This window comes from Rhodococcus sp. GA1 (assembly GCF_024321955.1).
GTDB lineage: Bacteria > Actinomycetota > Actinomycetes > Mycobacteriales > Mycobacteriaceae > Rhodococcus > Rhodococcus pyridinivorans.
Map to the genome: position 1 here is coordinate 977474 of NZ_CP097186.1, position 115343 is coordinate 1092816.

99 protein-coding genes, 3 pseudogenes and 1 riboswitch (2 of these 103 running past the window's edge) are annotated in these 115343 nt (G+C 67.8%); of the genes and pseudogenes, 47 read left to right on the top strand and 55 right to left on the bottom strand.

The features are described 5' to 3' along the window. On the bottom strand, positions 1 to 1392 hold the beginning of the coding sequence (locus M3330_RS04570; RefSeq protein WP_255027168.1) for an AAA domain-containing protein. The gene continues 2952 nt to the left of window position 1, outside the view; the window shows 1392 of its 4344 coding nt (coding positions 1-1392); its start codon is at positions 1390 to 1392; the stop codon falls past the left edge of the window. Positions 1393 to 1605: 213 nt separating this feature from the next. Next, complete coding sequence (locus tag M3330_RS04575; protein ID WP_255027170.1) at positions 1606 to 2811, bottom strand: glutamate dehydrogenase; 1206 nt, start codon at positions 2809 to 2811, stop codon at positions 1606 to 1608. 175 nt (positions 2812 to 2986) lie between these two features. Here M3330_RS04575 and M3330_RS04580 point away from each other — a divergent pair, with 175 nt between their 5' ends. Next, entirely contained in the window at positions 2987 to 3898 is a 912-nt protein-coding gene (locus M3330_RS04580) for a LysR family transcriptional regulator (protein ID WP_024103548.1), read from the top strand. Between the two features lie 24 nt (positions 3899 to 3922). Here the strand turns inward: M3330_RS04580 and M3330_RS04585 are convergent, their stop codons facing one another. Both M3330_RS04585 and M3330_RS04590 read right to left on the bottom strand, forming a co-directional pair. Beyond that, positions 3923 to 6721 (bottom strand): aconitate hydratase, encoded by a 2799-nt coding sequence (locus tag M3330_RS04585; RefSeq protein ID WP_255027171.1) that lies wholly within the window; start codon positions 6719 to 6721, stop codon positions 3923 to 3925. Positions 6722 to 6800: 79 nt separating this feature from the next. After that, positions 6801 to 7586: a TetR/AcrR family transcriptional regulator gene (locus tag M3330_RS04590; RefSeq protein WP_255027172.1), complete on the bottom strand. Its 786-nt coding sequence runs from the start codon at positions 7584 to 7586 to the stop codon at positions 6801 to 6803. 108 nt (positions 7587 to 7694) lie between these two features. Here M3330_RS04590 and M3330_RS04595 point away from each other — a divergent pair, with 108 nt between their 5' ends. From M3330_RS04595 to M3330_RS04620, 6 genes are all read left to right on the top strand, one after another. After that, on the top strand, positions 7695 to 8417 hold the full coding sequence (locus M3330_RS04595; RefSeq protein ID WP_255027173.1) for an alpha/beta fold hydrolase: 723 nt from the start codon (positions 7695 to 7697) through the stop codon (positions 8415 to 8417). A 383-nt stretch (positions 8418 to 8800) separates the two neighbouring features. Continuing rightward, positions 8801 to 9229, top strand: coding sequence for a hypothetical protein (locus tag M3330_RS04600; RefSeq protein WP_159418802.1), 429 nt, complete (start codon positions 8801 to 8803; stop codon positions 9227 to 9229). A 141-nt stretch (positions 9230 to 9370) separates the two neighbouring features. Beyond that, the gene (locus M3330_RS04605; protein ID WP_255027176.1) at positions 9371 to 9958 is read left to right on the top strand and encodes a DUF3558 domain-containing protein; all 588 of its coding nucleotides are present in this window, start codon (positions 9371 to 9373) and stop codon (positions 9956 to 9958) included. A gap of 21 nt (positions 9959 to 9979) precedes the next feature. Further along, on the top strand, positions 9980 to 10339 hold the full coding sequence (locus tag M3330_RS04610) for a hypothetical protein (RefSeq protein WP_159418804.1): 360 nt from the start codon (positions 9980 to 9982) through the stop codon (positions 10337 to 10339). A gap of 198 nt (positions 10340 to 10537) precedes the next feature. Continuing rightward, positions 10538 to 11002: a hypothetical protein gene (locus M3330_RS04615; RefSeq protein WP_255027178.1), complete on the top strand. Its 465-nt coding sequence runs from the start codon at positions 10538 to 10540 to the stop codon at positions 11000 to 11002. Further along, on the top strand, positions 10975 to 12015 hold the full coding sequence (locus M3330_RS04620; protein ID WP_255027180.1) for a DDE-type integrase/transposase/recombinase: 1041 nt from the start codon (positions 10975 to 10977) through the stop codon (positions 12013 to 12015). The genes M3330_RS04615 and M3330_RS04620 overlap by 28 nt, the downstream gene beginning before the upstream one ends. A gap of 97 nt (positions 12016 to 12112) precedes the next feature. On the opposite strand, the gene M3330_RS04625 is transcribed toward M3330_RS04620, so the two are convergent. Continuing rightward, a complete protein-coding gene (locus M3330_RS04625) occupies positions 12113 to 13915 on the bottom strand; it encodes a TerD family protein (RefSeq protein WP_255027181.1) in 1803 nt (600 codons plus the stop codon). Between the two features lie 166 nt (positions 13916 to 14081). Here M3330_RS04625 and M3330_RS04630 point away from each other — a divergent pair, with 166 nt between their 5' ends. From M3330_RS04630 to M3330_RS04650, 5 genes are read left to right on the top strand one after another with little or no spacing between them, the layout of a single operon-like run. After that, complete coding sequence (locus M3330_RS04630; RefSeq protein ID WP_019288152.1) at positions 14082 to 15560, top strand: DUF3375 domain-containing protein; 1479 nt, start codon at positions 14082 to 14084, stop codon at positions 15558 to 15560. Then, entirely contained in the window at positions 15557 to 16156 is a 600-nt protein-coding gene (locus tag M3330_RS04635) for a DUF4194 domain-containing protein (protein WP_033097366.1), read from the top strand. The genes M3330_RS04630 and M3330_RS04635 overlap by 4 nt, the downstream gene beginning before the upstream one ends. After that, complete coding sequence (locus M3330_RS04640) at positions 16153 to 19461, top strand: ATP-binding protein (protein ID WP_255027182.1); 3309 nt, start codon at positions 16153 to 16155, stop codon at positions 19459 to 19461. The genes M3330_RS04635 and M3330_RS04640 overlap by 4 nt, the downstream gene beginning before the upstream one ends. A gap of 11 nt (positions 19462 to 19472) precedes the next feature. Continuing rightward, positions 19473 to 20666 carry a DUF3322 domain-containing protein gene (locus tag M3330_RS04645; protein ID WP_255027183.1) on the top strand — a complete coding sequence of 398 codons (1194 nt, stop codon included), beginning with the start codon at positions 19473 to 19475 and terminating at the stop codon, positions 20664 to 20666. Further along, complete coding sequence (locus M3330_RS04650; protein ID WP_255027184.1) at positions 20663 to 22900, top strand: glycoside hydrolase family 3 C-terminal domain-containing protein; 2238 nt, start codon at positions 20663 to 20665, stop codon at positions 22898 to 22900. Before M3330_RS04645 ends, M3330_RS04650 begins: the two co-directional genes overlap by 4 nt. A 3-nt stretch (positions 22901 to 22903) precedes the next feature. On the opposite strand, the gene M3330_RS04655 is transcribed toward M3330_RS04650, so the two are convergent. Next, positions 22904 to 23950, bottom strand: coding sequence for a zinc-dependent alcohol dehydrogenase family protein (locus M3330_RS04655; protein ID WP_255027185.1), 1047 nt, complete (start codon positions 23948 to 23950; stop codon positions 22904 to 22906). Positions 23951 to 24130: 180 nt separating this feature from the next. Here M3330_RS04655 and M3330_RS04660 point away from each other — a divergent pair, with 180 nt between their 5' ends. Both M3330_RS04660 and M3330_RS04665 read left to right on the top strand, forming a co-directional pair. Further along, positions 24131 to 25411, top strand: a complete 1281-nt coding sequence (locus M3330_RS04660; protein WP_255027187.1) for a serine hydrolase — start codon at positions 24131 to 24133, stop codon at positions 25409 to 25411. A gap of 133 nt (positions 25412 to 25544) precedes the next feature. Further along, positions 25545 to 26489, top strand: a complete 945-nt coding sequence (locus tag M3330_RS04665; RefSeq protein ID WP_050993401.1) for a type IV toxin-antitoxin system AbiEi family antitoxin domain-containing protein — start codon at positions 25545 to 25547, stop codon at positions 26487 to 26489. A gap of 15 nt (positions 26490 to 26504) precedes the next feature. On the opposite strand, the gene M3330_RS04670 is transcribed toward M3330_RS04665, so the two are convergent. Both M3330_RS04670 and M3330_RS04675 read right to left on the bottom strand, forming a co-directional pair. Beyond that, the gene (locus M3330_RS04670) at positions 26505 to 27809 is read right to left on the bottom strand and encodes an LLM class flavin-dependent oxidoreductase (RefSeq protein ID WP_255027189.1); all 1305 of its coding nucleotides are present in this window, start codon (positions 27807 to 27809) and stop codon (positions 26505 to 26507) included. After that, complete coding sequence (locus M3330_RS04675; protein WP_255027191.1) at positions 27809 to 28573, bottom strand: 3-oxoacyl-ACP reductase; 765 nt, start codon at positions 28571 to 28573, stop codon at positions 27809 to 27811. Before M3330_RS04675 ends, M3330_RS04670 begins: the two co-directional genes overlap by 1 nt. Positions 28574 to 28627: 54 nt before the next feature. Next, positions 28628 to 28719: riboswitch (TPP riboswitch) on the bottom strand. Positions 28720 to 28981: 262 nt separating this feature from the next. Here M3330_RS04675 and M3330_RS04680 point away from each other — a divergent pair. Further along, positions 28982 to 30478: a stealth family protein gene (locus M3330_RS04680; RefSeq protein ID WP_255028823.1), complete on the top strand. Its 1497-nt coding sequence runs from the start codon at positions 28982 to 28984 to the stop codon at positions 30476 to 30478. On the opposite strand, the gene M3330_RS04685 is transcribed toward M3330_RS04680, so the two are convergent. Together M3330_RS04685 and M3330_RS04690 are read right to left on the bottom strand one after the other, a co-directional pair. Next, complete coding sequence (locus M3330_RS04685) at positions 30475 to 31395, bottom strand: phosphodiesterase (protein WP_255027193.1); 921 nt, start codon at positions 31393 to 31395, stop codon at positions 30475 to 30477. The two genes, M3330_RS04680 and M3330_RS04685, sit on opposite strands and share 4 nt — an antisense overlap. 162 nt (positions 31396 to 31557) lie before the next feature. Beyond that, the gene (locus tag M3330_RS04690) at positions 31558 to 32475 is read right to left on the bottom strand and encodes an alpha/beta fold hydrolase (RefSeq protein ID WP_255027195.1); all 918 of its coding nucleotides are present in this window, start codon (positions 32473 to 32475) and stop codon (positions 31558 to 31560) included. 78 nt (positions 32476 to 32553) lie between these two features. Here M3330_RS04690 and M3330_RS04695 point away from each other — a divergent pair, with 78 nt between their 5' ends. The 6 genes and pseudogenes from M3330_RS04695 to M3330_RS04720 all read left to right on the top strand — a co-directional run bounded on the left by M3330_RS04695 (position 32554) and on the right by M3330_RS04720 (position 37789). Beyond that, positions 32554 to 33021, top strand: coding sequence for a MarR family winged helix-turn-helix transcriptional regulator (locus M3330_RS04695; protein WP_255027197.1), 468 nt, complete (start codon positions 32554 to 32556; stop codon positions 33019 to 33021). Positions 33022 to 33334: 313 nt separating this feature from the next. After that, entirely contained in the window at positions 33335 to 34135 is an 801-nt protein-coding gene (locus M3330_RS04700; protein ID WP_255027199.1) for an alpha/beta fold hydrolase, read from the top strand. A gap of 285 nt (positions 34136 to 34420) precedes the next feature. Then, positions 34421 to 34897 (top strand): VOC family protein, encoded by a 477-nt coding sequence (locus tag M3330_RS04705; protein ID WP_255027201.1) that lies wholly within the window; start codon positions 34421 to 34423, stop codon positions 34895 to 34897. A gap of 91 nt (positions 34898 to 34988) precedes the next feature. Continuing rightward, positions 34989 to 35456: pseudogene (locus tag M3330_RS04710) on the top strand (ATP-binding cassette domain-containing protein); the annotation flags it as partial. Between the two features lie 194 nt (positions 35457 to 35650). Beyond that, complete coding sequence (locus M3330_RS04715) at positions 35651 to 36547, top strand: type IV toxin-antitoxin system AbiEi family antitoxin domain-containing protein (protein ID WP_255027203.1); 897 nt, start codon at positions 35651 to 35653, stop codon at positions 36545 to 36547. A gap of 159 nt (positions 36548 to 36706) precedes the next feature. Beyond that, a complete protein-coding gene (locus M3330_RS04720) occupies positions 36707 to 37789 on the top strand; it encodes a DUF3558 domain-containing protein (RefSeq protein ID WP_255027205.1) in 1083 nt (360 codons plus the stop codon). A gap of 60 nt (positions 37790 to 37849) precedes the next feature. Here the strand turns inward: M3330_RS04720 and M3330_RS04725 are convergent, their stop codons facing one another. From M3330_RS04725 to M3330_RS04750, 6 genes are read right to left on the bottom strand one after another with little or no spacing between them, the layout of a single operon-like run. Beyond that, complete coding sequence (locus M3330_RS04725; RefSeq protein WP_033097353.1) at positions 37850 to 39331, bottom strand: sodium:solute symporter family protein; 1482 nt, start codon at positions 39329 to 39331, stop codon at positions 37850 to 37852. A 21-nt stretch (positions 39332 to 39352) separates the two neighbouring features. Beyond that, positions 39353 to 40384, bottom strand: coding sequence for an isopenicillin N synthase family oxygenase (locus M3330_RS04730; protein ID WP_006550408.1), 1032 nt, complete (start codon positions 40382 to 40384; stop codon positions 39353 to 39355). Next, positions 40381 to 41148, bottom strand: coding sequence for a hypothetical protein (locus M3330_RS04735; RefSeq protein ID WP_255027208.1), 768 nt, complete (start codon positions 41146 to 41148; stop codon positions 40381 to 40383). The genes M3330_RS04730 and M3330_RS04735 overlap by 4 nt, the downstream gene beginning before the upstream one ends. Beyond that, positions 41145 to 43115 carry a 5-oxoprolinase/urea amidolyase family protein gene (locus M3330_RS04740; RefSeq protein ID WP_255027210.1) on the bottom strand — a complete coding sequence of 657 codons (1971 nt, stop codon included), beginning with the start codon at positions 43113 to 43115 and terminating at the stop codon, positions 41145 to 41147. The genes M3330_RS04735 and M3330_RS04740 overlap by 4 nt, the downstream gene beginning before the upstream one ends. Positions 43116 to 43122: 7 nt before the next feature. Then, positions 43123 to 43773, bottom strand: a complete 651-nt coding sequence (locus M3330_RS04745) for an urea amidolyase associated protein UAAP2 (RefSeq protein WP_064060103.1) — start codon at positions 43771 to 43773, stop codon at positions 43123 to 43125. Then, positions 43770 to 44618, bottom strand: coding sequence for an urea amidolyase associated protein UAAP1 (locus tag M3330_RS04750; RefSeq protein WP_024103516.1), 849 nt, complete (start codon positions 44616 to 44618; stop codon positions 43770 to 43772). The genes M3330_RS04745 and M3330_RS04750 overlap by 4 nt, the downstream gene beginning before the upstream one ends. A gap of 174 nt (positions 44619 to 44792) precedes the next feature. Between M3330_RS04750 and M3330_RS04755 the strand changes: the two genes are divergently transcribed. Beyond that, the gene (locus M3330_RS04755) at positions 44793 to 45479 is read left to right on the top strand and encodes a TetR/AcrR family transcriptional regulator (RefSeq protein WP_082937550.1); all 687 of its coding nucleotides are present in this window, start codon (positions 44793 to 44795) and stop codon (positions 45477 to 45479) included. Here M3330_RS04755 and M3330_RS04760 read toward each other — a convergent pair. Next, entirely contained in the window at positions 45376 to 46947 is a 1572-nt protein-coding gene (locus M3330_RS04760; RefSeq protein WP_255027214.1) for an NAD(P)/FAD-dependent oxidoreductase, read from the bottom strand. The genes M3330_RS04755 and M3330_RS04760 overlap by 104 nt on opposite strands. 59 nt (positions 46948 to 47006) lie before the next feature. Beyond that, positions 47007 to 48755, bottom strand: a complete 1749-nt coding sequence (gene ctaD / locus M3330_RS04765) for a cytochrome c oxidase subunit I (RefSeq protein WP_065996090.1) — start codon at positions 48753 to 48755, stop codon at positions 47007 to 47009. A gap of 219 nt (positions 48756 to 48974) precedes the next feature. Between ctaD and M3330_RS04770 the strand changes: the two genes are divergently transcribed. From M3330_RS04770 to M3330_RS04780, 3 genes are read left to right on the top strand one after another with little or no spacing between them, the layout of a single operon-like run. Beyond that, a complete protein-coding gene (locus M3330_RS04770; RefSeq protein WP_064060106.1) occupies positions 48975 to 49304 on the top strand; it encodes a hypothetical protein in 330 nt (109 codons plus the stop codon). Beyond that, a complete protein-coding gene (locus tag M3330_RS04775; RefSeq protein WP_252173940.1) occupies positions 49298 to 49564 on the top strand; it encodes an AMP-binding protein in 267 nt (88 codons plus the stop codon). The genes M3330_RS04770 and M3330_RS04775 overlap by 7 nt, the downstream gene beginning before the upstream one ends. Further along, complete coding sequence (locus M3330_RS04780; RefSeq protein WP_006553967.1) at positions 49465 to 49683, top strand: hypothetical protein; 219 nt, start codon at positions 49465 to 49467, stop codon at positions 49681 to 49683. Before M3330_RS04775 ends, M3330_RS04780 begins: the two co-directional genes overlap by 100 nt. A 72-nt stretch (positions 49684 to 49755) precedes the next feature. Here the strand turns inward: M3330_RS04780 and M3330_RS04785 are convergent, their stop codons facing one another. The 6 genes from M3330_RS04785 to M3330_RS04810 form a co-directional block, all read right to left on the bottom strand. Beyond that, on the bottom strand, positions 49756 to 50739 hold the full coding sequence (locus M3330_RS04785) for a TauD/TfdA family dioxygenase (protein ID WP_255027228.1): 984 nt from the start codon (positions 50737 to 50739) through the stop codon (positions 49756 to 49758). A 164-nt stretch (positions 50740 to 50903) separates the two neighbouring features. Continuing rightward, a complete protein-coding gene (locus tag M3330_RS04790; protein ID WP_033097347.1) occupies positions 50904 to 51629 on the bottom strand; it encodes a hypothetical protein in 726 nt (241 codons plus the stop codon). A gap of 145 nt (positions 51630 to 51774) precedes the next feature. After that, complete coding sequence (locus M3330_RS04795; protein ID WP_071934599.1) at positions 51775 to 52287, bottom strand: hypothetical protein; 513 nt, start codon at positions 52285 to 52287, stop codon at positions 51775 to 51777. Next, a complete protein-coding gene (locus M3330_RS04800; protein ID WP_006553961.1) occupies positions 52284 to 53141 on the bottom strand; it encodes a ParA family protein in 858 nt (285 codons plus the stop codon). Before M3330_RS04800 ends, M3330_RS04795 begins: the two co-directional genes overlap by 4 nt. 95 nt (positions 53142 to 53236) lie before the next feature. Next, positions 53237 to 53611, bottom strand: coding sequence for a hypothetical protein (locus M3330_RS04805; RefSeq protein WP_006553960.1), 375 nt, complete (start codon positions 53609 to 53611; stop codon positions 53237 to 53239). A gap of 239 nt (positions 53612 to 53850) precedes the next feature. Continuing rightward, complete coding sequence (locus M3330_RS04810) at positions 53851 to 55053, bottom strand: hypothetical protein (protein WP_255027229.1); 1203 nt, start codon at positions 55051 to 55053, stop codon at positions 53851 to 53853. 793 nt (positions 55054 to 55846) lie between these two features. Here M3330_RS04810 and M3330_RS04815 point away from each other — a divergent pair. After that, positions 55847 to 61324: a carboxyl transferase domain-containing protein gene (locus M3330_RS04815; RefSeq protein WP_255028825.1), complete on the top strand. Its 5478-nt coding sequence runs from the start codon at positions 55847 to 55849 to the stop codon at positions 61322 to 61324. 73 nt (positions 61325 to 61397) lie between these two features. On the opposite strand, the gene M3330_RS04820 is transcribed toward M3330_RS04815, so the two are convergent. Both M3330_RS04820 and M3330_RS04825 read right to left on the bottom strand, forming a co-directional pair. Next, positions 61398 to 61781, bottom strand: coding sequence for a hypothetical protein (locus M3330_RS04820; protein ID WP_255027230.1), 384 nt, complete (start codon positions 61779 to 61781; stop codon positions 61398 to 61400). Positions 61782 to 61878: 97 nt separating this feature from the next. Continuing rightward, positions 61879 to 62658: an alpha/beta fold hydrolase gene (locus M3330_RS04825; RefSeq protein ID WP_033097343.1), complete on the bottom strand. Its 780-nt coding sequence runs from the start codon at positions 62656 to 62658 to the stop codon at positions 61879 to 61881. Positions 62659 to 63330: 672 nt separating this feature from the next. Between M3330_RS04825 and M3330_RS04830 the strand changes: the two genes are divergently transcribed. The 6 genes and pseudogenes from M3330_RS04830 (at position 63331) to M3330_RS04855 (ending at position 69418) form a co-directional block, all read left to right on the top strand. Then, positions 63331 to 64164: a 3-oxoacyl-ACP reductase family protein gene (locus M3330_RS04830; RefSeq protein ID WP_006553955.1), complete on the top strand. Its 834-nt coding sequence runs from the start codon at positions 63331 to 63333 to the stop codon at positions 64162 to 64164. 46 nt (positions 64165 to 64210) lie between these two features. After that, positions 64211 to 66094: a ketoacyl-ACP synthase III gene (locus M3330_RS04835; RefSeq protein ID WP_200359741.1), complete on the top strand. Its 1884-nt coding sequence runs from the start codon at positions 64211 to 64213 to the stop codon at positions 66092 to 66094. 218 nt (positions 66095 to 66312) lie between these two features. Next, positions 66313 to 66711 (top strand): excalibur calcium-binding domain-containing protein, encoded by a 399-nt coding sequence (locus M3330_RS04840; RefSeq protein ID WP_019288122.1) that lies wholly within the window; start codon positions 66313 to 66315, stop codon positions 66709 to 66711. Positions 66712 to 66850: 139 nt separating this feature from the next. After that, a pseudogene (locus M3330_RS04845) lies at positions 66851 to 67006 on the top strand (salicylate monooxygenase); the annotation flags it as partial. Positions 67007 to 67153: 147 nt separating this feature from the next. After that, complete coding sequence (locus M3330_RS04850; RefSeq protein ID WP_255027232.1) at positions 67154 to 68311, top strand: LuxR family transcriptional regulator; 1158 nt, start codon at positions 67154 to 67156, stop codon at positions 68309 to 68311. A 3-nt stretch (positions 68312 to 68314) separates the two neighbouring features. Then, positions 68315 to 69418 carry a glycosyltransferase gene (locus M3330_RS04855; protein WP_255027233.1) on the top strand — a complete coding sequence of 368 codons (1104 nt, stop codon included), beginning with the start codon at positions 68315 to 68317 and terminating at the stop codon, positions 69416 to 69418. Between the two features lie 172 nt (positions 69419 to 69590). On the opposite strand, the pseudogene M3330_RS04860 reads toward M3330_RS04855, so the two are convergent. Both M3330_RS04860 and M3330_RS04865 read right to left on the bottom strand, forming a co-directional pair. Further along, a pseudogene (locus tag M3330_RS04860) lies at positions 69591 to 69830 on the bottom strand (SRPBCC family protein); the annotation flags it as partial. A gap of 21 nt (positions 69831 to 69851) precedes the next feature. Next, complete coding sequence (locus M3330_RS04865; protein WP_255027234.1) at positions 69852 to 70580, bottom strand: DUF5602 domain-containing protein; 729 nt, start codon at positions 70578 to 70580, stop codon at positions 69852 to 69854. Between the two features lie 282 nt (positions 70581 to 70862). Here M3330_RS04865 and lhgO point away from each other — a divergent pair, with 282 nt between their 5' ends. Both lhgO and M3330_RS04875 read left to right on the top strand, forming a co-directional pair. Beyond that, a complete protein-coding gene (lhgO, locus tag M3330_RS04870; protein ID WP_255028826.1) occupies positions 70863 to 72059 on the top strand; it encodes an L-2-hydroxyglutarate oxidase in 1197 nt (398 codons plus the stop codon). A gap of 88 nt (positions 72060 to 72147) precedes the next feature. Further along, positions 72148 to 72807, top strand: a complete 660-nt coding sequence (locus M3330_RS04875) for an SDR family oxidoreductase (protein ID WP_006553946.1) — start codon at positions 72148 to 72150, stop codon at positions 72805 to 72807. A 68-nt stretch (positions 72808 to 72875) separates the two neighbouring features. On the opposite strand, the gene M3330_RS04880 is transcribed toward M3330_RS04875, so the two are convergent. The 6 genes from M3330_RS04880 to M3330_RS04905 form a co-directional block, all read right to left on the bottom strand. After that, positions 72876 to 73331 (bottom strand): hypothetical protein, encoded by a 456-nt coding sequence (locus tag M3330_RS04880; RefSeq protein WP_255027235.1) that lies wholly within the window; start codon positions 73329 to 73331, stop codon positions 72876 to 72878. A gap of 262 nt (positions 73332 to 73593) precedes the next feature. Beyond that, the gene (locus tag M3330_RS04885; protein WP_071936337.1) at positions 73594 to 74946 is read right to left on the bottom strand and encodes a permease prefix domain 1-containing protein; all 1353 of its coding nucleotides are present in this window, start codon (positions 74944 to 74946) and stop codon (positions 73594 to 73596) included. After that, positions 74946 to 75308, bottom strand: coding sequence for a PadR family transcriptional regulator (locus M3330_RS04890; RefSeq protein WP_024103494.1), 363 nt, complete (start codon positions 75306 to 75308; stop codon positions 74946 to 74948). The genes M3330_RS04885 and M3330_RS04890 overlap by 1 nt, the downstream gene beginning before the upstream one ends. A 95-nt stretch (positions 75309 to 75403) precedes the next feature. After that, the gene (locus tag M3330_RS04895; RefSeq protein ID WP_255027238.1) at positions 75404 to 76369 is read right to left on the bottom strand and encodes a hypothetical protein; all 966 of its coding nucleotides are present in this window, start codon (positions 76367 to 76369) and stop codon (positions 75404 to 75406) included. Between the two features lie 106 nt (positions 76370 to 76475). After that, on the bottom strand, positions 76476 to 78551 hold the full coding sequence (locus tag M3330_RS04900; protein WP_255027240.1) for a hypothetical protein: 2076 nt from the start codon (positions 78549 to 78551) through the stop codon (positions 76476 to 76478). Positions 78552 to 78791: 240 nt separating this feature from the next. Further along, the gene (locus M3330_RS04905) at positions 78792 to 78983 is read right to left on the bottom strand and encodes a hypothetical protein (RefSeq protein WP_255027242.1); all 192 of its coding nucleotides are present in this window, start codon (positions 78981 to 78983) and stop codon (positions 78792 to 78794) included. Positions 78984 to 79193: 210 nt separating this feature from the next. Between M3330_RS04905 and M3330_RS04910 the strand changes: the two genes are divergently transcribed. Together M3330_RS04910 and M3330_RS04915 are read left to right on the top strand one after the other, a co-directional pair. Beyond that, positions 79194 to 80099, top strand: a complete 906-nt coding sequence (locus tag M3330_RS04910; RefSeq protein ID WP_006553936.1) for a hydroxymethylglutaryl-CoA lyase — start codon at positions 79194 to 79196, stop codon at positions 80097 to 80099. Beyond that, the gene (locus M3330_RS04915) at positions 80096 to 81055 is read left to right on the top strand and encodes a glycerate kinase (protein ID WP_071934592.1); all 960 of its coding nucleotides are present in this window, start codon (positions 80096 to 80098) and stop codon (positions 81053 to 81055) included. The genes M3330_RS04910 and M3330_RS04915 overlap by 4 nt, the downstream gene beginning before the upstream one ends. A gap of 54 nt (positions 81056 to 81109) precedes the next feature. Here the strand turns inward: M3330_RS04915 and M3330_RS04920 are convergent, their stop codons facing one another. From M3330_RS04920 to M3330_RS04945, 6 genes are all read right to left on the bottom strand, one after another. Further along, positions 81110 to 82111, bottom strand: coding sequence for a hypothetical protein (locus M3330_RS04920; protein WP_255027244.1), 1002 nt, complete (start codon positions 82109 to 82111; stop codon positions 81110 to 81112). An 83-nt stretch (positions 82112 to 82194) separates the two neighbouring features. Beyond that, positions 82195 to 82689, bottom strand: a complete 495-nt coding sequence (locus M3330_RS04925; protein WP_006553933.1) for an LppA family lipoprotein — start codon at positions 82687 to 82689, stop codon at positions 82195 to 82197. After that, positions 82686 to 84266: an alpha/beta hydrolase gene (locus tag M3330_RS04930; protein ID WP_255027247.1), complete on the bottom strand. Its 1581-nt coding sequence runs from the start codon at positions 84264 to 84266 to the stop codon at positions 82686 to 82688. The genes M3330_RS04925 and M3330_RS04930 overlap by 4 nt, the downstream gene beginning before the upstream one ends. 134 nt (positions 84267 to 84400) lie before the next feature. Beyond that, complete coding sequence (locus M3330_RS04935; RefSeq protein WP_219130061.1) at positions 84401 to 86926, bottom strand: ABC transporter permease; 2526 nt, start codon at positions 86924 to 86926, stop codon at positions 84401 to 84403. An 11-nt stretch (positions 86927 to 86937) separates the two neighbouring features. Beyond that, complete coding sequence (locus M3330_RS04940) at positions 86938 to 87699, bottom strand: ABC transporter ATP-binding protein (protein WP_006553930.1); 762 nt, start codon at positions 87697 to 87699, stop codon at positions 86938 to 86940. A 91-nt stretch (positions 87700 to 87790) separates the two neighbouring features. Further along, positions 87791 to 88567, bottom strand: a complete 777-nt coding sequence (locus tag M3330_RS04945) for an SDR family NAD(P)-dependent oxidoreductase (RefSeq protein ID WP_006553929.1) — start codon at positions 88565 to 88567, stop codon at positions 87791 to 87793. A 78-nt stretch (positions 88568 to 88645) separates the two neighbouring features. Here M3330_RS04945 and M3330_RS04950 point away from each other — a divergent pair, with 78 nt between their 5' ends. Beyond that, positions 88646 to 89416, top strand: a complete 771-nt coding sequence (locus M3330_RS04950) for a deoxyribonuclease IV (protein WP_200359722.1) — start codon at positions 88646 to 88648, stop codon at positions 89414 to 89416. A 100-nt stretch (positions 89417 to 89516) separates the two neighbouring features. On the opposite strand, the gene M3330_RS04955 is transcribed toward M3330_RS04950, so the two are convergent. The 3 genes from M3330_RS04955 to M3330_RS04965 are packed head-to-tail and all read right to left on the bottom strand — an operon-like array spanning position 89517 to position 91614. Then, positions 89517 to 90128 carry a TetR family transcriptional regulator gene (locus M3330_RS04955; protein ID WP_200359720.1) on the bottom strand — a complete coding sequence of 204 codons (612 nt, stop codon included), beginning with the start codon at positions 90126 to 90128 and terminating at the stop codon, positions 89517 to 89519. Next, positions 90125 to 90880, bottom strand: a complete 756-nt coding sequence (locus M3330_RS04960) for an ABC transporter permease (RefSeq protein ID WP_033097325.1) — start codon at positions 90878 to 90880, stop codon at positions 90125 to 90127. The genes M3330_RS04955 and M3330_RS04960 overlap by 4 nt, the downstream gene beginning before the upstream one ends. After that, on the bottom strand, positions 90877 to 91614 hold the full coding sequence (locus M3330_RS04965) for an ABC transporter ATP-binding protein (protein ID WP_019288102.1): 738 nt from the start codon (positions 91612 to 91614) through the stop codon (positions 90877 to 90879). The genes M3330_RS04960 and M3330_RS04965 overlap by 4 nt, the downstream gene beginning before the upstream one ends. A gap of 125 nt (positions 91615 to 91739) precedes the next feature. On the opposite strand from M3330_RS04965, the gene M3330_RS04970 reads away from it, so the two are divergent. Both M3330_RS04970 and M3330_RS04975 read left to right on the top strand, forming a co-directional pair. Next, entirely contained in the window at positions 91740 to 92330 is a 591-nt protein-coding gene (locus M3330_RS04970) for a hypothetical protein (RefSeq protein WP_255027253.1), read from the top strand. Positions 92331 to 92419: 89 nt separating this feature from the next. Beyond that, entirely contained in the window at positions 92420 to 94321 is a 1902-nt protein-coding gene (locus M3330_RS04975) for an ABC transporter ATP-binding protein (RefSeq protein ID WP_219130058.1), read from the top strand. Positions 94322 to 94381: 60 nt separating this feature from the next. Here the strand turns inward: M3330_RS04975 and M3330_RS04980 are convergent, their stop codons facing one another. Genes M3330_RS04980 through M3330_RS04990 form a run of 3 tightly spaced genes read right to left on the bottom strand, consistent with a single transcriptional unit; the run spans position 94382 to position 97954 of the window. Next, positions 94382 to 96262 carry a DEAD/DEAH box helicase gene (locus M3330_RS04980; protein WP_071934587.1) on the bottom strand — a complete coding sequence of 627 codons (1881 nt, stop codon included), beginning with the start codon at positions 96260 to 96262 and terminating at the stop codon, positions 94382 to 94384. Between the two features lie 40 nt (positions 96263 to 96302). Continuing rightward, positions 96303 to 97385: an SDR family oxidoreductase gene (locus M3330_RS04985; RefSeq protein ID WP_255027258.1), complete on the bottom strand. Its 1083-nt coding sequence runs from the start codon at positions 97383 to 97385 to the stop codon at positions 96303 to 96305. Next, positions 97382 to 97954: a TetR/AcrR family transcriptional regulator gene (locus M3330_RS04990; RefSeq protein ID WP_039586269.1), complete on the bottom strand. Its 573-nt coding sequence runs from the start codon at positions 97952 to 97954 to the stop codon at positions 97382 to 97384. The genes M3330_RS04985 and M3330_RS04990 overlap by 4 nt, the downstream gene beginning before the upstream one ends. Before the next feature lie 115 nt (positions 97955 to 98069). Between M3330_RS04990 and M3330_RS04995 the strand changes: the two genes are divergently transcribed. From M3330_RS04995 to M3330_RS05005, 3 genes are all read left to right on the top strand, one after another. Beyond that, positions 98070 to 99371: a TrpB-like pyridoxal phosphate-dependent enzyme gene (locus M3330_RS04995; RefSeq protein WP_219130057.1), complete on the top strand. Its 1302-nt coding sequence runs from the start codon at positions 98070 to 98072 to the stop codon at positions 99369 to 99371. 39 nt (positions 99372 to 99410) lie between these two features. After that, positions 99411 to 100121, top strand: coding sequence for a phosphoribosyltransferase (locus M3330_RS05000; protein WP_219130056.1), 711 nt, complete (start codon positions 99411 to 99413; stop codon positions 100119 to 100121). Between the two features lie 151 nt (positions 100122 to 100272). Then, positions 100273 to 102075, top strand: coding sequence for a long-chain fatty acid--CoA ligase (locus M3330_RS05005; protein WP_033097317.1), 1803 nt, complete (start codon positions 100273 to 100275; stop codon positions 102073 to 102075). 28 nt (positions 102076 to 102103) lie between these two features. Here M3330_RS05005 and M3330_RS05010 read toward each other — a convergent pair whose 3' ends face one another. Genes M3330_RS05010 through M3330_RS05020 form a run of 3 tightly spaced genes read right to left on the bottom strand, consistent with a single transcriptional unit; the run spans position 102104 to position 104674 of the window. Further along, positions 102104 to 102778 (bottom strand): alpha/beta hydrolase, encoded by a 675-nt coding sequence (locus M3330_RS05010; protein ID WP_033097316.1) that lies wholly within the window; start codon positions 102776 to 102778, stop codon positions 102104 to 102106. A gap of 27 nt (positions 102779 to 102805) precedes the next feature. After that, positions 102806 to 103999, bottom strand: coding sequence for an alanine racemase (locus tag M3330_RS05015; protein ID WP_006553919.1), 1194 nt, complete (start codon positions 103997 to 103999; stop codon positions 102806 to 102808). Between the two features lie 30 nt (positions 104000 to 104029). Beyond that, positions 104030 to 104674 (bottom strand): TetR/AcrR family transcriptional regulator, encoded by a 645-nt coding sequence (locus M3330_RS05020; protein ID WP_219130054.1) that lies wholly within the window; start codon positions 104672 to 104674, stop codon positions 104030 to 104032. 76 nt (positions 104675 to 104750) lie between these two features. On the opposite strand from M3330_RS05020, the gene M3330_RS05025 reads away from it, so the two are divergent. Continuing rightward, the gene (locus tag M3330_RS05025; protein WP_033097315.1) at positions 104751 to 106058 is read left to right on the top strand and encodes a D-arabinono-1,4-lactone oxidase; all 1308 of its coding nucleotides are present in this window, start codon (positions 104751 to 104753) and stop codon (positions 106056 to 106058) included. Positions 106059 to 106085: 27 nt separating this feature from the next. Here the strand turns inward: M3330_RS05025 and M3330_RS05030 are convergent, their stop codons facing one another. The 4 genes from M3330_RS05030 to M3330_RS05045 all read right to left on the bottom strand — a co-directional run bounded on the left by M3330_RS05030 (position 106086) and on the right by M3330_RS05045 (position 110636). Then, positions 106086 to 107018, bottom strand: coding sequence for an adenosine deaminase (locus M3330_RS05030; protein ID WP_019288092.1), 933 nt, complete (start codon positions 107016 to 107018; stop codon positions 106086 to 106088). A gap of 125 nt (positions 107019 to 107143) precedes the next feature. Next, on the bottom strand, positions 107144 to 107905 hold the full coding sequence (locus M3330_RS05035; protein ID WP_024103470.1) for a crotonase/enoyl-CoA hydratase family protein: 762 nt from the start codon (positions 107903 to 107905) through the stop codon (positions 107144 to 107146). Between the two features lie 78 nt (positions 107906 to 107983). Beyond that, complete coding sequence (locus M3330_RS05040; protein WP_006553915.1) at positions 107984 to 109027, bottom strand: class I adenylate-forming enzyme family protein; 1044 nt, start codon at positions 109025 to 109027, stop codon at positions 107984 to 107986. Positions 109028 to 109160: 133 nt separating this feature from the next. Continuing rightward, positions 109161 to 110636, bottom strand: a complete 1476-nt coding sequence (locus tag M3330_RS05045) for an MFS transporter (RefSeq protein WP_033097394.1) — start codon at positions 110634 to 110636, stop codon at positions 109161 to 109163. Positions 110637 to 110730: 94 nt separating this feature from the next. Between M3330_RS05045 and M3330_RS05050 the strand changes: the two genes are divergently transcribed. Together M3330_RS05050 and M3330_RS05055 are read left to right on the top strand one after the other, a co-directional pair. Further along, complete coding sequence (locus M3330_RS05050) at positions 110731 to 111426, top strand: hypothetical protein (protein WP_024103467.1); 696 nt, start codon at positions 110731 to 110733, stop codon at positions 111424 to 111426. A 25-nt stretch (positions 111427 to 111451) separates the two neighbouring features. Then, positions 111452 to 112471, top strand: coding sequence for a glutathione S-transferase family protein (locus M3330_RS05055; protein WP_006554330.1), 1020 nt, complete (start codon positions 111452 to 111454; stop codon positions 112469 to 112471). A 33-nt stretch (positions 112472 to 112504) separates the two neighbouring features. Here M3330_RS05055 and M3330_RS05060 read toward each other — a convergent pair whose 3' ends face one another. Both M3330_RS05060 and M3330_RS05065 read right to left on the bottom strand, forming a co-directional pair. Further along, positions 112505 to 112969 (bottom strand): VOC family protein, encoded by a 465-nt coding sequence (locus M3330_RS05060; protein ID WP_006554329.1) that lies wholly within the window; start codon positions 112967 to 112969, stop codon positions 112505 to 112507. Further along, positions 112966 to 113826: an AraC family transcriptional regulator gene (locus tag M3330_RS05065; RefSeq protein WP_247848705.1), complete on the bottom strand. Its 861-nt coding sequence runs from the start codon at positions 113824 to 113826 to the stop codon at positions 112966 to 112968. Before M3330_RS05065 ends, M3330_RS05060 begins: the two co-directional genes overlap by 4 nt. A gap of 57 nt (positions 113827 to 113883) precedes the next feature. On the opposite strand from M3330_RS05065, the gene M3330_RS05070 reads away from it, so the two are divergent. Together M3330_RS05070 and M3330_RS05075 are read left to right on the top strand one after the other, a co-directional pair. Then, positions 113884 to 114618 (top strand): hypothetical protein, encoded by a 735-nt coding sequence (locus tag M3330_RS05070; protein WP_006554327.1) that lies wholly within the window; start codon positions 113884 to 113886, stop codon positions 114616 to 114618. A 2-nt stretch (positions 114619 to 114620) separates the two neighbouring features. Further along, positions 114621 to 115343 carry the 5' portion of an alpha/beta fold hydrolase gene (locus M3330_RS05075; protein WP_200359705.1) on the top strand. It continues 72 nt past the right edge of the window, so 723 of the gene's 795 nt are visible here — the first part of the coding sequence; it begins with the start codon at positions 114621 to 114623; the stop codon falls past the right edge of the window.

The window sequence follows — 115343 nt, forward strand, 5'->3', positions numbered from 1 at the left end:
CTCCGCGCGCGCCTGCCGGATCTGTTCCATCAGCGTCGCGCGACGCTCGAGTGCGTCGTTGCGTTGCGTGGTGAGCTCGTCGATACGTTCCTGCGCGCGCCGAACGTTGAATTGTGCCTTGCGGATGGCGATTTCGCTGACACTGCGAGTGAGTTCGACCGTGCCGCCGTGCACCGGGTCGGTGACGGCCACGCACAGTTCCTGCAGCTCGGACGGGAGCTTCTCCCGGAGCACACGCAGCGCCTGCGCCTTCTCACTGGTGACCAGCACACGCTGCCCACGCGCGAGTAGCGCCGCGACGATATTGGCGATGGTGTGGGTCTTGCCCGTACCCGGCGGACCCTCGACCACGACACCGCTGTCGCCGGCGAGCCGGTCGATGATGTCGCGCTGTTCCTCGTTCGCGGGCAGCGGCAGCAACTGCTCCCCGGTGAACTCGGCCGACGGCGTGCCGATGCGGTCGAGCCACGCGACCCGGTCGGCCGGTTCGATCGCTTCGACGAGCTGCGCCAGCCCGAGCGGCACCGGATTCGACTCCTCGGCGGCCGCCTCGGTCATGCGGTTGTAGTACTCGATGAGCGCGTGCGCGCCACGCTTGCGCAGCACGAGGACCGGCGACGGCGTCACGAATGCATCCGACGACGACGCTTCGTCCGCACGATCGACGACGTCGACCGGCACGGTGAGCGCACGCTCGGCCCAGCTCTTCAAGAACGCGCGGGCCGCGGGGTCGAGGGGCGACGCAACCTGGGTGACGAGCGCATCGTGCAGTTCGCGGACACTCGTCGGGTCGAAGACCTCCAGTCCGGTGAGGAGCTGGACGTCTTCGAGCGACGGCCCCGCGCTGGGACTCAGCCGGACCACCAGGTCGCCGGAATCGCCCTGCCGCTCGATGAGCGCGGCTTGAGTGATCAGGTGCGTGTGGACCCGCGCGCCCGCCACACCCTCCGAGAGGTGCAGCAGACCCGACGCGACGACGAGTTCCAGCGATTCGGGCTGGTCCTCGAGGTCGAGCATGGCTCGCTGCAGGAAGGAATACAGATGCGAGGCGGCCTGCCGTTCGCGATCGACGACCGCCCACGTCCGCCATTCCGTCAGCCAGGCGTCGAGACCGTCGATGCCGATGGCCTGGGGGTCGAGTTCGGGCTCGACGGCGGAATCCGCGATGTCCCCGTGCACGTACTTCGCGAGCTCAGCGGGCGGGCGCGGGGGCTCTTCGAGCTGAACGCGACGCGCGCGCAGGACGATGTCGCCCGATGCGGCGTGGGCACGCAGGCCGGCCCTGATGTTTCCCTCCTCGAGGGACATCACGGCGCGGTGTTTGTCGACGACGCGGACGGGCGCGCTGCGGGCCTTGACGAGCTCGGCCAGGAAGGCAAGCAGGCGCTGCACGCGATCCCTCAATTCGGGTTCGCTCTCGCCTGACTCCACTTGCACTCCACTCACCCTTGCGGACGTCCTTCCACCCGTCCACGGAGACGGGCATGTCCACCTTAGAAGTCTTGGTCGACATGCGCGTTTCCGGACCCGGACGACGTCCACCGGCATTTCCGCCGATCCTCATCGAAAAGGCGCTGACCTGCAGAAATAAGTGAGGTGACAGTATCAGGGGATGGTGACCGTGCGCGAGGCCGTCGGCGCGTGGTTGGTCGCGCCGAGTTCGCGTGCCGTCTGCCGCGGCGGCACCCGATCGAGCGCCCACCGCTCGACCAGCAACGTGATCTTGGTCAGCATCTCGGTGCGCAGGCGCTGGAACGAATCCTCCGGATCGGTCCCCACCCACCCGAGGAGCACCCACCACGCCCACGCGACCGCGCCGGCGTTGGCGACGAAATCCGGGATCACCGGGATACCCCGTGCGGTGAGCACAGCTTCGGCGTCCGGTGTCGTCGCGGAGTTCGCGGCCTCGATGACGACCCGCCCGGCGACCCGGTCGACGTTCTCCGCCGTGATGGCGTAAGAGATGGCGGCGGGGACGAAGATGTCGGCGGGAATGCCGATCACCGCGTCGCGCGGCAGTTGTTCGACGTGCGACGGGACGCGGGACCGGTCGATCTCCCCGTACTCGTCGCGAAGGTCGAGCAGTGCCGGGATGTCCAGTCCGTCAGCGCAATACAGTGTTCCTGCGGCATCGGCGACGACGGTCACGCGCATGCCCGCTTCGTGCAGATACCAGGCGGCGCCGCCACCCATCGTGCCGATTCCCTGGATCGCGACGGTGGTCTCGACCGGTGCCCAGCGGTATGCGTTCGCGGTGGCGATGCAGGCCTGCGCGACGCCGTAACCACCGATCACGTCACCCAGCAGGAAGCCGCCGTCGACCGGCGCGTTCAGGGAGGTGCGTACCCGCTCCAAGGTGATCGCCGGGTCTGCCGCACGGTTGATCGCGGCGTGGAAGGACTGGTGCAGTCCCAGCCGCTCGAAGACCTCGTCGAGGAGGTGCTGGGGAACGCCCAGGTCCTCGGCGGTGACCCAGTGCGCGTTCAACCAGGGACGCATCGCCTGGCAGAAGCGCTGCAGCACATCGACGGCACGGGGGTCCTTCGGGTCGAAGTCGATCCCGCCCTTCGCGCCGCCCACCGGCAGGTCGAACACCGCGGTCTTCGCGGCCATGCCGCGCGCCAGGTCCTCGACCTCCGACATCGTGCACCCGGCCCGCATGCGGGTGCCACCGGTCGCCAGGTCGCCCACCAGGGTGTGGACGACGAGATAGCCGTGCGCACCTGTCATCGGGTCCGTCCAGGTGAGACGCAGGAAGGGTTCGTCCCTGCGGGTGTCCACCGCGTCGACGCGTGTTGCCATGGTGGTCATATGCGGTCCCCCGTTCGTCAGAGCCGTCGCTACGTCGATTCGGCCGGTGACGCCAGCGTGCCCGGGGGTGGCGCGGGGCGTCCAGTTACGAAACTCGAAGGTCGGAGTTCACGATTTCTACACAACGCGAGCTCACAGCGGTTGCAGGTCCCCGGGCGCGCCCTACGCTGACGGCATGGAGTTGTCCCTGCGCCGGTTACGGATGCTTCGAGAACTGCATCGCCGAGGCACCGTCACGGCCGCCGCACTCGCCCTGCATTACACCACCTCGGCTGTCTCGCAACAGCTCACCCAACTCGAACGGGACGTCGGCGCAACGCTTTTCGAGCGAAGGGGACGTCGGGTCCAGTTGACGGAGGCGGGCGTGCTGCTCGCCGAACACGCCGAGGAGATCCTGCAGTCGGTGGAGCGCGCGACGACCGCGCTCGAACAGACCCGCGACGGGGTCACCGCGCGCCTGACCGCCGGGGTATGGGCCTCCGTCGCATCCACTCTGATCCCCAGCGCGCTGGCATTGCTGGCCACCGAGCATCCCGGCATCGAGGTCCGCACGCGAGAGCTCGCCCCCGAGGAGACCGCCGGCGCCGTCCGTGACGGATCGCTGGACTTCTCGTTCGTCATCGAATACTCCGGCTACCCGATGTTGTGGGATCCGGAGCTGACCAAGGTGGTGATCGCGGTCGAGCGACTGCACGCCGCGGTGCCGCCCGGGACGGTGCCGGCGGGCACCATCGCACTCGCCGACCTCGCCGAGCATCCGTGGGTATTGGCCGGCCCGAACTCGCACTTCGGCCGCGCGGTGAGCCTCGCGTGTCAACGTGCGGGGTTCGAGCCGAGGATCAACCACGAGGTCGGTGAGCAGGCGACGGCGCTGGCGATGGTCGCTGCGGGGCTGGGTGTCACGCTCGTCTCCGATCTCGGGCTGACGTTGAGCTCACCCGGGGTCGAGGTGGTGGCGCTGACCGAACCGCTCGTGCGCACGATCTCCATCGCGCATCGCGGGGTCGCGTCGGAACGGCCGCCGCTGCGCCTCGTGATCGACGCGGTGCGCACCGCCGCAGCGGAACGGGGGCTCGCGGCGCAGTAGCCACGAGCCCCCGTCTGTCGCTGCCTACTGCGCGAGTTGCTTACGCAGCACGTACTTCAGGATTCCGCCGTGCTGGAAGTACTCGGCCTCGGCGGGGGTGTCGATGCGCACCGTCGCGTCGAACTCCGTGTCCCCCGCCTTCACATGCACGGTCTCGGGGATCTCGTCGCTGTCCGCCAGACCGGTGATGGTGAATTCCTCCTCCCCCGTCAGGCCGAGGCTCTGCGCCGACTCGCCCTCCGGGAACTGCAACGGCAGCACGCCCATACCGATGAGGTTGGAGCGGTGGATGCGCTCGTACGACTGCGCGATCACCGCGCGCACCCCCAACAGCAACGTGCCCTTGGCCGCCCAGTCACGCGACGAGCCCGACCCGTACTCCGCGCCCGCGAGCACGACCAGCGGTGTGCCGTCCTCCGCGTACTTCTGCGCGGCGTCGTAGATACTCATCTGCTCGTCGGTCGGCAGATAGCGGGTGACGCCACCCTCGACGTCCGGCACCAGTTGGTTACGCAGTCGGATGTTGGCGAAGGTGCCGCGAATCATCACCTCGTGGTTGCCGCGTCGCGACCCGTAGGAGTTGAAGTCGGCCTGCTCGACGCCGTGCTCCTGCAGGTAGCGACCCGCGGGGCTGTCGCGTCGGATCGCACCGGCCGGCGAGATGTGGTCGGTGGTCACGGAGTCGCCGAGCAGCGCGAGTACCCGCGCGCCCTCGATGTCGCGCAGCGGCTCGGGTTCCGACGACATGTCCTCGAAGTAGGGAGGACGTCGCACGTAGGTCGACTCGTCCTTCCATTCGAACACCTCGCTGTCGGGCACGTCGAGGTTCCGCCACGTCTCGTCACCGGTGTAGACGTCCTGGTAGCCGGTCTCGAACATCTCCGCACGCACCGCGTCGTCGATGACCTCCTGGATCTCCTGCGTCGTGGGCCAGATGTCGCGCAGGTAGACCTCGTTGCCCTCGCTGTCGGTGCCGAGCGGGTCATTGAAGAGGTCGACGAGCATCGACCCGGCCAGCGCATACGCGATCACCAGCGGCGGCGACGCGAGGAAATTCATCTTCGTCTGCGGATGGATGCGTCCCTCGAAATTGCGGTTGCCCGACAGCACGGCCGAGACGTTGACGTCGTGCTCGTCGATCGCGGCCGCGATCTCGTCGGGAAGCGGGCCGGAATTGCCGATGCAGGTCGTGCAGCCGTAACCGACGAGATTGAAGCCGAGCTTGTCGAGATAGGGCGTCAGACCCGAACGTTCGTAGTAGTCGGTGACGATCCGCGACCCCGGAGCCAGCGTGGTCTTCACCCACGGCTTGCTCCGCAGCCCCTTCTCCACGGCCTTCTTGGCGAGCAGCGCCGCACCGATCATCACCGACGGGTTCGACGTGTTCGTGCACGATGTGATCGCCGCGATCACCACATGTCCGTTGTCGAGTTCGAACTCGTCGCCGTCCCCGACCCGCACCGGGACCTTCTTCGACGGCGGCGCCGAGGTGTCGGCGTCGTCGGGCACCGGGTCGCGCGGCTCGTCGCGGGAGTCCTCGCTGCGCACCGACACCGGGTCGCTGGCAGGGAATGATTCGAGCACGCCCTCGTCGACACCCGAGTCCTGGACGCGGGAGACGACGTCGGGCACTTCCTCACCGTTGAGCAGCGAGGTCACGGCCTTCGGCGCGAGGGCGACGGGGATGCGGTCCTGCGGTCGCTTCGGGCCGGCGACGGACGGTCGCACCTTCGACAGATCCAGTTCGACGACCTCGCTGTAGTCGGGTTCGCGATCGGGGTCGTGCCACAGACCCTGTTCTTTCGCATACGCCTCGACGAGGCGGATCTGCCCCTCGTCGCGACCGGTGAGACGCAGGTAGTCGAGGGTCGCGTCGTCGATCGGGAAGATCGAGATCGTCGAGCCGTACTCGGGGCTCATGTTGCCGATGGTCGCGCGGTTGGCGAGCGGCACATTGGCGACACCGGGACCGAAGAACTCGACGAACTTGCCGACCACGCCTGTCTTGCGGAGCATCTCGGCGACGGTGAGCACGAGGTCGGTCGCCGTGGTGCCCTCCTGCAGTCCGCCGGTGAGCTTGAAGCCGACGACCTGCGGGATCAACATCGACGCCGGCTGGCCCAGCATCGCCGCCTCGGCTTCGATGCCGCCGACACCCCAGCCGACGACACCGAGGCCGTTGATCATGGGGGTGTGCGAGTCGGTGCCGACAAGCGAGTCGGGATAGGCGACGAGCCCGCCGTCCTCGTCCTCCCGCGTGAAGACGACGCGGGCCAGGTACTCGAGGTTCACCTGATGGCAGATGCCGGTGCCGGGCGGGACCACCTTGAAGTCGTCGAACGCTCCCTGCGCCCAGCGCAGTAGCTCATAACGTTCGCGGTTGCGCTGGAACTCGAGGTCGGTGTTGATCCGAAAGGCGTCCTCGGTGCCGAAGACGTCGGCGATCACCGAGTGGTCGATGACCAACTCGGTGGGGATCAGCGGGTTGATGCGCTTCGGGTCGCCACCCTGCTGGGTCATGGCGTCGCGCATCGCGACGAGGTCCACGACGCACGGCACGCCGGTGAAGTCCTGCATGAGAACGCGTGCCGGGGAGAACTGGATCTCCGGGTTGTGCGTCGACTTCGGATCCCAACCCGCGACGGCCTCGATCTGCTCCCGGGTGACCAGTCGCCCGTCCTCGGTGCGCAGCAGGTTCTCCAGCAGGACCTTGAGGCTGTAGGGCAGTCGCTCCGAACCCTGGACCTTGTCGATGCGATAGATCCGATAGTCGGTGTCGTCGACCTTCAGGGTGTCGCGTGCGCCGAAACTGTCGTCACTCATGAACGTGCCTCCCGACTGCGATGTTTCCGGTGGTTACCCGGATGGGTAGCCCGTTCCGCCGTGCGGCAATCACATGGGTTCAGCTGGTGGTGCGTGCGACCTCATCGGTGATGAGAGCGATGCCGTCGGGCGGTTCCGTGACGCCGACCAGGACGGCCTGTGTGATGCCGTTGCCGAGTGCGACGAGGCGTAGGGCTTCCGTTCGCGCTTTGTCGGGTGGCATGCCCAGTTCTTCGAGGAGTCCCCGGGCCTCCTCTGTTGTGCCTCTTGTCGACTCTTCCAGGAACGCACGGATCCAGGGGTCGCTCGCGGACTTGGCGAGGTAGGCATACCAGACGGACACCCCGAGACGTCCGGCTTCGTCCGTCGGTACAGGTTGAGCGAGAAGCGCGACGAGCGCTGCCTGCGGATCGGATTCTGCTCTTTCGTAGCGCTTTTCGGCCTCGGCGACCATGAATTCGGCGCCCGTACGGATGAGGTGTTCCTTGGAATCGAAGTAGTGCTGGATACGGCCGATCGACACTCCCCCGGCGGCCGCCACCGCCTGGAAGGTCACGCCCTCGATTCCTCGCTCGTGGATGACCGCCCACAGCGCGTACACGATCTCCCTACGGCGTTGCGCATGGTCGACGACTCTCGGCATGATCCCCACGATACAATATGAAAATATTGCAACGTCGACGATCAGAGGCTCCCGATGACCCAGCGCACTCGATCGAACAGATTCATTCGACGCGCCGGCACGGCGCTGGTCGCGATACTCGCAGCCGTCGGCCTGGTTGCCTCCTATCAGTTCTTCGTCGGCGCGCCGGGAGTCGGCCACTTCCGCAGTGATTCCGGTCGGGCCGGTTACGTCGCTGCCCACGAGAGAGCGATGTCTGCGCTGCCGCCACCTTCTGCAGTTCACGACGTTCCTACTCGGTTCGGCACGGTCCGCGTCTACGAATGGACGTCGCCTCGGACGGTCGACTCGGTGCCCGTCGTTCTCGTCCCGGGCCGCGCGTCGGGTGTGCCGATGTGGGGCGAGAACCTTCCGGGCTTCCTCCCCGAGCACCGCGTTCTCGCGTTCGATGCTCTCGGCGACGCAGGCTTGTCCGTCCAGGCGGCACCTCTGACCTCCACGGACGACCAGGCGCTGTGGATCGATGACACGCTCTCAGGTCTCGGAGTGGAGACCGCTCATGTCGTCGGACATTCCTTCGGCGGGGCGAGCGCAGCGTCCTACGCGAAGCAGTTCCCCGAGAAAGTCCGGTCGCTGACGCTGCTCGAGCCTGTGTTCACCTTCGGTTATCCCCCTGCCCGAATGTTGTTCTGGGCGTCGGTGTCGACACTGCCGGGCCTTCCGACCGATTGGCGGGACACGGCACTCGCGAAGGTCGGGGGTGTCGACGACTATGACTCCGATGACGCCATGGCGACGATGATCTCGGAGGGTTCGCAGCACTTCTCCGCCGCCCTGCCGACCCCGTCACCGTTGAGCGACGACGAGCTGAGGGCTTTGGCCATACCCACCTATGTCGCTATCGCGGAGCGTGATTCGCTCGCCGGAGGTGAGAAAGCAGCAGCTCGGGCACGGCAACTCGCTGATGCCGAGGTTCTGGTCTTCCCCGACACCACCCACTCGCTCCCCATGCAGGCGAAGGATCGACTGAACTCGGAACTGCCTGAGTTCTGGCGCCGGGTCGAGCAGGACTGACGCGGTAGCGGAGCGCGAAATGGTCATCGGCGCGCGTTGTTGCGCGCACCGATGACCATTTCGCGCTCTCGGGTGGGGGCTTTGTGTAACGCGTGTGGCGGCAGGTGCGACACCCATACGGTCATTCCACACAGAACGGACATTGCATTGAACCTGCCCGCCGGCTCGCGGCCGCCTTATCCCCGGCCTGCCCCGAGTCGACGAGGACGGATCTCAGTGCGCAGTCCCCTGGGTGGAGAAACGCGAACTGGTGGAGGAGTCGACGACCCGCGGCCATAAGCCGCCACGCCAAACACCCTCCCACCCCGTCCGCATACGGACTGCAGCCCACATCCAGGGCGGGGTGCGCTCGACCGACAGCATTCACACAAGGATTGGATTCAATGAAGAAGTTCATCGGAACGCTCGCTGCTGCGGCAACTCTCGCTACGGGCACTGTCGTACTCACTGCACCTGCAGCTCAGGCAGCGACGATTTCCGGCAGCGCGGTCGAGTACGTGTTCTGCAGCGCTAACCAGCACAACAACGAAGTCACCTACTACGACCGATACGGCATGGTCGAGAAGATCGTCAGCCTGCCCGACTTCGACGGGAAGGTCTACTGCGGGGCGATCGAGGTCGGCATCGAGTCCGATTCGTATGTCTGGTCCTCGATTGCCAACGATCACTCGCACTACGTATACGCGGCGATCTACTCGGTGTCCTACCCGCTCTTCTCGGGAAGCACCGGCGCCCCGCCCAACCGGACTCTGGTTGCGCGGGAGGAAAGTCGCGATCGCTCTGGCGGCTTCAACTACGCCATCGCTTCGTAGCGAGCAAATGATCCCAGCGAATGCCCCCGACTCCGCAAGAGTCGGGGGCATTCGTGTAGGTGGTAGCGCCGTCGGCGACCTCTCCTCACCACCGGCGCACTCTGTGTTAGCGTCTGCCCCGACAATCGATCGGGGGGTCGCATGGGCAGGTGGGGAATCGTCGCGCTCACAGCAGCCGCGGCAGTGGTGACGGCGTGCAGTCCGAGTGCCGCGGACGACGCCACTGGAGACGAGACGACTACCTCGACGACCCGCACCCCGCGCATCACCGACGACTCCGGTCGACCGCCAGTCACCTTCGACCCTTGCTACGACATCCCTGACGACGTCATGAACGCGGCGGGGTATGACGCAGCGAAGAAGGAAGTCGCGGATTACCCGATGGGCACCCACACCTTCCTCGGTTGTACATACAGGAAGGATGACCTCGTTCCCGGAGTCCGGCGAGGCTATAGCCTCAGCATCCTGTCCGGGAATGTGACCCTCGACGAAGAACTCGCAAAGAAAGGCGCCGTAGCGACCGAAACCACTATCAACGGACGCCGTGCGTTACTCGAAATGGACCCGGCCTCCAACGGCACGTGCACGTACGTCCTACAGTCGAACTTCGGAATCATGAGTCTCATCAGAACTTACAACAAGGACCATCCAGGCCCCGTGCCAGAGACCGAATGGTGCTTCGGCATGGATGGTCTCGTTTCTTCGATCGAGTCTCTGCTCGATATCTAGACTTCTGACTACGGAGGTGCCGTGTCCGAGTTCGTGAGACTGGAAACTGACGTCCTCGACGAAATCGTGCGCATATGTAACGTGATGCTCACCGAATTCGACAAGTCGAGACTCTCCGCCGAAGGCCTCTTGTTCGTTGATGGTTTCGGCGACTTCGACTCCGCTCAACAGTTGGCCGCAGGTTATCGACGCAAAGCCGCAGGCACACCGGAGTCGGCCAGAGAACGCGTCGAGCAGTTCATCGACGCTCTCACCCACCTCCGCGACGCCTTCGCCAGCGGCGGAGAAGCCTTCCTCGACACCGAATCCGACTGGGCACGCCAACTCGCCGCCACCGACCCTGACAGCGAAGCGGGAAATGGTCATCAGAGCGCGCAATAACGCGCACTCCTGACCACTTCACGCGCTCGAGCAGTTGTGTTGGCATCCGGCCGACAACCGATCGGGGTCGAACAGGCAAGGGGCGCAGCTGATTCGACTTCCATCCGCTCGCCGGTTCGTCATTCGCTACGGTTACGCGTTGGTTGTCAGGATGGTCGTGAGACATCCTGACAACCAACGCGGGGATCGGAGTAACAGATGTCCGACCTCATCACCCTCCCCGTAGGACGAACCCGACAAGGTCACCGCGCGTTCTCCATGGCCTACAAGATCGAGTTCTTGCGCCGATGGGACACCTGCGTCGAACGCGGAGCCAAGACCCGACTGCTGCGCGAGAACAATCTCGCCGAAGGCACCGTCCGCCGCTGGCTGCAGGCCCGCGATGAGGGACACTTGCAGAAGTCGATGGTCGAAGCAGCAGACAAAGCGAGGGACCGATTGGACAGTCGAGACCGCGCGGAGCTTGCCAAACTCCGCCGCGAAAACGAACGCTTCCGCGACAAGGTCGCCCAGAGCGACGCCGCCGTGGAGATCCTGGGAAAAGCATTCGAGCTCTTGCAGGGGATCCACAAGACCTCGACCGACGAGACCACCGAGATCCCGCCGGCATTGATGAGCGCACGCGAGTACGCGCTGTGGCTCGAGCGCAGAACATTGTCCTGACCGACATCGTCACCGAATTGACCGAGGCGGGAACGTCCGTCACCCGGGGGTGCGCGCTCGTGGGAATCGCTCGGTCGAGCTACTACCGGCGGGCCCACCACTACCGGCACTATCAGCCGGTCACCGATCCGATCCCGCAGCGACAGCGGCAGCAACCCGCGGCGCTGTCGCCAGCCGAAAAGGACACCATCATCGCGTTGATCCTCGCCGAGGAGAACGCGGATCAGTCTGTGTGTCAAATCTATTGGCGTTCATTCGACGACGGATTGGTGGACTGCTCGGAGGTCACATTCTATCGGGTGGCCCGGGCCGAGAAGCTCACCGGGGACCGGCGCCGCAGCCGCACCGGAGGACTGTCGACGTCGCGGCGCACACCGGTCGTCGAGGCCCTCGACGTCGGGGACCTGTGGTCGTGGGACATCACCACGCTCAAGGGGCCCCGCACGCAGGACCTGTTTCGGTTGTATCTGGCGATCGATGTGTACTCACGGTTTCCGGTGGCGTGGCGTATCGAGTACCACGAGGACAAGGCAAAAGCGGTGGAAATGTTCACCGAAGCGTTCACCGCGTTCGGGGCGCCGGGCGTGCTGCACGCCGACAACGGGGCATCGATGCGGTCGGGGTTGTTGCTCGATGCCCTCGCCGGGGCGGGGGTCGTGTCGTCGTTCTCTCGTCCGCGGGTCAGTGACGACAATCCGTTCTCGGAGTCTCTGTTCAAGACCATCAAGTACGACCTGACCTGTCCGGATCGTTTCGATGATATCGATCATGCTCGGCGGTGGACCGAGGACTTCATGAACCGGTATGCGCTCGAGCACCGGCACGGCGGGCTGGGACGTTATACGCCGGTGTCGGTGTTCCTCGGCAGTGCCGCCGAGGAACACCGACGTCGGCAGGAGCGTCTCGACCGGATCCACGAAAAGTATCCGCAGCGGTTCCGTCGTCGACCGGCAGCGCCGGCGTTACCGCAACCGACGGGAATCAACACACCTGTTCTGTCTCAGACAGGTTGACAACTTCCGTACGGCAGGTGCAGATAGCAATTTCGCGAGCGGATGCATTGAGAAGGTGCCCCAAGCACCGACACCGAACCCGACAGCGGAGCAGAAGTCAGTCGTCGACATCCACCCCGTATCGGCGTGCGAGGGCCGCGAGGTCGTCGTCGTACCCCTGCCCCACCGCGCGCAGCCGCCACTTGCCGGCGCGGCGGTAGATCTCGGCGAGGACCATGGTGCGTTCGGTGGTGCCGGCGTCGAGCACGAACGTCGCGGCGGTGCCACTGTCGCTGTCGACGCCGACCGACACTGCGCCGAGTTCGCCGAAGGTGCGGTTGCCGTCGATGGCCGCGGCGACGGCGATGCGTTCGCATTCGGCGGGAAGCTCCGCGAGGTCGACCCGGATGCAGTGCTCGCTCGAACCGTCGATGGTCAGTTCGACGACGCCGTCGTCGTAGAGCGGATTGTTGTAGAAGACGAAGTCGTCGTCGGTGTCGACCTTCTCGTCGGCGCCGAGCAGGAAGGCGACGATGTCGAGATCGAATTCGTCGCCGACAGCTTCGGCCTTCCAGGCGACGTTCACGGCCCAGCGGTGACTGTCGGACGGCAGGTCGATCACTTCACCGCGGGACAGCACCGGCGCCGTGAGCCGCGACTCCGCCCGCATGTGCGGGGGCATCACTCCGTTCTCCACTGCGGCATCGACGTCGTCGGGCCGGAGGACGGGCAGCTCACGCGCCGCGACCCGCGCCATCCGCTTGTCGGCCTCTCCTCCTTCGAGGACCAGCACGTCGGTGACGGTGGCCGTGAAGTTGAGGGCCGGGCGGGCACCGAGCTGAGTGAGACGCGAGCGCATCATGACGGCCTGCAGGTGCGTGCCGCCGAGCAGCAGTACCTTGCGTCCGGTCCACAGCTTGGGCTTCTGTCCGGTCGGCGGCCGGACCGGGGGCACCACCGCGACCTGCGGTTCCGGTGGCGGGATGATGTCGACGACGGTCGCAACCTTCGATTCGCCCGGACTCACCCGCGTCAACAGCTCCTCGAGCTGCTGTTCGCTGATCACGGGAATGCCTTCGGCCATCGCCTTGCGGACCTTGGCGGTCTGCACGGTCGGGTCGTTGCACACCACGACGCTGGTCTGTCTGCTCGCGTTGTTCATCACGTCGAGTCCGGCGTCGGTCAGCCGGTTCGCGAGTGCGACCCGCGGAGTGACGGTGGAGCCGCTGATCACGACCTTCATGCCTTGGACGAGCCCATCGTTGCCGAGGCGACCCGGGTTCTTCCACTGGCACGCGACCCGCGGAACGGATGCGGGATACACCGATTTGCGGCTGCGGCAGTTGACGACGGGCAGCGGCAGTTGCAGGTTGTCGGCCATCGCGGCGCTGCGCAGGAATATCTCCGACAGGACGCGCGCGTCGTCGTAGGCGTCGTGCTCCTGCAACTGCTGGACCTGCCAGTGCTGTGCGAGGGTGGCCAACCGGTAGTTGGGGACGTCGAGTTCGAGCCGGCGCGACAACGCCAGCGTGCACAGACGGTGCTCCGCCGGCAGCGAGGTGCCGGCCCGACGGAACTCGGCGTCGAGGAACCCGTAGTCGAACGACGCGTTGTGGGCGACGAGTGTGGCGCCGTCGAGAATCCCGGCGAGTTCGCCGGCGATGTCCTCGAAGCGCGGCGACCCGGTGAGGCGCTCCCGCGTGAGGTTGTGGATGTGCACCGGTCCCGGGTCGCAGCCGGGGTCGACGAGAGTCGAGAACTCTCGCTCGACGGACCCGTCCTCGCGCAACACGAGGGCGGCCACGCTCAGGACCCTGTGGGCGTTGGACCGCACACCCGAGGTTTCGACGTCGACCACCACCCATCGATGGTCGCGGGGCAACGTCACGGCGACCTCCGCGGGTGCGTGCACTTCGATCACGTCATCCTCCGATCGCTTTCATCCCCCGACGAAAACCGACACGGTCGGACATTGTGGCCCTTGTTACCGACACTGTCGTCACCGCCCCGACATCGAGCCGATCCCGTAGGAGACGGTTGTCGTAGGCGTGTGCCACCATGGGCGCGATCGAAGCGAGAGGGAAGCTGTGTCGACTGCCGACCTGTACCGCCTGACGCGGCTGCGCGATCAGCACGCCGCGTGGACGCTGCTGCGCGCCGACCACGCCCCCGCAATCCTCGGGATGCTGGGACGACACTTCGATCGGGGAACCCGGCGACTTCCCGCCCCCGAACTGTTCGCCCGCCTCGACGCAGACCTGCAGGACCTCCGCGACCAGGGATTCGACCTTCCACGCACCGCCCAGGCCTACTGCGCAGATTGGGTGCGCGCCGGATTTCTGCTCCGACGTGCCGATACGGGCTCGCGCGAAGAGACGCTGGAGCCGACCGAGTCCGCATTCGTCGCACTGAATTTCGTTGCGCAACTGACGACCGACACCAGTTCGATCACGGAATCACGACTGACAACCCTGTCGAGCCAGTTGCAGGCGCTGGCTCGCGATTCGGACCCACGGAGCGAAACCCGTCTGGCAACGCTGCGGGCCGAGCGCGACGCACTCGACCGGCAGATCGCAGCGGTGGAATCCGGCGACTTCCCTGTCCTCGATGGCCCACGGGCCGCGGAACGCGTGTCGGAGATCCTCGCGCTTGCCGGCGAGATCCCCGGGGATTTCGCACGAGTACGGGCCGAACTCGAAGGGCTCAATCGCGAGTTGCGCGCACGGATCCTCGACGACGAAGGCGACCGCGGCGACACTCTGGGCGAGGTCTTCCGAGGTGTCGACCTCATCGGCAGTTCCGATGCAGGACGCAGCTTCACCGGGTTCTACGACATGATCATCGATCCTGAACGGTCTGCACAGCTCGACGACTGGATCGAGGCGGTACTGACTCGTCCGTTCGCCCGGAGCCTGTCTCCCGAGCAACGTCATCGGTTCCGATCCTTGCTCACCGAGATGGAGGACGCAGGTGGCGAAGTGCATGCGACGATGACGTCGCTGTCACGCTCACTGCGGCATTTCGTGCAGTCCCGCCATTACGAGGAACATCGCCGATTGCAACGTCTGTTGCGCTCGGCGCAACAGCACGCTCTGCAGGTGGCACCCCACCGCAAGCCTTATGAACCGCTCGACCTCGACCTGGTGCGGATCGGCATGAGTATCGAATCGGTCGCGGCATTACAGTTGCACAATCCCGCAGACGATCTGGTGGCCGAACCGGTGGTGTCGCAGACGCCAGGTGAGGTCGACCTCGACGATCTGCGGCGCATCGTCCGCGAATCGGAAATCGACATGGACGAGCTGGTCGGTAGCATAGCGGCCACACTGCGCGTGCGCGGTAGCGCGACGATCGGCGAGGTCCTGCGCGAACATCCCGCAACCCAAGGGTTGGCAAGCGCCATCGGGCTTCTGGTTCTCGCCGTCGAGCACGGACACCGCGTGGAGGGCGATGAGGAGATTTGCTGGAGCTCCCCATCCGGCGTCGAACGGGTGGCCACGGTACGCCGGCATCTGTTCGATCCCACCGATCCTGCCTTCACCACCTTGGAACAGGACAGCCTATGACCGACACCACGACCGGGCTGTATCCCGGCGACACCGGCGAACTCGAACTCGACACCCGGCGCGCATTGGTCCAGCTCCTCAAGGGTCCGCTCATTACCGCCGGCAAGCATCCCGAGGTGTGGCGGACGGTGATCCGCGACGAGCGCGTGCTGCGTTCTCGGTTGGCCGATGTGTTTCTCGATCTCGTCGTCGACGAGGACGAACAGCTCGCATTCACCCGTCCCGCCGAAACCGGCGATCACAAGGCCCCCGCAGTGTTGCGCACCGAGCGATTGACATTCATGGACACCGTGATGCTGTTGTCGCTGCGGCAGCTGCTCCTCCGCGCACAACCCGGTGATCGGGTCATCGTCGATTTCGACGAAATGGCCGGGCAGCTCGAGATGTACCGTGCGGCCACGAGTACCGACCCGGCCGGTTTCCGGCGCAGGGTCAACGCTTCGTGGGAGAAGTTGAAGAAGTACAGCCTTCTCGCGTCGACGTCGACGGAGGGTCGGATGGAAGTCTCTCCGGTGTTGCGGCAGTTGTTCGATGCCGATCAGGTTGCTGCTGTGGAAGCGGAGTTCCGGCACATCGTCGCGGAGAGTCAGCCGTGACGGCCACCCCTCCCCACCCGTCCCAGTTCCGGCTTGCCCGCGTGCAGGTGGTGAATTGGGGAACCTTTCACGGTCACCACGACATTCCGATTGCGCGCAAGGGTTTCCTGATCACCGGCGCGTCGGGATCCGGAAAATCCACTCTCATCGATGCGATCTCCACGGTGCTCATGCCGGGCGGCAGTGTCCGATTCAACGCGGCCGCGCAGGAATCCGCGGCCGGTTCCGGGCGCAACTTCGTCAGTTACATCCGCGGTGCGTGGCGGCGCGAAGCCGATGTCGATACCGACTCCCTGACCGCTTCCTATCTACGTACGGGCGCCACCTGGAGTGCCGTCGCGCTCACCTACCGCACCGGCGACGGTGCCGCGCCCGTGACGCTCGTCAAGCTCATGCACCTGCGGCGTGGAGCCAACGCGAACAACGATGTCTCTCACCTGCATCTGATCTTCGATTTTGATTTCGACCTGATCGATCTCGAGCCGTTCGCCGGCCGCGGTATCGACACCCGGGGCATCCGAAAGCGTTGGCCCGGGGCTACTGTCAATCCCAGTTACACGCCGTTCGCTCGCGCCTTCCGCGCGAAGCTGGGCATTTCGTCGGAGGCGGCCCAACGGTTGTTGCACCGAACACTGTCGGCCAAGAGTCTGAACAGTCTCGATCAGTTGCTGCGCGACTACATGCTCGACGAACCCGACACCTTCGCGATGGCCGATCGCGCGACGTCCCAGTTCCGCGACCTGCGCGAGGCGCACCGTGTCGTCGTCGACGCGCGTCGGCAAGTCGAGGCACTCGATCCCCTTGTCGGTCTCGCGGAGGTTCGCCGCCGAGGCCTCCAGCAACAACGCGAACTACAGGAAGAGAACGACCACCTCGACGCCGTGCATGCCCGGATGACGGTGGATCTGCTGCGAGAGAAGCTCGACGAGGCCTACGCACAGATCGGACTGTTGCAGACTGCCGTCGACAAGACCTCGGTGGAAGCCGAGCGCGCGGCCGAGCGCACCCTCGATCTGCGGGTGCGGCTCGAAACCACCGACGGTGGACGGTTGTCCACTCTCAGGCTGCAACGCGACGCGGCGGAAGCCGACCTGACTCGGACCGTACAGTCACGGAGCAGGTTCGACACCGCCGTCGGATCGTGGGAAGCAGAGGCACCGACCACCGCTGAGGAGTTCGCGCATCTGCGAGCCCAGCTCGAAACGGAGTTGCGTGAGCTCGACGCGACAGTCGGTACACGCAGAAACGATGTGTACGAGGTGGTGCGAGCACTCGGCACACTGCGTTCCGAACACCGACAACTCATCGCCGACCGAGAGCTGCTCGCCCGACGACGCTCCAATCTCGATCCCGCTCTACTGCGGATACGCGAACTGGTCTGCACCGCAGCTGGTCTCAGCGAAGACATGTTGCACTTCGCGGGCGAACTCCTCGAAGTGCGCTCCGAGCATGCCGAGTGGACCGGCCCCATCGAGCGCGTACTCGGCGGGCTTGCTCGCACGATGCTCGTACCCGACGAATATTATTCACGCGTTGCAGCAGTGGTCGACGCGCAGCATCTCGGCACCCGGTTGGTGTACCGCCGGGTGCGTACTCGTTCCGGCCGGTCTGCCACCCCGGCGAGCGGTGATGAATCGCTGGTTCGAAAACTGGACGTGCGGCCGGGACCGCTCGCAGCGTGGCTGCAGCACCACCTCGCCGAGCGTTTCGACTATGCGTGCGTGGCGACCGTCGACGACCTGAGAGGTGTGCCGCGCGGCGTGACCCGGGCCGGTCAGGTCAAGCACGGCGGCGAGCGGCACGAGAAGGACGACAGGTACCGCGTCGACGACCGCAGCCGATGGGTGCTCGGGTTCGACAACGAAACCAAGCTCTCCGATCTGCGTCGCCGCATCGGCGAGGTCGAGTCCGAGATCGCCCGCCTGCAACGTCGGCAGGAGTTGCTCGAGCACGCAGAGCGCACGGTACAGCAGCGTCGACACGCGGCGGAGATCATCCTCGACACGACCTGGGCCGACATCGACGTCGAAGCGGCCGAGGCAGCGGTTGGCGCGATCGAGCATCGACTCGAGGGATGGTTGCAGGGCAATGCCGAGTACGCCTCGCTCACGCTCGATCTTGCCCGTGCGGAAACCGAGGAGAAGGAGGCCCGCGCAGCGTATACCGCAGCCGGATCCGGTCTCGAACGCCACCGTGGCGATGTGGAGCACACTCGGCAGCGGCTTGCAGAAGTGGAAGCACACGCCGATTCGGCGGTTCCCGACGGGATCGACAAGCGCATCCGCGCACGCTTCGATGCTGCCGCACGTCGACTGACGAGCGAGAACATCGACCGGTTGCTGCATACCGTCGGACGAACCATCACGGACGAGCACCGTGCGGCGCTCACGAGAACCACGGACGCCGAGCGGCGCATCACCGCGATCCTCACCGCCTATCTCGCCGAATGGGAGTCACGACGCGCCGAGATGCGCTCCGACGCAGAGTACGTAGACGATGCTCTCGCGGTGCTCACTCGACTGCGCAACGACGGATTACCCGCATACGAGGACGAGTTCTTCCGGCTACTCAACGACCAATCGAGCCGCAACATCGGAGAGCTGGCCCGCGCGATCCGCAGGGCACCGGGCGAGATCCGTTCCCGTATCGAGCCGGTGAACGAATCGCTCCGGCGTTCTCCGTTCGACACCGACCGGACTCTGCGGATCGATGTGAAGGATCGGCGTTCGCCTGCCGCGGCCGATTTCCTCGCGGAACTGCAGCGCATTGTCAGCGGCTCGTTCAAGGAAGAGGACCGGGTCGCCGCCGAGCAACGGTTCGAACAGATGGAGCGGATCCTCGAACGCCTCGACTCGGGCGAACTCGCCGACCGGCGCTGGCGGCAGTTGGTACTGGACACCCGCCTGCACGTCGGCTTCATCGGAGTCGAGGTCGACGGGGAGGGCGTGGACGTCAATTTCCACGACTCCAGCTCCGGCCTGTCGGGTGGGCAGGCCCAGAAACTGGTGTTCTTCTGTCTCGCCGCCGCCCTGCGCTATCAGCTGGCGGCATCGGGGGAAGAGTTGCCGCGCTACGGCACGGTGATCCTCGACGAGGCATTCGACCGTGCAGATCCTGCGTACACGCGGCGAGCACTCGACGTGTTCACCCGATTCGGTTTCCATATGGTGCTCGCGACGCCGCTGAAGTTGCTGCAAACCCTCGACGATTACATTGATGGGGTGGCCGCGGTGAGCATCAGGGACAAGAAGTACTCGCAGCTGGCCTTGTTGCCGATCCGCAGCGCGGAGGAGCCCCGCGAGTGAGTACAGTGTGCGTGCCGCCGTCAGCCGTAAGTACCAGGGCAGAGACGGCCTACCGGAATCGTCGCAGCAAGTGGGTGGCCGATCCAATTGCAGCCGAATCCGATTCACTGTCGATTGCGTTGCACCCACCCTCGGAACGGCAGGTCGCGGAGGATCCCGACGCCGTGGTCGCATGGGTGCGCGCCTGGCAGATGCACCGCGGAATCGGTCGCGTGCACTGGGAGACGCGGCGCTGGCCGAGCTTCGGCACGCAGGATGTGCCGGTGCGGGTCGTGTTTGCAGGTCCCGGTGAGATTGCCGCCGCGGCAGGCCGGATGTCCGAATGGCACAGGCTCACCGCCCGGCGGGTGCAGTTGGTGGAGATTCTGGCACCCGGTACCCCCGCGCTTGCCGACGCGATCGGCTCGACGCTTTCACGGTGGCTCGAACTCGGCGAAGCCGACTTCGTGCGCCTTGTCGGCGTGGTCCGGTGGCTGGCCGACCATCCGGCTTCGGGCGTTTTCATTCGGCAGCTTCCGGTGCCCGGTGTGGATACCAAGTGGATTTCGCGGCATCGCGGACTGGTCGAGGTACTTCTCGAAGGCGCTGTGGGGAATCGTGACCTCGGTGTGCGTTCGGTGCCTCGATTGTGCGAAATTGCGGTTTGTGACCGCACCTTGCTACCCACGGCACCGCGACATTGTGCAGCGCCGCTGGACGAGCTCGCCGAGTTGCCGCTCCACCCGGAGCGCATACTGGTCCTCGAGAACAAAGAGGGCCTCCATGCGCTGCCTGATCTGCCGGGCACCGTGGCCGTACACGGCAGTGGTTACGCAGTGCACGAACTGGCCGCACTATCCTGGCTCGCCGACTCGGATGTCGTTTACTGGGGTGATCTCGACACGCACGGCTTCGTGATTCTCGACCGTTTCCGCGCTTACCTGCCTGACGTGCGCAGTTTCCTCATGGACCTCCACACCCTGGAAGCGTGGAGTGCTCTCGCGGTAGAGGAACCGTCCCCCAGCTCGCACGTGCCGATGCGACTGACGCCCGCGGAAAATGAGGTCTTCACGCGGTTGCGCGTGGAACGACTCCGCCTCGAGCAGGAGCGGATTCCGTGGCCGCACGTGATGGAGGAACTTGCCCGCGCCTTCACCGGCGCGATCGGACATGATCGAGACTCGACCAGGATGGATCCGACCGCGCTTGGAGAAGGAGTCTCATGACCGAACCGGCCCTCCGCTCACCCCTCGAGATCGTGGCGCGACTGACCGTCGAGGAGAGGGCGTCGCTCACCAGCGGCCTCGACTTCTGGCACACCGAACCGGTTGCGCGCGAGAACATCCCCTCGATCATGCTCACCGACGGGCCGCACGGTGTGCGGAAGCAGACCGCCGAGGGCGACCATCTCGGTCTGCACTCGTCCGTGCCCGCGACCTGCTTCCCGCCTGCCGTCGCGCTGGGGTGTTCCTTCGACCCGGAGTTGCTCGAGCGCGTCGGCGCGGCGTTGGGAGCGGAGGCCCGCGCACTGCAGGTCGGTGTCCTGCTCGGGCCCGGTATCAACATCAAGCGCTCCCCATTGTGCGGCCGGAACTTCGAGTACCTGTCGGAAGATCCGCTGCTCTCGGGTGTTCTGGGCGCTGCGCTCGTGCACGGCATGCAGTCGCAGGGTGTCGGTGCGTCACTCAAGCACTTCGCAGCGAACAACCAGGAGACCGACCGGATGCGGGTCTCCGCCGACGTCGACCCGCGGCCACTGCGGGAGATCTATCTGCGTGCCTTCGAGCGGGTCGTGCGCGACGCGCAGCCGTGGACGGTGATGTGCTCGTACAACCGGATCAACGGGGTGTACTCGTCCCGTAACCCGTGGCTGCTCACCGACGTCCTGCGCGGCGAGTGGGGTTTCGAGGGTCTGGTCGTGAGCGATTGGGGTGCTGTCGACGACCGCGTCGCGTCCCTCGCGGCAGGTCTGGATCTCGAGATGCCGTCCACAGGAGGTCGTACGGACGCCGAGATCGTCGCGGCGGTACGGGCGGGCACGGTCGACGAATCGGTCCTCGACACGGCAGCCGCGCGGGTGATCGAACTGGTGCAGAAGGCCGTCGCTGCGTCCGATCCCGGCGCGACCTTCGACGCCGATGCCCATCACGCCCTCGCACGCGAGGTGGCCGCGCAGAGCATCGTGCTGCTCCGCAACGAGAACGACCTGCTCCCCCTCGCCACCGACGCGAACATTGCGGTGATCGGCGAACTGGCCCGCACGCCGCGCTACCAGGGCGCTGGATCGTCCCGGATCGAACCGACGCGCCTCGACAACGCGCTCGACGAGATCCGGTCGCTGTCCGGCCGGGACGTTCCCTTCGCCGCCGGTTACGCGCTCGACGGATCGGACTCGCCCGCACTCGTCGACGAGGCGGTAGAGCGTGCCGCAGACGCCGATATCGCGGTCGTGTTCCTCGGTGTACCCGCCGAACTCGAATCCGAAGGTTTCGACCGCGACGACCTCGAACTCCCGCAGCGTCAAACCGCGCTGCTCGATGCTGTGCTGACGGCGAACCCGAAGGTCGTCGTCGTGTTGTCGAACGGCGGTGTCGTGCGGCTCAGTGGCTTCGCCGACCGTGTTCCTGCGATCGTGGAAGGGTGGCTGCTCGGGCAGGCCGGTGGGGGCGCCGTCGCCGACGTGCTCTACGGGCACGTGAATCCGAGCGGCCGCCTCGCGGAGACCGTCCCGATCCGGCTCGAGGACACCCCGGCGCACACGAACTTCCCGGGCGAACACGGCCATGTGCGGTACGGAGAAGGATTGTTCGTCGGATACCGCTCGTACGACGCGCGTCGCCTCGACGTGTCCTTCCCCTTCGGTCACGGCTTGTCGTACACGACGTTCGAATACTCCGATGCCGCTGTGGAATCCGACGGCGATCTCACGGTGCAGGTCACCGTCACCAACACGGGTGGGCGTGCGGGCGCCGAGGTCGTGCAGGTGTACGCCGGTGCACCCGGTTCGTCCGTTGCTCGGGCGCCGCGAGAGTTGAAGGGCTTCACCAAGGTCCGTCTGGATTCCGGCGAATCGCAACGTGTGGCCGTGAGTATCCGACGCGACGACCTCGCCTACTGGGACACCCGCGTCGATTCCTGGGTGGTCGAAGGTGGCACGTACAGCATCGACATCGGTGCGTCGAGCCGCGACATCCGGCAGACGCTCACCGTCGACGTGACGGGCGACGCGGTGCGAATTCCGCTGACGATGGAGTCGTCTCTCGGAGAACTGTTCCAGAACCCCGCGGCCGCCGAGATCGTCCTGCAGGCGTTCGGTTCGCTCGGCGGCGAGGTCGGGGTCGACGAGAGTGTTCTGAAGATGGCGGCGTCGATGCCGCTCGGTCGTCTCGCCGGGTTCGCTCCGGGGGTCGAGCCGGAGCAGATCCAGCAACTTCTCGATATCGCCGATCAGCAGGAATGAGCGTCACGACCCGGCCGTGAGGAGTACTTTCAGCGCACCGGTCTCGCCGGCGCGGGAGAACACGTCGTAGGCCTGTTCGAACTCGTCGAGCGCGAACCGGTGCGTGATCATCGGCGACGTGTCGAGCTGACTACTGCTCACGAGACCGATCAGTGTGGGCGTCGAGTAGGTGTCGACCAGGCCGGTGGTGATCGTCAGGTTCTTGATCCAGATGTCCTCGAGGTGCAGGGTCGCAGGTTTGCCGTGCACGCCGATGTTCGCGACGTGTCCGCACGGCCTGACGAGCGCGACCGCCTGTTCGAACGTTTCGGGATAGCCGACGGCCTCCACGGTGACATCGGCGCCGAGACCTCCCGTGAGATCGCGGACGACCGTCGCGACGTCGTCGCGACCGCTGTTGACCACGATGTTCGCCCCGAATGCCTTCGCCGCGTCGAGCCGGCTGTCGGCGAGGTCGACGGCGACGATGCGGCTCGGACTGAACAGTCGTGCGGCGAGGATCGCAGCGAGCCCGATGGGTCCGGCTCCGATGACGACGACGACGTCCGCCGGCCGGAGACGGCCGTTGAGTACGCCGACCTCGTAGGAGGTGGGCAGAATGTCGGCGAGCATGAGCATCTGCTCGTCGCTCACGCCGTCGGGAATGCGGTGGGTCGAATTGTCGGCGTACGGAACTCGGACCAATTCGGCCTGGGTGCCGTCGATCAGGTGCCCGAGGATCCAGCCGCCGCCGCCGAGGCACTGCCCGTACCGGCTCTCGCGACAGAAGCGGCACGTACCGCACGCGGTGATACACGAGACGAGCACTCGGTCGCCGGGAGCGAGTGTCTGCACTCCGTCCCCCACCTCGACCACGGTGCCGACGGCCTCGTGGCCGAGGATCCGGCCGTCGGTCACCTCGGGCACATCCCCCCCGAGGATGTGCAGGTCGGTGCCGCAGATGGTGACCGCGTCGACCCGCACCACCGCGTCGGTACTGTCCTGGATGGTTGCGTCGGGAACGTCCTCCCAGGATCGCTTCCCCGGCCCGTGGAACACCAGTGCCTTCATGATCTGACCTCCGTACACGGATTCGGCCCTGTTCCAAGGATGACATGAGGGACACTGCGATCGGAATCGTTCGGAGGGGGTGAAAAATTCACCTCGACAGCGGGACATGTCCGGATTCGTGACACCACCACAGAGTCCCCTGCTCTTTCGGGGACCACCGATCCCGAAAGCAGACGATCGATGAAGACACTCGCAACCTCACTCGTGGCGGTGGCCGTACTGGCCGTCTCGGCGTGCAGTTCCGACACCACCGAGCCCGAATCCGCGACGCCCCCTGCCTCCTCCGAGGAGGCCGGGCCCGAGTATGTGGCGGAGGTGGAGTCGACCGTCGACCGGTTGATGCGCGACAACGCCATTCCCGGCGCGGTGATACAGATCAGCTCCCCCGACCGCGGTGACTGGACCGGCACGTTCGGCACGTCCACCCTCGACACCGACGATCCGATCTCCGCCGACGATCATTTCCGGATCGGGAGCAACACGAAGACGATGACCGTCACCGCCATCCTGCAATTGGTGCAGGAAGGTCGCGTGTCGCTCGAGGACCCGATCTCGAAGTACATCGACGGTGTCCCGAACGGCGACACCATCACCATCGCGCAGCTCGCCGAGATGCGGAGCGGCCTGTACAGCTACACCTTCGACCCGGAGTTCAATGCGACACTGGACCGCGAACCCGAGAAGGTGTGGACGCAGGAGGAGTTGCTGCAGATCGCGTTCTCTCGGCCCGTGAACTTCCCGCCCGGGGAACAGTTCGAATACAGCAACACCAATACGGTGCTGCTCGGGCTCGTCATCGAGGAACTGACGGGCATGCCGGTGGCGGATGCGTTCGACGAGCGCATTTTCGCTCCACTCGAACTCGGGAACACCTCGTTCCCGGCGATCGAGGATTCCTCGATCCCGGATCCGCATCCGCGGGGCTACATGTTCGGCACCAACGTCTCCACCATCGATACCTTCGAATTGCCGGACGACCAGCAGGCCGCAGCGCTCGCCGGAACACTGAAGCCGAATGACGTGACCGACGACAATCCCTCCTGGGCGTGGACCGCGGGCGCCGCGATCTCCACCGTCGACGACATGACCACCTATGTGAAGGCACTGGTCGGCGGCGGTCTGCTCGATGAGCAGATGCAGAATACCCGGCTCGACAGCGTGCAGTCGGTGGGCGGGGGAACCGCCGGATACGGACTCGGCATGGCGCAGTTCGGTCCCCTGCTCGGGCACGACGGTCAGCTTCCCGGCTTCATGACCTTCATGGGACACGACCCCGACACCGACCTGACGATCGTCATCGCCACGAATCTGTCGACGGTGCCCTCGGGTGAAGGTTCGGCGCTGACCCTCGTCAAGGGCATCCTGCCGATCTTCTACGGCTCCGATTATCAGGCGCCGAGCGATCCGGCACGCGCTCCCGGAGCGGAGGAAAGCACTCCCGTGCCGACGCCGGGAGGCTGATCGTACCGGCGTCCGGTGGGCGAGCACGGCCGCGTCACGTGGTTGTCCACAGGCATTCGTGTTCTCCACAGACCGAGGCGATCGGAGTGCGACGGCCCCGGATCGGGTCCGGCCGTGCCCGAAGATCGGGTCCATGACCCGACAGGTGTGGACGAGGGCGATGCTCGCCGAGGCCGGCATATCGGATCGTGCGGTGCGCACACGGCTCCGGCACGGCGGGCTCGTCAGGATCGCTCGCGGCACGTACATGACACGAGAGGACGTCGACGCCCTCGGCCCCGTGGGAGTTCACCTCGCCCGGGCACGCCTCGTCGGCTCTCGTCTCGATGTCGACGAGGCGCTCAGTCATGTGACGGCCGCGGTCGTCCACGGCCTCGACGTGTGGGACGCGCCGCTGGGACGGATCCACGTCACGCGCCCACCGACGCGCAGCTGCCGGGTGAGCGACGACCTGCACATCCACACCTCCGACCTGGACGGCGACGTCGTCGACGTGGACGGTCTGCGCGTCACGTCGCTCGCTCGTACCGTCGTCGACGTCGCGCGCACGCTGTCGCGTCCGCGTGCTCTCGTCATCGGCGATTCGGCGTTGCGTGCGGATCCGACGGCGCATCTCGACCTGCCCCGGATCCTTGCTGCATGTCGAGGTAGGACCGGGATCGTCGCGGCGGAGTCGGTCGCGCGCCTCGTCGACGGCCGGAGCGAGAGTGTCGGGGAGTCGCTGTCGCGGCTGCACATGATCGAGGCGGGTCTACCGATGCCCGACCTGCAGCACGAGATCGTCGTTCGTGACGGACGCCGGTACCGCGTGGACTTCTTGTGGCGCGAACTCGGCATCGTCGGCGAGTTCGACGGTGCCGGAAAGTACACCGAGCGCCACGATCTGCTCGCTGAGAAGGAGCGCGAGGATGCGCTACGGGATCTCGGGCTGGAGGTGATCCGCTGGAACTGGGCGGAGCTGTCGCGATTCCACGTCGTCGTCGATCGGTTCGAGCGCGCACGTCGTCGGCAGCAGGCACGTCGGGCTGCTCTGGAGCGCGAAACGGTCATCGGCGCGCGCTACAACCCGCTCCGATGACCGCTTCGCGCTCCGCTATACCGTCTTCAGACCGAGCGAGTCGCGCAGGGTCGAGCCGGGATATTCGGTCCGGAACAGGCCGCGACGCTGCAGTTCCGGGACGACGAGGTCGACGAAGTCGTCGAGGGAATCCGGATAGGCGGGGCACATCAGATTGAAGCCGTCGCAGGCACCCGCGCTGAACCACTCCTCGATGCTGTCGGCGACGGACTCGGGGGTGCCGATCATCGTCGCGTGACCACCACCCGCGGCGAGGTAGCCGAGCAGTTCGCGCAGGGTGGGACGGCGGGTCTCGATGATGCGCTGCACCGTCGCGTAGCGCCCCTGCGGCCCGGTGAACTCCTCAATGGGTGGCAGGTCGGCGACGGGAGCGTCGAGGTCGTGGCCGGTGTAGTCCTGACCCGTGAACACGCCGAGCTGGGTGATGGCAGCATCTACGTCGAGGAGCGCATCGAGTTCCGCCTTCTTCGCCCACGCCTCCTCCTCGCTGCGACCGACGTAGGTGACGAGCCCGGGCAGGATGGCGACCGTACCGGGATCCCTGCCGGCCGCGGCGATCCGCGCGCGCAGGTCGGTGGCGTACTCGATCGCCGCGGTCATGTCCCACGCGACGGAGTAGACGGCCTCGGCGTGGCGGGCCGCCAGGTTGCGCCCGGTCTCCGACGCCCCCGCCTGGAACAGCACGGGTCGGCCTTGCGGGCACCGCGGCACGGTCAGGGGACCGTCGACGCGGAAGTGCTTGCCCCGGTGATGGATCGGACGGATCGCGGAGGAGTCCAGGAACCTGCCGCCGACCCGGTCGACGAGGACACCGCCGTCGTCCCACGAATCCCACAGTGCGCACAGCACTTCGATGAACTCTTCTGCCCGGGCATATCGCTCCGTGTGCGGCGGGAGCGCGTCGAATCCGTGGTTGCGCGCTTCCTCGTCGAACATCGAGGTGACGATGTTGGCTCCTACGCGGCCACCACTGATGTGGTCGAGCGAGGCCAGCATCCGTGCCGCGTGGAACGGCGTGAAGAAGCTTGCAGAAACGGTGGTGACCAGACCGATGTGCTCGGTCGCGCGCGCCATGGCCGCCAGCGCGGTGAGGGGTTCGAGGAACCAGGTGGTGCCCGCCGTGTACTTCGGGTTGACGCTGTGACCGTCCGCGAAGAACACGGCGTCGAGGCGTCCTCGTTCGGCGGTGCGGGCGAGTTCCTCGAAATACGTGATGTCGCCGATGCGTTCGGCGGCGGAGTCGGGATGGCGCCATGCCGCCGAGTGGTGCCCGACGCCGTAGAGGAAGGCGTTGAGGTGGAGGGTGCGTGGTCCGGTCATCAGTTCATCACCAGTCCCCCGTCGACCACCAGGTTCTGCCCGGTGACGGCCCGCGACCAGTCGGAGGCGAAGAACAGCACCGCGGCCGCGAAATCCTCGGGGGTGGTGACCTTCCGCAGCGGCGTCGACGACGCGATGAGGTCGAACACCGCTTCGGGGGTCGCCGACGATGCGTCGGTCGTGCGCAGCAGCCCACCGGAGACCATGTTGACGCGGATCCCGTCGGGGCCGAGGTCGGCGGCGAAGGTGCGGGTCAGCGACAGCAGCGCGGCCTTGGCGGCGGTGTAGTCGTGGTACGGGACGACGGGGTGCTGGAACAGGTTGGTGCCGATGTTGACGACGCTGCCGCCGCCGGCTTCCCGCATGCCCGGCAGCGCGGCCTGGATGACGTTGACGGCACCACCGACGACCCCGTCGAACTGGGCACCGAATTCGGCGTATCCGATCTCGTCCGCCTTGACGCGGGCGTCGCCGTTGAACGAGAAGTCGGGCAGGGCGTTGTTGACGACCGTGGTGACGGGACGTCCGAAGTGCTCGCGGGCCCGCGCGAACAGCGCTTCGACCTCGGCGCGGTCGGTGACATCGGCCTTCAGAGCGACGGCCCGCTCGGGTCCGATCTTGTCGGCCAGTTCGTGAGCGCCCTCGCCGCTGCGCCGGTAATCGAGGACGACGGCGGCTCCTTCGTCGGCGAACGCCTGCGCGATTCTGTGGCCGAGGCCGCGCCCGGCACCGGAGACGAGGACGACCTGGTTCTGCAATGACATCTTCTGTGCCTTCCCTGTGTGGGGAAGGGTGCGTGAGGGCGACAGACCTGTGGCCTGGCGCCGGCTCGGCATCCCTTCGCTCGCATAATCGAGATCAGGTTCGACGGGTGTTCTCTCAGCCGTGTCCGGCACCCCGTGTCGAGTCCTGCGCACAGGTTACACCTCGGGATCTCGACCCCGTCGAGACCGTCGGCGTCGGCATTCATCGGATCGTCACATCACCGACCCGGGAACTTAGCTCAGATCGGCGTTAAAATGAGCCTTTCCTGCCCCGACCCGCGAAAGGAGATTCCGACGCACACGCCGGCCCCCTACAACGCTCCCTACGTCTCCCTTTCCCAGCAGGTCGGAGACGCTCCGCCGCTCGACCGTGCCACCGTCCGCGGCCCCGCGAGGCACGAGGAAGTGGTGTGGTTCGAGGATCGCTACGCCATCCCGATCACCACCACGACGCCCGACGAGGCTCGGATCGAGGACGTACTGCTCCTGCGCCGCGTCCTCGACCGGGCGCACATCGACTACCTGCTCGTCCGCGACGACAGCGACCGCCCGATCCTGGCGATCGACCGTGCCGATCAGAAGAGATTGCGTGCCGCGCTCGCCGAGGGATGCGCCGACGAGCCGTTCTACTCGAAGGCTGTCGGCTCCAAGCGACGCCCGGTTCCGGTGTCGGACGGACGTCTCTCACGCGACAGGAAGGACCGCGTGTTCCGGCTGTTCCGCCCGCGCGTCGAACTGACCAGCGGGATGCGGTACGGCGCGTCGAACGGAGTCGACATCGAACTGTGGACCTACACCGACGACGAGGTGATCATGCCTCGCCCGAACGCCCTCACCCGCACGATCGCCCTGCGCGACGAGATGCGCCGGACGACGGTCGAGCGGTACGGACAGCTGTGGCCCACGATCGAGGGCATGTTCGACCGCCACCCCGGCGACATCCCGTTCGAGATCGACCTCGTGTTCTCGTGGGTGGACGGGTCGTCGAAGTCGTTCCAGGCCAAGCGCGCGAAACTGATGCAGAACTACGTCGTCGGCGAAGGTGACGACTCGCCGGCGCGCTACCGGCAGATCAACGAACTCAAGTACGCCCTGCGTTCGGTCCACATGTACGCGCCGTGGGTGCGGCGGATCTTCGTCGCCACCGACTCGCCGCGACCGGCGTGGCTCGCCGACGATCCGCGTGTGACGTTCGTGCGGAGCGAGGAGTTCTTCGCCGACCCGTCGGCGCTGCCCACCTACAACTCGATGGCGGTCGAGTCGCAACTGCACCACATCCCGGGGCTGTCCGAGCACTTCCTGTACTCGAACGACGACATGTTCTTCGGTCGCCGGGTGAGCCCGAGCCTGTTCTTCTCCGGCGGGGGTGTCAGCAAGTTCATCGAGTGCGACGTGCGGATCGGGCTGGGTCGGAACGACCCGTCGCGCAGCGGATTCGAGAACTCCGCCCGCATGAACCGCAAGCTCTTGCAGGATCGCTTCGGGGTCACCATCACTCGGCACCTCGAACACACCCCGGTCCCGTTGCGCAGGTCGATCATGGCGGAGATGGAACGCGAGTTCGGGGACGAGTTCGCTGCGACGGCGGCGAGCCCGTTCCGGGCTGCCGACAACATCTCGGTGACGAATTCCTTCTACCACTACTACACACTGCTGACCGGCCGTGCGGTACAGCAGACGACGGCGAAGGTGGCGTACGTGGACACCACGGCGAAGACCGGACTGCGACGGCTGGACACGATCCTGGCCCGGCGCAACCTCGACCTGTTCTGCCTGAACGACGGCAGTACACCGGAAGTCGACCTGGAGTTGCGGACGGCGAAGGTCACGCAGTTCCTCGAGCGGTACTACCCCGTTCCGGCGCCCTGGGAAACCGACTACCCGGGTCGACCGGACATCGACTAGACGCGAACGGTGAGGTCGGGGTTCTCGGGGATGCGAATGCCGGCTTCGGCCAGACGTCGCGCCGCATCCTCGGCCGTGTGGGGCTGCCCGGCGGTGGCGTAACTTCCGCTGGGCACCACCGAATGCACGATCGTGTCGGGATAGACGTGCACGAGGTTGAAACCCTGCGCGCCGTCGTGCCCACGCTGCGACCCAACCGGAACGTTCAGATCCTGCGTGTAACAGGTCGACGAGGCAACCGACACCGGGATGCCCGCGAACGTCGCCGAGGTCGAGTAGTGCAGGTGGCCACCGAGGATGGCACGCACATCGGTGCCGCGCAGCACTTCGGCGAGACCGGCCTGGTCGCGCAGTTCGACGAGGACAGCCATGTCGAACACGCTCGGCACGGGCGGATGATGCAGTGCGAGAACGGTACCGAACGGGACGGGTGTCGAGAGTTCGTCGGCGAGCCAGGCGAGCTGGTCGTCGGTCACCTCACCGTGGTGATGGCCCGGGACCGAGGTGTCGAGGCTGACGATCCGAAGTCCGCCCACGGTGTGGACGGCGTCGATCGGTGCGCCGAGAGGCGCTTCGTCGAGCAGCTCTTCACGGAAGGTCGCGCGGTCGTCGTGGTTACCCATCGCCCAGACGATGTCGGCACCGAGCGCTGCTGCCAGCGGTTCGACGAGACCGCGGAGCTTGCGATAGGCGTCGGGCTGGCCGCGGTCGGCGAGGTCGCCGGTGAACACCAGGGCATCGGGACGGACCTGCGACGCACGGATGTCGTCGAGAATCAGTCCGAGGCGGGTGTCGGCGTCGACGGTGCTGTAGAGGAGTTCGTCTCCACCGACGAGGTGGGTGTCGGTGAGGTGGAGCAGCGTGTGCGAAGGTCTGGGGTATTCGGCAATTCGTTCAGGGGCCGGAGAACTGCCCATGATTTCTCACTTCCATTCGCCCGTTTCGGGGCACTTCGTCGCTTTCAACGGTAGCGAGTGTATTTCTACGGCTCCACGACTTCCGGCTCACATAGAGACCCCGAACCTGCGGCGAACAGTCCGTTACTACGTGGTGACCTGCGGAAACGAACAATCCGACCTTCATCGGTGATCTGGATCATAATTCTGATCGACAGGAGCACCGGTACCCAGCGCATCCCGCAGCACGGTGCCGATCTCGTCGCACGGGTACATCGGGAGGGTGTGATGGGTACCGGCGGTCAGCATGACGATCCGGCAGGACGGCAGGGCCTGCCGTGCAGCACGTGCCACCCTGTCCGGGTCGTGGACGCGCCCGAACGGCGCGAGCACCACCGTGGTCTCGGCCGTGTACCGCCCCAGCTCTTCGGGCGACGGCCGCTGGGGCACGATCGTCTTCGCGGTCGGGAAATGCTCCGCGCCGAGCGCCATCAAGGTGATCCAGCCGGGATCGAGTTGTGCCCCTCGGGTTTCCCACCCGAGAAATGCCCGTTCGCGGGCGGCGGTGGGCCGGAGAAGGACGGGAAGCGCCCGTAGTAGATATCCGGGCCGCATCCCGGCGAAGCACGAGTTGGGATCGAGCAGCACGAGCCGGTCGACCCGATGGGGTGTGCGCACGGCCGCCGCGAGCGCGATCATCGCGCCGTACGAGTGACCGACGAGTGCGCACCGCGTCGCCCCGAGGGCATCGGCGACGGACCCGAGCCATCCGAGCAGATCGTCGACGTTGCGTACGGGATCACCGTCGGCGACGCTGCGTCCGACGTCGCCGAGGATGTCGACGGCCAGCACGCGGTGGGCCTCCCCCAGGGCTGCGGCGGTGGCGAACCAGACCATCGACGTGGCGCCGGCACCCGGGAGCAATAGCACCGGCGGCGCCTCGGGTGGCCCGTACTCGGTGACGCGGGTGGTGCCGAAGCGGGAGTCGAGATCGTGGATCACGGTGCCGCGTGGCCATTTCGCGAGGAGCGCGTCGTACGCGGCGTAGAAGGCGCGCCCCTCGTCGGATTCTGCGAACGATGTACGTGGTGACCGGAGCATCGGAACCTCCACTGTCGAATATCTCGATGATCGAGATACTAGGTGGGCGAGTAGAGTCTGTCGAGAGGTGGAGGTGACATGACGGACGACGGCAGACTCGACATGATCCACCGGTTGCGCGCGCTCACGGTGCAACTCGATCTGCTCGGCGCCGAATTCGCACAGAAACACGCGCTGCACCCCACCGATCTGCGGGCGCTGATCGGACTTCTCGACCGGGAACGGGCCGGGGAGATCGCGACACCCGGCTGGCTCGCCGAGCACCTGCGGCTCAATACCGCCTCGGTCACCGCACTCGTCGACAGGCTCGAACGGGCCGGCCAGGTGAGGCGGGATCGCGACAGCGACGACCGGCGACGCGTGATCCTTCGCGTGACCCCGGCCGCCGAGAAACTCGGATGGGATTTCTTCGGCCCGCTCTTCGCCCGAGCATCCGCCGCGCTCGAGCCCTTCTCCGAGCCGCAACTGGACGTCGTGCGGGAATTCCTCGGCTCCATGACTGCCGCAGTAGAAGCCGCCCGCTCCCCGGAGGACACCGAGGGCTGACGCGGCCCCGACCCCGCGCGGAAAACACACTCCCCAGCGGAGAGAATTTCTGTTGACTTCCTTGCCCATCCACATACTTCGGGGGTGGGAATGCACATACGCTCATGGGCCGCCGCGGTACTCGCGGTCGCCTTCACTGTGGTCGGGGCGGGAACGGCAGCCGCGGAGGAGCCCGCTCCTCCCCTGCCCGTCGGAAAAACGTTCCTGGACGGGTTCGCTCATGAGTTCGGCGATCCGAACGGCAGCGCGCTCGGCACGAACGACTGGGACTGCGTCCCGTCGGAGGAACATCCGGATCCCGTCGTGCTCGTCCATGGCACGGTGCTCAACCGGCACAACAACTGGGTCGTACCTCGGGCCCCTCCTCGCGAACGAGGACTATTGCGTCTTCGCCCTCACTTACGGCAACCACGCCGACCTCCCCTGGCCGCTGAGTTCCGTCGGCGGACTGCTGCCGATGGAGGACAGCGCACGGCAACTCTCGGAGTTCGTCGACGAGATCCTCGCCGCGACCGGCGCGGAGAAGGTCGACGTCGTCGGACATTCGCAGGGCACCCTGATGCCCGTCTGGTACGTGAAGTTCCTCGGCGGCAACGAGAAGGTCGACGACTACATCTCGCTCGGGCCGGTCTACGAGGGCAGCCACGCCTTCCTGCTCGCGGCGTCGTTCGAGCTGTTCGAGCACGTAGGTGTGCGGCAGGATGTGGAGAATCTCGTCCACTTCCTCGGATGCGGTGCGTGCCCGCAGGTCCTCGCCGGATCGGATTGGATCCACACGATCCAGGAGTCCGGCGTCTACGCCGACGAGGTGACGTACACGAACATCATGACCCGATACGAGGAGATCGTCCTCCCGTATACCAGCGGTCATCGCGAGGCACCCAATGCGACGAACATCGTGCTGCAGGACCACTGCGCGAACGACTTCGTCGAACATGCCGGCATCGTCAACGATCCGAACGCGGCATGGTTCGTCCTCGACGCGCTCGATCCGGGTTCGGCAGGGCTGCTGGAATGTGTCTTCGTGCCGCCGATCCTCGGCTGGAGCCCGGATCCGACGATCAGCAACCCCGCAGTCGACGAGGCTGCGGTCGCGAGTCGCCCGGGCGCCTGAGCCGTTCGACCACCGTCACGCTGCAGACCGGTGGTCGTCGATACCCAGAATGCAGTGTGCAGGGGCACGATCGACGTCGTGCAGCGCTGAGGGCAGTCGCGTCACGAAGCTGACGCGGTGAACGGGGGCTCGCCCCGCGTGTTGTGGTAGCGAACCCCGGTTCGGCGCGCGAACCGAGCCGCGGGACACTTCGGCATCCGACACACCACTGCACATGCCTCTTGACGTCCCCGCTCACCGGGAGTGCCATGGACTGACAGCCGTCCATCCCGGTGAGGGGGCGTCATGATCCCGAGGCTCGCAGGTGTGCACCACGTGAAGCTCCCGGTATCCGATCTGTCCAGATCGACGGAGTGGTACCAGGTCAGATTGGGGTACGAGCCGATGGTCGAGTTCCGCGAGAGCGATGAACTCGTCGGCCTCGGGCTTCGACATCCCGACGGCGGGCCGATGCTGGCCCTGCGGCTCGACCCGGAGAAAGCCAAGGCTGCAGCAGGATTCGACTACTTCTCTATCGGGGTTCCCGACAAGGCAGCGATGGAGGACCATGCCCGGCATCTGGACGAACTCGGGGAGCAGCACGGAGGTGTCCACTTCGCGTCGATCGGATGGATCCTTCCGTTGCTCCACGATCCCGACGGTCACGAGGTGCGGTTCTACACGGTCGAATCGCACACGGAGGTGCCCAGGGGCACGACGCGCAGCATCACCGACCCACGCGAGACCGCCGAGGCACACGAACGCAACCTGCCCTCCGGATGAGCCGAACCCGCGTCACTCCCCTGCGGCGCTGAGCGGTTCCTCCAACCCGGCGATGAACGTCTGCAGCGCGAACTCCACCTGCGACTCCACGGAGGAGAACGTGCGGATCGGGCGTCCGGATGCGACCGACGACGAGATTCGCGCCGCCGGTGCCGCCGCGGGGCTGGACGAGGTGATCGAACGCCTTCCCGACGGCTGGTCGTCGCGGGTCGGGGAAAGCGGCGCGATGCTGTCCGGTGGGGAACGACGGCGGGTGTCGATCGCGCAAGCACTGCTCGAGGACGCGCCGATCGTCCTGTTGGACGAGACGACGTCCGCTCTGGCCCCGGAGAACGAGGCGGTCGTCCGCGCCGGCCTGGAGCGGCTCACGGCGGGACGGACGGTACTGATGGTCGCGCACCGGTTGCACACCGTCCGCGACGCCGACCGGATCGTGTTCCTGGACCGGGGACGAATCGTCGAGCAGGGAACCCACGACGAGCTGGTCCGTCGCGGCGGCCGCTATGCGCGGTTCTGGGAGACGTCGGTCGGGGTGGCTTCGCCGATTCGCGCATCGTGAGCGAACACGGATACTCGGCAGAACCTCGCCCGCCGAACCGTACTTCACCCCGCCTATAGCACGGGCGAAGTACGGTTCGGCGGGCGAACTGCTGTAGGGCACGGGTTCTCCACAGCGGAAGCATTCATCCACAGAATGCGCCTGCGGCCTTTCTGCGGCGCTTCGGCACCCGCACGGGCTGCGACGATCGCCTCATGGGCGATCCACCTATACTCACGACCGCGACACTGACGGCATCCGGCATGTCCGACAACGACATCCGCAGAGCAACCAGGGCCGGAGACCTCGTCCGCCTCGGACGCGGTATGTTCTTGCACCGATCGGACGTCGAGGCGCTCGGCGAGGTCGGGGTGCACCGGGTCCGGGCACGGCATCTCGGTCGACAACTCTCCGCAGGAACGGTCCTGAGCCACGTCTCTGCGGCGTCCCTTCATGGGCTGGATCTGTGGAAGGCCTCGCTCGAACACGTACACGTCTCCAGGCCACCGCACCGGCACGGGCGGATGACGTCGCAGATCCATGTGCACCCGACCGAAGTCGGTGACGACGTCGTTCTCCTCGACGGCCTGCCGGTGACATCGGTCGCCCGGACGGTCGTCGACCTCGCCCGGACGTTGCCGAGAGATCAGGCCGTCGTCGTGGGTGACTCGGCTCTGCGACTGTATCCGGACGCCGCGGCGGACTTGCTCCGGGTGCTCGCCGGATCCGGACACAGGCACGGTCTCGCAAAGGCCCGCGCCGTCGTTCCGTTCCTGGACGGTCGCAGCGAGAGTGCGGGCGAATCGCTGTCGCGTCTACGCATTGCGGAAGCAGGACTGCCGCGACCGATCCTCCAGTACGAGATCGTGGGCGGGAACGGGCGGCGCTATCGCGTCGACTTCTTCTGGGAGAACGGCGTCGTCGGCGAGTTCGACGGGCGGATCAAGTATTCCGACCCGCGCGACGTGTTCGACGAGAAGCTCCGGCAGGACGCGATCCGCGACGCGGGCTACGAAGTGGTGCGCTGGACGTGGGCGGAATTGGAGCGGTTCGACGTCGTGGCGGAGAGACTCCAGCAGGCCGCGCGTCGCGCTGCGAAACTGACGCGATGAACCGGGGCTCGCCCCGCGTGTTGCGGTAGCAAGCCCCGGTGCGGCGCGCAAGCAATCACTGCGCCGTGCGGGGCTGAGGAAGGAACGTGCTAACGTCCCGCCGGCAGAAACGGATCGGGGGGTCACGTGCGTAGGTGGACGACAGTCGTCACGAAGTCGGTGACGGCAGTTGCAATAACAGTGATTCTTGTTGCGGGATGCAGCCATTCTCCAGGGCCGGCATCGATCGCGGCCGAAGGCGTGTTTCCCACCAACGACACACCGAAAGCGGTCGACCCGGAAGTGCATGCACAAATCACATTCGATCCATGTGCGGACACTCCGGAGGAGGCCTTCCGTGCGGAACGTGTCGACCTCTCCACCGGGCAGAAGTCCGAGCACACCTCCGGTGGTTACACGTCGATCCTGTGCACCTTCGACAGCATTCCCCCGGACAGTAACGATACGGGTTGGTTCGACCTGTACCTGCTGGCGTCGAACAGGACGCTCGACGAAGCCTACAAGCGGGACCCCGAGAACACCACCGAGACAACAGTCAGCGGTCGTCCCGCCCTCGTCAAGTTCGACCCGAACGTAACAAACAGCTGCGAGATATCGATGAGCACCCGATTCGGCCTGATCAGCATCAAGCACCACAACCTCACACGCGAGATGCAGCCGATGACGGACGACGCACGATGCAGCCGGACCAGAAGCTTCGTCGAGCGGATCGAGGATTCGGTGGACCGAGAAGTCGACGCAGGACGAATCATGATGGAGGTCGCCACGACCGTACGTACGCCTCGCGTCGTCGACGATTCGGAACGACCTGACATCACTTTCGATCCGTGCCTGGATGTTCCGATGGAGATACTTCTCGAAAGAGGTTTCGACGACCGTAGCAAGGATCTCACCGATCTTCCCTTCGGCACGTACACATTCATCAGCTGCTCATGGAAGAGCTTCGCCCAGACGACCGACCACAAGGATTCCTACGCGATCACTTTCCTCGCCGGCAATGTCTCCTACGAGGAATATCTCGAGCGCGACCGCGATATCTCCACCGAGATCACGATCAATAGCAGGAGAGCGCTCCTCCAGCATGACCGCAACGATTGCGCGATCATCCTGGACACGAAATTCGGCGTTCTCGTCAGCTCGTGGTTGCACTTCCCCTACGACAACGAACCGATTCCTTCCGAGAAACAGTGCGCTCCCCTGTTCTCCCTCGTTCAGGACATCGAAACACTCGTCGATCTCTGACGCGGTGAACCGGGGTTCGCCCCGCGTGTTGCGGTAGCGAACCCCGGTTCGGCGCGCGAGCTACACCGCGACCGGTTGCTTCGCAGGCAGGACGGCCGGCTCCGGAACGGTGACCGCGCGGACGGGGCGTCGCACCAGCGCGACCGTCACGTAGGCGACCAGCGACACCAGGAATCCGATGAAGGTGGTCCAGCCGTCGACGCTCGAGGTGACCAGAGAGTTCGGGATGTACAGCAGGGTGTTGTCGACGCCGTAGATCGTCGGGGTGAGGACGAAGAAGCCGGCGCGCACCGTGATACCGGCGATCGCTGCGGCAGCCACAGCGCGACCGTCACCGCGCGACCAGAACAGTCCGAGGATGAACGGCACTACCAGCGAGGCGAGCAGCAGGTCGAAGGTGAGGGTGAGCAGGATGCCGGTCTGCGGGACCCGCAGCGCGACGAGGGCACCGAAGGCAGCCATCGGCAGCATGAGCAGGCGGGTGGCCTTCATGACGTCCGACGACATCGCGGCGTTCTCGCCGCCTACGCGGAAGACGTTGCGCACCAGAACCGTCGCGGTGGACAGCAGCACACCACTGATCGTGGTCAGCGAAGCCGTCACCAGACCGGAGAGCACAAGGATCGACAACCACTGCGGCGTGTACTCGCCCAGCAGAACGTAGAGGATCGGGGCGTCGGCTGCGCTGTCACCGACGATCGACACGGCAGCAAGGGCCACGAAGGACAGCGGCACACACAGGACGAGAATGCCGGTCGCCGCAGAGAAGCAGGCGCGCTGCGCAGCGATCGGGGACTTGGCGGAGAACACGCGCTGCATCAGGTCGATCGCGACGAGGTTGCCGAGACCGAGAGCGACGATGGTGGCCCAGTTGACCGCGGCCCCCTGCGCCGGATCGGTGAGCTGTCCGAGATCGCCGATGCCGAGGCCGTCCCCGTGGGTGAAGCCGGGTCCGAAGGCCGTCCACACGAGGAGCGAGACGATACCGACGGCCATGATCGCGAACTGGACCATGCCGGTGTAGACGCTGGCGAACATGCCGCCGGCCACCGTGTAGGCGAGCACGAACGGGATGATCACCAGCACCGCCGCCGTGTAGTTCAGGCCGAGGAAGTACTGGAGCAGGTAGCCCAGGGCGACGAGGTTGCCGGCGAGGAGGATGCCGAAGCTGCCGACCGTGAGCACGGACGCGGTGATCTCGGTGCTGCGGCCGAAGCGGCGGGCGAAGAACTCGGGCAGGGTCACGACGCCCGTCGCGCGTAGGCGCTTCGCGAAGAACAGTCCGACGAGCAGCACGCTCGATGCGACACCCAGCGGCATCGCCGCACCCGCCCAGAATCCGAATCCGGCCGCGAGGTCGGCGGAACCGAGGGTCGCGTTGGAATCGATGACCTGCGACATGAGCAGGACGGCAAGGACAGGGGCACCGAGCGAGCGACCTGCGAGAAGAAAGTTCCCGGCCTGTCCGCGGACCTTGCGGGTGGAGTAGAAGCCGGCCCCGAGGAGAACGACGAGGCACACGGCGACACCGATGATGATCATGGCTGCTCCGTATGGAGAGGGTCAGACGGCAGGAGCGCTGCGTTGGGCTTCGCGTCCGAGTGAGTAGAGGGGGCGTGCATTGTCGGGAAGGGTGATCTCGCCCGCGGCGAGCCGCTTGCGGAGATAGGTGAAGCTCTGGGCCGTCTGGGCGAACAGGTGCTCGCCGGCAGTGACTCCGCCGTAGCGCGGTCCGTCGGCGTCGACGAACCTCTCCAGCGGGTCGACCCGGGTGTCGTGATCGACGTTGAAGAACAAGGGGAACGAGTAACGTTCCTCGGCAACCTTACGCACCCGATGTGACGTCGCTGTAAATACTCCGTTGGTCCAGATCTCCAGCAGGTCACCGATATTCAGGACGAAGGCATCCTCGCGGTAGGGCACGTCGATCCAGTCGCCGTCGGCGTTGAGGACCTCGAGTCCCGGCGCCGTGGGGAGCAGAAGAGTGAACACCTCGTAGTCGGTGTGGGCACCGATGCCGGGACGGTCCGAGGCGTCGGGATCGTAGGGATAGTGGATCATTCGAAGCTGAGCAGGCGGCGTGGTCACATAGCGGTCGAACCGATCCGCCGCCTCGCCGAGTGCTTCGGCAAAGGCACGCAACAACACACGTCCCAGAGCGAAGACGGATTCGTAGTACGCATTCACGGGCTCGTCGAAGTCCGGCAGGTCGGGCCACTGGTTCGGGCCGAGCAGCGGGTTGCCGGCGAGATATTCGGGATGATCGGACGGAAGGTCGATCGACAGGTCGAATGCTTCCTTGTGGTCCGGTGTGGCTCCGGCGAACACTTCCTCACCGGGCGGCACGTAGCCGCGGTGGTTGGTGGAATTGCCGATGTACACATCCATTTTCGCGTCGTCGGGAAGAGCGAAGAAGCGTTCGGCCGCGTCCTTCAATCCGCCGACGAGGATGGGGTCGACTCCATGTCCGACGATCTGCGCGAAGCCGACTTCTCGCGCGGCGCGCCCGAGTTCGGCGACGACGGCGTCGCGTCCGGTTTCGTCGCCGGACACCAGCGCATGCACATCGACGATGGGAATACTCGTGAACGTCATGTGTCACTCCTCGGGGTCGGGTGGACGGAACGCCACCGACGGGTGATGGACGTTCCGTCGAATGTTGTTTCTCGGGTGCGGATCTCGTGACCGAAGACGGGGTGGAGATTGCGCCCGCTTCGGTACGGGAGGGTCGATGCGGAGATGGTCCACCGGCTGTCTTCGATGCGACCCACCGCGATCTCGCAGTCCAGCAACGCTCGGGCATCCGACACCGTCGCTGCGCCGAGGATCTGTTCGACGAGGGGTTCGGATCCGAGCGCGTGATCGCGACTCCGCCCGAATGCGAAGCACTCTCCGACCCGCACGAGCACTGCGGTCGCTCCGGTCTCGACGTCCTCGAGTAGGTACTCCTCGATGTCGGGCGAGACATCCGTGATGCGCCAGTGCTCGGTGTACTCCTCGAACACACCGTGTTCGACGAGGGTGTCGGTGTCGAGGACCTCCAGGGTGCCGGCGTCGGGTGTCGGTCCGAGCGGATGGAACGACACGGCCCGTTCCCATTCGACATGGTTGCTGCTGTCGAGCAGTCGGCCGGCGAATCCGTCCTGGCTCGCGAGAGCGACGAGGTCGTCGATCTCCATCTCGGCGAGAGTAGAGGCCGTCACCGTCGGCAGTGTCGCCGGTCGTCGCAGGTCGCAGTACAACCGCTCACCCTGCAGCCACGTGACGCGGGTGGTGGTGTCCGGGATTGCTCCCGGCCGAGCCAACAGTGTTCGCTCGAAACGGGTTCCCACCGGACGGATCCGTTCGGCGGCCGTCATACGCCGTCCGCCTTCCACCGCGCGCGTTCCTGGCCGAAGGCGACGGACTGCGTCGCCTGGAACCCGCTGATCGAAGCAGCGTTGTCCGCGAGGAACTTCCGGTGCTCGGTCAGGGAGAATGTGCCGTCGGTGATCTCCACTCCCCCACCGCGACCCGCAGCGAGATCCGCTCGCAGATCGAGCAGTTCGTCGGGATCGACGGGGTACCACGAGATGCGGTCGAAGAAGCGCAGCAGCCACGGGGTGCCGTCCTCGAACGGGCCGGCCGGCTGCGGGTGCCGGTGGTTCCACACCTGGGTGGTGCGGCCGACGAACTGGTAGCCGCCGGGGCCTTCCATGCCGTAGATGCACAGGTAGGCGCCGCCGATGCCCACGGCGTTCTCGGGGGTCCAGGTGCGCGCGGGGTTGTACTTGGTGGTGACGAGACGGTGCCGCGGGTCGAGCGGCGTCGCGACCGGGGCGCCGAGGTAGACGTCGCCGAGGCCGAGAACCATGTAGTCGGCGGCGAAGACCGTGTCGAAGACGTCGGCGACGGTGTCGAGGCCGTTCATGCGGCGGATGAACTCGATGTTCCACGGGCACCACGGGGCGTCGGAGCGCACGCCGTGCATGTAGCGCTGGATGGCCTCGCGGGTCGCCGGGTCGTCCCAGGACAGCGGGAGTCGTACCTGCCGGCTGGGGACTTCGAGTTCGTCGCTGTCGCCGATGGTGTCCTCGACCTCGCCGAGCAGGCCGAGCAGGGTCGGCACGGGCAGGACGTCGGGGTCGACCTTGACCTGCAGCGACCGGATTCCCGGGGTGAGTTCGAGCAGACCTGCAGGACGGTCGGCCTCGAGGCGCTGGTGCAGCGCGTGCACGCGGGCCCGCAGCGCCAGGTCGAGGGTCATGTCGCCGTACTCGACGAGGACGTTGTCGTCGCCGCTACGGCGGTAGGTGACGGCGGTGTGGCCGTCACGGCGGGTGAGCACTCCGTCGTCACCGTCGCCACCGGCCGAGGTGACCAGCGACAGTCCGGCGCGACGCGCGACGCCGAGTTCGCGGCGGGACGCGGTGTGCTGCGACTTCACGGGCACGAACCGGACCGTGTTGCCGGGAGCGAGTTGGCCGAGCTTCCAACGGTCGGCGGCCACGACGGTCACCGGGCACACGAACCCGCCGAGGCTGGGACCGTCGGGGCCGAGCAGGATCGGGGTGTCGCCGGTGAAGTCGAGTGCGCCGACGGAGTAGGCGTTGTCGTGGATGTTCGACGGGTGCAGGCCCGCCTCGCCACCGTCGGTGCGCGCCCATTCGGGCTTGGGGCCGATGAGCCGCACGCCGGTGCGGTCGGAGTTGAAGTGCACCTCGTAGTCGGTGGCGTAGAGGGCATCCATGTCGGCACGGGTGAAGAATTCCGGTGCGCCGTGCGGACCTTCGGTGACCGCGATCTCCCAGCGCGTGCTCAGTGCGGGCACGTGCTCGGACGGGACCGGGGCGCTCGCGCCGGGAGCGTTCTCCCCGACGACGAGGACGTCACCCTCGCGCAGCGTGCGCCCCTCGTGACCGCCGAACGTTCCGAGCGTGAAGGTCGCTGCGCTGCCAAGGAATTCGGGAACGTCGAGACCACCGCGAATGAGGACGTAGACGCGCAACCCCGGCCCGGAGACAGCTCCGACGTCGAGCAGGCCGCCCGCCGGGACGGTGACCGGGCGCCACTGCGGGACGGCGGCCCCGTCGACGCGCACGGTGACGGGCGCACCCGTCACGCACACCTCGGTTTCCTCCGTGAACCGCAGGGCGGGGCCGGCCATGGCGGTCTCGAGACCGGGGGTGCCCTCGTCGTTGCCGAGCGCGACGTTGCCGAGGCGGAACGACAGGTCGTCCATCGGGCCCGAGGGTGGCACACCGATCTGCCAGTAACCGGTGCGTCCGGGATAGTCCTGGACGGTCGTGAGCATTCCGGGACGTTCGACGGTGATCTTCGTGGTCATGACTACCTCATTCCCCGCGGGTGACGATCATGCGGACCGGCGTGGGGTCGAAGCCGTTGCACGGGTTGTTGATCTGAGGGCAGTTGGAGACGAGGACGAGCACGTCGCGCTCGGCGCGGATTGCGAGTCGCTTGCCGGGTGCGGACAGGCCGTCGACGATGCCGAGGGTGCCGTCGGCCTCGACCGGCACGTTCATGAAGAAGTTGATGTTGGAGACGAGGTCGCGCTTGCCCAGTCCCCACTTGGTGCCTTCGATGAGGAAGTTCTCGACGCAGGCGTGCTGGTGCTTGGTGTGGTGCCCGTAGCGGAGGGTGTTGGACTCCTGCGAGCAGGCACCGCCGACGGTGTCGTGGTTGCCCACCTCGTCGGCGACGAGCGTCATCAGCGGCTCACCGTCGGCGTCGCGTAACACCGAACCGGTGGACAGGAAGAGGTTCCGCTGGGCGGCCACGGTGGCAGCGGCACTGTAGCGGCGGGTGTGGTCGGCGGCGTCGTAGACGAGGGTGTCGACCGCCTGGTTGCCGTGCAGGTCGACGATGGTGAGTACGTCGCCGGCGGCGACGACGGCCGACCACGGGCCACGGAGTCCGACGATCTCGTCGAGGACGACGCGACCGGGAACGAGGGCGAGGTCTGCGGTGTCGGCGGTGATGGTCATCGGTGGATCTCCGTTTCGGACGTGGCGGCGGCCCAGGCGTCGTCGGTGTTGAGCACGGCGCGCTGGCACTCGGGGTCGGTGTTCGGCAGCGAGTTCAGTTCGCCGGGTGCTCGCCAGGCGAGGACTTCGAGGCTGCCGGTGGTGAACTCGGGATTCGGATCGAGCGGGTGTGCGGTGTTGGCGATCAGGGCGATCACCGGCAGGTGGATCAGCAGGTCGACGGCGGCACCGGGACCGGCGTTGCCGGTGCTGACGAGGCTGCCGTCCTCCTCGACGCGGACACCGTGGAAGAAGGACAGTGAGGGCGGCAGGTCGCGCGGTTGCAGGTCGTGCTTGGCGGCGGCGACGGTGAACAGTTCGCGACCCGCAGGAGAGCTCGAATGGAGCGATCCCTCACCGTATTTCGCAGTGTTCCCCGCGACGTGGGTGGTGCCGCACAGCGCGTCGTGGCGTCCGGAGGTGTCGGCGACGATCGTGGCGAGGACGCGGCCCTGATCGGAGAGCAGTGGGTGCCCGACACCGAGATAGGCCTGCCACGGCACCTTCACCGTGTCGGCGACGTTGAGCCGTTCGTGCGGGGCGTCGGCGCGGAACAGGAGGATGTTGGCGCAGGCGGTGCCGTGGACGTCCCGCAGGCGCAGGCGGGTGCCGCGGGCGAGGACCTTGCTGGTGTAGCGGCCACCGGGGACGGTCTCGGCCCAGGTCATCGACGCTGCGCGACCGCTGGGCGGAGCCGGCCACGACGATGCCGGGACGATCGGCATGGCGTCGGTGACGGTTCCTGCCTGCGCTCGGGCATGGGCACGAGCAGCGTGCGTGGTGGCGGTCGCGAGGGTCTCGGTCATGGTGCTCCGATCGGCGGTCCGGGGAAACTGTCGATCGACAGTTTTCCCATCGCGCATCTTCGGGGAATGTCCATGGCGTAACGAGTCCGTGACGCGTGTTTCGTACGTGTGACGAAAACTTCACGCACGAAGATGGTGGCGCTGCAGCACCTTTCGTCGTGTCACAGTGGAGGCGTGACCCATGCAGGACCAGGACGCCCCCGCCTCCACGCCCCGCGACGGCCCGGGCCGACCGCGCGTGCCGAGATCCTCGACGCCGCCGCGGAGCTGTTCACCACCCGCGGGTTCTCCCCCACATCGACACGCACGATCGCCGAGGCCGTGGGGATCCGGCAGGCATCGCTGTACAACCACTTCGCGACGAAGAACGACATCCTCGTCGCGTTGCTCGAGGACACCGTCGAACCGACCCTCGACTTCGACGACAATCTCGACCCTGCGCTGCCGCCCGAGGTGCGCCTGTGTGCGCTCGCCTGGTTCGACACCGCCCAATTGTCCGCGGGAAGATGGAATCTCGGTGCGCTCTACCACCTTCCGGAGGTTCGCACCGAACCGTTCGATCGGTTCCGGGAGGAACGTCGGCACCTGATGGAGCGCTACCGGACCCTGGCGGCGCAGATCGTGGGCTACGGCGATCCTCGCACCCATCTGCCGTTCCGGGTCGTCGAATCGGTCATCGGCATGCGAGCCGACGACGGCGACGTCGACGCCGGGCTCCCCGAAGCGCTGGCGACGGCATCGCTGACGGTGCTCGGTGTCAGCGACCTTGCGGCAGTGACGAGCGCGGCCCGGGCACTCGTGGTGGGGGTTCCCGGCTACCTGCTGGGCTCGATGAACCCGCCGGCTCGGCCACCCGCGTGAAACGCAGAGCGGGATCGTCGACCGGTTCGCGGCGCAGCCGTCTGCGGTCGAGATAGTAGTTCTGCTCCATCGACCACGGGCCGCCTTCCCCGGATGTGGGGAACACGTCGGCCGAGCGCCGGAGATAGTTCGACGTGAGGTCCCAGAACGGCCCTCCGCCGACGGCCGGATCGTCGCAGATCGGGGTGACGACGTCGTAGCCCTGGTCCTCCATGTGGTCGAGCAACCGGCACAGATGATGGCCGGTGAGGTCGACCTTGAGGGTCCACGACGAGTTGGTGTAGCCGAACGCGAAGGCGAAGTTCGGCACGCCGGTGAGCATCGTCGCCTTGTAGGTGACGCATTCGTGCCAGTCGACCGGGACGCCGTCGACGTCGACTTCGATCCTCCCGAACGGCACCAGTTTCAGGCCGGTCGCGGTGACGATGACGTCGGCCTCGATCTCGCGCCCCGATTCGAGGGCGATCCCCGTGGGCGTGAACCGGGCGATCCGATCGGTGACCACCGACGCCTCGCCGGTGGCGATGGCGTGGAAGAGGTCACCGTCGGTCGCGACGCACAGGCGCTGATCCCACGGGTCGTAGGACGGGTTGAAGTGCACGTCGACGGGATAGTCGTCGGGCAGCACGCTCGTCATCCGAAGGCGCAGGAGACGGCGGAAAAGGTTCGGCGCCCGGCGACTCGTCCGGTACATCTCGTGCAGCATCCGGATGCTCAGGGAACGGACGGCGCGGTCGGCCACCGCTGTCGGGAGTGCACGTCGCAGGGCGTTGGCGACCTTGTTCTCCTTCGGCCACCCCAGGACGTAGGACGGAGAGCGCTGCAGCATCGTCACGTGCTCGGCGACGCCGGCCAGGGCGGGAATGAGCGTCACCGCGGTGGCGCCACTGCCGATGACGACGACGCGTTTGCCCGCACAGTCGAGAGCCTCGGGCCAGTGCTGGGGATGGACGATCGTGCCGCGGAAGTCGTCGCTGCCCTCGAACTCCGGGCTGTACCCCTCGTCGTAGTCGTAGTAGCCGGTCGCGGAGAAGAAGAACGAGCAGGTCACCGTAAGCATGGTGTCGTCGCTCGTGCGCAGGAGCGTGACCGTCCACCTGCCGGTATCGGACGAGAAGGACGCGCCGACGACGCGGTGCCCGAGGTGCAGGTAGGGAGGGAGTCCGTGTTCGTCCACCGTCTCGTGGAGATAGCCGAGGATCTCGCCGCCTCCGGCGTACGCATGCTTCTTCCGCCACGGCTTGAACTCGTACCCGAGGGTGTGGAGGTCGGAGTCGGAGCGCACGCCGGGATATCGGAACAGGTCCCACGTGCCACCAAGCGCGTCACGCGCCTCGACGATCGCGAAGCTCGTCCCCGGTCTCTTCGTCTTCAGGTGGTAGGCCGTGCCGATGCCGGAGATACCGGCACCGACGATCAGGACATCCACCTCGGCGGGCACGCTCCCGCCGGGTTCGACTGCGGTCATGTTCGCTCGACTCCGTCCTTCGGCGGGGTTCGTTCGATGCGCGGAGCTATCGCGGTCGATCACTCCCGGGGGATGTCGCCCGGCGTGCGGTCGGCACCTTCGAGCACGTTCACCTCGTGCTTGTCGCTACCCGGACCCACGTGCGCCTCGGCACGCATCCGCTCGACCATGTCGGGATAGTGCAGCTCGAAGGCGGGACGCTCCGAGCGGATCCGCGGCAGCTCGTAGAAGTTGTGCCGCGGCGGCGGGCAGGTCGTCGCCCATTCGAGCGAGTTGCCGTAACCCCACGGGTCGTCGACGGTGACGACCTGGCCGTAGCGGTAGCTCTTGAAGACGTTCCACAGGAACGGCAGCGTCGACGCGCCCACGACGAAGGCCCCGATGGTGGAGATGGTGTTCAGGGTGGTGAACCCGTCGGAGGGCAGGTAGTCGGCGTAGCGACGCGGCATGCCCTCGTTACCGAGCCAGTGCTGCACCAGGAAGGTGGTGTGGAAACCGATGAAGGTCAGCCAGAAGTGCCAGCGGCCGAGCTGCTCGTCCATCATCCTGCCGGTCATCTTCGGGAACCAGAAGTAGATGCCGGCGTAGGTCGCGAACACGATGGTGCCGAAGAGCACGTAGTGGAAGTGCGCGACCACGAAGTACGAGTCGTGCAGGTGGAAGTCCAGCGGCGGGCTCGCGAGGATGACACCGGTCAGGCCACCGAAGAGGAAGGTCACGATGAAGCCGACCGCGAACAGCATCGGCGTCTCGAAGGTGATCTGGCCCTTCCACATCGTGCCGATCCAGTTGAAGAACTTCACGCCCGTCGGGACGGCGATCAGGAAGGTCATGAACGAGAAGTACGGCAGCAGCACGGCGCCGGTGGCGTACATGTGGTGCGCCCACACCGCGATGGAGAGCGCGGCGATGGCAATGGTCGCGTACACGAGGCCGCTGTATCCGAAGATCGGCTTGCGGGAGAAGACCGGGAAGATCTCCGAGACGATGCCGAAGAACGGCAGCGCGATGACGTACACCTCGGGGTGACCGAAGAACCAGAACAGGTGCTGGAAGAGCAGCACACCGCCGGTCGCGGGGTCGTAGATGTTGCCGCCGATCACCCGATCGACGAAGGCACCCATGAAGGCCGCGGCGAGCAGCGGGAAGACGAGGAGCACGAGGATCATCGTGATGAAGATGTTCCAGGTGAAGATCGGCATTCGGAACATGGTCATGCCGGGCGCGCGCATGCACACCACGGTGGTGATCATGTTGACGCCGCCGAGGATGGTACCGAGACCCATGACGATCAGGCCGAGGAACCACAGATTGCCGCCGATCCCCGGCGAATGGATCTCGTCGGCGAGCGGCATGTAGGACGTCCAGCCGAAATCGGCAGCGCCGCCGGGCGTGATGAATCCGAAGGCGACCGTGAGTGCACCGAAGAGGAAGAGCCAGTAGCTGAAGGCGTTCAGGCGCGGGAAGGCGACGTCGGGGGCACCGATCTGCAGCGGCAGGATGTAGTTCGCGAAACCGAAGACGACCGGCGTGGCGTACATCAGCAGCATGATGCCGCCGTGGTTGGTGAACAGCTGGTTGTACTGCTCGTTCGACAGGAACTGCAGCCCGGGCACCGCGAGCTCCGCGCGCATCAGCAGGGCGAGCAGACCACCGAACAGGAAGAACGCGAACGAGGTGAAGATGTACATCAGCCCGAGCGTCTTCGGGTCCGTGGTGGTGATCAGGTCATGGAGGACCGCCCCCTTGGACTTCGCTCGCGGTGGATAGGGCCGCGTGGGCTTGACGGGAGCGACAACCGCGTTCATCGGGCCTCCTCGAGCCGCCGTGAGGCGGCAACGGTGCGGCGCGGACGGGATCGACGGCGCACGGCGATCACCACCCGCGATGCTGCAGGTGAACTCAGAGTAGGCGTTCCACCTCACACGCGCACCGGGTTCGCGGACCGAATTGTGACGCGACGACGAGCGACCCGAACGACTCGTGTACGGCGAAGAGAACGTGTTCTCCATATATCCGAGGTAGCCATGGCAGAGACCGTCCAGCAGGCACTCCGTGACCTGTTCGAGAACAACACCGCGGCCGTCGTCCACGCGATCGCCGGGGCCGGGCTCGCGGGCTTCCCGCTCGTCGGCCTCAACAACACCCGACGCGGTGAGGGTCTGGCACGCGACATCCTGCGTGCGGACTGCCAGATCCTGCTGACCGATGCCGAGCACGCCCCTCTGCTGGACGGCCTGGATCTCGGCGACGTCGCCGTCTTCGACGTCGCGAGCCCCGAGTGGCGGGCGCTCGTCGACGGGGCCTGTCCGCTCGAGCCGTACCGGAAGGTCGGGCCGACCATCCGTTCATGTTGATCTTCACCTCGGGGACGAGCGACGATCCGAAGCCGGTGATGCTCGCCCACATGATGGTGTTGTTCTCGGGCAGCACGCTCGTCCCGCAGTTCTCGATCACGAGCGACGACGTAATCTACCTGTCGATGCCGTTGTTCCACTCCAACGCGATCCTCGCCGGGTGGCCTACAAGGACGCGGACGGCTGGATCTACCTCGCCGGTCGCACGGCCGACTGGATGCGCGTGGACGGTGAGAACCTCGCCGCCGCCCCTATCATGACCGCGATCGTGCTGCGCGACGAGACGTCGCTCGTACCCGAGGAATTCGAGAAGGAAGGCCCCACAGCGGGCGACGGCGTGCTGTGGGTCCGCGAGAACGAGAAGTACGTCGTGGCCTGACGTTGAGGAGCGCGAAACGGTCATCGGCGCGGGATGTTTCGCGCTCCTACGACCGTTTCGCGCTCTGCTGCCTCAGTTCGCGTCGAAGCCAGGCAGCCGCGACGGCTCCTCGACCACCGAGTACTCGCTCGCGTCGCCCTGCACAACCCGACTGCGCGTGCCGTCGACGCCGACGGGGATGTCGCCGGCGAGGGTGATGCGGTGCAGGCGGCGGGTGTGGTCGCCGAAGTCGGCGATGCCGTAGTGCTGGGTGGCGCGGTTGTCCCAGATCGCGACGTCGCCGCTTTCCCACGACCAGCGGAAGGTGTTCTCCAGCTTCGTGATCCGGTTCTGCAGCAGCTGGAGCAGCGCGGCGGTCTCCGACGGCTCGAGACCGACGAACTCCTTGACGAAGTGACCGAGCAACAGGGTGCGCTCACCCGTCTCGGGATGGACCCGCACCACCGGGTGGATCGTTTCGTAGGTGTTGCGGCGGAACTCGTCCTGGTAGCGGCGTCGCTCCTCGGTCAGCGCCGGATCGGAGCTGCCCGCGTCGAGCTTCTCGGCGTAGTCGTAGAGGTTGGTGTGCAGGGCCCACAGGTTGTCGACGAGCGCCTTCAGCGCGTCCGGCAACTGCTCGTAGGCTGCGGTCGTGGAGGCCCACGTCGTCGCACCGCCGTACGGCGGCAGGGTCACCGCCCGCAGGATCGACGCCTTCGGAATGCGGTCGACGAAGCTGACATCGGTGTGCCAGCTGTTCGCGGCACCCTCGATGGGCAACAGCCGCTTGCCCTTCGAGTGGACCGTGGGGTGCGACTGGGTCTGCGTGCCGAGCAGACCCGCGAAGGCCCACTGCTCCTCGTCGTCGAGGTGATGCTGGTCGCGGAAGACGATCGCCTTGTGCACGGCGAGTGCGTAGCGGATGGCCTCGACGGTCTCGGACGCCAACGAGCCGGACAACCGCACCCCGTCGATCCGCGCACCGATATGCTCCCCCAGCTTGGTGACGACGATGCCCCCGGCGGTGTAGACGGATTCCGCGGTGGTCGTATCGCGATCGAGTTCGGTGATGGTCATGCGATCTCTCCTTCGATGATCTGAACCTGGCGTTGTCGCTTGCGCCGATTCAGTTCACCGCCATCCGTCGGCAGAGTCGACGGTTGTGGTCAGCGAGATCGAAACGAGCCGAGCTCGCTTACGGGAGATCGAAACGAGCCGAAGCCGCTATCGGGAGTGCGTTCTCACTCGAGGATCTCGCTCCGCCAGAAGGTGTCGCCGTCGGGGACGGTCTCGTGGTCGTCGAAGAAGGTGACGAGCGCCTGTGCGGCTGCCGCGGCGTCGGGGAAGCGACGCCCCTCCATCGGTCCCCGGTTGATCTCGAGCGTCCCGGACACCGGATCGACGCGCCCCTGCACGCGGTATCCCCCGATATCGGCGACCACCGCGAGCCGTCCGTCGTCGGTGTCGGGTTCGGCGACCGCCGGTGTGGCCGGACGTGCTACGCGGACGGCCGCTGCCGGCACCGGCGCCGCGTCGTGGTCGGGATCCTTGACCGCGTCGAGACCGAGCAGATCCCAATGGTCTTGACCGTGAACGACATTGCTGCGCTGAATCGGGTGACTGCCGGTCGGTGTCCGGCCGGGGCGGTCGGCGAGCCAGAGCGCGACCTCCTCCTCGATTCCCCCTTCGATGTCGTCCGCGTCCACCACATAGAACTCCGGTAGCTCGGGTGCGAGATCGACGAACACCCAGTACGACACGCCCGCACCGTCGGCGGCGGGAACTCCGTCGCGGCGTCGCGCGAGCCACGGATCGCTCGCCGTCGAGCACACCCGCACCACACGTTCGGATCCGTCCGCGCCCTGTACGCGGACGTCCCGCTGTCCAGGGATCGGCTCGGCCCGGCCGCCTCGCGCCAGAACCTCGGCCACGAAGGCCGCGACTCCCTGTCGAACGATGTCCCCCATATCGACTCCTCTTCTCGGCGCGCACATCGAGCAGTGAATCGGGATCGACGCGCGATGTGCCCACGTCCTGCGCGGTCTCATCGAGACCGGAGGTCTGGTGCGACCATACGTGGCTACGAGCAGAAGAAGAACTGCATGTGATCGATCACCGGAAAGCATCACCCTTCGTGGTGAGCGCCTTGACCCGTTCGACGATGCGGTCCTGAAGTTTGGACGGGGTGCGCCAGCGCATCGCGAGTTTGTCGTAGTCCATGGCGTGCTCGGCGATGATGTCCTTGAGTTGTTCGATCCCGAGGGTCGACAGCCTTTCCCGCAGAGTCGCCTCGCCGCTCTCGCGGAACACCACGAACGGGTCGAAGGCCCCGGGTGCGCGACGACTGCGACGCGCAGACGTTCGGGCCGCGGCCGGGCGCGTTGCAGGAGCGGGAGCAGGGGTCGGGGCGCTTGCGTCCGCGGTAACCGAGAGCGCTCCCGCGAGTGCCCTCGCGAACCGCGGCGTGCGTGCCGCCTCATCGGCGATCACCTGGACGAGAGCGACGAGCGCGCCGGCCGTGCCGGGTGCCGCCTCGTCGAGACGGAGCAACGCCGAACTCGCCTCGCCGATGCGCACCCGCAGACGCGCCTGTGCCATGTCGGTATCGGGGTCGGGATTCGTCACAGGTACACCTGCGCATTCATCATGATCGTCTCGGTGAGGATTCGCAGTGCGTCGTACTGGCCGGTGTTGCCGTACTTTCGCTTGAGCGTGCCGTAGGGCACGAACTCGGCGGACGCCGCGATCTGATTGGCCTCGGGCACCCAGGCGGGAACGACGCTCGCAATCCGGGGGTCGCGCTGGAGCTGTTCGATGATCGTGCGGTGCAGATTCGAGGCACTGCGGTACTTCGTGATGACGAGACCGATCTCCCGCACGGTGTGCCCGGTCCGTGTCGCGAATTCCTGGATCTTCGTCTGCAGCGGCGGAATTCCGTAGGTGGACAGGATGTCGGGAATCGTCGGGATGAGATAGCCGTCGGCGAGACGCAATCCGTTGAGGGTGAGGATCCCGAGATTCGGCGGGCAGTCGATCAGGATGTAGTCGTACCGGTCGGCGATGGGCCGGACAGCGGAGAGCAGCACCTCGACGGGACGGTGCGAGCCGGGATCGGCGTACTGCTGGTGGGTGAGCCCCTCCTGGATGTCCATGAGATCCAGCGACGACGCGAGCAGGTCGAGATCACGGACCGCTCGCACGGGCGAGACGTTCTTCTGGACGGCCTTCTCGATGTCGAACGCGTCGGCGTGGGGCGTGATCGCCTTACGGAAGAGCGTCGCGAGGGTCAGACCGAGTTCGTTCAGTTCCTGCCAGCGTTCCTCCCCCACCATCATCGTGGTGAGGTTGGTCTGCGGGTCGAGATCGATCATCAGCACCCGCTGCCCGAACTCCGCCGCCATGAACTCGCCCAGAGCGGCCGTCGTCGTGGTCTTGCCGACGCCACCTTTCAGGTTGATCGTCGCGATTACCCGTGCCACCCCACACCTCTTCGGGAAAGAAATTCATTACTCGATATCGCGAGCAAAACTACCCGAAGGCGGACATACGAGGCAGCCGGGTGACAGCTACCGGATCAGCGGCCCCTCGACTCGACCGCGAGACGGGGCATGCCGGCGAGTTCGTCGGGCGTGACGTACGAATCGGAGGTCGCGAAACCGCTCAGGTACAGCGGCGGCTCGCGGTCGGCGACCGCGCGCACGATCTGCCCCTCCGAGACGAACACGATGAGCCCTTCGGCATCGGATCCCGGCATGTTCCGCCAGGTGACTCCGGGGGTGTGCATCACGCGGTTGAGTTCGCTCATCAGCACCGGGACGCGGAAGTAGTACATCCGGTCCCACGACTCGACACCCGCTGCGGCCGCGACCTCCCCGAGCGTGCGGGACTGTCCGGAGACGAGCACCGATTCGAACTCGGCCTCGAGCTGCGGGTCGTCGACGACGGACACGCTCGTCGTCGCCCCCGAACAACCCGAGACCCCCAGCACCGCAGCGACAGCCAGCGCAAAACCCGTACGCACGAACCGCGACGCCACCGCACCCCCCTGTGTATCGACCCCCGATAGGACGCGAGGAAGGTACCACCGGTTCGGACGAATACACCAGTGAAGACGGTCACTTTCCACGAGTTCGGGGATACGACCCGAAACGCAGCCGAATCGATGTGACAGATGACAGCAACTCCGAGTTACTCCTTTGCGGTGAGCTCGGCGATGTCCGTCCACAGAGCACTGCGGAGCGCGACCATCGGTTCGGCTGCGGCGCCGAGCTGGTCGCCGACGAAATCGGTGTTCTCGGCGGACAACTCGCGCGCACCCGATCTGCCGATCAGGTCGTCGATCCGCTGGTCGAGACTCGCGGTCCGCTGCGCGATGTGTGCGAGATGCAGATGGCCCTCCGCGCGCGTGAGCAGGTCGCCGATGCGCGCGAGCGCGGTGACGCGCGCAAGGATCTGGTCCCATACCGGTTCGAGCGCTGCCACCCGGGATTCGAGACCGGACCGCGCCTCGGGCGCCGATCGGATCGCGGACTGCAACTCGTCGAGCAGGTCGCGCAGGGCGACGGTGTCCACCGCGATCTGGGTGAGCTCCTCGGCGAGATCGAGCTGGGCTCGTTGAACCTCGAAGTACTCCGAACGCCACGCCGCCGATGCCTCGACGCGGTCGTACAGGGAACCGGCGAGGAAGAGCAGGGTGTCGTAGCGGTCGACGAAGCGGTCGTCGCCGGAGGGCACCTCGCGTCCGAGCCGTTCGGCGACGCGACGCCCCGTCTCGGCCAGCGGGGTGCGTTCGGACCAGCGACCCACGCGGTCGACGGCGACACCGAGCACCACTCCCCGGGCCTGCTCGACGGGCGTGACGGGCAGGGGCGCCGGGGTGCGTTGCAGTGCAGCGAACAGCGCCTCGCGTTGTTCGATCTCGAGATGCAGCCCGTCGCGTCGGTCGCGGCGCACGGCGCGGACGCCCTGGGCGTAGTGCAGCGGCGAGTGCACGACGGTCTGTCGCGCCGCCCGGATGCGTTTGCCGAGCTCGTTGGCCCGGTATTCGAGTGCGAGTCGCGCAGCGCCGGGACGCAGGCCGTCGATCCGTGTGCGGAGGCGGGCGTGCTCGTCGGACAGGCGGCGCAGCTCACCGAATCCGTCGAGGGTGGGCAACCGGCGCCCGACGCGCCGGCGGTTCGCCAGCACAGCACGTGCCGATTCGTCGAGGTAGCCGGCGGCCAGTGCGACCGCCGCGGCGTCCGACAGAGGAGCGTGCCCGCCCTCGATACTGCCGGTCTCGCACCACCGGCGGACCTGCCCGGCGATACGTGTCCGCCGGTCCACCGACGGGATGTCCCGGCCGGGCGCGTCGTCGCGCCCCGGGAGGTGGGGTCGATCGGCTTCGGACACGGGGATCCTCCTCGCGGCTCGTCCGCAGGCATGCACCGTCCACTGTTCCAGATTCCGCGCGGGCTCGGAGAAATGCCCGGTAACGGCCCCGATCCCGGGCGCTCGACGGGCACGATCCCACACGTCCACGGCCGCGCTCCGGTTCGGTTGAGACCTTCACCTTTTCGCCCTTCGTGACGGATGTCACAGCATTATCGAGGTAGCTCCGAACGATTTGCCCGATCCCGGATCGCGCCCGAGACGGGGGCGCGCGAAAACCGTTGCGTACCAGCAGAAGCGAGAGGACGCCGGCGACGGGTCCCTGACCCCTCAGGAAGTTACCGATCGGTGTTACTGCACAGTACCGGCGACCTCCGGGACCGGAGACCCCCTCCCCGACACCCGTTCCCGAGCGAAATCCTCTGCGCGCGAATGCCTGTGAGAGAAGTCGGCCACGAGCGCGCCGCCGATCGCCCCGCATGGAAGCAAAACGTGACAAACCCTCATGTTTCCTCCATGCTGTAATCCGAACGGAGCCTTCGCCCAGGGGGACGTGACCGTCGCAACCGACGGCCGTAGCTGCGGAGACCTGTTCGAAACGGTCCTTCGGACACCGCGGATGTTGCCCGGTGGATCGACGACGAACACGCATGCCCATGCCAACCACGAGGAGCCGACCGCTACATGTTCCCGCTCGCGTCGCCAACACGAGACGTGGAAGGTAGGACCGGTTAGTTTGACTTCCTCATTGGGGTGGAGCTTCGAGACGCGCGCCCGATGCGTGCACAAACCATGGAGAACGGTGGCAACGAGTATGTTCAAGCGGATCGCAGTGGTCAATCGCGGTGAGGCGGCCGTACGCCTCATCCGGGCAGTCCGGGAGCTCAACTCCGAGCACGGCTACGACATCAAGACGATCGCTCTGCACACCGATGCCGAGCGACGGGCGATGTTCGTCCGTCAGGCCGACGAAGGAGTGACCCTCCGGCCGTCGACGACGGCGGCGACCCCCTACCTCGATCATGCAGAACTCGAGCGCGCGCTCCTCGAGGCGAAGGCCGACGCCGTCTGGGTCGGCTGGGGCTTCGTCGCCGAGGACCCCGCCTTCGCCGAGCTGTGCGCCCGCCTCGGGATCACCTTCATCGGTCCCTCCGCCGACGCCATGCGTCTGCTCGGCGACAAGGTCGAGGCGAAACTCCTCGCCGAGAAGGTCGGCGTTCCCGTCGCACCGTGGTCCGGTGGACCCGTCGATTCCCGCGCCGACGCGCGCCGCCACGCGCAGGCCATCGGCTACCCGCTGATCATCAAGGCCCGCTCCGGCGGCGGTGGCCGTGGCATCCGCAAGGTCTACGCCGAAGACGAGCTCGAGCTCGCCCTCGAGCGCACCCAGGGTGAGGCCGAGCGTTCCTTCGGCGACCCCGTCGTGTTCATCGAGCGTCTCGTCACCGACGCACGCCACGTCGAGGTCCAGGTCATCGCCGACAAGCACGGCAACGTCTGGGCCCCGGGCGTGCGCGACTGCTCGATCCAGCGCAAGAACCAGAAGGTCATCGAGGAGTCCGCCTCGCCGCTGCTCACCAAGGAGCAGTCCGACCACCTGCGCACGGTCTCGGCCGATCTCGTCCGCGCCGCCGGCTACGCCGGTGCCGGCACCGTCGAGTACCTCTACCAGCCCGACCTGAAGATCTTCACCTTCCTCGAGGTCAACACGCGTCTCCAGGTCGAGCACCCCATCACCGAGGCCACGACCGGCATCGACCTCGTCAAGCTGCAGATCCTCGTCGCCTCCGGCGAGAAGCTTCCCGGCGAGTGCCCCGGCGAGTTCGGGCACGCCGTCGAGGCCCGCCTGAACGCCGAGGACGCCGCCAACGGCTTCGCACCCGCCCCCGGCACCGTGCAGCTGCTCAAGTTCCCGCTCGGCTCCGGTCTGCGTGTCGACACCGGCATCGCCCAGGGCGACGTCATTCCGCCCGACTACGACTCCATGGTCGCCAAGATCATCGCGTGGGGCCGCGACCGCGACGAGGCACTCGCCCGCCTGCGCACCGCTCTGCGCGAGACCACCGTCGTCCTCGACGGCGGCACGACGACCAAGTCGTTCCTGCTCGACCTGCTCGACCGTCCCGAGGTCATCGACGCCTCCGCCGACACCGGCTGGCTCGACCGCACCGGCGCCGGCACCGAGACCGGTCCGTCCAAGATCGCCGACGTCGCTCTGATCGCGACGGCTGTCGACGTCTACGACACCGACGAGGCCCACGAGCGCTCCGCCTTCCTCGCTTCGGCCCGCGGCGGTCGCCCGCGTGCCGGACACGCCGTCGGACGCAAGATCGAGCTGAGCTACCAGGGCCAGGCCTACGAGCTCGTCGTCGGCCAGGTCGGCCCGCACCGCTACCGGGTCGACACCGGTTCCGCCGAGTTCGACGTCGACGTCGAGCGGCTGGGCGACTACGAGTCGCGCCTGACCCTCGGCGGACGCCGCCACAACGTGGTGTCGATCGCCGGTCCGGCCCACTTCCTCGTCGAGGTCGACGGCATCAGCCACCAGATCAGCCAGGACGAGGCCGGCGTGGTGCGCACCCCTGCCCCGGCCGTGGTCGTCGCGGTTCCCGTCGCCGTCGGTGACGAGGTCGAGTCCGGTCAGACCCTCGTCGTGCTCGAGTCGATGAAGATGGAGACCGCGGTCCGCGCTCCCTTCGCCGGCAAGGTCCGCGAGATCCTCGCCGTCGTCAACGCGCAGGTCGACGCGGGCGCCCCGCTTCTGCGGGTCGACCAGATCGTCGAGGAGGTCGTCACCGAGACAGTCGAGCGCGTGGAGTTCGCTGCACCGGCGCCCTCGCTCAGCGACGATGTCGCCGCCGACGCACTCGCTCGCCTCGACTCGCTCGCCGCTCTGGTCACCGGATACGACGTGTCCGCCGAGCGCACCGCGGCACTGCTCGCCGAGTACGAGCGTCTCTCCGGCTCGGTCGACTCGTGCGCGCTCGTCCGCGCCGAGCTCTCGCTGCTGACGACCTTCGCGGACGTGTGCGAACTGTCGCGCAACCGTCCGACCGAGGAGGAGAAGAACAGCGACGACCGGGTCCACAGCCCCCGCGAGTTCTTCCACGGCTACCTGCAGTCGCTCGACGTGGAGGTCGGGGGTCTGCCCGACAGCTTCCGCGCGCGTCTCGCCCGTGCCCTGCGGCACTACGACGTCCTGGAACTCGATCGCACCCCGGAGCTCGAGGAGGCCGTCTACCGGTTGTTCCTCGCGCTCGAGCGCATCGAGGCCCACGTCCCCGTGGTCACCTCGCTGCTCGACCGCTGGGTCGAGCGCGACGACACCGAGGTGGGGATCTCCCACGAGCTCAACGAAGTCCTCGACCGGCTGATCGTCGCGACCCAGGTCCGCTTCCCGGTCATCGGCGACACCGCCCGCAACCTGCGGTACCGCTACTTCGAGGAGCCGGTGATCCGCAAGGCCCGCGAGCAGGTCTACGACGGGGTCCGCGGTTCGCTCGCGTACCTCGCCGAGCATCCGCAGGCGACGGACTACGCGCAGCGCATCGATTCGCTGGTCGCCACACCCGAGCCGCTGATCGACCTTCTCGCACAGCAGATCACGCGTCCGGAGACCGTTCCGGGCCCGCTGCTCGAGGTCATCGCTCGCCGGGCGTACAAGATCCGCACCCTCGAGGACGTGCGTTCGTGCACCGTCGGCGGACACCAGTTCGTCACCGGCAACTTCGATCTGCGCGGCACGCGCCTGTACCTGATCTCCGCCGAGGCCCCGCAGGCCGAGTTCGCGTCGCTGCTCGACGCCGTCGAGGAGTCGGCGGCCTCGGTTCCCGACACGAAGAACCTCGTGATCGACCTGTACCTCGCGTGGGACGACGCTCCGGCCGATGCCGACGCCCAGGCCGACGCGCTGCGCGCCGAACTCGCCGCACGCCCGGTGACCGGCGTGGCCCGTCGCGTGACCGTGACGGTCTGCCACACCGACACGGCCGAAGAGCACGTGTTCACCTTCCGCCCCTACGAGACCGGATACGCGGAGGAGACCAACATCCGCGACATCCACCCGCTCACGGGTCAGCGTCTGGATCTGTGGCGCCTGAAGAACTTCGACGGCACCCGCCTGCCCGCCAACCCGGACACCTACCTGTATCACCTGGTGTCGCAGGACAATCCGTCCGATGAGCGGTTCATCGCCCTCGCCGAGGTGCGCGACCTGACGCCGCAGCGCGACGAGTCCGGTCGCATCGTCGGACTGCCGGCCTTCGAACGCGCTCTCGCGAGCTCGCTCGACGGCATGCGACGCGCCCAGGCCAACCGCGGCGGGCGACGTCTCGACGCGAACCGCGTGGTGCTCTACGTGTGGCCCGCCGTCGATCTCGACATGGAGGACCTACGCCGCATCGGCCGCAACGCCGCGCCGCTGACCGTGGGTGCCGGACTCGAGGAGATCACCGTCATCGGGTCGTGGCGTGATCGCCAGGACGAGCCGGCACGCGAGGTCGCCCTGCGCTTCTCGTACCGCTCCGGTGCGGGCGTCATCGTGCGGGTCACCGAGCCGCCGAAGGAGCCGCTGAAGCCGCTCGACGAGTACACCCAGAAGGTCCAGCGGTCCCGTGCCCGCGGCACCGTCTACCCGTACGAGCTGATCCCGCTGCTCACCGGCGGCGAGGGCACCTTCGTCGAGTACGACTTCGACGAGCAGGGCACCCTCGTGCCCGTCGACCGCCCCTACGGCCGCAACACCGCGGGTCTGATCGTCGGCGTCGTCGACACCCCGACCCCGCGGTACCCCGAGGGCATGAAGCGCGTCACGCTGTTCGGTGATCCCACCAAGGCGCTGGGCACCGTCGCGGAGGCCGAGTGCTCCCGTGTGGTCGCCGCGATCGACCTGGCGGAGAGCCTGAACGCTCCCGTCGAGTGGTTCGCGCTGTCGTCCGGCGCGACGATCTCCATGGACTCGGGCACCGAGAACATGGACTGGGTGTCGCGCGGTCTGCGTCGCATCATCACATTCACGCAGAACGGCGGCGAGATCAACGTCGTGGTCACCGGCATCAATGTCGGCGCGCAGCCGTACTGGAACGCCGAGGCGACGATGCTCATGCACACCAAGGGCATCCTCGTGATGACCCCGGACAGCGCCATGGTGCTCACCGGCAAGCAGTCGCTCGATTACTCGGGTGGCGTCTCCGCCGAGGACAACTTCGGTATCGGTGGCTACGACCGCGTCATGGGCCCCAACGGTCAGGCGCAGTACTGGGCCCCCAACCTCAGGGCCGCCATCGAGACGCTGTTCGCGCACTACGCCCACGCCTACGTCGCGCCGGGCGAGCGCTTCCCGCGCAAGGCCGCGTCCACCGACCCGGTCGACCGCAACGTGTGCGTGTACCCGCACGTGCATCCGTCCAGCGACTTCACCACCGTGGGCGACATCTTCTCGTCCGAGACCAACCCGGATCGCAAGAAGCCGTTCGACATCCGTACGGTGATGCGCTCGGTGGTCGACCAGGACCACGCTGTGCTCGAACGGTGGGCCGACATGGCCGACGCCGACACCTCGGTCGTGTTCGACGCGCACCTGGGCGGAAACCCGGTGACGGTCATCGGCATCGAGTCCCGCGCGATCCCGCGCAAGGGCTGGTTCCCCGCCGACGGACCGGACCAGTGGACCTCGGGCACGCTGTTCCCCAAGTCGTCGAAGAAGACGGCACGGGCGATCAACGCGGCGAGCGGCAACCGTCCGCTCGTGGTGCTCGCCAACCTGTCGGGCTTCGACGGCTCCCCCGAGTCGCTGCGCAACCTGCAGCTCGAGTACGGCGCCGAGATCGGCCGGGCCATCGTCAACTTCGACGGTCCGATCGTGTTCGTCGTGGTCTCCCGCTACCACGGTGGTGCCTTCGTGGTGTTCTCGGGCGCACTGAACGAGAACATGGAAGTCCTTGCCGTGGAGGGTTCGTTCGCCTCGGTGCTCGGTGGCGCTCCGGCGGCTGCGGTGGTCTTCACCCGCGACGTCAACAAGCGCACCGCGAGCGATCCGCGGGTCGTGGAACTCGAGGCGCAGCTGCGGGCCGCCGAGGACGGCGACAAGGCACGACTGGGCGTCGAGCTCACCGCTCTGCGCACCGCGGTGCGGTCGGAGAAGCTCGGTGAGGTGGCAGCCGAGTTCGAGGCGATCCACAACATCCAGCGCGCACAGCAGGTCGGCTCGGTCGACGCGATCGTGCCGGCGGTCGAGCTGCGGCCGCAGATCATCGCGGCCGTCGAGCGCGGCATGGCACGCACGCTCGCGTAACCCACGCAACTAGAGCGAGACCCCACCGGAACACTTCCGGTGGGGTCTCGTCGTCGTGGGGCCGTCGTGCGGGTCAGTCGTCGTGATCGTCGTCCCGGTCGTCGTCCCGGTCGTCGTCGTGCACATCGTCACAGCGGTCGTCCCACGCGTCGTAGAAGTCCTCGACGTGGTCCGGCACCGTGTCGTCCCAGTCCTCGAACCACGCGTCGCAGCTCGTGACGTCGATGTAGGGGATGTCGGTGGGCAGGTCACCCGGCCCCGCATCCCGGGCCGGGTCGACGCCCGCCCGAACAGTTCCATCCGGGCCGCCGGTCCTCGTCTCGTCCACCACGCGGGCGACGGTGAACGACGACGGTTCGGAGGGAGCGGACTCACCTCGGTTCGCCGACACGAAACCGACGGTGCCGGCCGTCATCGCGACCGCTACAGCGGTCACGGCCCATGCGGTGCGGCTCATCGCCATGATCGTTCTCCTCGACTCGGTGTTCGTCCTGGTCACCGGTAACTTTGGCGCACGACGATGAGGGGTCGATGAGCCGAAGATGACGAAACCTTCATCCGAGACGCGTACGGATCCACTCGACCAGGATCCTGGCTACCTCGTGAGGAGCCTCCGGGACGAGGGCGTGCCCGCAAGCCGGCACGACGGCCGTGGAGACGAGTTCGCTCCCGAACTCGTCGACGAGCTCACCTCGGGTCTCCGCGGGCCGGAAAACGTCCTCTCCTGCTTGTACGTCGAGCAGAGGTGACGGCGCCACCGTCCACCACGATTCCTTGTCGGTCGCGGCCATCGCTGCCCGCTGCGACACGATCGCGTCGGGCCACCACCCGTCGAGCCACACCGCCGGATCGTGTCCTGCGGCGAAGAAGACATCGCGCAGGTGCACGAGTCGTTCGTGGTCGGGAAGCGAGAGGTCGGAGCACTTGGCGACACGCTCGGTCAGCGAAGCCGGAAACCGGCGCGCCCCGGCGGCGAGCACGGCGACCCCCCGGACGAGTTCGGGCCGGTCGGCGGCGAGTACCCGGGCCACGTAGTGCCCGAACGCATGACCGGCCACAACAGCGGGTGCGGCGTCGAAATGCTCGATGACGGCGGCGACGTCGCCCGCGAGATCGTGCAGGTCGAGACCGGTCATGGGTCCGCGGCTGCTGCCGATACCCCGGGGTTGCGGTCGCAGAGCGGTGAATCCCGCTGCGGCGAGGTCGCTCGCGATCGGATCGAATTCGTAGGAGTCGCGCCCGAGGGAGGGCAGCAGGACGACTGCCGGCCCTTCCCCGTCGAGACGTACCTCGAGTTCGGCCACCGGTGTTTCGACAAGACGAGTGTTGCTCACGGGGCCATCCTCTCATCGCCGGAAAGACCTGTGCTTCGCCACAACGACCCTCCGCAGTGTCGAGAATCACACCGACGCCAGGTGTGGCGCGTTTTCGAACGGGGAATACCAACGAGCTCGTCTTGGTCGAGCTTCGGCGGCACGGAGTGCGCCTGTCCCCGACAGGCGTCAAGCGACCGCCCACGGTAGGAAATCGACCCCGAATCCCTTCATCTGCAATTACTTTCGGGACCATGCGCGAAACACGTTCGCGTCCACGCCATGTGCACACGGTTGTACCTGACTCCCCGGTAGCACGTTGTGCCATTCTGGAGCAGTCCGATTCGTGCAGGCTGTACGTCCGGATGGATACGAACATTCAGCATGTTCGTACCGTGGGGTAACCCCGAATATTCATCGAATATGATTGTGCTCCAATACTTCTCGAACTATTCGGACAAATTGACGAAATTCGAGACTCGAATTGTTTCTGGTGACAACATCATCGAGGTGGTGCATGATTGGTGCCGCAGGGAGTTATGAGCCGATGAAGGCTCGTTTCAGGGGACACGCGTTCGAGTCAGGGGGATTCGAAACGTGCTCCTCCACAGAGAAATCAACGCGCAGGGGGCGTTTGTGCGACGTCGGCGAACAGCCGCGCCCGTCGCCCCCTCGCACAGCGAGGAGATCAGCATGACCAGCACCATCGAACCCAGCTCGCAGATCGCTGCCGGCGGAAACAAGCTCCGCGGACGCGTCGCCTTCGTCACCGGCGGCACACGCGGCATCGGTGCGGCGATCAGCCGCAGCCTGGCGAGCCAGGGCGCCACCGTCGCCGCAGGCTACGGACGCAACACCGCCCAGGCGGATCAGTTCCTCGCAGACCTGAACGAGACGGGCCGCAAGGACGTCCGTTACTCCGTGCACCGCGGTGACGTCGCGAACGCCGACGACTGCCGACGCACCATCGACGAGGTCATCGAAACGCACGGCCGTCTCGACATCCTGATCAACAACGCCGGCATCACCATCGACCGCACGGTGCTGAAGATGCAGGACGAGGACTGGGACACCGTCATCGGCGTGAACCTCTCGGGTGCGTTCTACCTGGCGCAGGCCGCACTGCGCCACATGCTCGAGCGTGGCACCGGACGCATCGTCAACGTCTCCTCCGTCATCGGCGAGACCGGCAACATCGGCCAGGCCAACTACGCGGCATCGAAGGCCGGCCTGTTCGGTCTCACCAAGACCCTCGCCAAGGAAGCGGCCTTCTACCTGGCCAAGAACGACAAGCTGGACCCGAACGGCATCGGCGTCACCGTCAACACCGTCACCCCGGGCTTCGTCGCCACCGAGATGGTCGAGGCCATCCCCGAGAAGGTTCTCGCACGCATCACCGACACCATCCCCGTGAAACGACTGGCCGACCCGCAGGAGATCGCCCGGGTCGTGCACTTCCTCGCCGCGGACGCCTCCTCGTACATCACCGGTCAGGTATGGGGCGTCAACGGCGGCCTGGACATGTGATCCGGTCTCCCCACCCACTACTTCGAATCGAACGGTCCCCTCGCACATGCAGCCATTCGAGCTCAATCGGCACGGCCGAATTGTCTTCCCCTCCAATTTCGTTCCCGAACTCGACTTCTCCACGCTGAGCAGCGTCGACCACCTCGACGCCGTCATCCGACGCGACTTCGACACCAAGGCACCCACGGTCTCGGAGATCCTCTCCCGGCACGAACTGGGCAAGTACGCCTCGAAATTCGAGATCATGCGGGACATGGCCCTGAACGTCTTCTGGGCCGACCGATTCCCGCTGATGATGTTCGAGCGGCGCGTCATTCGCTGGGGCGACGTTCCCCGCAACCGCGACGACGTCTACATGCCTCGTCTGACTCCCTGGCCCGAGGCCGAAGAGCGGCTGGGGGCGGTCGAGGAGGCCTACCGCGCTCTCCCCCGCGCATGGGACAGTGCCGCCGAGGACCGCATCTTCGATCGACTCTTCGCGGTCTTCGGTTCGCGTCGTCACTTCGCCGGCGACCTGCCCACGGTCAAACCGACCGTGCCACAGCTGATCTCCGATCCGGAGAACATCACCCTGCGTGTTCGCCACTACGATCCGAACCACCCCGTCTTCGGATACGACGAGATCCTCGACTGTCACGAGGACGTCGCCGAACTCGAGGCACTGAGCCGCTGGTCGATGGTTCTGCACAACCAGCAGCCCTGGGACGGAAGCGAAACCGAACTCGTCCGGGTCGCGGACTTGAAGGACGACGACTACGTCGTGGCCTCCCATCCGCGCAATCGCGAGGTCCAGCGGTTCATCAACCGGGTCATGTCGGGCAGGACCCGTAAGGCCACCTCGTACACGCGGCACGAACCGGTGGCACCGTCTGCGCCCTACCCGGCCGTCGACGTGCGCTCGGAGTTCGCGATCGCACCCCGCATCGATGCGATCGCGGTCGCGCACGGCGACCAGGTGTGCACCAACGAGGACCTGATCCGTAACACCGCCTACAACTGGTCGCCCATGTCGGCCGACGAGATCACAGCCAAGACCGGGATCGAGCAGCGCCGGTACACCTCGGGAACCTTCGAGGACCTGGCCCTGACGGCGGCGAAGCAGGCGATCACCCACGCCGGAGTCGGCCCGCAGGACATCGGCGCGGTCATCACCTGCACGTGCACGAGCGGTCGGCTGATCCCGTCGCTGGCCACGTGGATCTCGGGCGAACTGGGCATCGGGCAGACCCATGCCTCGTTCGACCTGATCGCGGCGTGCGCGGGAATGCCCTACGGCCTGGCCGAGGCGACCCGCATCCTGCAGCAGGTCAAGCGCCCCGTCCTCGTGGTGTGCGTCGAGAAGTTCTCGGACAAGATCGGCACCGTCCGGCCGTCCCGGATGATCTTCGGTGACGGCGCCGCGGCGATGGTCATCTCTCCGGCCGCCGAGGGCGAGGCACCCGATCTCGAGTTCTTCAACAGCTACGCGAGCGGCCCGACGAGCGAGGTCAACTCGATCATCTGGCCGAACCCGGACTTCGACAACTTCATCACGGTCTACGGACCCGAGGTGAAGACGCTCGCCGGTCGTTATCTGGCGCAGATGCTCGACGAGATCAAGGCCCTCCCGTCTCCCGACGATGCCGAGCGTTCACTGCTCGACGACATCGATCTCATCGTTCCCCATCAGGCGAACAAGACGATGGTCATCGAGCTCGCCGCGAACGCCGGACTCTCGGCCGACCGGTTGTACTTCAACATCGAGAAGGTCGGCAACACGTCGTCGGCGAGCATCCCACTCGCGATCCACGACGCCGTCCGCGAGGGGGTCATCACCGAACCGGTGCGCATCTTCGCTCCCGGCTTCGGCGCCGGAGCGGTGGCGGGGTACACCGTCATGCGGATCGACCCGAAGGTGGTCGTGGCGTTCGAGGAGGCAGACGCCGGCTGAGCCGGCAGATGGACCGACGCCGGCTGAGCCCGGCGTACGACGGACTTCCGGGCCGTCCCCCGGCAGGCCCGGAGTACATCGGCCCGTTCGCGACATCCGGTCGCGAGCGGGCCGATCGTCGTCTGCGACCGGGCGACGTAACACCCGCGCCGTCCAGGCCGACATTTCGATCGGATCCGGCAAATCGGATCCGGACGAAGTACAGAAAGGCCTCGCGCATGAAGTTCCGCCGCATCGTCGCTGCGACGCTGGGGTGTGTGGCCCTGACGGTCGCCGCACCCTCGACCGCCACCGCCTTCCCTCTCGTGGACCTGCTCCCGAAGGGCATCGCCGATCTCGTTCCGAGCGGATCGTTCAATCCGTTCGCTCCGCCGCCGGCACCTCCGGCACCTCCGGCTCCCCCGTCCCCGCCGGCACCTCAGACCGGCCCGGCTCCGCAGGTGGCACCGGCTCCCCCGGCTCCCCGTCCGGCTCCGTCCGCACCGAGCGGCGGGTTCAAGAACTGCACCGAGGCCTGGAACGCGGGCGCTGCTCCGGTCCACCGCAACGACCCCGGATACGCACCGCGCCTCGACCGCGACAACGACGGGATCGGCTGCGAGCGCGATCCGCGCTGATCGGTCCGTCCCGTAAAAGAGCGGAGGCTCTTCCATCCTCTCCGGGATGGAAGAGCCTTCGTCGTTCGTACGTGCGGAAACCTCAGAGCCAGCGCGGCGGCGTGAGTTCTCCGCCGGTGACGCCGACGGCTCCGCGACCGACCGCATCCTCACCACCGGACGCATGTGGGGCGACCTGTGGCACCTCGACGGTGCCGGTCGCGAGGCCCGCAACGAGCTGTTCCGCACGCGCGACACCTCGAGCTACAAGTACACCGACTGGCTCCGGGGCTACAGCTCCGACCGCAACCGCTGAGCACTCACACAGCGCCGCAGAGCAATTCGTCCCGTTCCGGACAATGCCGTCCCCGATCACCGATCGGGGGCGGCATTCGCCGTATATACGTCGTTCGTCCCGCACCGAAAGGTACCGGAGCGACCGTGACCAGCACATACTGAAAATATGACCGCGTCACGGCAGGCGTCGGCGCTCCGCAGCGAGGTTCGGGACATCGCACTCGGAACCGCCGACCCGGTCGAGTTCCGGCACGCCGTCCTCGACACGATCCGGCGGCGTATCCACTACGACATCGGATGCATCGCTCTCGTCGATCCGGCAAGCATGTTGTTCACGTCCGTGACCATGCTCGGCGCCGACGCCCCGCCCGGTCGTGCCGCGAAGACGGTGGCACACATCGAGTACGGCACGTCGCGCTTCGCGAACACCTACCGCAAGCTCGCCCGGACGCGCACCGGTGTCCAGACGATCCGCGAGGCGATCGACTGCGACATCCGCGATTCCTTGCCCTACAGCGAGATCCTCGAACCGCAGGGAATGGACGACGAGGTGCGCCTCGTCTTCCGGGGCCGTGACGGGCGCGTCTGGGGCGGCGGCACTCTCATGCGCGCCCCCGGCCGACGCTTCGACGCCGACGATGTGGCAGCACTCGCAGGATGCGTGGGCGAGATCGGCGACGGACTGCGGTTGTCGTTGCTCCGCGAATCCCCTCGACTCGCGGCGGACGCATCACCCGGCGGTTCCGGTCCCGCGGTCGTGGTGGTGGGCGCGGACAACGAGATCGAATCGGCTACTCCGCAGGCGGTGGAGTATCTCGAGCGACTCGGTGCCGAAGGCGCCTTCATGCTCCCGGCCGTAGTGGTCGCCGTCCGTTTCCGCTACGAAGGGGCCGCCGCGTGCGTCGTCCGTGTCCGTACGGAGGACGGTCAGTGGCTCGTCCTGCGGGCCGGGTCGCTGGACGGCCGAGGAGAATCGGCCCGGATCGTCGTCGCGATCGAACCCGCGCAGCCCGGTCAGCTCGTGGCTCTGACCGCCGCCCTTCACGGTCTCACCGAACGGGAGACCGATGTCCTCGCCCGCGTTCTTGCGGGAGAGACACGCACCGAGATCGCGCGTGGACTGTTCGTCAGCCCGTACACCGTGCAGGACCACCTGAAGAGCATCTATGCGAAGACGGGCGTGAACAGTCGGCAGGAACTCGTCGCACGACTGTTCTTCACGCACTGCCTCCCCCGGGTCGGTACGGAGATCGGGCCGGACGGGTGGTTCGTCGAGAAACCGGCGCCGACGAGCGTCCCGGTCGGTGCACATCGGAAGAGGTGAGCCGTGGCACGCATCCTGGTCGTCACCCTGGAAGGCGGCGGGAACTACCCGCCCGAAGCAGCGTTCGGATGCGAGTTGCACCGCCGCGGACATCACGTTCGGGTTCTCGGTCACGAATCGCAACGGAAGGTCGCGGAGGATGCCGGCCTCGTCTTCTGCGGCTACCGGCACTCGCCGACCTGGACCCCGCACGTAGAACTGAGCACCCCGAAAGTGCTGACCATGGCCTACGCCATGATGACCGACCCCGCCGTCGCGCGGGATGTGGAGGACGAGATCACCAGGGAGCCGACCGACCTGGTGATCGTCGATTGCATGCTGTTCAACGCCCAGGACGCTGCGGCGCGCACCGGGGTGCCGCACGTGGTGCTGTTCCATTCCTTCTTCGCCGCATTCGACGGCGCCTTCCGGCACGGACCGTTCGGGATCGGTTCGCGACTACGCGGCCTGGGTCCGAAGCGACTGTGGGAACAGGCCGACATGCGACTCGTGTGCTCGGACCGAGTGCTCGACCCGGCCGCGCGACGGCGCACGGACGGCTCGATGACCTGGACCGGTGCGATCCACGACGCGAAGGCCGCGGCGGTCGGTCGAACACCGCCGCGCGTGCTGGTCAGTCTGAGCACCGCCGGCTTCCCGGGTCAGCGCCGCACTTACCAGAACATCTTCGACGCCGCCGCGGAGATGGACGCGGAGTTCGTCGTCACGACCGGGCCGGCGATCGACCCTACCGGGTTGCGCGTACCACCCAATGCGACCGTCCACCGGTACATCCCGCACCACGAGCTGATGCCGACCTGCTCGGCGGTGGTCGGGCACGGCGGGCACGCGACGGCCTTCCGGTCTCTCGCACACGGACTTCCGATACTGATCATGCCCATGTCGGCGGTCACGGATCAGGCGATCATCGGTCGCGAGGTCGCGAAGGCGGGTGCGGGCATCCGTCTGCGGAAGACCGCTTCGCCCGAGCAGATACGCGCGGCCGTGGAGAGTCTGCTGACCGACGACGGTCATCGCACGGCGGCAGCAGAACTCGGCGCCCGTCTCCGAACCGTCGACGGTGCGTCGGCTGCGGCCGACCGGGTGTTGACGCTCGTCGACCACTGACGAACACGCGAAGGACCGGCACCTGTCCGGTGGTGCCGGTCCTTCGCATCACCCTTCGATCGCATCTCCCTCCTCCAGAAGCTGTTTCGCGTGTTCGAGGTTGTTCCGCACATCGCGCGTACAGTTTCTCCACGACCGGCTGGGTGAACCTGCCGAAGGAGCTCCCGACGTCCTCGGTGTCCTGGTGGAAGGTGACGCGGGTTCCCGTCTCCACCGGCTCGAAGCGATAGACGGTCTCGTACCGGATCGGGCTCTTCACGCTGCGGCGGTGCTGGGCTCTGCCGGGCTCGACGCGGGCCAGTTCCTCGGTGAGTTCGATTCGCCGTCCGGCAAACTTGACGGTGGCGCGCGAGACGGATCCCTCCTTGCCGCCCTCACCAGAGACACGGGGACTGTTCCTGCTGTACCGCAATGGTTCTCATGGAGGTGCGCGTCAGGATGCCTGGCGCGGGACCATCCCTCCGAGGGCGATGTCGTATTCCTGCGCCTGCTCGTCGAATCCGACGCTGTAGACGGTGGGATACCAGGCCGAGTGCTGATAGGCGGCCGGCAACTTGATCTGTTCGCGGATGGTGGGACGGGTCAGCAGCCACTCCCGCGTGATCATGGGCTCCATGAAGGTGTAGTCGCCGTCCCACGAACCGTTGACGAACGTCTCGGTGAAGTCGTAGACGCCCGGAACCATTTTTTCCGTGATGTCGAGCCAGTGCACACCCATGAACGGCACCGCGAGTTGCGATGCGAGCATCCCCGGCGGGGTCACGTAGTCGCCGGGCATGTACTTCGGGTCCGGGAGTCGTTCCGCGCGAGCGGCGTAATCCGGTGCGGTCGGGTCGATTGCTTCGATCGCCGCCATGTCGGTCATATAGAAGTGCATGTCGAAATGGGGCTTCCCGAACAGCACGGTCGGATCGTGTCCGCGCGGATTCCAGTTCAGCATGACGTGGTCGAACACCGTGTCGGATGCCTGAACGGGCAGGTGCAGCATGTACATCTCGTCGGCATCGGGCAGTCCGTCGAGGGCCGCCGGCGAGAAGCGGATACCGACGGCGGTCGGGGCCCCGTTCGCATCGACGGTGGCGTACGCACGCGCGGTTCCGTCACCGACGCTCACGGCCTGACCGAAGTGCAGGTGGGCAGGTGTGGGTACTGCCGACGCCACGCCACCGACCGCCACGGCAATACAGGCGGCGAGGAGCACTGCGATGGAACGAGATTATCGATGTTTCTTCATGGTGATATCCGATCGACGAGGGTTCTCGGTGAACCTCTCCATTCCGTGGGTCCAGTCTCGACCGGTGTTCGTCACCCCGGCCATCCCTCATTCGGGGGATTTCGCCGAGCGATCCGACAGAAGAGCCCGTCGTCACAGCGTCGCGGCATATACTCGCCGGACTGCAGACAGACGTCACGATCCGCGGAGAACAGGGAGCGGCCCTTGAGTATTCGCAACCTTCGCGTCGCGGTGGTCGGTGGGGGCATCATCGGTGCCGCGACCGCCCGGCAACTCGCCCTCACGGACGCCGACGTCACGCTGTTCGAGAAGGAGGACCGGCTCGCCGCGCATCAGACGGGGCACAACAGCGGTGTCGTCCACGCCGGCCTCTACTACACACCCGGCAGCCTCAAGGCCCGGTTGTGCAGGCGTGGGGTGGAGTTGTTGCAGACGTTCACCACGGACAAGGGCCTGCCCTACGACGAGTGCGGCAAGGTCGTCGTCGCCCTCGACGAATCGGAACTCGGCCGGCTCGACGCGATCTTCTCGCGGGCCACGGCGAACGGGGTCCCCGGCATCAGGCGCATCGGCGCCGACGAGATCACCGCGATCGAGCCGCACGCCGTCGGGATCGCAGCCCTTCATTCCCCGCACACGGCGATCATCGATTTCGTCGCCGTCACCCGCGCGCTCGCGGACGACGTCGTCGCCGCGGGCGGCACGGTGCGGACCGGTACCGCCGTGACGGCGATCCGTGAGGCGGGCGAGCAGGTCGTCGTCGACATCCCGGGCGATCAACTGGCCTTCGACCTGGTGATCACGTGCGCGGGACTGCAGTCCGACCGCCTCGCCCACACCTCGGGTGACACCCGCGACCCGCGGATCGTCCCGTTCCTCGGCGACTATCTGCTACTCGAACCCGACGCGGCGGCGAAGGTGCGCGGGTTGATCTATCCGGTGCCCGATCCCCGCTATCCGTTCCTCGGTGTGCATCTCACCCGGCGGATAGACGGTGAGGTGATGGTGGGACCCAACGCCTTCCTCTCCCCCGGCCGCGAGGCCTATCGCGGCGGGCGCGGATCGTGGCGGGATCTGCGCGATGCCGTCGCCTGGCCCGGTTTCTGGCGGTTCGCCGCCCACAACCTGCCCGCAGCGGGCCGGGAACTGCGCACCGCGAGCAGCACTCGGCGGTTCGTCGCCGATGCGGCCGCGTACATGCCCGGGCTGACCGTCGACGACGTGCGGCCGGGTCCGCGCGGCATCCGCGCCCAGGCGATGAACTCCGACGGAGGTCTCGAGGACGACTTCGTCGTCACCGGGCACGGACGGGTCGTGCACCTGCGCAACGCCCCGTCGCCCGGGGCCACCTCGTCGATGGCGATCGCGGAGTATCTCGTCGACCACGCACTCGAACGCATCGCCTGATCGGGTCACCCGGCGGCGGACGTCATGGTTCGCGGTGACCGGTTCCGGGCATGCTGCATGGGAAACACTTCATCGTCAGGAGGTCTCCATGGCACGAATCGCACTCTTCGGAGGACACGGCAAGGTCGCGTTGCATCTCGAGCGGCTGCTGGCCGATGCCGGTCACGAGACCAGCGCATTCATCCGCAATCCCGATCACGCCGACGATGTCCGCGCTGCCGGTGGCACGCCCGTCGTCGCCGACGTCGAGAAGATGGACATCGCCGAGATCACCGAGCTGCTGCGCGGCCACGACGCGGTGGTCTGGTCTGCAGGCGCGGGCGGAGGGAATCCCGAACGCACCTACGCGGTGGACCGCGACGCGGCGATCGCCTCGATGACCGCCGCGCAGGAGGCCGGGGTCCGCCGGTACGTGATGGTGTCGTACTTCGGGGCCCGCCCCGACCACGGCGTCCCCGAGGACAACAGCTTCTATGCCTATGCCGAGGCCAAGTCGGCGGCGGACACCCATCTGCGGGGTACCGACCTCGACTGGACGATCCTCGGTCCGAGCGCGTTGACCCTCGACCCGCCCACCGGCCGCATCGAGATCGAGGGGCACGGGGCGAGCGACAAGGGGCAGGTCTCGCGCGCCGACGTCGCGGCCGTCGCCGCAGCGGTGCTCGAGCGACCGGAGACGGTGGGACGCACCATCGAGTTCAACAACGGTGACGTCCCGATCGACGAGGCACTAGACGCGCTGAGGTAGCTCCCCGCGCAGCAGTCCGCCCCCGGTAGCAGGGGTGATCGGGGCGGACATACGAGCGATGTGATCGCTCAGGCCTGCGGGGCGAGTTCCTCCACGCGCAGCGGCGACGTGTCCGCGGCGGCCGCGATGGCCTCCTCGAACTGCCGGCGGTCGACCTGCGAGCCGAGCACCAGCGCGAGTCGCGCCAGGAAGCCCTCGCGGTCGTCCTCAGGGGCCCGGCCCAGGGTGATCGACAGGCCGAGCCAGACGTTCTCACGACGCTGGTCGTCCTCGGTGACCTGCTCGGCGGGCCGGGCCGGGAGCTCCGCGCCGGCCGGAGCGGCACCGGAGCGCAGGGATTCGGCGACACTGTCCAGGTCGGCGACCGGCACACGGCACAGCAGCAGACCGTCGGGGCGGACTACGAAGGCCTCACCGGCCGTCGCGCCGAGTGCCTCGTCGAGGTCGTGCAAGTCGAGCAGCATCCGCAAACGGTTCTGGGTGTCCTCGCGGAAGTCGATGTCGGCGCGAGGGAGAGATAACACCCCACCGCCACCGGACCGACGATGTCGCCCGCCTCCGACTGCGCGTCGCTCTCGAGTTCGCTCGTGTGGTGCAGCAGCATCTTCGCCCGCTCGAGCACCGCGTGACCGGTCGGTGTGAGCTTGACGCCTTGGGCGCGCTGCCGGACGAGGAACTTGACCGCGAGGGCCTTCTGGTCGGTGATCGCAGACGGGAGCGAGTTGCCTCGTCGTGTACGTGGGCACCGCGTCCGTCCTGGGCATGGTAGTCCCGAGTCGAGAGCGCTCACACGAACCGGAAGAGCGGCGGGATCGCGACGACCGCCAGTGCCGCCCACCCGCAGTAGACGGGCAGGTAGCGCATCTGCCACCGCTCGACCGCCGCGAAACCGGTGCGGCCCCGCAGGAACGAGATGCCGAGCCACGCCGCCCACACGAGGTTCACCAGGAGGACGAGGTTCAGACCGAGGGCGGTGACCTTGTTGGCGGTGAAGCCGAACTCGGCGATGCGGGTGGCCATCGCGGTGAGCATCAGCAGGTCGACAGCGAGCGCCGCGGCGATCAGCATCACCTGCAGCAGATCGAAGACGTCCGGTGCGGCGTGCGGGTCGCGGGCGGAGATCGAGTAGAGCAGAAGTCCGAGGACGAGCACGAGGATCAGGTCCATGAGGATCAGCAGGCCCCGGTCGACGTCGACGACGCTGTGGGACGCGATCACCGCGACGAACAGCGCGACCAGCATGAGGATCGTGACGGGCGTGAAGACCCGGGTGAGAACGGGAGCGATGTTCTCCACGACCTGCTGCTTCGCCTCGACGAGCCAGGCCGCGACGACGATCGCTCCGGCCGGCCCGAACGGGACGATCCACTGTTCGAAGAACGGTTCGATATCGATCCCCAGGGCGCTGAAGGCACCCGCGGTCAGCCCCATGAGCACGCCGCCGCCGAGCGCGAGCAGCGCCAGGTACACGGCGAACTCCCCGGTGAAGCGCACGAAGTCCATGCGACGGCGATGGGATCGCCACTGCCCTGCGACATAGGCCGCACCGACGACGAACCACAGGACCACCGGGGCGTGGATCGCCGCGATGATCTCGGTGGCGCCGCCCGGTTCGAACGGGAAGACGTTGAGCACGATCGCCACGAGGACGAACGGAACGGCAAGGAGCGCACTGCTCTTCGGACTCATCTGACGCTTCCACGCGAAATACAGCGTGAGGAAGGGCAGCATGAGCACGGCGGCGTTGCGCACCAGTGCGTTATCGGAGAGCCACTCGAATCCGGCCCGGACGGCCAGACCGGCACCGAGCGCGCAGGCGAGGACGACCGCGAGTTCCCTACGGCGACGCGGGGTTCCGGACTCCTCACCGCGACCGCCACCGGTGAGGACGAGCTGCTTCCACAGCCGGTCGGAGTGTTCCTGGGCGAACTCGCGGGAGACCTCGTCGAGACCACCCATCCGGCCGACCGCGACGAGGAATGCCTCGTCGGCCGTCAGTCCGACCGACACGAGGTCCGAGATCTGTTCCCGCAGATGATCTTCCATCTCGTCGATGTCCGAGGACGAGATGACCCGATGGTCGGCGACGTAGTTGCGCCAGCCGGCGATCCGGTCCTCGAGATGTGCGTCGAGTGTCATCACGACCACCCCGGCGCGACGGCGGGAGGCAACTGGGCCGACTGCCACACCTGGTGCAGGGCCTCGGCGACGACCGTCCACTGCGCCGCCCGTTCGGTGAGGACTTCCCGGCCCGCGTCGGTGATGGCGTAGTGCTTGCGGCGCCGCCCGTTGTCGGCGACACGCCAGGTGGCGGACACGTGCCCCGCCCGCTCGAGACGGTGCAGGAGGGGATAGAGCATCCCGTCGGTCCACTGCATCCGGCCCTGCGACAGCTCGTTGACGCGTTTGATGATCGCATACCCGTACGACTCGCCCTCGGCGAGGATGCCGAGCACGAGCGGGGTGGCGGACGCGGCCACCAAATCCTTCTCGATGAACATGTCGTCCTCATACCTAGAGGTTCTATGGATAACGGTGACCCTAGCAGATCTAGGTATGAGGACCGAGCGCTCTTCGCAAGGTGGTGCGGTGGCGTCTACTGCCGGTCGTCGGATCCGGCGGTTGTGGATTCGTCGGAGCCGGAGGCGGTCGATCCGGAATCCGCAGATCCCGAAGCGGCAGATCCCGAATCCGCAGATCCCGAAGCCTCGGAGCGACTCCACGTCTCCGTCACCCGCGCCCGGCCGCGTTCGAACACGTCTCCGAGGACTCCCCCGACCGCCTTGAGCGGACTGCTCATCGAGTCCAGGGCCTCGGCGATCACCGGGTCCTCGTCGTCGAGCCAACCCGCCTCGTCGGCACGGCACGCCCACCGGAAGTCGTCGAAGTCCTGACGCAGACCCGCGAGCACCTTCGTCGTCCGTCCCGACGACAAGCGGCGTACGACCTCGATCGGGGTGCCCTCCGCGAACCGGGCGAGCGCGGCACGGGCGCGGCGCAGCAGTTCGGCGTCCTGCGTGAAGTGGTCGGCCAGGACCTGACGGGCGGAGGCCAGCGCGTCGCGCAGTTCGTCGTCGGGCGTGCGTGCCAGGTGCACGCGATGCCACAGGAACAGGCAGTCCTCGACGATCACGAGCAACTGCAGCGTCTCCCCCAGAGCCTCCTCCACCGCGACCTTCTGCAGCAGTTCGACGTGCTCACCCACCGCCGCGTCGAGTCCGAGATCGTCGAGCGACGAAGAGACGTGCCCGCGCAGACGCGTCACCGTCCGGACGAGGACCTCACCGAGATCGGCGATCGACTGCCAGTCCCGGTCGGGAAGACCGCCGGTGTGGTCGACCATTGATGCCGCCCTGGTCAGAACATTGTGGGTCGCGACGATGTCGCCGGCCGGCTCCGCCCCGGCCAGGTCGAGCACGCGGTCGACGGTTCCGGGCGCCGCATCGTCGCCTTCGAGACGCACGACGGCGGCCTCCACCGACGCGACTGCTCCCCGCAACGCCTCGAGGACCGCGTCGGGGGCGGTGGGGACTGCGGCGGTGGGTTTCGACGTGTCGGCCATATCCCAATCGTGCTACGTCGAAGGGCCGGATGCATCACGTCTTCCGGCTCAGTTCGGGACGCGCACCCACTTCCCGCTCAGTTCGGGACACGGACCCACTTCCCGCTCAGTTCGGGACACGGACCCACGCCTGTTCGAGCAGGGCCACCACTTCGGTCTCCCTGCGGGCCCGGTAGGCCGACAGGATCCGGCGCGGGCGCGACTCCCCGTCGAGGCCGAGAGCGGACGCCAACGCCGACGCGATCCGCTCCTCGGGGACGGTCTCCGGTTCGGTGTGGCCGATGAGCGAGAGCGCCTTGCGCAGCGGTTCGGCGTTGTCGGCGACGGTGCGCAGCGGCAGGACGTCGAACCGGCCGTCGGTGCGGACCTCGAGCAGCAGCTCGTTGTCCTCCTCCACCCCGACGTCCTCGAGAAACCGGCGGATCGAGGACAGACGCGGCACCGGTCCCGTCCAGCGCAGGGTCTGGCCGCCCAGGCGGGACGGGAGCATCACGTGCCCACCCGGTGCGCACCCGGCGATCGCGGCGACGGCGGACGGAACCGTGAACTCGGCTCCCCGCAGGTGGTCGCGGGTCGCGGGGATGCGCAGGCGCCAGGCCTCGCCCAGCCGGTAGAGGCGGCGTGTGCGCTCGGGCAGGGCGATCGGGACGTGCGAGCGGTGACGACGCCGGACACGGCCGTCGACGACCTCGAAATCCCCTCCGGCCGTGAACGTCCGGGCGGAATCCTCCGAGATGCCGAATCGGTCGACGAGCGCGGCGACCACCATGTCGCGATCGGCGCTTCCGCCGCGGGCATCGACCAGCCGTGCGATGCGGTTGCGGATGGCGGTGACCACGTCGACGTCCCACTCGGCCAGCGCCCAACGTTCACCGTCGGATGTGAAGCGCTCGTCGTCGGCGAGTTCGGAGACGAGGGTGTGGACGTCGGCATTGACCCCCATGCGCGCGACAAGCGTGTCGGCGGTCAGGGGGTCGCCGAGAACCTCGAGGACCTGAGCGGCACGTCCGGCGAGCCCGTCCGGCGGGGACAGTAAACGGCCTTCGAAGGTCGTCGTGCCGCAGTACCGGGTCCACGCCTCGAACTCGTCGTCGGGAAGCGACCACACGGCCTTCACGGCGGCGGGCTCGACCACACCGTTCGGTGATTCGAACTCCGAGAGCAGTCCGCGGGTCTGCTTCTCGGCGTCGGGCAGATCCGGTACCGCGATCCACCCGTCCGCGACCTCGAAACGGTCGTCGAGACGGTGCAACACCCGCCACAGGGGCACGTCGAAACCCTGGACGGTCCGGCCCAGCACCGGGTGGGTGCGCACCATCCGGTCGAAGGCCGCCACCGGCCGCACGTCGACGCGCAACGCCGCGAGCAGGTCGCCGACCGCCGTGCCGAATGGGAAGGTGGACGGCCCGGCCGGGTTGTCGACGCCGTCGTGGACGCGGCGCCGCAAGGCCGTGCGTTCCGCGTCGGGCAAGCCCTCGAGGTAGTCGGTGAGTTCGGCGATCGGATCGGCCGGCGCCGCCACCGGCAGGTCACGGGCGGTGAGTGCCCGCAACCGGGCCGCGGCGTCCTGGATCTCCTCCGGCGCCCCGTCGTCGATCACGGCCAGCAGGAGAGGAGCATCGTCGCGGCCGCACACGCGACTCCACCGCGCCAGCGCCGCCAGGTCGTCGAGGAGCAGCGCCGCGGCGGGCACCCGCGCGGCACGCGGATCGGCTTCGAGGGTGGCCGGTTCGCGGAGCACCGTCGCGACGAGCGCGGCGCAGACGATCTCCTCCACCGCGTCGCGGTCGGCGCCGCGGATCCCGAGCAGATCGGCCGGACTGCGACTGAACAATTCGGCGGTGGTGGGTGCGTGCGGGAGGCGCGCGACGAGGGTCGCGGCGGCCGGACCGAGATCGAGTGCGGCCACGGGCACTTCGTCCTCACGCAGCAGACCGTCCGCGAAGCGCAGCTCCGGGTGGTCGGTGACGTAGATGTGGGCGAGTTCGGCGCACAGTTCGGGAATCTCGGTGTGCTCGCAGGTCTCGGCGGGCGACTCGTTCTCCCACCAGCGGGACGACGACACGAGTGCCCCGAGGGCGGCGGTGCGGGCCGATCCGTAGCGGTCGATCCACGGCATCAGATCCACCCAGCGACGACTGTCGAGTTCGTCCGACGACAAGGCACGAGACCACAGCGACACTGACCGATGCTCCTCTTCCACGCCCGGCGGAGGCCGCGGGCCCCCTCTCCGGCGTCGACGGCGCGCTCGTGCAGCGCGTCCACGCGAGGCGCCCTCGACCCGGACGCCGGTTCTCACCCTACAGTCCGAACGCCCCGTTTCCCGTCAGGTGAGGGCGGTGTCGACCGCTCAGGTGATCGCGAGGTCGACCGCTCAGGTGATCGCGAGGTCGACCGCTCAGGTGATCGCGAGGTCGACCGCTCAGGTGAGCGCGATGTCGGAGTCGTCACGCGCCTCCGGGCGCAGCCGCAGCAGGATGAGTCCCGTCACCGACGCGACGATGAGCGAGGCCACCAACCCGTTCACGTGCAGCGCCCACACGGCGATCACCGCCCCGGCCAGTCCCCCCAGCAGAGCGATCCAGAGCAGTACTTTTCCCAGGACCGAAGCCATTTCCCCGCACCTTCCGGCAATTCACGATCAGAACGGTGAGGATAGTGTCATCTGTCACAGTCCTCGCGAAAGTCCATCGGTGTGTCGACGGATCGTGCCCGCACGGTGACCGGGGCATACTGGTGCGGTTCGAGACGGTGGGGTCGGCAGGAACACGACGGGGAGGCGGAGACAGTGGCGGAACCGACGAGTGACCGAGCATGCACGGACGTGATCCTGCGCGACGTGACGCTGCGCGACGGACTGCAGCTGACCGGCAAACTGCTCCCCACCGAACGCAAGGTGGAGATCGTCCGGGCGCTGCTCGCCGCGGGCGTGCCCGAACTCGAGATCGGGTCCCTGGCCCGCGCCGACCTCGTGCCGCCGATGGCGAACACCCTCGACCTCGTCGCAGCGCTGACCGAGGAGGAACTCGACCGCTGCTGGATCTGGGTCGCCACGCCGCGCCACGTCGAGAAGGCGATCGCGGCCGGTGCCCGACGGTTCCAGTACTGCTTCTCGGTCTCCGACGCCCATAACCGCGCCAACATCGGCCGCGACACCGCGGACAGCATCGCCGCGATGCCGGCGGCGATCGAACGCGCCCACGCCGTCGGCGGCGGTATCCAGTTGTGCCTGGCCACGGCGTTCACGTGCCCGTTCGACGGGCCGGTCGATCCCGACCGGGTCGTGGAGATCGCATGTGATCCGCGCACCGACGGGGCCGCCGACATCGTCGTCGCCGACACCCTGGGCCAGGCCGTGCCCGGCCAGGTGTCGTCGCTGGTCGCGCGCCTGGCCGCCGAATCCCCCGACCGACGGATCGTCTACCACGGTCACGACACGTGGGGTCTCGGTGTCGCCAACAGCCTCGCCGCGATCGACGCCGGGGCGACCGTCGTCGACGGCGCACTCGCCGGCCTGGGCGGGTGCCCGTTCGCACCGGGTGCGAGCGGCAACACCGCGAGCGAGGACCTGCTGTTCGCGACCCGCCCGTCGTGGCTGGACCCGGAGGTCTTCGGCGCCCTGGTCCGGCTCGGCGAGGACATCGTCGCCGAACTGGACGAACCGAACCGGTCGCGTGCCCGGCAGGGCGCCCGCTCCGAGGCCGAGGCCTTCGACTGGGCCCTCCGGTGACCCGCATCCTGATCGCCCCCGACAGCTTCAAGGGCACCTACACCGCCGTCGAGGTCGCCGACGCGATCGCCTCCGGTGTGGAGAGCGCCGGGCACACCGCGATCCGGATGCCCGTCGCGGACGGCGGCGAGGGCACTCTCGACGCGCTCGCCGGGCCGCTCGGTCTCGCCCGGATCGAGGTCGAGGCCGTGAACCCGTGGCGCGCACCGTGCCGCGGACTGCTGGGGATGTCGCCGGACGGCACGGCCGTCGTCGAACTCGCGACGGCGAGCGGCATCACCACTCCGCACGACGGTCCGCGCGACGCCGTCACCGCCGACACCTACGGCACCGGGATGGTCATGGCCGAAGCCGTCCGGCACGGAGCACGGCACATCGTCGTCGCGGCCGGTGGGTCGGCGACGACCGACGGGGGCGCAGGTGCGATCGCCGCGATCGACGAGCGGGGTGGGCTCGACGACGCCCGCGTCACCGTGCTGTCCGACGTGACGACCCGCTACACCGATGCGGCACGGATCTTCGGGCCGCAGAAGGGCGCCGATACGGCAGCCGTCGCGCTGCTCACGCGCCGCCTCGAAGAGAGGGCGCTGACCCTCCCCCGCGACCCGCGGGAGGTCGACGGCTCCGGAGCGGCCGGGGGTTTCTCCGGTGGGATGTGGTCGCGGTTCGGTGCAGAACTGCGGTCGGGAGCCGACTTCGTGCTCGACGCAGTGGAATTCGACGACGCCGTGCGCACCGCCGATCTCGTGGTGGTCGGCGAGGGACGGCTCGACGGCCAGTCGCGGGCGGGCAAGATCGTCTCGGCGATCCTCGCGCGCTGCAGCGACGTTCCGGTGGTCGCGGTGGTCGGTTCGGTCGGCGACGACCTCGGCGACTACCGCGAGCGGTTCGCCGATGTCGTCGTCGCATCCGATGCGGAATCGCTGACGCGCGCCGGTCGGACACTGCGCACCTGAGAGATGCGCCTTTCGGCACTGCGCACCTGAGGAATGCGCCCGATCACCGGCCGATCACGGAGCGGTGGGAGGTGCGCTGCCGCAGGGAATCTCGGTGGGCGTCTCGGGCGTCGGCACCGGGTCGACCGGATCGGACGCGTGGGCCGGCCACGATGCCGGTCGCGCCTCGGAGCACGGGTCGGCGACGGGTGCGCGATCGGGCGACGGCACCGGCGACGGCGGCGGCGCCACGGCCGTCTGCAGTCCGGGCGCGGAGCGTTCCGCCTGCACGCCGCTGCTCACCGCGACGGCCAGTCCCCCACCCAGCAGGGCGACGAGCGCGATGAGCATGGCCGGCAGGACGGTGCCGCGACGACGGTTCGTGGGCGCGGCGACGACCGTCGGGGAACGGCGGGCGGCTGCGACGAGCGCGGCACCGGTCGCGCGATGCCAGGGCACCCCGTGCGGAGTCACGAAGGGAACACCGAGGACGGTGGCGAGTTCTCGTGCCGGACGGGCGTCGCCGGGACGCAGATCGAGGAAGACCACCGCGTCGGGCGAGGTGCCGGCGCGGGCGACCGCTTCGTCCATCGCCTCGGGCAGGGACTGCGTGTAGGGACCGAACTCGTCGCCGTCGGGACTCACCGTGGACAGCACCGTGCGCGAGGGGACGTCGACCATCGATGCGGATTCGACGCCGTAGGTACGGGTGTGCAGGGCCAGGACCGGCAGTTCCGCGAGTTCGGGTGCTCCGGCGAGGAAGGCCAGTCGCGCGTCGTCGAGCAGGACCGTGTCGACGTCGATACCGAGCACGGCTCGCACCGCCTCGGTGACCGGTTCGGCGTCCTCGTCGTTCTCGGGACCGGTCACCACCGCGGCCGCGGACAGGGTCAGCGACGCCGCGGCGGCACGTTCCGCCATGGCGGAGGCGGCAGCGGCAGCGGCCTCCGCCGGTGTGTCCCCGGGTGCGCCGAAGCCTCGCTGGGAGTCGAACGGACCGAGACTCGGAACGTCGGCATCGACGAGGACCGCGCACACTTCACCGTCGTCGACGGAGATGCCGAGCATCGGGCGCATCTGTTCGTCCCTCCACGGCTGCCAGCACGAATCACGACGGTCCGAGCGGCCGTCGCTCGGACGAGCCTAGCCGACTACCGGGCCTACTCCGGGTAACAACCGACGGTGAGTCCGACGGTCGCGGCGACGTAACTGCCGAAGGTGATGTACGAGCCGTCGGCCGCGAACATCCGGACGGCGAGACCGGTATCCGGAGGCAGCACATGGCGACCGTGGAAGCCCGCCCGCGCGGCGGTGTCCTCGAAGACCCTGGCCGCACGGTCTAGTTCGTCGACCGGCACCGGCCTGCCCGAGCCGTGGATCGGGAGGTGCACCGTCAGGCCCGAGGTGCCGTCGGGCAGCGTGCATCCCGCGGTGGTGCTCGCGTACTTCGGTTCGAAGCGCACGCTGGGGAACTCGGCGGACAGCGCGGTGAGGACGTCGCGCTGCACGGCGGTGTAGAACTCGACCGCGCCCGCGCTGGTCGTGGCGACCGGTTCGGGCATCGCGACCGGGGTCACCGTGGTGGTGCACGCCGCGAGCAGTGCTGCCGGAACGACGACGCACGCCCCGAGCCGAGAACTCCACACAGAGGTCACGGCGTACTCCGTTCTGCGGTGCCCGCGACGACACCGGCGATGTGGTGGGAACTCGACGTTCCGGGGGTGAGATACGAGCTGTGGCCGGTGATGCCCGCGAGCGGGACTCCGGCGGTGGTGGTGCCCGGACCGGCGGGAAGATGCGTCAGGCCGTCGAGGAAGCTCGGGTCGCCACCGAAGGTTCCGACGTCGGCGACGATGTCGCGCTCGGCTTCGACGAGATAGGCGGAGTCGGGCGGGATCCGCAGGTCGGTCACGTCGCCGGTCCCGATCCCCGGAGCCCCGACGAACACCGCGGCATCGACCGCACCGGTCTCCCTCAGCGCCAGACCAGAGACGACGGCCCCGTAGGAATGCCCGACCGTGGTGATACGCGGGTCGTCGGGACGCGAGGCCGCGATGCCGTCGAGGAAGTCGACCAGGCGAGGCGCGGCGATCCGGGCGGCGAGGTCGGAGACCGGACTGCGCTCGGTGAACGCGAGACCCCATCCCCATTGGGGAGCCTGGTAATTCAGCCAGGTGACCGCCGCGACGGAGGGATCGCCGCCGGTGAGGTGGAGCCGAGCGGCGTCGCGCAGCGCCGCGACCTGCGTGTCGTAGCCCTGCAGATTGCCCTGCACGGTCGAGCCGGCGCCGGGGACGAAGACGGCCAGGTGCTCGGCGGTGTCGACGTCCCCGACGGCCACCGCCGCCATCGCTTCGCGTCCGGACAGGTCGAGGGCGAGCAATTGCCGGTCGCCGTGGGCGAGGGTCGCGTCGATCGCGGCGAGGGCCTCGATCTTCCGCACCGTCTGTTCGAGCCCGGCATCGGCGTCGGTGAACAGTCCGGTGACGCCGAGACTGTCGATCACGGTGCCACCGAGGAACATCGCGTCGAGTTCGGCCCGCAGTTGTGTCGCGACGGATTCGAGGCGGCGACGTTCGTCGTCGAGCAGGGCACGATTGGCGAGATCGCGAACCGCAGCGGGTAGTCCGTCGAGGGCGCCGATCCGTTCGGGATGTTCGGCGACCAGCGCGGTGCGTGCCGTGTCGTCGAGACCGTTCCACCACTGCGCGACCTGCACGGGATCGGTGGCCGGATCCGGCAGGACCGGCAGCGTCGTCGATCCGGACCGCGCGATCGCGGTATGTAGGCGACCCTGTTCGCCGAGAACCGTTCCCGGCGGATCGGATTCGACACTCAGGCGAGCGGCGGCCTCGCGGTCGAGCCCATCGGCACGGACGAGCAGCGATCGCAGCGACGCCGCGAGCAATTCGTCGGCGTCGAGCGGGAAACCCCGCGCAGCGGCCCTGGTCTGCAGCTCGCCCAGTTCGGAGTGCAGTGCCCGCAGTCGCGGCACGACGAACCGCGCACATGCGGACACGCGCCGATACGACTCGGCCTGTGCCGCGAGATCCCGCCCGTACGAGGCGAATGCGGACGTCGCTCCGTCATGCGCCGCACCGCTCCAGGCGTCGCCGAAGGACGCCGACCGCGCGACGTCGCCGGCCACGGCGTCGACGGCATCGGCACATGCCGCGAGCTCGGTCGCCGTGCGCTCGAGCGCATCCGGATCCCACCCCGCCAGATCGTCCACCTGCACACCACCACCCCCTGCCGCGGAAGCATAAGGGGCACCGACGACGGCCGGCCCGCGGAATGCTCCGCGGGCCGGCCGCTGTGGACAACTCCACTGCCTGTGGACAACTCTTGTCCACCTGCACTTTCTGCCTACATGTCGCTGATCGCTTCGAGCGGCGGCGTCTTCGCCGCCCGCTGCCCGGGCCACAGCGCCGCGAGGACACCGATGATGCCGGACGCGACGAGCATGCCGACGACCTGCGACCACGGCACCGAGATGATGTCGAGTCCCTGATCGGCGAGGGTGCGTACGAACGCCCAGCCGAACGCGAGACCGAGCACGACACCCACGACCGCGCCGAAGACCGCGATGAGCAGCGACTCCAGGTAGATCGTGCGACGCACCTGGGCGCGTTGCATACCGACGGCGCGGAGCATGCCGATTTCCCGCCGCCGTTCCACCACCGACAGCGCGAGGGTGTTGACGATGCCGAGGATGGCGATGACTACGGCGAGGGCGAGCAGGCCGTAGAGGATCGCGAGGAGCATGTCGATCTGCTGCGCCTGCTGACCCTTGAACTGCTCACGGTCGAGGACCTGCACGATCACGTAGTCCTTGACGGCCTCCTCGATCGACGCGCGCACGGTCTCCGGATCGGCACCGTCGACGGTGTTCATGAGGACGACGAGCGCCGACCGGTTGTTCGGCGGCGTGAACTGCTCGAACAGCTCCTGCGAGACGACCCACGGACCGATCAGCTGGTTGTCGGCGAAGATGCCGGCGACCGTGGTGTCGACGGTGTCGCCGTCGCGACTGGTGAGCGGAACGGTGGAGCCCACTTCCCAGCCGTGGTCGTCCGCCGAGGCCTGCGAGACGAGAATCTCGTTCCCGGTCACCTCGAAGGCTCCCGCGACCATGTCCAGGTCGAGAACGTCCTGGAGGGGCCCGCCCGCTCCGGTGCCGAACTCGAAGTCCTCGTCGATCTTGGCCTGCACGCCGTAGGCGGGCACGACCTCCTCGATGCCGTCCACTCCGCGGACCGCCTCGGCGGCGGGGGCCGGGACACCGAACATCTGCGGCCCGGTGAGCATGAAGTCCGCCTCGACCCCGTTGTCGACGAGCGCGTCGACACTGGCCTTCGCCGACGACCCGAACACCCCGATGACGGAGACGAGCATCAGCCCCAGGGTGAGGGCGAACGCGGTCGCGGCGGTGCGACGCGGATTGCGGGTCGCATTGGTGCGCGCGAGCCGGCCGATCGCCCCGAACGGCCGAGCGAAGACCGCACCGAGCGCGTTCACGACGGGCCGGGACAACGCCGGCGCCGCGAACAGCACCGACAGGATCAGCAGGAAGGCGCCGATACCGACGGTCGCGGCCGCGCCGCCACCGACCTGCTGTGCGCCCACCACGACGAGTGCCGCACCGACGATCGCGCAGAGCACACCGATGATCGTGCGGATGCGCAGCGACTCGACGGTCGCTGTGGATTCCTCGCGCATCGCGGCGACGGGCGGAACGTGGGTCGCGCGCCGCGCCGGGGCGTAGGCGCTGACCATCGTCACGACCACGCCGACGAGCAGCGCGACGATCACGGTGCGCGGGGACAACTGCAGCGGGCCCGACGGCAGTCCGAGATCCGCGGCGTTCAGTGCCGCGCGCAGACCGTAGGCGAGCGCGACGCCCGCGGCGATACCGATGATGCTGCCGATCAGACCGACGACGAAGGCCTCGAGGGTGACCGACCGGCCGACCTGCTTGCGGCTCGCGCCGATCGCGCGGAGCAGGGCGAGTTCGCGTAGTCGCTGGGCGACGATCATCGAGAAGGTGTTGTAGATGATGAACGTGCCGACGAGCAGTGCGATCGCGCCGAACGCGAGCAGGAAGTAGTTGAGGAAGTTCAGGGCCTCGGCGACCTGCGACTTGGTCTCCTCGGTGACCTCGGCTCCGGTCTGCACCTTCAGCTCGGGCAGCGCTGCCGCAATCTCGTCGCGCAGCTGCTCGGGCGAGAGCGAACCGTCGCCTGCGACGTCGAGGAAGCCGATGTGCCGGCCGTCGGTGAACAGCTGGGAGGCCTGTTCCTCGGTGAACAACGCACCGATGTAGCCGCCGGTGTCGGTCTCGAGTTCGTAGATGCCGCTGACGGTCACCGGCACCATGCCCTGCGAGATGGTGAGCACGGTCGTGCTGTCGCCGATCGAGAGATCACCTCGTTCGGCCGCGCTCTCGTTGAGCGCGATCTGCCCGCTCTCCGCGGGTGGTCCACCGGCCACGAAGGTCTCCGGTTCGCCGACGAGACGGTCGGGCGGGATGTAGGCGTAACCCTCGGCGGGTGCGCCTCCGGTCTGGATCGCGGCGCCCTCGGAGTCGAGGACGATGATGCTGCCACCGATCGACGGGGACGTGCGCTCGACGCCGGGGAGGGCGACGACCTGGTCGACGGCCTCGATCGGGACACCGCTGGTGCCGTACTGCTCGGTGCTGACGCGGACGTCGACGCCCTGGGCGACGTCGCCGAAGATGCCGTCGAAGGTGCGCTGCAGTGTGTCGGTGAAGACGAACGAACCGGTGATGAAGGCCGTGCCGAGCACCACGGAGAGCACGGTCAGGGCGAGCCGCACCTTGTGTGCGGCGAGGTTGCGCAGGGCAACCCTGCGGATGGGATTCCCACTCATCGCGGTGTCTCCTATTCCGCCACGGGAGCCGCGGAGGCGGGATCGAACTGTTTCATCCGGTCGAGCACTCGTTCGGCCGTCGGTTCGCGCATCTCGTCGACGATGCGTCCGTCGGCGAGGAACACCACGCGGTCGGCGTAGCCGGCGGCACGCGGGTCGTGGGTGACGATCACGACGGTCTGGTCGAACTCGTCGACGGCCGCCCGCAGGATGGACAGCACCTCACCGGACGAGCGGGAGTCGAGGTTGCCGGTCGGCTCGTCGCCGAAGATGATCTCCGGCCGGCCCGCGAGGGCACGCGCGCACGCGACACGCTGCTGCTGGCCACCGGACAATTCGCCGGGGCGGTGTCCGAGACGGTCGGTGAGACCGAGACGGGTGACGACGGTGTCGAGCCATTCCTGATCGATCTTGCGGCCCGCGATATCCACCGGCAGGGTGATGTTCTCGAGCGCGGTGAGGGTGGGGACGAGGTTGAACGCCTGGAAGACGAAGCCGATGCGGTCGCGCCGCAGCTGGGTCATCCCCTTGTCGGACAGGGTCGTCAGATCGGTGTCGCCGATGAAGACCGCTCCGGAGGTCGCGCTGTCGAGACCTGCGAGGCAGTGCATGAGGGTCGACTTGCCCGATCCGGAGGGACCCATGATCGCGGTGAACTCACCGGCGGCGAAATCCGCGGTCACACCGTCGAGGGCGTGTACCGCGGTTTCTCCGGTTCCGTAGATCTTCTTCAGGTCCTGGGCGCGGGCTGCTGGGGCCGAGTGCAGTGGCATGCACCCATCTTCCCGGTGCCGGGACCACCGCACCATCGGGGATGACCCCGATCTTCGATTCGGGGATACGGGTGTATGCCGGGGCGGTGGCTCAGGCCCAGCGTGCCTGACCCCCGTCCAGCGGGATCGTCGCGCCGGTGAGATAGCGTGCGTCGTCGCTCACAATCCACGCCACGGCGCGCCCGATGTCCTCTTCGGGGTCGCCGATGCGGCGGAGCGGGATGGTTTGCACGAACTCGGCGGCCTCCTCCGGGTTCTTCTCCGTCCACCATTTCAGGCCCGGCGAAAGGGCGTGCGGGGCGATGGCATTGACTCGGATGCCGTCGACTCCCCATTCGGATGCCGCGGTGCGGGTCAGCGACCGCAGTGCCTCCTTGGTCGAGGCGTAGCCGCCGTAACCACTCGCGTCCCAGCGCACCGCGGCGGAGGTGACCATGTTGACGATCGACCCGCCACCGCGTTCCTTCATGATCGGGTGGACGAGTTGCATGGCGTGCAGCGCGGCGAGCGGACCCGAGCGGTACGCCTTCTCCAGCACGGCCGGCTTCAGGTCGAGCAGCGGCCCGAGCGGATTGAAGCTCGCGTTGTTGACGAGGATGTCGACACCTCCGAAGGCTCTGACCGTGCGGTCCACCGCGGCGGCGATCGCATCCGGATCGGCGATGTCGCACACGACCGGCTCGGCGGTGCCACCGAAGGCGCGGATCTGCTCGGCGGTGTCGATCAGCTTCGACTCGGTCCGGCCGGCGACCGCGATGGCCACACCTTGGCGGGCCAGCGCGAACGCAACCCCCTGACCGACCCCCTGACCTGCGCCGGTGATCAGCGCGACCCTGCCGTCGAGTTTGCCGCCTTCGAGTGTGCCCATGCGAGGAGTCGAGCAGATTCCGGGCACGTCCGGGTATTGCGGTCCCGGTCGGCGGGACACTGCCCTAACCTGTGGCACATGCGGATAGGTGCGCACGTCCGGCAGGACGACGATCCCATCGGTCAGGGCGAACATCTCGGTGCCGATCTGGTGCAGGTGTTCCTGTCGGACCCGCAGAAATGGACGAAGCCCGGTGAGCATCCGCGCACCGAGGAGATCCTCGCATCGGACGTCGACGTGGTGGTGCACTCGCCGTACGTCATCAACGTAGCGAGCCTGAACAACAGGGTGCGGATGCCGTCGCGGAAGGCCGTCGCCGACCACGCCGAGGCGGGCGCGCGTATCGGTGCGCTCGGGCTGGTGGTCCACGGCGGGCACGTGCGCGCGGGTGAGGATGTCGCCGCCGGGGTGGAGAACTGGCGCAAGCTGTTCGAACGGCAGGAGGACAAGGGCGGGTTCGGGGTGCCGATCCTCGTCGAGAACACGGCGGGCGGCGACTTCGCGATGGCCCGCTACATCGACGCGATCGGACGTCTGTGGGACGCCATCGGCGACTACGGTCCCGGCTTCTGCCTCGACACCTGCCACGCCTGGGCGGGCGGTGAGGATCTCGTCGGTGTCGTCGAACGGGTGCGTGCGGTCACCGGCCGGATCGATCTGGTGCACCTGAACAATTCGCGTGACGAGTTCGATTCGGCCCGCGACCGGCACGCCAATCTCGCCGACGGGCAGATCGATCCGCAGTTGCTCGCGGAGATCGCGGTGCAGGCCGACGCACCGATCGTGCTCGAGACCCCGGCGGAGGGACTCGCCGAGGACATCGCCTTCCTGCGGGAGCACTCGACCTGACGACACACTCCGTTCTACGTTTGCGTCGTGCGCGGACCGATGCACCGTGTCGACGGCGCGCCTCTGTCTCCGACCGAAGCGCACGCCCCCGAAGCTGCGGTCACATGCCGGGCAGGTCGCCGGTCAGATAGCGCTGCACAGTGGGGGCGACGATCTCGACGAGCTGCTCCGACGACACCGACGCGAGCGGTTCGAGTCCGATGATGTAGCGCACCAGCATGATCCCGGTCATCTGGGTGGCCACCAGTTCGGCCCGCAGCCGGCCGGTGCCGACGGGACGGTCGATACGCTCGAACAGCGGTGCGAGCGCGACTTCCAGCAGGAACGAGCGGATCAGACCGCTGTCGCCCCCGGCGATCTGCGCACGGAACATCGCCACGGCCGCGTCGCGGTGCGGGGAGTCCCACACACCGAGAAGGGCGGTCGTGAGGGCACGGCCGAGATCCTCGGGTTCGGCCGCGTAGACGGGGGCGAGGACGTCGCGCGGATCGACCGGCAGCGCGATGGACGCGGTGAACAGCTGCAGCTTGGTGCCGAAGTAGTGGTGCACGAGCGCCGGGTCCACCCCTGCACGGGCCGCTACCGCACGCACCGTCGTCTTGTCGAAACCGTTGGCGGCAAACAGTTCCCGGGCGCTCGCGAGGATGTCGCCGCGCGCGCCCGAGTTCCCGGGACGGCGGCCGGGGCGCCGCGTCCCGGCCTCGCTCGTCACGGGGTGCGACGGCGCAGCGTCGCCGCACCGAGTGTGAGGGCCGCGGCGGCGAACGCCGCGACGACGATCAGATCCCGCACCATGACGGCGGTGACCCCCGGATTCACGGTGATCTCCTGCAGCGCCTCCACCGCGTAGCTCAACGGCAGTGCGTTGCTGATCCAGCGCAGCCAGTCGGGCAGATCGTCCCGGGCGACGAGCAACCCGCACAGCAGGAACTGCGGAATGACGATCACCGGCATGAACTGCACGGCCTGGAACTCGGTGCGGGCGAAGGCGCTGCACAACAGCCCCAGGGAGACCCCGAGGACGGCGACGAGAACCGCGACGACCAGCACCCACAGCACCGATCCGGCGCTGGTGACGTCCAGCAGCCAGAAGGCCACCACGCATGCGAGACCGGCCTGGACGGCCGCCGCGAGCGAGAAAGCGCTGCCGTAACCGGCGAGCAGGTCGAGTTTCGTCAGCGGTGTCGTGAGTAGCCGTTCGAGGGTGCCCGAACTGCGCTCGCGTTGCATCGCGATGGAGGTGACCAGGAACATCACGACGAACGGGAGGATCCCGAGCATCGTGACGGCGATCCGGTCGAACAGCGAGACTCCGCCCGGACCGGTGGGGGCGTTCTGGTACATGAAGTACAGCAGCGTCATCAGCAGGCTCGGGACGAGCACGATCATCGCGACGGTGCGATGGTCGGCCCGCAGTTGACGCAGGATGCGGGTGGTCGTGGTGGCATAGATGACGGCGCTCACGGTCGTGCTCCCGTCCGGTTCCGGATGAGTCGGAGAAAAGCGTTCTCGAGGCCCGTCTCCCCCGTCTGTTCGCGCAGTTCGACCGGGGTCAGCTGGGCCACCAGTCGGCCTTCGCGCAGGAGGACGAGCTCGTCGCAGTGGCCGGCCTCGTCCATGACGTGGCTCGACACGAGCAGGGTGGTGCCGCGGTCGGCGAGTGCGCGGAAGTGCTCCCACAGCTCGGCGCGCAGCAGTGGATCGAGTCCGACGGTGGGTTCGTCGAGCACGAGCAGTTCGGGATCGCCCACCAGCGCACACGCGAGCGACACCCGGCCCATTTGACCGCCGGAGAGGGCCGCCGTCCGGTTGCCGGCGTGGTCGGTGAGCCCGACCGCCGCGAGGGTGTCGGCGACCGCGGCGCCCTTCCGCCCGTAGAGGGAGGCGAAATAGGAGACGTTCTCGGTGACGGTCAGGTCGGGGTAGACGCTCGGCGACTGGGTGACGTAACCGATGCGGCGGCGCAGTTCGGCGCTGCCCGCGCGCAGGCCCAGCACCGTGACCGTGCCGGATTCGACGATCTGGGTGCCGACGATCGTGCGCATCAGGGTGGTCTTCCCGCAGCCCGAGGGGCCGAGCAGTCCGGTGATCGCCCCGCGCGGGACGCGCACGCTCACGTCCTCGAGAGCTCGATGGGTGCCACGCCGAACGTGCAGATCGCGGATGTCGACAGCGTCGGAGATGTGGTCGATGGCCATGATCCACTCAATTCATCGAGTGTTGAAATCATCCTCGGATGAATTGTGCGCCTCACGTCTCGATCCGGTCAACCCCCGCGAGCGTCGCCAGTGGCCGACGGGAGCTCCGACGTACCATGAGTCCCATGAAGCACACGCGTCTCGCCCTGGCCGTCACCGCAACAGCACTGGTCCTGGCGGGATGCTCCGCCGGTGCCGACGAGCCCGCACCCTCCCCCGCCGTCTCGGTCGACACGCCGACGTCCTCGGCTCCCGAGACCACCACCTCCGACGAGGTCCCGCGCGACGCGCGCGAGAAGGTCTCCCCGGCCGGAGAGGGCGCAAAACTCACGGTCGTCGACATCCGCACCGGACGTCACGAGGGCTTCGACCGCGTGGTCTACGAACTCGGCGGCGAGGGCACACCGGGGTGGCGGGTCGGCTACGTCGACGAGGCACTCCAGCAGGGCAGCGGCAACGAGGTCCCCGTCGCCGGCAACGCCGTGCTGCAGGTGCTCATCGACGGCTCGGCCTATCCGTTCGACAGCGGTGTCGAGCAGTACGCCGGCCCGGATCCCGTGCTCGCCGATGCCGGCGGATCCGTGGTGGAGGTCAGCGGGTCCGGCGTCTTCGAAGGTGTCACCCAGTCGTTCATCGGCGTCGCCGCGCACGGCACGCCGTTCTCGGTGTACTCCCTCACCGGACCGACCCGCGTGGTGATCGACGTGGCTCGCTGACGCCTCGTCCTGTCGTGGTGCGAGCCTAGGCTTGACCTCGAGCGCACTCGAGGTCCTAGCCTCGGCTGCGACCCGAGGAGGCCGACACCATGAGCATGGAAGTCACCGCGTGGAACGCGATGTACAACGCGATGCACGCCGAGAGCGACCGCAGGCCGTTCTCCCGAGCGAGCCTACGGCGGATCGCCGAGTTCGCCCGGCCGCACCGCCGTAACATCACCTTCTATCTCGTCCTGAGCGTGACCATCGCGGCGCTCGGCGTCGCGACACCGGTACTCGCGGGCCGGGTGATCGACGCGATCGTCGACGGCGCTGCGGTCTCGGTCGTGGTGCTGCTCGCGGTGATCATCGCCGCGATCGCACTGATCGAGGCCGGCCTCGGGATCGCGAACCGCTGGTTGTCGGCGAGCATCGGCGAGGATCTCATCCTCGATCTGCGCACCACGGTCTTCGACCACGTGCAGCGCATGCCGGTCGCCTTCTTCACGAGAACCCGTACGGGCGCGCTCGTCTCGCGCCTGAACAACGACGTCATCGGTGCGCAGCGTGCCTTCAGCGACACCCTGTCCGGCGTGGTCGGCAACATCGTCACCCTCGCGATCACCCTGGTGGTGATGATCGGGATATCCTGGCAGATCACCCTTCTCGCACTGCTGCTGCTCCCGATCTTCGTGATTCCCGCCCGGCACATGGGCGCCCGGCTCGCGCAGCTCAGCCGGGAGGCCGCCAACCACAACTCGGTGATGAACACGCAGATGACCGAACGGTTCTCGGCTCCAGGCGCCACCCTGGTCAAGCTGTTCGGCCGTCCGGCACAGGAGTCGAGGGAGTTCGCCGTCCGGGCGACGCGGGTCCGCGACATCGGCGTGCGCACCGCGATGCTGCAGAGCGTGTTCGTCACCGCTCTGACACTCGTGTCCGCACTCGCGCTCGCGCTCGTCTACGGCCTCGGCGGTTTCTATGCCCTGCGCGACCAGCTCGATCCCGGTTCGGTGGTCGCGATGGCGATGCTCCTCACGCGCCTGTACTCGCCGCTGACGGCGCTGGCCAGTGCCCGCATGGACGTCATGAGTGCGATGGTGAGCTTCGAGCGGGTCTTCGAGATCCTCGATCTGAAGCCGCTGATGGAGCAGTCGCCCGACGCCCGGCCGGTGCCCGACGGTCCGGTCTCGGTGGAACTCCGGGATGTCACCTTCGCGTATCCGTCCGCCGACAAGGTCTCGCTCGCCTCCCTCGAGGAGGTCGCGGTGCTCGATTCGCGGGGCGGCGAAGAGGTGCTGCGCGACGTGTCGTTCCGCGTGGAACCGGGCCGGATGGTCGCACTGGTCGGATCGTCCGGCGCGGGCAAATCGACCATCGCACAACTGATCCCGCGATTGTACGATGTCGATTCCGGCGCCGTGCTGCTCGGCGGAGCGGACGTCCGCGAACTGACCGCCGACTCGATCCGCGCGACGGTCGGGCTGGTCACCCAGGACGGTCACCTGTTCCACGACACGGTCCGCAACAACCTGCTGCTCGCCCGCCCCGAAGCCGGCGAGGACGAACTGTGGGACGCCCTACGTCGCGCACGCCTCGAGCCCCTGATCGCGTCGTTGCCGAACGGACTCGACACGGTCGTCGGCGAACGCGGCTACCGGCTCTCGGGTGGTGAGCGTCAGCGGCTGACGATCGCGCGACTGCTGCTCGCCCATCCGCGGGTGGTGATCCTGGACGAGGCCACCGCCCATCTCGATTCGACCTCGGAGGCCGCTGTGCAGGAGGCGTTGACCGAGGCGCTCGAGGGTCGCACGTCGGTGGTCATCGCGCACCGCCTGTCGACCATCCGCGCCGCCGACGAGATCCTGGTCGTCGAGGCCGGGCGCATCGTCGAACGCGGCAACCACGACGATCTCCTGGCGGCGGGCGGCCGCTACGCGCAGCTGTACCGCACGCAGTTCGCCGATTCGGGACCGAAGGTATCGGTGGGAGCCCCCATACTCGACGCATGAGCGCCGGGACGTCGACGGTGCCACCGCCGACGTCCCGGCCGAGTGGATCGGCCGGCGGTCTCAGTCGCGGTATCCGCCGCGACCACCACGATCGTTGCGGTCGCTGCGGTGCGTGAAGTCGCCGGAGCGTCCGCCACGGCTGTCGCCGTACTCGCGCTTGCCGCCACGATCGCGCTTGCCGTGATCGCGACGGTCTCCCCCGCGTCGATCGTCGCCGCGACGGTCGTCGCGTCCGCGATACGAGCTGGGACGTCCGGACGGTGCGCCGGAGTCGGGCTGCAGCTGGATGAGCACGCCCGAGATTCGGGTGGAGCGCAGCGCGTCGAGGGTCTGCGGCGACAGATCCTTCGGCAGCTCGACGAGGCTGTGATCGGCACGGATGCTGATGTGCCCGAAATCGCCGCGGCGCAGTCCGCCCTCGTTGGCGATGGCACCGACGATCGCACCGGGCTGCACGCGGTGACGCTTGCCTACGGCGATGCGGTAGGTGGTCATCTCCTGGCCGTCGCGACCGACCTTCGGCCCGTCGTCGAAGCGACGCGGCGGACGCTCGCGCGGTTCGCGCTCGCGGCGCGGCGGTGCGACCGGCTCGGGTTCGGCCTCCATGAGGAACGACTCGCCGTCGCGAGACAGCACCGCCAGCGCGGCCGCGATGTCGGCGAGCGGCACGTCGTGCTCACGCTCGTAGTCCTCGATGAAGGTGCGGAACAGCTGCAGGTGATCGGAGGCGAGCGCCTCGGTGATCGAGTCGTTGAACTTCGATACGCGCTGGGCGTTGACGTCCTCGACGGTGGGCAGCTGCATCTCGGCGAGCGGCTGGCGGGTGGCCCGCTCGATCGCCTTGAGCAGGTGACGCTCGCGCGGAGCGACGAACAGCAGCGCGTCGCCGGTGCGGCCGGCGCGGCCTGTGCGGCCGATGCGGTGGACGTACGACTCGGTGTCGTGCGGGATGTCGTAGTTCACGACGTGGCTGATGCGCTCGACGTCGAGACCACGCGCGGCGACGTCCGTCGCGACGAGGATGTCGAGGGCGCCGCTCTTGAGCTGGCCGATGGTGCGCTCACGCTGGGCCTGCACGATGTCGCCGTTGATCGCGGCGGCCGAGAAGCCGCGGGCACGCAACCGCTCGGCGAGGTCTTCGGTGGCCTGCTTGGTCCGGACGAAGATGATCATCGCCTCGAACGACTCGACCTCGAGGATGCGGGTCAGGGCGTCGAGCTTGCGCTGGTGCGACACCAGCACCCAGCGCTGGGAGATGTTCGAGGAGGTCGTGGTCTTCGACTTGACCGTGATCTCTTCGGGGTCGTTGAGGTACTGCTTCGACAGCCGGCGGATCGCGCCGGGCATCGTCGCGGAGAACAGCGCCACCTGCTTGGTGTCCGGGGTGTCGGCGAGGATCCGCTCGACGTCCTCCTGGAAGCCCATGGTGAGCATCTCGTCGGCCTCGTCGAGCACGAGGAATTCGAGCTCCGAGATGTCGAGGGTGCCCTTGGAAAGGTGATCGATCACACGTCCGGGGGTGCCGACGATGACCTGGGCGCCGCGACGCAGCCCCGACAGCTGCACCCCGTACGCCTGGCCACCGTAGATGGGCAGCACGTGCAACCCGGGGATGTGCGCCGAATACTTGCCGAAAGCCTCTGCGACCTGCAGCGCGAGCTCGCGCGTGGGCGCAAGGATCAGCGCCTGCGGACGCTTCTTCGAGGTGTCGATGCGGGACAGGATCGGCACCGCGAACGCGGCGGTCTTGCCGGTGCCGGTCTGAGCGAGACCGACGACGTCCCGTCCCTCCAGCAGCGGCGGGATGGTCGCCGCCTGGATCGGCGACGGGGACTCGTAGCCCACATCCGAAAGCGCTTGCAGCACACGGGCATCGATGTCGAGATCGGCGAACGTGGGGGTGGCGTTTTCGGCGTCGGGGTCTTGCACAGTATCACTCATTTGACCTGCAGTTTATCGGATGAGCGTCGCTGACCTCGAATCATCGGCGCCCCGACCTCCCTCCGGCACCCTTGAGTCGCCGGTCCGGAGCCGTCGCGGCGAGGTGTTTCGCCCAGCGTCGCAGCGCGGGCCGCACCGGTGGATATTCGAGCCCGTGCCTGCGCGCGAACGCAGTGGCCGACGCCGTCGGGTACGTGTCGGTACTGACGAAGCTCAGCGTTTCCTTCTGCGCCCCGGTGAGCCACGCCGGCAGGATCCGCAGCGCGACGACGGGAACGAGACGACGCGGCGCGGGCACACCCAGCTCCCCCGCGACCAGGGCGACGAGTTCGGGCAGCGCCGGCGTCGCGTCGTCGAGAACCCAGTACGCCTGCCCCGCGGCCTGCGGGTCCCGCGGCACGAGCGCCAGGAACCGTGCGAGGTGGTCGACGGTGACGACGGGCACCACGGTGCCCCGGGAGCCGGGCACCGCCCGCAGCTGCCCGCGGGACAGTTGCAGCACGAGTTCCGCCAGGCCCAGGTACTGGTCGGCCTCCCCCGTCCGGGAGTCGCCGATCACGGTGCCGGGATTGACGACGGTGAGCGGGACGTTCAGCGCGGCCGCGAGCGCGCGCACCACCGCGTCGGCTTCGATCTTGGACGCTTCGTAGGCGCCGAGCCTGCCGTAGATCCGGCGCCGGTGACGCGGCGGCCACGGCACCGGCATCGTCGGATGCGCACCGACGCGATACCCGCTGACGTGGATCAGCCGGCGCGCCCCGGACGCGGCGGCGAAGCGGGTGATCTTCTCGGCCAGAACGACATTCACCGCGCGCGCCGCCTGCGGTGTCATGCCGAAGGCGAACGCGGCCGCGAGGTTGTGGACGTCGCGCACCTCCGGCACCGCCGGTTCGAGGGAGATCTCCGCGGCGTCGGGATCGAAGAGGTGAACCGAGAGCCGGTCGATCGGCACGCCGTCGCCCGCGAGCCGCTCCCGGAGCCGGGCCCCGGATTCCGCCGAGCGCACGACCGCGACGATCCGGCCGTCGTCCGGTCCGGTGAGCAGTTCGCGCAGCAGCCCGCGGCCGATGAAGCCCGTCGCGCCGAACACCACGGTTGCCCCGTTCGTCGCTGCCCCGTTCATCGTGAGGCTCCGATCAGGTCGAGCACGACGGCCTTCGCCTCGTGCAGCGGGGCGGTGTCGCGTCGCGCCCGCGCAACGACGGTCGCGCCTTCGACGAGACCGACGATCGCACCCGCGAGCGCTGCCGGGTTCGGCACGCCGTCCCGGACGAGGAGCTGCTCGAGGACGACCCGCCACGACTCGTACACCCGGGCGCAGCTCTCCTGCAGCGCGGGGTTCTCGGCGGCGGCGTCGACGGCGACGGACGCGACCGCGCAGCCGGCCGCGAAATCGGAGCGTTCGAGCCGGGCAGCGAGGTCGTCGAACACGGCCGAGACGACGGCGCCGGCGCCCCGGCCGTCGGCGATCAGCGACTCGAGCAGGCCGGTGAACTCCGCGCCGACCCGGTCGAGGGCGGCGACGACGAGCTCGTCCTTGCCGCCGGGGAAATGGAAGTAAAGCGAGCCGCGCGGTGCCGCGGCGCCGGCGGTGATGTGTGCGAGCCCGGTGCCGTGGTAGCCGCGGGTCTGGATGAGTTCGAGCGCGGTGTCGATCATGCGCGTCCTGGTTCGCGCTCCCTTGGTGGTCACGCCAAAATAATAGACCGGTCTACATATTTTAGGTAGGGGCCACACCGCCGACGGGCGTCGATGTGTGCGTTGGCACACTGAACGAGTTCTCGTTGCAGACCGAAAGGACGACCCGGTGTCGGAGCCCGTCAGCATTCCCACCCACTGGTACAACATCGCCGGCGACCTGCCTGTCGCTCCGCCGCCGCACCTGCACCCCGGCACCCGCGAACCGATCACCGCCGACGATCTCGCACCTCTGTTCGCCTCGGGACTGATCGAGCAGGAACTGTCGACCGAGACCGACATCGAGATCCCGGAGGCCGTGCGCGAGGTCTACGCCGGTTACCGCTCCACGCCCCTTTTCCGCGCCCGCTCGTTCGAGAAGGCACTCGGCACCCCGGCCCGCATCTACGTCAAGTACGAGGGCGTGAGCCCGGTGGGCAGCCACAAGGTGAACTCGGCGGTCGCACAGGCCTACTACAACTCGCTCGACGGCGTCACCCGGCTCACGACGGAGACCGGTGCCGGACAGTGGGGTTCGGCCCTGTCGTTCGCGTGCGCGAAGTTCGGTATCGATCTCGAGGTGTGGCAGGTCCGCGCCTCCTACGACTCGAAGCCCTACCGCCGCTTCCTCATCGAGACCTACGGCGGCACAGTACATCCCAGCCCGTCCGACCTGACGGAGGCCGGTCGCGCCGTCCTTGCCGAGCACCCGGACACACCCGGCTCGCTCGGCATCGCGGTCTCGGAGGCCGTGGAGGTCGCAGTGAAGGACGCCGCCGCCCGCTACACCCTCGGCAGCGTGCTCAACCACGTGGTGCTGCACCAGACCGTCATCGGCCTCGAGGCCGTGGAGCAACTGCGGGCCGCGGGTGAGGACCAGGCCGACGTCGTCTTCGGTTGCGCGGGCGGCGGTTCGAACCTCGCCGGCCTGTCGTTCCCGTTCCTGCGCGAGGTCATCCACGAGCGGGCGACCACGCGTGTCGTCGCCGTCGAGCCCGCGGCGTGCCCGTCGATCACCCGCGGCGAGTACCGCTACGACCACGGTGACATCGCGGGTCTGACCCCGCTGCTGAAGATGCACACCCTCGGTCAGGACTTCATCCCGGATCCGATCCACGCCGGCGGGCTGCGATATCACGGCATGGCGCCGTTGCTCAGCCACACCGTCGAGCTCGGCTACGTGCAGGGACAGTCCGTGGCACAGACCGATGCCTTCTCCGCGGCGGTGCTCTTCGCCCGGAACGAGGGCATCGTGCCGGCGCCGGAGTCGTCGCACGCGATCGCCGCGGCCGCGGAGTACACGCGGGGCCTCACCGAACCCGAGGTCATCGTGATCGGCCTGTCCGGCCACGGCCAGCTCGATCTGCCCGCCTACCACTCGTACCTGTCGGGCGAGCTCGACCGAGATCCCCCCGGTCCGTCCGGGCGGTGAGTGCTCGCCCGCCCGGGCGGACCGTCCCATACTGGAGGTGTGGGGTACGCCACGCGCGAGGAGGCAGGCCGGCGACTCGCCCGGTCGGCCGGGCACCTGCACGACGCCGACCCGGTGGTCCTCGCACTACCTCGCGGCGGCATTCCCGTCGCCCGTGAACTCGCCGCAGCCCTCGATGCGCCCCTGGACGTCCTCGTGGTGCGCAAACTGGGCGTGCCCTGGCATCCCGAACTCGCGATGGGCGCGATCGCCGAAGGACCGGGTCCCGGAACCGCCGGGGAATCGACCACGCAGGACGCCGTCTTCCGGGTCCTCAACGACGACGTGATCCGGCGCGGGCGGATCGCCCCCGAATCCGTGGCGGCCGTCGAGCGACGCGAGCTGGCCGAACTGGCTCGACGTGCCGATTGCCTGCGTGCCGGTCGCACCCGGGTGCCGCTGGAGGGCCGCACGGCGATCGTCGTCGACGACGGCATCGCCACAGGTGCGACGGCCGCGGTGGCATGCCTCGCCGCGCGCGCCTCCGGAGCGACCCGGGTCGTCCTCGCGGTGCCGGTGGCCTCCCCCGACGCACTGCGCCGGGCCGGCCGGACGGCCGACGAGGTGATCTGCCCGTGGACGCCGGTGGACACCGACAGCGTCGGCGCCGCCTACGACGACTTCCATCAGCTCGGCGACGACGAAGCGATTCTCCTTCTCCGAAATACTGGTACTTCCGGTACCGGGAAATCCGACGAGACGATCCGATAGTGGCAATCCTCGTTACCGGCGGGTAGCATTGTTACCTGGATCACTGCCTATCGGACTGTAAAAAGGGGGCAAAGCGGTCCGAGGGTAATGCATTTCCCAACGACGTGTGATGCAATGCACACCGACAGCACCTAACGATGGAGGGGTCACAGTGAGTGAGATTGCCGTACCACAGTCGTTCTCGATTCCCGAGAACACGTCGATGGCCGACAGCGTCTTCCGGCACGAGAAGGAGTCGCCTGAGTTCGTGCCGTTTGAGCGACTGGTCGACGGCAAGTGGGTTCCCGTCACCGCCCGCCAGTTCGCATCCGAGGTGCGCGCCGTGGCGAAGGGCCTGATCGCGTCGGGTATCGAGCTCGGCGACCGCGTCGCGGTCCTGTCGGCGACGCGCTACGAATGGGTCCTGCTCGACTACGCCATCTGGGCCGCGGGCGGTGCCACCGTGGCGATCTACGAGACGTCGTCGGCCGACCAGGCCCAGTGGATCCTCGAGGACTCCGGGACCAAGCTGCTCATCGTCGAGAACTCCGGTCACGTCGACACCGTCCGCGAGGTCGCCGAGAACGCCCCGACCGTGCGCGAGATCCTGCAGATCGAGCCGGCGCCGGGCGGCAAGAGCGCGGTCGACGAGCTCATCGCACGCGGCGCAGCGGTCACCGACGAGCAGGTCGAGGAACGGCGCAACTCGGTCACGGCCGAATCCGCGGCGACCCTCATCTACACCTCCGGCACCACGGGCCGGCCGAAGGGCGTCCAGCTCAAGCACCGCCACTTCGCCTCGGAGTCCGCAGCCTGCGGCCTGGCCCTGCCCGACTCGATGCACGAGGGCCAGCGCACCCTGTTGTTCATCCCGATGGCACACGTCTTCGCGCGCCTGATCTCGTTCGCGGCATTCGACAGCAAGGTCACCGTCGGTCATACCTCCGACCTGACGACGCTGCTCGACCAGTTCGCGGTCTTCAAGCCGAACTTCATCCTCTCGGTGCCCCGCGTGTTCGAGAAGGTCTACAACTCGGCGAAGCAGAAGGCCTACGACGGCGGCAAGGGCAAGATCTTCGAGAAGGCCTCGGAGGTCGCGATCGAGTACAGCAAGGCCCTCGAGAACGGCGGCCCCGGCCTCGGCCTGAAGATCCAGCACTTCGTCTTCGACAAGCTGGTCTACGGCAAGCTCAAGGCCGCGCTCGGCGGCAACGTCACCCGGGCCGTCTCGGGCGGCGCCGCACTCGGCGCACGTCTCGGCCACTTCTTCCGCGGTGTCGGCGTCACCATCTACGAGGGTTACGGCCTGACGGAGACCACCGGCGGCATCATCATGAACACCCCGGCCGCCCAGAAGATCGGCACCGTCGGCACGCCGTTCAACGGCTGCGCCGCGAAGATCGCCGAGGACGGCGAGCTCCTCCTCAAGGGCCCCCAGGTGTTCGACGGCTACTGGCAGAACGACAAGGCCACCGACGAAGCCATCCGCGACGGCTGGTTCCACACCGGCGACATCGGTGCGATCGACGAGGACGGCTTCATCTCGATCACCGGCCGCAAGAAGGAACTCATCGTCACCGCGGGCGGCAAGAACGTCGCCCCGGCCGTCCTCGAGGATTCGCTGCGCGCCCACCCGCTGATCAGCCAGGTCATCGTGGTCGGTGATTCCAAGCCATTCGTCGGCGCGCTGATCACCCTCGATCCGGAGGCGCTGCCGGGCTGGCTCGAGCGACACGGTCTGCCGGCGGAAACCACGGTCGCCGATCTGATCAAGAACCCCGACCTGATCGCCGAGATCGACGAGGCGGTTGCCGAGACCAACAAGAAGGTCTCGAAGGCCGAGGCGATCCGCAAGTACCGCCTCCTCGAGACCGATTTCAGCGTCGAGAGCGGCGAGCTGACCCCGACGCTCAAGCTCAAGAGGAACATCATCCACGACAAGCACGGCGCCGAGATCGCAGCGATCTACAACTGAGGTTCCACACCGTCGACCGGGCCCCTCGTCACCGCGAGGGGCCCGGTCGTTTCTCGGGGAATCTGGGAATCCGGTCGGCCACGTCGCCCACGAACGCGGCAATATCCGAAGTCACCCTGCGATGTACGGGTTCGTGCAACAGGTCGTGCCCGGCATCGGAATACTCGCACCACTGTGCCCCGGGCAGCGACGACGCCCACTCGCGTACCGGGTCGATGGGGGCCAGCCGGTCGTCGACGCCGTGGACCAGCAGGACCGGCAGGTCGCTCGCGCCGAGCGCTTCGGCCGTCTCCGGCAGGGCCGCGGTGCGCGGCGTACCGCACAGCACGACGCCCGCGAGGCGGCTACCACCGGAGGGATCGGCATCCAGCGCCGTCAGGACCGTCGCCGCCCCCAGCGAATGGCCCATCACCACCAGCGGCAGACCGGACTCGGCGGCGAGGCCGGTGAGCACGCCGAAGTCCTCGGCGTGGAACTCGACGTTGCCCGGTGAGCCGGGTTCTCCTTCGGAGAGCCCGTGTCCGGCGAGGTCGAGTCCCCACCACGCGATGCCGTGGGCGGCGAGGCCGGAGGCGAAACGGTGGTAGTGCCCGGTGTGCTGCCCGAAACCGTGCGCGAACACCACACCGGCTCTCGCGTCGTCGACGGTCCGGCACCGCCAGTGGACCCGGCCGACCGACCCGGGGAAGAACGTCAACGGCATGGCCTCATTGTGGCCGGAGCCGGAAGGTCACCAGCAGCCGCCCTCACCGCGATAGGTGGGAACCTCGGTGCGTCCGTTCTCGTCGACGAGGTACACCCGGTCGAACCTCTCGCACAGTTCGCCGGCCTTCGCGTGGCGGAACCACACCCGTCCCCCGACGGGGATCGACGCGGCAGCGCGACCGCGCACCGGGGTCTGCACCTCGCCGGCACCTTCCGTCCCCAGCAACTTCAATCCCGCAGGACGGACCGGGCGCGGCACCCGCGAGGCGCCGGTCGGGCCGGACGCGATGTACCCGCCGCCGAACAACGTCGTGACCGACGGTGACGGTTTGCGTACGGCAGGCAGCGCGAAGAACATCGACGGGTTCGGGGTGAACGCCCGGTAGCCGTCGAACAGGGTGGGCACATACAGCCCCGATCCCGCGGTGGCCTCGGTGACGACACGATCGGCGGTGGTCACCTCGAGCGAGCCGGTTCCGCCACCGTTGACCAGTTCGAGGTCACCCACGACCGCACGCACGGCCTCCACCACGGCGCGGCGGCGCGAGGAGAGATCCCGCGCCGACAGTCCCTTGACGAGCCGTACCGGCAGCGACGAGTCGGGCAGGCCCGCGATCTGGGCCTCGTAGAACATCACTCCGACGACGTCGAATCCGGCGGCGTCGGCGCGACGGGCCAGGCCGGAGGCTGCCTCCGGGTCGCGCAGCGGAGAACGGCGCACACCGAGATGGAGCGGACCCACCCGCAACGACGCATCGATGTCCAGGCAGACCTTCGTCCGGAAAGTGTTCTTCCCCAAAGCCGTACGGATGATGTCGAGGTGCTCGGCCGAATCGACCATGAGCGTGATCGCCTGCACCGCGTCCGGCGACACCGCGAGCTTCCCGAGCGCCGCCCGGTCGACCGTGGGGTAGCCCATCAGGATGTCGCGCGCTCCGTGCTCGACGAGCCACAGCGCCTCCCGTAGCGAGTACGCCATGATGCCGCGAAAACCGCCGCGGGTGGTCAGTTCCGGGCCGAGGACCTCGGCGAGGACGGCACGACAGCGCACCGATTTGCTCGCGACCCGCACGGGCACACCGTTCGCGCGGCGGATCAGGTCGTCGGCGTTGCGCCGCAGGGTGGGCAGATCGACGGCGGCGAACGGCGGGTCGAGGTCGGCCGTCGCCGCGTGCACCCGGTCGAGGGCGGCGTCGTGAACGGAAGCAGCACGGAGCACGGGCGATCCCTTCGAAAAGGTCGGGTCGGGTCAGGAACGTTCTACGGCACGGGTCGCGATGATGTCGGCGACGACTCCCAGTTCGGCCGTGGCCGCCTCGCCGTCGCGATCGACGAGCCACCGGAGCACGACGCCGTCGAGCACGGACAACGACAGTCGTGCGAGCGTCGAAGTGGGCAGCGACCATTCGACGCCGCACCGCTCGGCGCAGGTGTCGAGGAACAACTGGGCCTGCTTGTCCATCAGGCGGTACTGCTCCACGGCGATCTCGCCGCCGGCGGGACTGCCATCGGTGCGCTGCCGGAGCGAGTAGGCGGTGATCTCGTAGGTGAGGGTCTGCAGCCCCGGCGTGGACTCGATCGTCGACCACATGGAGCGAAGGCCGGTGTGGAGCATCGAGCGGAGACAGTCGACGCCGCCGGTCTGCTGCGCGTCCTCGGGCACATCGAAGGCCGCGTGCATGGCTCCGGCGAGTTCGCCGACGACGGCGTTCGCCATGGCGACGACGAGGGCTTCCTTGCTGTCGAAACAGTAGTGGACAACACCCAGTGACACTCCGGCCTTCTCGGCGACGGCGCGGACCGTGACGGCTCCGACTCCCCCGCCCTCCGCCAGTTCCAGTGCTGCTGCCACGAGTTGGGCGCGGCGCTCGTCAGCAGGCAACCGATTCGGCATGACCCTGATGGTAGAGGTCGGGAAAGGTTCACGAGCAGGTGTTGACTTGGACGCTTGTCCAGGTCGAAGATGAGGCATGGCCACCTGGCACAACTGGGCTCGCACCGAGAGTGCGGCACCTCGCCGTTTCGAGACCCCCGGCAGCACCGACGACCTCGCGCGCGTCGTCGTCCGCGCCTCCGAGCAGGGCGAACATGTCAAGGCCGTGGGCGCCGGGCACTCGTTCACCGGCGCGGCCGTCACCGACGGCACGCTCATCTCGCTCGACCGGATGTCCGGTCTCGTCGCGGTGGAACCGTCGGCCACCGGCGCGCGCGTCACCGTGCGGGCGGGGACGCGACTGCGCGGCCTGGGCGACCTGCTGTGGGCACAGGGCCTCGCCGTACCGAATCTCGGCGACATCGACGTGCAGTCCGTCGCCGGCGCGATCTCGACCGGCACCCACGGCACCGGCGCGACCTTCCGCGGACTGGCAGCAGCCGTGTGCGGCGCGACGATCGTGCTCGCCGACGGCCGGATCGTCGACTGCTCCCCCGAGCACGAGCCCGACCTGTTCGAGGCCGCCCGGCTCGGCCTCGGCGCCCTCGGCGTGCTCGCGACCGTGACGCTCGATTGTGTCCCCGCATTCCGCCTGCGCGCAGAGGAAGCCCCCTCGTCGCTCCGCACCACACTCGATGTCCTCGACGAACTGCGAAGCGGTGTCGACCATTTCGAGTTCTACTGGTTCCCGCACACCGACGGCGTGCTCATCAAACGCAACACCCGCCTCCCCGGTGAGGCACCGGTGCAGCCGGTCGGGCGGGTGCGCACCCTCCTCGACGACGAACTGCTCTCCAACGGCGCCTTCGCACTCCTCCAGCAGGTCGGGACGCGGGTTCCCGCCACCATCCCGGCGCTGAACCGGGTCGCGTCCCGGGCGTTGTCCCCGCGCACCTTCGTCGACCGCAGTTACCGGGTGTTCGCCTCCACCCGCCGGGTGCGGTTCCGGGAGATGGAGTACGCGCTCCCCGCCGAGCACCTTCCAGCGGTTCTGCGCGAGATCGATGCGTGGCTGCAGCGCACGGACGTTCGTGTCGGTTTTCCGGTGGAGGTGCGGTTCGCGCAGGGCGACGATGTCTGGTTGTCCACGGCGCAGGGCCGCGATACCGCCTATGTGGCCGTGCACCAGTACCATCGGCGCGACCACACGCCCTACTTCGACGGTGTCGAGCCGATCCTGCGCGCCGCGCAGGGACGCCCGCACTGGGGCAAGCTCCATTCCCTGACCGCGGACGCTCTACGCGAGCTCTACCCTCGGTTCGACGACTTCCTCGCCGTGCGCGACCGCGTGGATCCGCACCGCACCTTCACGAACCCGTATCTGCGCCGCGTCCTGGGCGAATGACGCCCGAGCCGACTCACCCGGACGGACTCAGAGGAAGGCGGCGTCCCACGAATTGCGCCGGAGCACATCCCGTTCGGCATCGGTCAGACCGAGCTGATCCTTCAGCCCTGCGAGGTTGTCGTCGACGTAACCACCGAAATAGGCGGGATCGTCCGAGTGCACGCTCACCGACAGGCCCGCCTCGAGCATGCGGCGCAGCGGATGGTCGGCGAGCGTATCCACCACGCGGAGGCGGACATTCGAGAACGGGCAGACGGTGAGGGGAATGCTCTCGTCGACCAGGCGCGCGACGAGTTCGGGATCCTCGAGCGAGCGGATGCCGTGGTCGATGCGCTCGGCGCCGAGCAGATCGAGCGCCTGCCGAACATATTCCGGAGGTCCCTCCTCCCCCGCGTGCGCGGTGATGTGCAGCCCTTCGGCCCGCGCCCGCGCGAAGACGTCCTCGAACAGTGACGGCGGGTGACCGACCTCCGCCGAGTCCAGGCCGAGAGCGATGATCGGCGCACCGAGGCGCAGCAGTTCGCCGAACACCTCATGCGCTTCGGGCACGGGGCGATCGCGCACGATCGACGCGATCATCGCCGCATCGACCCCGAACTCCCGGTGTGCCCCGGCGACCGCGTCGGAGAGCCCGGCTACGACCTCTGGCAGCGGGACACCGCGCGAGGTGTGGGCCTGCGGATCGAAGAAGAACTCCGCGTGGGTGACACCCGCCCGCGCCGCACGAGCGAAATAGGCGCGGGCGAGGTCGGCGAAGTCCTGCGCGGTGCGCAGGACCTCCATGTTCGCGTAGTACAGGTCGAGGAACGACTGCAGATCGGTGAACTCGTAGCGGCTGCGCAGATCGTCGAGATCGCGATAGGGCAACTCGATGCGGTTCCGCTCGGCGAGGGCGAGGATCAGCTCGGGTTCGAGCGTGCCCTCGATGTGCACGTGCAGTTCTGCGAATCCGTCGGTCACCTGATCCTCGTCATCTCTCGTTCGGTCTTTCAGCGACCCTTCCACACCGGAGCTCAGCGACCCTTCCACACCGGAGCTCAGCGACCCTTCCACACCGGAGCTCAGCGACCCTTCCACACCGGAGCTCAGCGACCCTTCCACACAGGGGGTCGCTTCTCGGCGAATGCGGTGGCGCCTTCACGCGCGTCCTCCGAGGTGAACACGGGCGCCATGATCTCCATCTGCTTCGCGAATGCTTCGTCGCTCGACCAGTCGGCCGAGCGGACGATGATCTCCTTGGTCGCCGCCACGGCGAGCGGTCCGTTCGCTGTGATGCGCTCGGCCAGTTCGAATGCACCCTCGAGTGCCCCACCGGGTTCGGTGAGGCGATTGACGAAACCGTATCCGTAGCCTTCCTCGGCGGTGAACGCGTCCCCGGTGAGGGCGAGTTCGAGGGCCTTCTGGTAAGGGATGCGCGACGGCAGGCGCAGCAGGCCACCGCCCCCGGCGACGAGGCCGCGCTTGACCTCCGGGATGCCGAACTTCGCGTCCTTCGCGGCGACGACGAGGTCGGTGGCCAGGACGAGTTCGGTTCCGCCGGCGAGGGCGAATCCTTCGACGGCGGAGATGAGCGGCTTGCGCGGCGGCGCCTCCGTGAAGCCGAGACCCTTACCGGGCACGACCACGTTCTCGCCTGCGACGAACGCCTTGAGGTCCATGCCCGCGCAGAAGTTGCCGCCGGCTCCGGTGAGCACACCGACCGACAGGGAGTCGTCGCTGTCGAGCTGGTCGACCGCCTCGGCGAGCGCGTGGCTCACGGCGGCGTTGACGGCGTTGCGCGCCTCGGGCCGGTTGATGGTGATGACGAGAACGCGATCGCGTCGTTCGAGCAGGACTACGTCGGACATGGACACACCTCTCCACTACGAAAAATGCCGGTTCATCGGGTTACAGGCTGTATACCGGACGGGAACCTGTTGCAGGGTTCACGACACCCGGACGGCGATCTGATCGACGAAGCCCTCGTCGTCGATGCGCACCTGATCGCCCGTGCGGAACCAGCCGTCCTCCGTGAACGTCTCGTCCGTGGCGCACGGATCGCGCCAATAGCGGCGGGCCACGCTCGGTCCGCGACAGAGCAGTTCGCCGACACCGTGTTCGGCATCGGGCCCGAGCAGCGCGATCTCGATCCCTCCGAACGGCACTCCGACACTGCGGGGATGGCGGGAGCGGTGTTCCGAAGGCAGCAGCAGACCGATCCCTCCCGTCTCGGCGACTCCCCAGCCCCGCACACACCGCGAGGTGGGGAAAGCTGCGCGGAGGTGCCGCCACGGTGCGCGGATCACGCGGGATCCCGAGACCACGACGGTCCCCCCGGAGGCGAGGGTGGGCAGCAACTGGACGCTGCATCCGACCGCCGTGGACAGCGGCGCCGTCAGCACGGTCCGTACGCCGTCGCCGACGAGATCCATTGCGTGGGCGACGGCCTCGATCGTCGACAGCACGTTGGTGTTCGTCAGTTCGACGCCGCGCAGTCCACCACCGGCGACGCGCACGTAGTAGAGCACCGCGAGCTCGTCCGGTGACGCACCTCCGTCGAGGAAGGCGACACCGTCGGGCAGATCGGAGTCCAGGGTGAGAACCGCACCGCTGTGGACCCCGATCTCCGCCGTTTCCTCGGGGCTGCAGCTCGGGTCGGGGAGCACCGGAACACCTCCGGCAAGGACCACGCCCAGGAACCCGATCAGCCAACGGACCCCGTTCGGCTGACAGACGACCACCCGGTCGGTGGGGCCGACCCCCTGATCGAGGAGACCACCGGCGACGCGGGCGGCGGCGGCCCACAGTTCGCGGTAGGTGAGTGCGCGGCCGCATCGGTCGACCACCGCGACGCGGTTCGCGAAACGCAACGCACTCCGATCGAGCAGCTCGGCGATGCACGGCTCCAGGCAGTCGTACTGGAGGATGCCGCTGTCGCGGCGAGTGACCCGATCGTCCCGGAGCCAACGACTCCCTGCCGGAATTTCCACTACGGCCACCGACATGCCACCTCCCACCCGGCGTGCGTGCCTGCACTATATGGCGTGGATCACAGCCATGTGAGGAAACGGCGGGTCACGGACAACCGGGGAAGGTGCCGCAGGGTGGTCGCTGGAACGTCCGTCAGGCGCTCGCTGCCGCCGAACGCTCCTCGGCGGCACGCTGTTCCTTCTGGCTCGCGGGACGGTCGAAGGCGAGCGCGGCCACGAGCCCGATGAGCAGGATGCCGGCGGGAAGCCACAACGATTCGGCCATCGCCGCGGCGAACGGTTCGTGCAGGGGCTCCGGCAGGACGGAGCCGGACGTCTCCATTTCCGGCGCCCCTCCTCCCCCGCCGACACCGTTGGCGCTCAACCGCGCCGCCATGATCGCACCGAGAGCGGCACTCCCCATCACCGCGCCCACCTGACGCGTCGTGTTGTACACACCGGAACCCGCCCCGGCCCGGCTCGGTGCGAGACCGTTCGTCGCGGTGGCCGAGAGCGGCGACCAGATGCCCGCGTTCGCCACCCCGATCAGGGCGATCGGCAGCAGCAACTGCCAGATCTCCGCGTCGGGGGTCATCACCAGCGCGAGCCAACCCAGCCCGATCGTGAGCAGCGAGAAGCCGGTGCCGGCGATCAGCCGCGGATGGACCCGGTCGACGAGCCTGCCCACGAGCGGCGCGAGCACACCACTGAAGACCGCCATCGGCACCATGAGCATCGCGGCGCCGGTCGGGCTCAGACCGCGCACCGACTGGGCGTAGAACATGATCGGCAGCATGACGCCGGTGATGGCGAAACCCATCGTCGCGATACCGATGTTCGCCAACCCGAAGTTGCGGTCCCGGAACAGCGACAGCGGTACGAGCGGTTCACCGCGGTTGAGCGACTGCTGGACGACGAACACGACGAGCAACACGATGCCCAGCCCGATCAGCACCCACACGCGGGCGGTCCACTCGAACGAGTTGCCCTCCTGGATCCCGAACACGAGGCAGAACAGGCCGGCGCCGCTGAGCAGCATGCCGAGCACGTCGAACCGGTGCGGGCTCGTGGGCAGCACCGGCACGTACCGCACTGCGAGCGCGAACCCGACGATCCCGACGGGCACGTTCACGAAGAAGATCCATTCCCAGCCCAGCCCGTCGACCAGGACACCGCCGGCCAGCGGCCCGACGAGCGTCGCGACCCCGGCCACGGCGCCCCACAGGCCCATCGCGGTCCCGCGCCGCTCACGCGGGAAGATCCGGGTCACCACGGCCATGGTCTGCGGCGACATGAGCGCCGCGCCGAATCCCTGGAACACGCGGGCGACGATGAGCATCTCGATCGTCGACGAGAAACCGCACCACAACGACGCGATCGTGAACAACACCAGCCCGCAGAGGTAGACCCGGCGCTGACCGAAGCGGTCGCCGAGGCGGCCCGTCACGAGCAGCGGCACCGCGTAGGCGAGCAGATAGGCGCTCGTGACCCACACGACGGCGGCGATGTCGGCCCCGAAGGTCCGCATGATCGCCGGGTTGGCGACGGCGACGATCGTGCTGTCCACCAGGATCATGAAGAAGCCCAGGCACAGAGCGCCCAACGCCGCCCAGCGGGCACCGTCGGACATCTCCACCGCCACATCGGACCCGCGTTCGCGCGTGTCCACCCCACTGTCGTCGCTCACCGGACCTCTCCCCTCGTCGGCGGTCTACGGTAGCGGGGTGGACCCGCACATCTCGAGCATCGCCGCCCTCGCGTGGTGTCGTGCACTGGGCCTACCCGACGGCGCACTCGTCGAACCCGGGTGCGTGACGCGTGTCGACGACTCGTTCCGCGACGTCCGACTGCTCGCCGTGGGGCGTGCCACCGCGATCGTCGGACCCGACGCCGCGGTCTCCCGCCTCGCGGCCGAACCCGACCCGGCCGAGATCGATGCCCCGAACGCCGAGCTCGTCGTCGCAGGCCACGCGGGTCGCACGGAGATCCTCGCCCTGTGCACCGACTGGATCGACGCGACACGCGTCGAGAACCCGCTCATCTCCGACGACCCCGAGGACCTCGCCGAACTGCTGCGGTGCTGCCCGCCCGACGACGTCACCGAGGCCGAACTGTCGCCGACCGGGCCGTCGCGCGTGTTCGTATTGCTCGACGACGATCACCGTCCCCTCGCCGGCGCGGCCTACAGCGAACTCGGGTCGTTGCTGGCCGATGTGCGGGTGCTGACGACACCGCCGGCGCGCCGGCTCGGGCTCGCCTCGACGGTCGCGACGCTGGCGACCCACGACGCGCTCGACGCCGGACTCGTCCCGCTGGCCCGCATGCGCCGCGACAACCGCGGTGCCCGGACGGTCGCGGCGGTGTCGGGATACGACATCTGGGGAACCCTCGTGACGGTTCGGGTTCCACCCGGGAAGTGACGAGTGTGCACGGAAGGATGCGTAGGTGACCGAGAACAAGTACGTCGAGCCGGGTGCGGAGTTCGCCCGCGACACCAACTACATCCGAACCCGCATCACCGCGGACGGGCGCGACGGCTATCCCGTCGAGTCGGGGCGGTACCGGCTCGTCGCCGCCCGGGCGTGCCCGTGGGCCAACCGCACCCTCATCGTGCGGCGGCTGCTCGGTCTCGAGGACGCTCTGTCGCTGGGACTGTGCGGCCCGACGCACGACGAGCGCAGCTGGACGTTCGATCTCGACCCGGGCGGGGTCGACCCCGTCCTCGGCATCCCGCGACTGCAGGACGCGTACTTCGCGCGATTCCCCGGATACGACCGCGGCATCACCGTCCCGGCCGTCGTCGACGTGCCCACCGGGCAGGTCGTGACGAACGACTATCCGCAGATCACCCTCGACTTCTCCACCGAGTGGACGCAGTTCCACCGCGAGGGCGCCCCGGATCTGTATCCCGAGGAGCTACGAGGCGAAATCGACGAGGTGGCCGAGCTCGTCTACCAGGACGTCAACAACGGCGTGTACCGGTGCGGTTTCGCCGGTTCGCAGGAGTCCTACGACAAGGCCTTCGACCGTCTCTTCGCCCGCCTCGACTGGCTCGAGGAACGCCTCGGGGCGCAGCGCTATCTCGTGGGCGAGACCATCACCGAGGCCGACGTGCGCCTGTTCACCACGCTCGTCCGGTTCGATCCCGTCTACCACGGGCACTTCAAGTGCAACCGGAACCGGCTCGCGGACTTCCCGGCGCTGTGGGCCTACGCGCGCGATCTGTTCCAGACACCCGGCTTCGGCGACACCATCGACTTCGTTCAGATCAAGCAGCACTACTACCTCGTGCACACCGACGTCAATCCCACGGGCATCGTGCCGAAGGGACCGGACCTGTCGAACTGGCTCGATCCGCACGGCCGTGAGGCGCTCGGCGGGCGGCCGTTCGGGGACGGCACACCGCCGCCCCCGCCGCGTCCGAGCGAGGTGGTCCCCGAAGGGCACGGCACGGTCGCCCGCTGATCCCCTGCGACGCTGACCCCCCTGCGACGGTTCCTACGGCCGGCGGGGCCGGTAGGTGCCGATCGTCCAGTACACACCGTGCGGGTCCCGGCAGGTGAACCCGTGCGATCCGTAGTCCTCGTCGCGGAGTTCGACGGTCACGGTCGCGCGGACCGCCGGGTCCTCCGCCTGCGCCGAGGCGAGCACCCTCTCGTACAGGGCATCGACGGTGACGTCGTCGGGAAGCACGAGATAGGCGGCGCCCCTGTCGGCGTGCTGGTCGAGCGGCGACCCGCGACCGGTCGAGCCGAGCATGACCCCTCCGCCGTGCGGCCAGAGCAGGGCTGCGTGGTCGACGCGATCCCCTTCCCCGTAGACCTCCGCTTCGGCGAACCCGAGGGTGTCCACGAGGAAACGGATCGCGCCCCGGGCGTCGGTGTAGGCGAAGCACGGCCACACCGTGTCGACGGTGGGTGTGAGGGTGGTCGACTGCTGCGTGGAATTCGTTGTGTTCGTCATGTCTCCGAGTGTCGGCCCGGAACCCCCCGGTCGTCTTGGACGAATGGGAACACCTCGTCCTCGAGCCACCGCGACGGCGGGACGCCCGCCAGATCGCGCCAGTCGCGTGCGAGATGCGCCTGGTCGTAGAAGCCGCACTCGGCGGCGACATCGGCGAGGCGGCGGCCGGGGCCGGCCCGCAGCATCCGTCGCGACCGGTCGAAGCGCGCCACCCGGGCCACGTCCTTCGGGGACAGTCCGAACTCGGCGGCGCACCGGTTCGCGAGGTGTCGCCTGCTCCATCCGAGTTCGTCCGCAACAGCGCGGACCGGGCGAGCCGGGTGCGTCACGAGCAGGTGCCAGGCGTGGACGAGGTGCCCGTCCGGACTCGTCGACCGTGCGGCGACCAGGCGGCGGGTGAGAATCCGGTCGAGGACGGCGAACCGCTCGTCCCACGATTCGACCGCGGAGATCCGGTCGAACAACTCCCGGCCGTCGGCGCCGATGACGTCCTCGAGGTCGACGGCCCACGGCCCGAGCGCGGCGGCGGGCACACCCAGCAGGGCGCGCGCACCCGCGGGGGTGAGCGCGAGTTGGATCCCGTGCTGCCGGCCGTGGTGGACGATGGGCACCGGTTGCGTCGACAACCCTCCGGCGAGCGCGTCGAAACGTTCCGGGCACCGTCCGTCGCCCCGCGAGAGTTCGACGGGTTCGGAGATCGTGAGGATTACGGTGACCTCCGGAGAGGGCATACCCAGATGGGTCCCCGACGGGAAACCGTCGAGCCGATACCCCTCGTACGACCGTACGTAGGGTGTCAGCAGGGGTGTCGGACGCCGCCTGGCGCCGTCAGACTCACCGACTGCGGACCCGGTCATGGCACCAGCGTAGTGAGAGCAGTCCGGAAGACAAGAGCACCGGAGAACAGGGGCACGATGAGCAACAAGGCAGGCGTCGCAGAGGCCTTTATCGTCAAGATGCTGGACAACGGCGCGAGGCTGCAGGGCCCTGCGGTGGCCAAGTACGTCGATCTCATGCGGCGCTCGCACCCCGACGAGTCCCCGGCGCAGATCATCGAGCGGCTCGAGAAGCAGTTCCTGCTGACCGTCACCGGCAGCGGGTCCGCGGCGGGCGCGACCGCAGCCTTCCCCGGCATCGGGACACTCGCGGCCATCGGCGCGGTCGGCGCCGAGACGGCCTTCTTCTTCGAGGCGTCCGCGCTGCTCACCCTGGCCATCGCATCGGTGCACGGGATCGAACCCCACAACCACGAGCAGCGCCGCGCGCTGGTGCTCGCCGTCTCCCTCGGTGACGCCGGCCGGGAGATCGTCGCGACCGCGACCGGCGCGTCGCTGCGCAACTGGCCCAAGGCGCTGACCACCGGCGCGGGCGGCACCCAGCTGAAGACGCTGAACAATTCCCTGGTCAAGAAATTCATCCGCCGGTACTTCGCCAAGCGCAGTCCGCTGCTGATCGGCAAGCTCGTCCCCGCTGGTATCGGCGCCGCGATCGGTGGCGTCGGCAACCGTGCGCTGGGCAAGCGCACGATCCAGAACGCCCGCGACGCCTTCGGTCCACCGCCGGCCGCGTGGCCCGTCGCACGTCCCGTCCTCCCGGCGAGCGGAGAGGCACCGGCGCTCGACACCGGTGTTCCGGTCCCGAAGGACTGACCGTGCCGGCCGACGGGAAGGTGTTCGTACGGGAGTCCGGTGCGGGACCACGCACCGTCGTTCTGCTGCACGGCTTCTCCGATCACGGCGGTACGTGGTGCAAGGTCGCGCCGGCGATCGCCGAACGGCACCGGGTGCTCGCGGTCGACCTGCCCGGTTTCGGACGTAGCGCGCAGCACTGGGAGACCCCCGTGCTCGACCACTATGTCGACGTCCTGGACGAGCTCGTCGACGACGTTCCCGAACCGGTGTCGCTGGTCGGGAACTCGCTCGGTGCGGTCACCGCACTGGTGTTCGCGTCGGTCCACCCGTCCCGGGTCGACCGCGTGGTGCTCGCCGACATGCCGGGTCTCGCCGGGATCCCCCGGTGGTGGACACAGGGTGCACGCATGCCGGTCGAACTGTCGCGCCTGCTGCCCGCTCCGGTGATGCAGCAGGCCATGGGTGCCCTGTACGCGCGGGCCGCCGTGCACCGGCGCGGCACCTTCGACAGGGCGGCGCGCACGGCGTTCGCGGCGAACTACGCGACCCGCGAGCAGGTCGACACACTGCTGACCGTGGGCCGGCACGCGATCGGTGAGCTCGGCCGACTGCCGATCCCGGAGATGGTGCACGCCCTCGACATGCCGGCCCTGCTGGTGTGGGGTGCACAAGACCGGTTGACGCCCGCTCACGCCGCACGACGGGTGCAGGCCGGCGGCCGGAGACGGGTGGTGATCATCCCC

What these genes read in the sequence shown, in the direction of transcription:
- M3330_RS04575 (WP_255027170.1), bottom strand. Translation starts at nt 2,811, where the DNA reads ATGACCACCATGGCAACACGCGTCGACGCGGTGGACACCCGCAGGGAC.
- M3330_RS04580 (WP_024103548.1), top strand. Translation starts at nt 2,987, where the DNA reads ATGGAGTTGTCCCTGCGCCGGTTACGGATGCTTCGAGAACTGCATCGC.
- M3330_RS04585 (WP_255027171.1), bottom strand. Translation starts at nt 6,721, where the DNA reads ATGAGTGACGACAGTTTCGGCGCACGCGACACCCTGAAGGTCGACGAC.
- M3330_RS04600 (WP_159418802.1), top strand. Translation starts at nt 8,801, where the DNA reads ATGAAGAAGTTCATCGGAACGCTCGCTGCTGCGGCAACTCTCGCTACG.
- M3330_RS04605 (WP_255027176.1), top strand. Translation starts at nt 9,371, where the DNA reads ATGGGCAGGTGGGGAATCGTCGCGCTCACAGCAGCCGCGGCAGTGGTG.
- M3330_RS04615 (WP_255027178.1), top strand. Translation starts at nt 10,538, where the DNA reads ATGTCCGACCTCATCACCCTCCCCGTAGGACGAACCCGACAAGGTCAC.
- M3330_RS04635 (WP_033097366.1), top strand. Translation starts at nt 15,557, where the DNA reads ATGACCGACACCACGACCGGGCTGTATCCCGGCGACACCGGCGAACTC.
- M3330_RS04650 (WP_255027184.1), top strand. Translation starts at nt 20,663, where the DNA reads ATGACCGAACCGGCCCTCCGCTCACCCCTCGAGATCGTGGCGCGACTG.
- M3330_RS04655 (WP_255027185.1), bottom strand. Translation starts at nt 23,950, where the DNA reads ATGAAGGCACTGGTGTTCCACGGGCCGGGGAAGCGATCCTGGGAGGAC.
- M3330_RS04660 (WP_255027187.1), top strand. Translation starts at nt 24,131, where the DNA reads ATGAAGACACTCGCAACCTCACTCGTGGCGGTGGCCGTACTGGCCGTC.
- M3330_RS04665 (WP_050993401.1), top strand. Translation starts at nt 25,545, where the DNA reads ATGACCCGACAGGTGTGGACGAGGGCGATGCTCGCCGAGGCCGGCATA.
- M3330_RS04670 (WP_255027189.1), bottom strand. Translation starts at nt 27,809, where the DNA reads ATGACCGGACCACGCACCCTCCACCTCAACGCCTTCCTCTACGGCGTC.
- M3330_RS04675 (WP_255027191.1), bottom strand. Translation starts at nt 28,573, where the DNA reads ATGTCATTGCAGAACCAGGTCGTCCTCGTCTCCGGTGCCGGGCGCGGC.
- M3330_RS04685 (WP_255027193.1), bottom strand. Translation starts at nt 31,395, where the DNA reads ATGGGCAGTTCTCCGGCCCCTGAACGAATTGCCGAATACCCCAGACCT.
- M3330_RS04690 (WP_255027195.1), bottom strand. Translation starts at nt 32,475, where the DNA reads ATGCTCCGGTCACCACGTACATCGTTCGCAGAATCCGACGAGGGGCGC.
- M3330_RS04695 (WP_255027197.1), top strand. Translation starts at nt 32,554, where the DNA reads ATGACGGACGACGGCAGACTCGACATGATCCACCGGTTGCGCGCGCTC.
- M3330_RS04700 (WP_255027199.1), top strand. Translation starts at nt 33,335, where the DNA reads ATGGCACGGTGCTCAACCGGCACAACAACTGGGTCGTACCTCGGGCCC.
- M3330_RS04705 (WP_255027201.1), top strand. Translation starts at nt 34,421, where the DNA reads ATGATCCCGAGGCTCGCAGGTGTGCACCACGTGAAGCTCCCGGTATCC.
- M3330_RS04715 (WP_255027203.1), top strand. Translation starts at nt 35,651, where the DNA reads ATGGGCGATCCACCTATACTCACGACCGCGACACTGACGGCATCCGGC.
- M3330_RS04725 (WP_033097353.1), bottom strand. Translation starts at nt 39,331, where the DNA reads ATGATCATCATCGGTGTCGCCGTGTGCCTCGTCGTTCTCCTCGGGGCC.
- M3330_RS04730 (WP_006550408.1), bottom strand. Translation starts at nt 40,384, where the DNA reads ATGACGTTCACGAGTATTCCCATCGTCGATGTGCATGCGCTGGTGTCC.
- M3330_RS04735 (WP_255027208.1), bottom strand. Translation starts at nt 41,148, where the DNA reads ATGACGGCCGCCGAACGGATCCGTCCGGTGGGAACCCGTTTCGAGCGA.
- M3330_RS04740 (WP_255027210.1), bottom strand. Translation starts at nt 43,115, where the DNA reads ATGACCACGAAGATCACCGTCGAACGTCCCGGAATGCTCACGACCGTC.
- M3330_RS04745 (WP_064060103.1), bottom strand. Translation starts at nt 43,773, where the DNA reads ATGACCATCACCGCCGACACCGCAGACCTCGCCCTCGTTCCCGGTCGC.
- M3330_RS04750 (WP_024103516.1), bottom strand. Translation starts at nt 44,618, where the DNA reads ATGACCGAGACCCTCGCGACCGCCACCACGCACGCTGCTCGTGCCCAT.
- M3330_RS04760 (WP_255027214.1), bottom strand. Translation starts at nt 46,947, where the DNA reads ATGACCGCAGTCGAACCCGGCGGGAGCGTGCCCGCCGAGGTGGATGTC.
- ctaD (WP_065996090.1), bottom strand. Translation starts at nt 48,755, where the DNA reads ATGAACGCGGTTGTCGCTCCCGTCAAGCCCACGCGGCCCTATCCACCG.
- M3330_RS04770 (WP_064060106.1), top strand. Translation starts at nt 48,975, where the DNA reads ATGGCAGAGACCGTCCAGCAGGCACTCCGTGACCTGTTCGAGAACAAC.
- M3330_RS04775 (WP_252173940.1), top strand. Translation starts at nt 49,298, where the DNA reads ATGTTGATCTTCACCTCGGGGACGAGCGACGATCCGAAGCCGGTGATG.
- M3330_RS04785 (WP_255027228.1), bottom strand. Translation starts at nt 50,739, where the DNA reads ATGACCATCACCGAACTCGATCGCGATACGACCACCGCGGAATCCGTC.
- M3330_RS04790 (WP_033097347.1), bottom strand. Translation starts at nt 51,629, where the DNA reads ATGGGGGACATCGTTCGACAGGGAGTCGCGGCCTTCGTGGCCGAGGTT.
- M3330_RS04815 (WP_255028825.1), top strand. Translation starts at nt 55,847, where the DNA reads ATGTTCAAGCGGATCGCAGTGGTCAATCGCGGTGAGGCGGCCGTACGC.
- M3330_RS04820 (WP_255027230.1), bottom strand. Translation starts at nt 61,781, where the DNA reads ATGAGCCGCACCGCATGGGCCGTGACCGCTGTAGCGGTCGCGATGACG.
- M3330_RS04830 (WP_006553955.1), top strand. Translation starts at nt 63,331, where the DNA reads ATGACCAGCACCATCGAACCCAGCTCGCAGATCGCTGCCGGCGGAAAC.
- M3330_RS04835 (WP_200359741.1), top strand. Translation starts at nt 64,211, where the DNA reads ATGCAGCCATTCGAGCTCAATCGGCACGGCCGAATTGTCTTCCCCTCC.
- M3330_RS04840 (WP_019288122.1), top strand. Translation starts at nt 66,313, where the DNA reads ATGAAGTTCCGCCGCATCGTCGCTGCGACGCTGGGGTGTGTGGCCCTG.
- M3330_RS04850 (WP_255027232.1), top strand. Translation starts at nt 67,154, where the DNA reads ATGACCGCGTCACGGCAGGCGTCGGCGCTCCGCAGCGAGGTTCGGGAC.
- M3330_RS04875 (WP_006553946.1), top strand. Translation starts at nt 72,148, where the DNA reads ATGGCACGAATCGCACTCTTCGGAGGACACGGCAAGGTCGCGTTGCAT.
- M3330_RS04885 (WP_071936337.1), bottom strand. Translation starts at nt 74,946, where the DNA reads ATGACACTCGACGCACATCTCGAGGACCGGATCGCCGGCTGGCGCAAC.
- M3330_RS04890 (WP_024103494.1), bottom strand. Translation starts at nt 75,308, where the DNA reads ATGTTCATCGAGAAGGATTTGGTGGCCGCGTCCGCCACCCCGCTCGTG.
- M3330_RS04895 (WP_255027238.1), bottom strand. Translation starts at nt 76,369, where the DNA reads ATGGCCGACACGTCGAAACCCACCGCCGCAGTCCCCACCGCCCCCGAC.
- M3330_RS04905 (WP_255027242.1), bottom strand. Translation starts at nt 78,983, where the DNA reads ATGGCTTCGGTCCTGGGAAAAGTACTGCTCTGGATCGCTCTGCTGGGG.
- M3330_RS04920 (WP_255027244.1), bottom strand. Translation starts at nt 82,111, where the DNA reads ATGCGCCCGATGCTCGGCATCTCCGTCGACGACGGTGAAGTGTGCGCG.
- M3330_RS04935 (WP_219130061.1), bottom strand. Translation starts at nt 86,926, where the DNA reads ATGAGTGGGAATCCCATCCGCAGGGTTGCCCTGCGCAACCTCGCCGCA.
- M3330_RS04940 (WP_006553930.1), bottom strand. Translation starts at nt 87,699, where the DNA reads ATGCCACTGCACTCGGCCCCAGCAGCCCGCGCCCAGGACCTGAAGAAG.
- M3330_RS04945 (WP_006553929.1), bottom strand. Translation starts at nt 88,567, where the DNA reads ATGGGCACACTCGAAGGCGGCAAACTCGACGGCAGGGTCGCGCTGATC.
- M3330_RS04950 (WP_200359722.1), top strand. Translation starts at nt 88,646, where the DNA reads ATGCGGATAGGTGCGCACGTCCGGCAGGACGACGATCCCATCGGTCAG.
- M3330_RS04965 (WP_019288102.1), bottom strand. Translation starts at nt 91,614, where the DNA reads ATGGCCATCGACCACATCTCCGACGCTGTCGACATCCGCGATCTGCAC.
- M3330_RS04970 (WP_255027253.1), top strand. Translation starts at nt 91,740, where the DNA reads ATGAAGCACACGCGTCTCGCCCTGGCCGTCACCGCAACAGCACTGGTC.
- M3330_RS04975 (WP_219130058.1), top strand. Translation starts at nt 92,420, where the DNA reads ATGAGCATGGAAGTCACCGCGTGGAACGCGATGTACAACGCGATGCAC.
- M3330_RS04980 (WP_071934587.1), bottom strand. Translation starts at nt 96,262, where the DNA reads ATGAGTGATACTGTGCAAGACCCCGACGCCGAAAACGCCACCCCCACG.
- M3330_RS04985 (WP_255027258.1), bottom strand. Translation starts at nt 97,385, where the DNA reads ATGAACGGGGCAGCGACGAACGGGGCAACCGTGGTGTTCGGCGCGACG.
- M3330_RS05010 (WP_033097316.1), bottom strand. Translation starts at nt 102,778, where the DNA reads ATGCCGTTGACGTTCTTCCCCGGGTCGGTCGGCCGGGTCCACTGGCGG.
- M3330_RS05020 (WP_219130054.1), bottom strand. Translation starts at nt 104,674, where the DNA reads ATGCCGAATCGGTTGCCTGCTGACGAGCGCCGCGCCCAACTCGTGGCA.
- M3330_RS05025 (WP_033097315.1), top strand. Translation starts at nt 104,751, where the DNA reads ATGGCCACCTGGCACAACTGGGCTCGCACCGAGAGTGCGGCACCTCGC.
- M3330_RS05035 (WP_024103470.1), bottom strand. Translation starts at nt 107,905, where the DNA reads ATGTCCGACGTAGTCCTGCTCGAACGACGCGATCGCGTTCTCGTCATC.
- M3330_RS05045 (WP_033097394.1), bottom strand. Translation starts at nt 110,636, where the DNA reads ATGTCCGACGGTGCCCGCTGGGCGGCGTTGGGCGCTCTGTGCCTGGGC.
- M3330_RS05060 (WP_006554329.1), bottom strand. Translation starts at nt 112,969, where the DNA reads ATGACGAACACAACGAATTCCACGCAGCAGTCGACCACCCTCACACCC.
- M3330_RS05065 (WP_247848705.1), bottom strand. Translation starts at nt 113,826, where the DNA reads ATGACCGGGTCCGCAGTCGGTGAGTCTGACGGCGCCAGGCGGCGTCCG.
- M3330_RS05070 (WP_006554327.1), top strand. Translation starts at nt 113,884, where the DNA reads ATGAGCAACAAGGCAGGCGTCGCAGAGGCCTTTATCGTCAAGATGCTG.